General features: G+C 49.9%; 81 protein-coding genes and 1 rRNA gene. 26 read left to right on the top strand and 56 right to left on the bottom strand.

Annotated elements, in window-relative coordinates:
* Positions 1 to 327: 327 nt before the first annotated feature.
* Positions 328 to 1,905 (bottom strand): glutamine-hydrolyzing GMP synthase, encoded by a 1,578-nt coding sequence (gene guaA / locus GC128_RS20020; RefSeq protein ID WP_064513022.1) that lies wholly within the window; start codon positions 1,903 to 1,905, stop codon positions 328 to 330.
* Positions 1,906 to 2,097: 192 nt separating this feature from the next.
* Positions 2,098 to 3,564, bottom strand: a complete 1,467-nt coding sequence (gene guaB, locus GC128_RS20025; RefSeq protein ID WP_151995780.1) for an IMP dehydrogenase — start codon at positions 3,562 to 3,564, stop codon at positions 2,098 to 2,100.
* A gap of 169 nt (positions 3,565 to 3,733) precedes the next feature.
* On the opposite strand from guaB, the gene xseA reads away from it, so the two are divergent.
* A complete protein-coding gene (gene xseA / locus GC128_RS20030; RefSeq protein ID WP_151995781.1) occupies positions 3,734 to 5,116 on the top strand; it encodes an exodeoxyribonuclease VII large subunit in 1,383 nt (460 codons plus the stop codon).
* Between the two features lie 3 nt (positions 5,117 to 5,119).
* Here xseA and GC128_RS20035 read toward each other — a convergent pair whose 3' ends face one another.
* Complete coding sequence (locus GC128_RS20035; RefSeq protein ID WP_151995782.1) at positions 5,120 to 5,341, bottom strand: zinc ribbon domain-containing protein; 222 nt, start codon at positions 5,339 to 5,341, stop codon at positions 5,120 to 5,122.
* 268 nt (positions 5,342 to 5,609) lie between these two features.
* On the opposite strand from GC128_RS20035, the gene eat reads away from it, so the two are divergent.
* From eat to eutC, 3 genes are read left to right on the top strand one after another with little or no spacing between them, the layout of a single operon-like run.
* Positions 5,610 to 6,989: an ethanolamine permease gene (gene eat / locus GC128_RS20040; RefSeq protein ID WP_151995783.1), complete on the top strand. Its 1,380-nt coding sequence runs from the start codon at positions 5,610 to 5,612 to the stop codon at positions 6,987 to 6,989.
* 9 nt (positions 6,990 to 6,998) lie between these two features.
* Entirely contained in the window at positions 6,999 to 8,387 is a 1,389-nt protein-coding gene (locus tag GC128_RS20045) for an ethanolamine ammonia-lyase subunit EutB (RefSeq protein WP_151995784.1), read from the top strand.
* Positions 8,384 to 9,157: an ethanolamine ammonia-lyase subunit EutC gene (eutC, locus tag GC128_RS20050; protein ID WP_151995785.1), complete on the top strand. Its 774-nt coding sequence runs from the start codon at positions 8,384 to 8,386 to the stop codon at positions 9,155 to 9,157. Before GC128_RS20045 ends, eutC begins: the two co-directional genes overlap by 4 nt.
* On the opposite strand, the gene GC128_RS20055 is transcribed toward eutC, so the two are convergent.
* Complete coding sequence (locus tag GC128_RS20055; RefSeq protein ID WP_151995786.1) at positions 9,149 to 9,826, bottom strand: transporter substrate-binding domain-containing protein; 678 nt, start codon at positions 9,824 to 9,826, stop codon at positions 9,149 to 9,151. The genes eutC and GC128_RS20055 overlap by 9 nt on opposite strands.
* A 540-nt stretch (positions 9,827 to 10,366) precedes the next feature.
* Between GC128_RS20055 and GC128_RS20060 the strand changes: the two genes are divergently transcribed.
* On the top strand, positions 10,367 to 10,978 hold the full coding sequence (locus GC128_RS20060) for a lysozyme inhibitor LprI family protein (protein ID WP_151995787.1): 612 nt from the start codon (positions 10,367 to 10,369) through the stop codon (positions 10,976 to 10,978).
* 68 nt (positions 10,979 to 11,046) lie between these two features.
* Here GC128_RS20060 and der read toward each other — a convergent pair whose 3' ends face one another.
* The 10 genes from der to GC128_RS20110 all read right to left on the bottom strand — a co-directional run bounded on the left by der (position 11,047) and on the right by GC128_RS20110 (position 27,907).
* A complete protein-coding gene (gene der, locus GC128_RS20065; RefSeq protein ID WP_151995788.1) occupies positions 11,047 to 12,552 on the bottom strand; it encodes a ribosome biogenesis GTPase Der in 1,506 nt (501 codons plus the stop codon).
* Positions 12,553 to 12,673: 121 nt separating this feature from the next.
* Positions 12,674 to 13,855 (bottom strand): outer membrane protein assembly factor BamB, encoded by a 1,182-nt coding sequence (gene bamB / locus GC128_RS20070; RefSeq protein WP_151995789.1) that lies wholly within the window; start codon positions 13,853 to 13,855, stop codon positions 12,674 to 12,676.
* A gap of 10 nt (positions 13,856 to 13,865) precedes the next feature.
* On the bottom strand, positions 13,866 to 14,486 hold the full coding sequence (locus tag GC128_RS20075; RefSeq protein WP_151995790.1) for a YfgM family protein: 621 nt from the start codon (positions 14,484 to 14,486) through the stop codon (positions 13,866 to 13,868).
* A gap of 36 nt (positions 14,487 to 14,522) precedes the next feature.
* On the bottom strand, positions 14,523 to 15,797 hold the full coding sequence (hisS, locus tag GC128_RS20080; RefSeq protein ID WP_151995791.1) for a histidine--tRNA ligase: 1,275 nt from the start codon (positions 15,795 to 15,797) through the stop codon (positions 14,523 to 14,525).
* Positions 15,798 to 16,038: 241 nt separating this feature from the next.
* Positions 16,039 to 17,160 (bottom strand): flavodoxin-dependent (E)-4-hydroxy-3-methylbut-2-enyl-diphosphate synthase, encoded by a 1,122-nt coding sequence (gene ispG / locus GC128_RS20085; RefSeq protein WP_064513042.1) that lies wholly within the window; start codon positions 17,158 to 17,160, stop codon positions 16,039 to 16,041.
* A gap of 37 nt (positions 17,161 to 17,197) precedes the next feature.
* Complete coding sequence (gene rodZ / locus GC128_RS20090) at positions 17,198 to 18,214, bottom strand: cytoskeleton protein RodZ (protein WP_151995792.1); 1,017 nt, start codon at positions 18,212 to 18,214, stop codon at positions 17,198 to 17,200.
* A gap of 441 nt (positions 18,215 to 18,655) precedes the next feature.
* Positions 18,656 to 19,822, bottom strand: a complete 1,167-nt coding sequence (locus GC128_RS20095) for a bifunctional tRNA (adenosine(37)-C2)-methyltransferase TrmG/ribosomal RNA large subunit methyltransferase RlmN (protein WP_151995793.1) — start codon at positions 19,820 to 19,822, stop codon at positions 18,656 to 18,658.
* A 176-nt stretch (positions 19,823 to 19,998) separates the two neighbouring features.
* The gene (gene ndk, locus GC128_RS20100; protein WP_064513049.1) at positions 19,999 to 20,430 is read right to left on the bottom strand and encodes a nucleoside-diphosphate kinase; all 432 of its coding nucleotides are present in this window, start codon (positions 20,428 to 20,430) and stop codon (positions 19,999 to 20,001) included.
* A gap of 177 nt (positions 20,431 to 20,607) precedes the next feature.
* Positions 20,608 to 22,929, bottom strand: coding sequence for a peptidoglycan glycosyltransferase PbpC (gene pbpC, locus GC128_RS20105; protein WP_151995794.1), 2,322 nt, complete (start codon positions 22,927 to 22,929; stop codon positions 20,608 to 20,610).
* A gap of 13 nt (positions 22,930 to 22,942) precedes the next feature.
* Entirely contained in the window at positions 22,943 to 27,907 is a 4,965-nt protein-coding gene (locus GC128_RS20110) for an alpha-2-macroglobulin family protein (RefSeq protein WP_151995795.1), read from the bottom strand.
* A gap of 321 nt (positions 27,908 to 28,228) precedes the next feature.
* Here GC128_RS20110 and GC128_RS20115 point away from each other — a divergent pair, with 321 nt between their 5' ends.
* The 4 genes from GC128_RS20115 to GC128_RS20130 all read left to right on the top strand — a co-directional run bounded on the left by GC128_RS20115 (position 28,229) and on the right by GC128_RS20130 (position 32,869).
* The gene (locus GC128_RS20115) at positions 28,229 to 29,773 is read left to right on the top strand and encodes a PTS transporter subunit EIIC (protein WP_151995796.1); all 1,545 of its coding nucleotides are present in this window, start codon (positions 28,229 to 28,231) and stop codon (positions 29,771 to 29,773) included.
* A gap of 11 nt (positions 29,774 to 29,784) precedes the next feature.
* The gene (locus GC128_RS20120) at positions 29,785 to 31,152 is read left to right on the top strand and encodes a 6-phospho-alpha-glucosidase (RefSeq protein WP_151995797.1); all 1,368 of its coding nucleotides are present in this window, start codon (positions 29,785 to 29,787) and stop codon (positions 31,150 to 31,152) included.
* Positions 31,153 to 31,247: 95 nt separating this feature from the next.
* Positions 31,248 to 32,096: a 3-mercaptopyruvate sulfurtransferase gene (gene sseA, locus GC128_RS20125; protein ID WP_151995798.1), complete on the top strand. Its 849-nt coding sequence runs from the start codon at positions 31,248 to 31,250 to the stop codon at positions 32,094 to 32,096.
* Positions 32,096 to 32,869, top strand: a complete 774-nt coding sequence (locus GC128_RS20130; protein ID WP_151995799.1) for a MurR/RpiR family transcriptional regulator — start codon at positions 32,096 to 32,098, stop codon at positions 32,867 to 32,869. Before sseA ends, GC128_RS20130 begins: the two co-directional genes overlap by 1 nt.
* Before the next feature lie 4 nt (positions 32,870 to 32,873).
* On the opposite strand, the gene sseB is transcribed toward GC128_RS20130, so the two are convergent.
* From sseB to trmJ, 11 genes are all read right to left on the bottom strand, one after another.
* Entirely contained in the window at positions 32,874 to 33,650 is a 777-nt protein-coding gene (sseB, locus tag GC128_RS20135) for an enhanced serine sensitivity protein SseB (protein WP_151995800.1), read from the bottom strand.
* 111 nt (positions 33,651 to 33,761) lie between these two features.
* The gene (gene pepB, locus GC128_RS20140) at positions 33,762 to 35,048 is read right to left on the bottom strand and encodes an aminopeptidase PepB (RefSeq protein ID WP_151995801.1); all 1,287 of its coding nucleotides are present in this window, start codon (positions 35,046 to 35,048) and stop codon (positions 33,762 to 33,764) included.
* Positions 35,049 to 35,118: 70 nt separating this feature from the next.
* Complete coding sequence (gene iscX / locus GC128_RS20145) at positions 35,119 to 35,319, bottom strand: Fe-S cluster assembly protein IscX (protein WP_120065263.1); 201 nt, start codon at positions 35,317 to 35,319, stop codon at positions 35,119 to 35,121.
* Between the two features lie 12 nt (positions 35,320 to 35,331).
* A complete protein-coding gene (fdx, locus tag GC128_RS20150) occupies positions 35,332 to 35,667 on the bottom strand; it encodes an ISC system 2Fe-2S type ferredoxin (RefSeq protein ID WP_034459208.1) in 336 nt (111 codons plus the stop codon).
* Position 35,668: 1 nt separating this feature from the next.
* Positions 35,669 to 37,519, bottom strand: coding sequence for a Fe-S protein assembly chaperone HscA (gene hscA, locus GC128_RS20155; RefSeq protein ID WP_151995802.1), 1,851 nt, complete (start codon positions 37,517 to 37,519; stop codon positions 35,669 to 35,671).
* A 13-nt stretch (positions 37,520 to 37,532) separates the two neighbouring features.
* Complete coding sequence (gene hscB, locus GC128_RS20160; protein ID WP_064560314.1) at positions 37,533 to 38,048, bottom strand: co-chaperone HscB; 516 nt, start codon at positions 38,046 to 38,048, stop codon at positions 37,533 to 37,535.
* Positions 38,049 to 38,119: 71 nt separating this feature from the next.
* Positions 38,120 to 38,443: an iron-sulfur cluster assembly protein IscA gene (iscA, locus tag GC128_RS20165; protein ID WP_151995803.1), complete on the bottom strand. Its 324-nt coding sequence runs from the start codon at positions 38,441 to 38,443 to the stop codon at positions 38,120 to 38,122.
* Positions 38,444 to 38,467: 24 nt separating this feature from the next.
* Entirely contained in the window at positions 38,468 to 38,854 is a 387-nt protein-coding gene (gene iscU, locus GC128_RS20170; protein WP_064513073.1) for a Fe-S cluster assembly scaffold IscU, read from the bottom strand.
* 43 nt (positions 38,855 to 38,897) lie between these two features.
* On the bottom strand, positions 38,898 to 40,112 hold the full coding sequence (locus GC128_RS20175) for an IscS subfamily cysteine desulfurase (RefSeq protein WP_151995804.1): 1,215 nt from the start codon (positions 40,110 to 40,112) through the stop codon (positions 38,898 to 38,900).
* A 333-nt stretch (positions 40,113 to 40,445) separates the two neighbouring features.
* Positions 40,446 to 40,934: a Fe-S cluster assembly transcriptional regulator IscR gene (gene iscR / locus GC128_RS20180; RefSeq protein ID WP_151995805.1), complete on the bottom strand. Its 489-nt coding sequence runs from the start codon at positions 40,932 to 40,934 to the stop codon at positions 40,446 to 40,448.
* Between the two features lie 130 nt (positions 40,935 to 41,064).
* Entirely contained in the window at positions 41,065 to 41,805 is a 741-nt protein-coding gene (gene trmJ / locus GC128_RS20185; RefSeq protein ID WP_064513080.1) for a tRNA (cytosine(32)/uridine(32)-2'-O)-methyltransferase TrmJ, read from the bottom strand.
* Positions 41,806 to 41,924: 119 nt separating this feature from the next.
* Here trmJ and suhB point away from each other — a divergent pair, with 119 nt between their 5' ends.
* Positions 41,925 to 42,728: an inositol-1-monophosphatase gene (gene suhB / locus GC128_RS20190; protein WP_151995806.1), complete on the top strand. Its 804-nt coding sequence runs from the start codon at positions 41,925 to 41,927 to the stop codon at positions 42,726 to 42,728.
* Between the two features lie 36 nt (positions 42,729 to 42,764).
* Here the strand turns inward: suhB and GC128_RS20195 are convergent, their stop codons facing one another.
* Entirely contained in the window at positions 42,765 to 43,748 is a 984-nt protein-coding gene (locus tag GC128_RS20195; RefSeq protein WP_151995807.1) for a nickel/cobalt transporter, read from the bottom strand.
* The gene (locus GC128_RS20200; RefSeq protein ID WP_226812219.1) at positions 43,739 to 44,374 is read right to left on the bottom strand and encodes a DUF1007 family protein; all 636 of its coding nucleotides are present in this window, start codon (positions 44,372 to 44,374) and stop codon (positions 43,739 to 43,741) included. The genes GC128_RS20195 and GC128_RS20200 overlap by 10 nt, the downstream gene beginning before the upstream one ends.
* A 137-nt stretch (positions 44,375 to 44,511) precedes the next feature.
* Here GC128_RS20200 and csiE point away from each other — a divergent pair, with 137 nt between their 5' ends.
* Positions 44,512 to 45,792: a stationary phase inducible protein CsiE gene (csiE, locus tag GC128_RS20205; RefSeq protein ID WP_151995809.1), complete on the top strand. Its 1,281-nt coding sequence runs from the start codon at positions 44,512 to 44,514 to the stop codon at positions 45,790 to 45,792.
* Here csiE and GC128_RS20210 read toward each other — a convergent pair.
* The 3 genes from GC128_RS20210 to GC128_RS20220 all read right to left on the bottom strand — a co-directional run bounded on the left by GC128_RS20210 (position 45,779) and on the right by GC128_RS20220 (position 51,203).
* Complete coding sequence (locus tag GC128_RS20210) at positions 45,779 to 46,930, bottom strand: 3-phenylpropionate MFS transporter (RefSeq protein WP_151995810.1); 1,152 nt, start codon at positions 46,928 to 46,930, stop codon at positions 45,779 to 45,781. The two genes, csiE and GC128_RS20210, sit on opposite strands and share 14 nt — an antisense overlap.
* Positions 46,931 to 47,100: 170 nt before the next feature.
* Positions 47,101 to 47,922, bottom strand: a complete 822-nt coding sequence (locus GC128_RS20215; RefSeq protein ID WP_151995811.1) for an aldose 1-epimerase — start codon at positions 47,920 to 47,922, stop codon at positions 47,101 to 47,103.
* A gap of 14 nt (positions 47,923 to 47,936) precedes the next feature.
* Complete coding sequence (locus GC128_RS20220; protein ID WP_151995812.1) at positions 47,937 to 51,203, bottom strand: DUF5107 domain-containing protein; 3,267 nt, start codon at positions 51,201 to 51,203, stop codon at positions 47,937 to 47,939.
* A gap of 115 nt (positions 51,204 to 51,318) precedes the next feature.
* Between GC128_RS20220 and GC128_RS20225 the strand changes: the two genes are divergently transcribed.
* The 3 genes from GC128_RS20225 to GC128_RS20235 all read left to right on the top strand — a co-directional run bounded on the left by GC128_RS20225 (position 51,319) and on the right by GC128_RS20235 (position 56,221).
* Positions 51,319 to 52,515: an ROK family protein gene (locus GC128_RS20225; RefSeq protein WP_151995813.1), complete on the top strand. Its 1,197-nt coding sequence runs from the start codon at positions 51,319 to 51,321 to the stop codon at positions 52,513 to 52,515.
* A 179-nt stretch (positions 52,516 to 52,694) separates the two neighbouring features.
* Positions 52,695 to 53,924 carry an oligosaccharide MFS transporter gene (locus tag GC128_RS20230; protein WP_151995814.1) on the top strand — a complete coding sequence of 410 codons (1,230 nt, stop codon included), beginning with the start codon at positions 52,695 to 52,697 and terminating at the stop codon, positions 53,922 to 53,924.
* Positions 53,921 to 56,221 carry a beta-galactosidase gene (locus GC128_RS20235; protein ID WP_151995815.1) on the top strand — a complete coding sequence of 767 codons (2,301 nt, stop codon included), beginning with the start codon at positions 53,921 to 53,923 and terminating at the stop codon, positions 56,219 to 56,221. The genes GC128_RS20230 and GC128_RS20235 overlap by 4 nt, the downstream gene beginning before the upstream one ends.
* 182 nt (positions 56,222 to 56,403) lie before the next feature.
* On the opposite strand, the gene glyA is transcribed toward GC128_RS20235, so the two are convergent.
* Positions 56,404 to 57,657 (bottom strand): serine hydroxymethyltransferase, encoded by a 1,254-nt coding sequence (glyA, locus tag GC128_RS20240; RefSeq protein WP_034459245.1) that lies wholly within the window; start codon positions 57,655 to 57,657, stop codon positions 56,404 to 56,406.
* A gap of 345 nt (positions 57,658 to 58,002) precedes the next feature.
* On the opposite strand from glyA, the gene hmpA reads away from it, so the two are divergent.
* Positions 58,003 to 59,193 carry an NO-inducible flavohemoprotein gene (hmpA, locus tag GC128_RS20245; RefSeq protein WP_151995816.1) on the top strand — a complete coding sequence of 397 codons (1,191 nt, stop codon included), beginning with the start codon at positions 58,003 to 58,005 and terminating at the stop codon, positions 59,191 to 59,193.
* 93 nt (positions 59,194 to 59,286) lie between these two features.
* Here hmpA and glnB read toward each other — a convergent pair whose 3' ends face one another.
* The 5 genes from glnB to purL all read right to left on the bottom strand — a co-directional run bounded on the left by glnB (position 59,287) and on the right by purL (position 67,613).
* Positions 59,287 to 59,625 (bottom strand): nitrogen regulatory protein P-II, encoded by a 339-nt coding sequence (glnB, locus tag GC128_RS20250; RefSeq protein WP_002438074.1) that lies wholly within the window; start codon positions 59,623 to 59,625, stop codon positions 59,287 to 59,289.
* A gap of 72 nt (positions 59,626 to 59,697) precedes the next feature.
* Positions 59,698 to 61,035, bottom strand: a complete 1,338-nt coding sequence (gene glrR, locus GC128_RS20255) for a two-component system response regulator GlrR (RefSeq protein WP_064513100.1) — start codon at positions 61,033 to 61,035, stop codon at positions 59,698 to 59,700.
* Entirely contained in the window at positions 61,032 to 61,751 is a 720-nt protein-coding gene (gene qseG / locus GC128_RS20260) for a two-component system QseEF-associated lipoprotein QseG (protein ID WP_151995817.1), read from the bottom strand. Before qseG ends, glrR begins: the two co-directional genes overlap by 4 nt.
* Positions 61,752 to 61,754: 3 nt before the next feature.
* On the bottom strand, positions 61,755 to 63,137 hold the full coding sequence (locus GC128_RS20265; RefSeq protein ID WP_151995837.1) for a sensor histidine kinase: 1,383 nt from the start codon (positions 63,135 to 63,137) through the stop codon (positions 61,755 to 61,757).
* A 588-nt stretch (positions 63,138 to 63,725) separates the two neighbouring features.
* The gene (gene purL / locus GC128_RS20270; RefSeq protein ID WP_151995818.1) at positions 63,726 to 67,613 is read right to left on the bottom strand and encodes a phosphoribosylformylglycinamidine synthase; all 3,888 of its coding nucleotides are present in this window, start codon (positions 67,611 to 67,613) and stop codon (positions 63,726 to 63,728) included.
* A 269-nt stretch (positions 67,614 to 67,882) separates the two neighbouring features.
* On the opposite strand from purL, the gene mltF reads away from it, so the two are divergent.
* Entirely contained in the window at positions 67,883 to 69,439 is a 1,557-nt protein-coding gene (gene mltF / locus GC128_RS20275; protein ID WP_151995819.1) for a membrane-bound lytic murein transglycosylase MltF, read from the top strand.
* Here the strand turns inward: mltF and tadA are convergent.
* From tadA to murQ, 4 genes are read right to left on the bottom strand one after another with little or no spacing between them, the layout of a single operon-like run.
* On the bottom strand, positions 69,324 to 69,827 hold the full coding sequence (gene tadA, locus GC128_RS20280; RefSeq protein ID WP_151995820.1) for a tRNA adenosine(34) deaminase TadA: 504 nt from the start codon (positions 69,825 to 69,827) through the stop codon (positions 69,324 to 69,326). The two genes, mltF and tadA, sit on opposite strands and share 116 nt — an antisense overlap.
* Positions 69,828 to 69,885: 58 nt before the next feature.
* Positions 69,886 to 70,524 (bottom strand): phosphatidylglycerophosphatase C, encoded by a 639-nt coding sequence (yfhb, locus tag GC128_RS20285; RefSeq protein ID WP_034459281.1) that lies wholly within the window; start codon positions 70,522 to 70,524, stop codon positions 69,886 to 69,888.
* Positions 70,525 to 70,527: 3 nt separating this feature from the next.
* Complete coding sequence (locus GC128_RS20290) at positions 70,528 to 71,895, bottom strand: PTS transporter subunit EIIC (RefSeq protein WP_151995821.1); 1,368 nt, start codon at positions 71,893 to 71,895, stop codon at positions 70,528 to 70,530.
* Between the two features lie 12 nt (positions 71,896 to 71,907).
* Complete coding sequence (gene murQ / locus GC128_RS20295; RefSeq protein WP_151995822.1) at positions 71,908 to 72,798, bottom strand: N-acetylmuramic acid 6-phosphate etherase; 891 nt, start codon at positions 72,796 to 72,798, stop codon at positions 71,908 to 71,910.
* A gap of 126 nt (positions 72,799 to 72,924) precedes the next feature.
* On the opposite strand from murQ, the gene GC128_RS20300 reads away from it, so the two are divergent.
* A complete protein-coding gene (locus GC128_RS20300) occupies positions 72,925 to 73,773 on the top strand; it encodes a MurR/RpiR family transcriptional regulator (protein ID WP_151995823.1) in 849 nt (282 codons plus the stop codon).
* Between the two features lie 55 nt (positions 73,774 to 73,828).
* Entirely contained in the window at positions 73,829 to 74,089 is a 261-nt protein-coding gene (locus GC128_RS20305) for a YfhL family 4Fe-4S dicluster ferredoxin (RefSeq protein WP_151995824.1), read from the top strand.
* Here GC128_RS20305 and acpS read toward each other — a convergent pair.
* The 12 genes from acpS to GC128_RS23325 form a co-directional block, all read right to left on the bottom strand.
* Positions 74,086 to 74,466 (bottom strand): holo-ACP synthase, encoded by a 381-nt coding sequence (acpS, locus tag GC128_RS20310; RefSeq protein WP_120065337.1) that lies wholly within the window; start codon positions 74,464 to 74,466, stop codon positions 74,086 to 74,088. The two genes, GC128_RS20305 and acpS, sit on opposite strands and share 4 nt — an antisense overlap.
* The gene (gene pdxJ, locus GC128_RS20315; RefSeq protein WP_151995825.1) at positions 74,466 to 75,197 is read right to left on the bottom strand and encodes a pyridoxine 5'-phosphate synthase; all 732 of its coding nucleotides are present in this window, start codon (positions 75,195 to 75,197) and stop codon (positions 74,466 to 74,468) included. The genes acpS and pdxJ overlap by 1 nt, the downstream gene beginning before the upstream one ends.
* A 77-nt stretch (positions 75,198 to 75,274) precedes the next feature.
* Complete coding sequence (gene recO / locus GC128_RS20320; protein ID WP_034459297.1) at positions 75,275 to 76,012, bottom strand: DNA repair protein RecO; 738 nt, start codon at positions 76,010 to 76,012, stop codon at positions 75,275 to 75,277.
* Between the two features lie 4 nt (positions 76,013 to 76,016).
* A complete protein-coding gene (gene era / locus GC128_RS20325; protein ID WP_064513120.1) occupies positions 76,017 to 76,925 on the bottom strand; it encodes a GTPase Era in 909 nt (302 codons plus the stop codon).
* Entirely contained in the window at positions 76,925 to 77,605 is a 681-nt protein-coding gene (gene rnc / locus GC128_RS20330) for a ribonuclease III (RefSeq protein WP_151995826.1), read from the bottom strand. The genes era and rnc overlap by 1 nt, the downstream gene beginning before the upstream one ends.
* Before the next feature lie 170 nt (positions 77,606 to 77,775).
* Complete coding sequence (gene lepB / locus GC128_RS20335) at positions 77,776 to 78,750, bottom strand: signal peptidase I (RefSeq protein WP_034459309.1); 975 nt, start codon at positions 78,748 to 78,750, stop codon at positions 77,776 to 77,778.
* Between the two features lie 14 nt (positions 78,751 to 78,764).
* Complete coding sequence (lepA, locus tag GC128_RS20340; protein ID WP_064513124.1) at positions 78,765 to 80,564, bottom strand: translation elongation factor 4; 1,800 nt, start codon at positions 80,562 to 80,564, stop codon at positions 78,765 to 78,767.
* Between the two features lie 204 nt (positions 80,565 to 80,768).
* Complete coding sequence (gene rseC, locus GC128_RS20350; RefSeq protein WP_151995827.1) at positions 80,769 to 81,248, bottom strand: SoxR-reducing system protein RseC; 480 nt, start codon at positions 81,246 to 81,248, stop codon at positions 80,769 to 80,771.
* Positions 81,245 to 82,201: a sigma-E factor regulatory protein RseB gene (rseB, locus tag GC128_RS20355; protein WP_151995828.1), complete on the bottom strand. Its 957-nt coding sequence runs from the start codon at positions 82,199 to 82,201 to the stop codon at positions 81,245 to 81,247. Before rseB ends, rseC begins: the two co-directional genes overlap by 4 nt.
* The gene (gene rseA / locus GC128_RS20360) at positions 82,201 to 82,848 is read right to left on the bottom strand and encodes an anti-sigma-E factor RseA (RefSeq protein ID WP_064513130.1); all 648 of its coding nucleotides are present in this window, start codon (positions 82,846 to 82,848) and stop codon (positions 82,201 to 82,203) included. The genes rseB and rseA overlap by 1 nt, the downstream gene beginning before the upstream one ends.
* Before the next feature lie 31 nt (positions 82,849 to 82,879).
* Positions 82,880 to 83,455, bottom strand: coding sequence for an RNA polymerase sigma factor RpoE (rpoE, locus tag GC128_RS20365; protein ID WP_034459318.1), 576 nt, complete (start codon positions 83,453 to 83,455; stop codon positions 82,880 to 82,882).
* Between the two features lie 22 nt (positions 83,456 to 83,477).
* On the bottom strand, positions 83,478 to 83,534 hold the full coding sequence (locus tag GC128_RS23325; RefSeq protein ID WP_370090880.1) for a hypothetical protein: 57 nt from the start codon (positions 83,532 to 83,534) through the stop codon (positions 83,478 to 83,480).
* A gap of 355 nt (positions 83,535 to 83,889) precedes the next feature.
* Here GC128_RS23325 and nadB point away from each other — a divergent pair, with 355 nt between their 5' ends.
* Entirely contained in the window at positions 83,890 to 85,506 is a 1,617-nt protein-coding gene (gene nadB / locus GC128_RS20375) for an L-aspartate oxidase (protein ID WP_151995829.1), read from the top strand.
* On the opposite strand, the gene trmN is transcribed toward nadB, so the two are convergent.
* A complete protein-coding gene (gene trmN / locus GC128_RS20380) occupies positions 85,491 to 86,228 on the bottom strand; it encodes a tRNA(1)(Val) (adenine(37)-N(6))-methyltransferase TrmN (RefSeq protein ID WP_064560373.1) in 738 nt (245 codons plus the stop codon). The genes nadB and trmN overlap by 16 nt on opposite strands.
* A 133-nt stretch (positions 86,229 to 86,361) precedes the next feature.
* Here trmN and srmB point away from each other — a divergent pair, with 133 nt between their 5' ends.
* Positions 86,362 to 87,684 carry an ATP-dependent RNA helicase SrmB gene (gene srmB / locus GC128_RS20385; RefSeq protein ID WP_151995830.1) on the top strand — a complete coding sequence of 441 codons (1,323 nt, stop codon included), beginning with the start codon at positions 86,362 to 86,364 and terminating at the stop codon, positions 87,682 to 87,684.
* A gap of 175 nt (positions 87,685 to 87,859) precedes the next feature.
* Here srmB and grcA read toward each other — a convergent pair whose 3' ends face one another.
* A complete protein-coding gene (gene grcA / locus GC128_RS20390; protein WP_064513139.1) occupies positions 87,860 to 88,243 on the bottom strand; it encodes an autonomous glycyl radical cofactor GrcA in 384 nt (127 codons plus the stop codon).
* A gap of 320 nt (positions 88,244 to 88,563) precedes the next feature.
* On the opposite strand from grcA, the gene ung reads away from it, so the two are divergent.
* Positions 88,564 to 89,244, top strand: a complete 681-nt coding sequence (gene ung / locus GC128_RS20395) for a uracil-DNA glycosylase (RefSeq protein WP_151995831.1) — start codon at positions 88,564 to 88,566, stop codon at positions 89,242 to 89,244.
* A gap of 54 nt (positions 89,245 to 89,298) precedes the next feature.
* Here the strand turns inward: ung and GC128_RS20400 are convergent, their stop codons facing one another.
* Positions 89,299 to 90,360 carry a tRNA/rRNA methyltransferase gene (locus GC128_RS20400; RefSeq protein WP_064513145.1) on the bottom strand — a complete coding sequence of 354 codons (1,062 nt, stop codon included), beginning with the start codon at positions 90,358 to 90,360 and terminating at the stop codon, positions 89,299 to 89,301.
* A 210-nt stretch (positions 90,361 to 90,570) separates the two neighbouring features.
* Between GC128_RS20400 and trxC the strand changes: the two genes are divergently transcribed.
* The 5 genes from trxC (at position 90,571) to GC128_RS20425 (ending at position 96,310) form a co-directional block, all read left to right on the top strand.
* Positions 90,571 to 90,990, top strand: a complete 420-nt coding sequence (trxC, locus tag GC128_RS20405) for a thioredoxin TrxC (protein ID WP_151995832.1) — start codon at positions 90,571 to 90,573, stop codon at positions 90,988 to 90,990.
* Positions 90,991 to 91,062: 72 nt separating this feature from the next.
* Positions 91,063 to 91,764 (top strand): tRNA-uridine aminocarboxypropyltransferase, encoded by a 702-nt coding sequence (locus GC128_RS20410; RefSeq protein WP_151995833.1) that lies wholly within the window; start codon positions 91,063 to 91,065, stop codon positions 91,762 to 91,764.
* 32 nt (positions 91,765 to 91,796) lie between these two features.
* Entirely contained in the window at positions 91,797 to 94,457 is a 2,661-nt protein-coding gene (locus GC128_RS20415; RefSeq protein WP_151995834.1) for a bifunctional acetate--CoA ligase family protein/GNAT family N-acetyltransferase, read from the top strand.
* Positions 94,458 to 94,571: 114 nt separating this feature from the next.
* A complete protein-coding gene (pssA, locus tag GC128_RS20420; protein WP_151995835.1) occupies positions 94,572 to 95,927 on the top strand; it encodes a CDP-diacylglycerol--serine O-phosphatidyltransferase in 1,356 nt (451 codons plus the stop codon).
* Positions 95,928 to 95,986: 59 nt separating this feature from the next.
* Entirely contained in the window at positions 95,987 to 96,310 is a 324-nt protein-coding gene (locus GC128_RS20425) for a YfiM family lipoprotein (RefSeq protein WP_151995836.1), read from the top strand.
* Between the two features lie 166 nt (positions 96,311 to 96,476).
* On the opposite strand, the gene rrf is transcribed toward GC128_RS20425, so the two are convergent.
* Positions 96,477 to 96,592: ribosomal RNA gene (gene rrf / locus GC128_RS20430) — 5S ribosomal RNA — on the bottom strand.
* Between the last annotated feature and the right edge of the window lie 117 nt (positions 96,593 to 96,709).

Below are 96,709 nucleotides of genomic sequence, written 5' to 3' on the forward strand. Positions count from 1 at the left end.
TGAGGCTATGGCCATGGTCCGTGCACTGAACATAATGACGCGTGCAGGAATGCCAGAAAGTGTACGGATTGTCTGAGAAAATGACTGACAGTAGGATCTGCTGTCTAAATTCTATTTATTCAACAAAGCCGCTAATGGCAGCATGGTATTGATTCGAAAGCATGGTATCAGGCACTCGTAATACCAATAACTATGCCATAAAAAAACGGCGCTTGGCGATGCTAAAACTTACCAATCATTACCAGACATAAAAACAAAAAAGCCCGCAATTACGCGGGCTTAGGTATTTTTAATGCTTATCGGTGCCAGCTGTAGCCAGACGCGAAATCATTCCCACTCGATAGTTGCTGGCGGTTTGCCAGAAATATCGTAAACCACGCGGGAAATGCCGTTAACTTCGTTGATAATGCGGTTGGATACACGGCCAAGGAAATCGTATGGCAGGTGTGCCCAATGCGCGGTCATAAAGTCGATGGTTTCAACTGCACGCAGTGATACAACCCAATCGTATTTACGGCCATCGCCCATCACGCCAACAGAACGCACCGGCAAGAACACGGTGAATGCCTGGCTCACTTTGTTGTAGAGATCTGCTTTGTGCAGTTCTTCAATAAAGATCGCATCAGCACGACGCAGCAGGTCGCAATACTCTTTCTTCACTTCGCCCAGTACTCGCACGCCAAGACCTGGCCCCGGGAACGGGTGACGATACAGCATGTCGTAAGGCAGGCCGAGTTCCAGGCCGATTTTACGCACTTCGTCTTTGAACAGCTCACGCAACGGCTCAACCAGCCCCATCTTCATCTCTTTCGGCAAGCCGCCCACGTTGTGGTGAGATTTGATGACATGTGCTTTACCGGTAGCTGAGGCAGCAGATTCGATAACGTCAGGGTAAATGGTGCCCTGAGCCAACCACTTCACATCTTCCAGTTTCAGTGCTTCTTCATCGAACACTTCAACGAACACACGGCCGATGATTTTACGTTTCGCTTCTGGATCGTTCTCGCCTTTCAACGCGGACAGGAAACGCTCTTCGCCTTTAACGTGAATAATATTCAGGCCAAAGTGGTCGCCAAACATATCCATCACTTGCTCTGCTTCATTCAAACGCAGCAGCCCGTTATCTACGAACACGCAAGTCAGACGGTCACCAATGGCGCGGTGCAGCAGCATCGCGGTAACGGAAGAATCCACGCCACCGGACAGGCCAAGAATCACCTTGTCGTTGCCGACTTGTTCACGCAGGCGAACAATCGCATCTTCGATAATTTTTGCCGGAGTCCACAGCGCTTCGCAGCCGCAGATATCCAGAACAAAACGCTCCAGCAAACGCTGGCCCTGGCGGGTATGGGTCACTTCCGGGTGGAACTGCACGCCATAAAAACGTTTTTCTTCGTTTGCCATAATTGCAAACGGGCAAGTCTCAGTACTGGCAACGGTCACGAAGTCCGAAGGAATCGCGGTGACTTTATCGCCGTGGCTCATCCAGACATCCAGCAATGGTTTGCCATCTGCACTCAGAGAATCTTCGATACCGCGAACCAGTGCGCTGTCAGTTTTCACCTCAACCTGCGCATAGCCGAACTCACGTTCGTTGGAACCTTCAACATGGCCGCCAAGCTGCATCGCCATGGTCTGCATGCCGTAGCACACGCCAAATACAGGCACGCCAGCGGTAAAGACATATTCAGGAGCGCGTGGGCTGTTCAGCTCAGTAGTACTTTCCGGGCCACCAGAAAGGATGATACCGCTTGGATTGAATTCACGAATCTGTGCTTCCGTGACATCCCATGCCCACAGCTCACAGTAAACGCCCAACTCACGCACACGGCGCGCAACCAGTTGGGTGTACTGAGAACCGAAATCAAGGATAAGTATGCGATGTTTATGGATATTTTCCGTCATTGACGCTTATTCCGAGGCAAGTGAAACAGATAAAGTAAATCGCCCTAAACATTGGCTCTAAATAATTCGAGTTGCAAAAAGGTGGCAAGCTCGTGAATCCCCAGGAGCTTACATAAGTAAGTGACTGGGGTGAGCGAGTGCAGCCAACGCATTTGCAGCTCGAAGTATGACGAGCAATCAGGTCGAAAAGAATTAAGAGCCCATGCGGTAATTTGGGGACTCTTTAGTGATCGTCACATCGTGCACATGACTTTCCTGAATGCCCGCACCACTGATGCGTACAAATTCCGCTTTGGTACGCAGGTCGTCGATGGTAGCACAGCCGGTCAGGCCCATACAGGAACGCAGGCCCCCCATCTGCTGATGAACGATCGCTTTCAGGTGACCTTTGTACGCCACACGACCTTCGATACCTTCCGGTACCAGTTTGTCGGCTGCGTTGTCAGTCTGGAAGTAACGGTCAGAAGAGCCTTTGGACATCGCGCCCAGAGAACCCATACCGCGGTAGGATTTGAAAGAACGGCCCTGGTAAAGTTCGATTTCACCTGGAGATTCTTCAGTCCCTGCCAACATGCCGCCAACCATTACCGCAGATGCACCAGCAGCGATAGCTTTAGCAATGTCACCAGAGAAACGAATACCGCCGTCAGCGATAACAGGAATGCCCGTCCCTTCCAGTGCTTCAACAGCATCAGCAACCGCAGTAATTTGCGGAACACCTACGCCGGTAACGATACGAGTAGTACAGATTGAACCTGGACCGATACCCACTTTAACCGCACTCACACCGGCATCAGCCAGAGCGCGAGCGCCAGCAGCAGTCGCGACGTTACCGCCGATGATTTGCAGGTCAGGATATTTAGCACGAGTATCACGAATACGTTGCAGAACGCCTTCGGAATGGCCATGAGAGGAGTCAATCAGTAAAACATCGACACCAGCGGCCACCAGAGCGTCGATACGCTCTTCGTTGCCAGCACCTGCGCCAACGGCTGCCCCAACACGCAGACGGCCCTGGTCGTCCTTACAGGCGTTAGGTTTACGTTCTGCTTTCTGGAAGTCTTTTACGGTGATCATGCCGAGCAGATGGAAATTGCTGTCTACAACCAGCGCTTTCTCAACACGTTTTTCGTGCATCTTGGATAACACGACATCACGCGCTTCGCCTTCTTTCACGGTAACCAGACGCTCTTTCGGAGTCATATACACGCTAACAGGCTGGCTCAGGTCGGTAACGAAACGAATATCACGGCCAGTAATAATACCAACCAGTTCGTTACCTTCGGTCACGACAGGGTAACCCGCAAAGCCGTTACGCTCGGTGAGTTCTTTAATTTCGTGCAGGGTGGTTGTCGGCAACACGGTCTGTGGGTCAGTAACAACACCACTTTCGTGTTTTTTCACGCGTTTGACTTCAGAAGCCTGGCGTTCAATCGACATGTTTTTGTGAATGAAACCAAGTCCACCTTCCTGAGCCAATGCAATGGCCAGACGGGCTTCCGTTACAGTATCCATGGCTGCGGACAGCATAGGGATATTCAAACGAATAGTTTTGGTTAATTGGGTGCTGAGATCGGCCGTGTTAGGCAGAACTGTAGAGTGAGCTGGAACGAGGAGAACGTCATCAAACGTCAGTGCTTCTTTAGCGATTCGTAGCATGGCAATATCTCAACCTGGGGTGAATGAGAACAGATAAAATATTGCCGCGGCATTATACAGAGCGGAATCGATTGCATCCACACTTTTTTCAGAAAACTCCTTGCCAAGTGCGATATGAAAGATACTATTGACCGAATAACCCGCTGATTTAAAATTTGATCTGGCTCACATGTCATCGATAAATTCCCCTTCAATTTTTACCGTCAGCCGTCTGAATCAGACGGTCCGCATGCTGCTGGAACAAGAGATGGGGCAAGTCTGGATCAGCGGTGAAATCTCCAACTTTACCCAACCGGCTTCCGGTCACTGGTACTTCACACTTAAAGACGATACAGCTCAGATTCGCGGAGCAATGTTTCGCAACAGTAATCGGCGAGTGACTTTCCGCCCGCAACATGGGCAGCAGGTTTTGGTGCGTGCCACCATCACGCTTTATGAACCGCGTGGTGATTACCAGATAATCGTTGAAAGTATGCAGCCTGCCGGTGAAGGGCTGTTGCAGCAGCAATATGAAGAATTAAAACAGCGCCTCACCGTTGAAGGTTTGTTCGACCAAATCCACAAGCAGCCATTGCCGACGCCTGCACGTCAGGTTGGCGTCATCACGTCAAAAACCGGTGCTGCACTGCATGATATTTTGCATGTGCTAAAACGTCGTGATCCCTCTTTGCCGGTGATCATTTACCCGACAGCGGTACAGGGCAACGATGCGCCAATGCAAATTGTTCGCGCCATCGAACTTGCGAACCTGCGCAAAGAGTGTGATGTGCTGATTGTTGGGCGCGGCGGCGGTTCACTGGAAGACTTGTGGAGCTTTAACGATGAGCGCGTGGCACGGGCGATTTTCGCCAGTGCGATTCCGGTTGTTAGCGCCGTAGGGCATGAAACTGACGTCACGATCGCCGATTTTGTGGCAGATGTTCGTGCACCCACGCCATCCGCTGCGGCAGAGATTATCAGCCGTAACCAGCTTGAATTATTGCGCCAGATTCAGTCCCACCAGCAGCGTATGGAAATGGCGATGGATTACTATCTCGCCCAACGCACGCAGCGTTTCACTCGTTTGTATCACCGTTTGCAGCAGCAGCATCCACAACTGCGCCTGGCTCGCCAGCAAACTACACTTGAGCGTTTGCAGCAGCGCCTGAATGCCGCGATGGACACAAAGCTGCGCCGCGGTACCCAACTGCAGCAACGCCTGATGCAGCGTTTGAATCAGCAACAACCGCAACCAAGAATCCATCGTGCGCAGACTCGCCTGCAACAGCTTGAATATCGTTTATCGCAGGTTGTTACCGCACAGCTGAACAATACCCGGCAGCGCTTTGGCACCGCTATCGCGCAGCTTGAAGCTGTCAGCCCGCTGGCAACGCTCGCTCGTGGCTATAGCGTAACAACGGCGACAGACGGCAAAGTGCTGAAGAAAACCAAACAGGTGCATTCCGGGGATACGCTGACTACGCGTCTTGAAGATGGCTGGGTGGAAAGCCAGGTCACCGGCATTACACCGATGAAACCTGTTCGCAAACGTAAAATTGCGGCGGAAAGTTAGAACTTAGTCAGCAACGGGCACGAATTCGACGCGTTTTTTTGAAATCAACCCGTGGCCGTTCTGGCAGAAATAGTCGACGGCCCCACAAGCTTTTAAGACTTCCAACGGTTTGTGGCAATCCGGGCAGCGGGCCTCCAGGTGAAATTCCTGCTGGCATCTTTCGCAGTGCGCACCTGAGTCTGTTTGCTGTAGCAGTTGTTCACACACTGGGCATTTAATTTCCATCATCACTCCTTACAACACTTCTATGAAAGCCTGAGCCTGTTGTCTTCGATGATAAAGACAAACAGGCGAATAAGCATCATTAACGCTCTTTGTCGCCTACTCTCCCAAATGTAACAATATCGCACCCCAAAACAGTGCAACACACTTCAACACTTCCCGTTTTGTTCATCCAGACATCACTATATATATGATTAATTTTAATTTTATATTCTGGCATTCTGTTTGCATCGCCTTACAAATACTGTGACTAATGGCGAGGCAGTAAATAATGACAACGCAAACAACAACACTAAAAAGAACACTGGGCAGCTTCCGTCTTTGGGGAATTGCTGTAGGGCTGGTGATATCCGGGGAGTATTTCGGCTGGAGTTATGGCTGGGCTCAGGCGGGAACGATGGGGTTCCTGATTGTCGCAATCGCGATTGCCGCAATGTACTGCGCGTTTATCTTTAGCTTCACCGAACTGACTACGGCAATTCCTCATGCCGGTGGGCCGTTTGCTTACGCTTACCGGGCATTTGGGCCTACCGGAGGATTCATTGCTGGTTTCGCGACGCTTATCGAATTTGTTTTCGCACCGCCCGCCATTGCCATGGCAATTGGCGCCTATCTCAATGTTCAATTCCCGGCGATTGATCCTAAGTGGATAGCCTGCGGCGCGTATCTCATCTTTATGCTCCTCAATATTCTTGGCGTCGGTATTGCCGCCACCTTTGAATTAATTGTCACGCTGCTGGCTATCTTCGAGTTGCTGGTATTTATGGGCGTGGTAGCACCGGGCTTCTCGTGGGAGAATTTCACGGCCAATGGCTGGGCTGGCTCAAATAGTTTCAGCGAGCTGGCATTACCTGGGATGTTTGCCGCAATTCCCTTTGCTATCTGGTTTTTCCTCGCCATTGAAGGCGCTTCAATGGCGGCAGAAGAAGCAAAAGACCCACAACGCACCATTCCACGCGCACTTGGCGGCGGTATTATCACTCTGACTGTTCTGGCCATTGGCGTGATGGTTTTCGCTGGCGGCGTCGGCGACTGGCGTACGCTAGCTAACATTAACGACCCGCTACCGCAGGCAATGAAAGTGGTAGTTGGCAGTAACAGCGGTTGGTTGCATATGTTGGTTTGGCTGGGATTGTTCGGCTTAGTTGCCTCGTTCCACGGCATTATTATGGGCTATTCCCGCCAAATTTATTCTCTGGCACGAGCGGGCTATCTACCGGCAAGTCTCGCCAAACTTAATAGCCGGACTCGCACACCGACGCTGGCAATTCTTGCAGGCGGTGTTGTGGGAATCGCAGCTATTTTTTCTGACTCACTTATCACCATCAGTGGAATGCCGCTCACCGCCTGTATTGTGACAATGTCAGTATTTGGCGCGATTGTTATGTACATCACATCGATGGCGGCACTGTTTAAATTGCGCCGCAGCGAGCCAAATCTCATCCGCCCGTTCAGAGCCCCACTCTTCCCGTTTGCCCCTGCCTTTGCCCTGGCGATGGCCGTCTTGTGTCTGGCTGCGATGGTATACTACAACACATTACTGGCGATGATTTTCGCCGCCATGATGCTTGCAGGTTATATCTGGTTCAGAACCACAGCGAGTGCACGAGAGCGTGCGGCATTGGATCCACAACTTCGGGCAATCTCCTGAGGAGGAGAAATGTATAACACCACTCTGGCGCATCGCAGTTATCGGTTCGCCAGCCTCAAGGCGCTAATGGCTAAAGCATCCCCGGCGAGATCCGGGGATAACCTGGCAAGAATCGCAGCAGAATCAGCTGAAGAGCGGATGGCCGCAAAAATAGCGTTGGCTGACGTACCATTGCGTGAAATTCTCGATAACCCGCTAATTGCCTACGAAGATGACGAAGTCACCCGCCTGATTATTGATACTCACGATAAAACTGCTTTCAAGACCATCAGCCATTTAACCGTAGGTGATTTTCGTGATTGGCTGCTTGCTGACACCACCGATAGTGAGACCTTACGCAGCGTCGCAAAAGGCATCACACCGGAAATGGCAGCAGCAGTAAGTAAGTTGATGCGCAACCAGGATTTGATCCTGACAGCGAGCAAGTGCCAGGTGACGACAAAATTTCGCAATACCATCGGATTACCTGGCCGGCTCAGCGTACGTTTGCAACCCAATCACCCAACCGATGATTTAAAAGGCATAGCTGCCAGTATGCTCGATGGATTACTGTACGGTGCAGGTGATGCGGTGGTGGGCATTAATCCGGCAAGCGATAGCCTGCCAGTGCTTGAACGACTGAACTACATGATGGATGACATCATCAGCCGTTTTGCCATTCCGACTCAATCCTGCGTATTAACTCATGTGACTAACACATTGCAGCTGATTGAACGTGGTGCCCCCGTAGATTTAGTTTTTCAGTCTGTAGCGGGAACCGAAGCCGCCAACAGTGGTTTTGGAATTAATCTGGCGTTGTTGCAAGAGGCTTATGATGCCGCGTTAAGTTTAAATCGCGGCACGCTCGGCAATAACGTGATGTATTTCGAAACCGGCCAGGGCAGTTGCCTGTCTTCTAATGCGCATCATGGTGTTGATCAGCAAACTTGCGAAGCCCGCGCCTATTCTGTCGCACGTCATTTCAATCCGTTGCTGGTAAACACAGTCGTAGGATTTATTGGCCCTGAATATCTGTATGACGGTAAACAAATTATTCGTGCCGGCCTGGAGGATCATTTCTGTGGCAAGTTGATGGGGCTGCCGTTGGGTTGTGATGTTTGCTACACCAATCACGCCGAAGCGGACCAGGATGATATGGATACCTTGCTTACTCTGCTGTGCAACGCCGGGCTCACCTTTTTAATCGGTGTGCCGGGTGCTGATGACATCATGCTCAACTATCAAAGCACTTCATTCCACGACGCCCTGTATGTCCGCCGCTTGTTGGGACTTAAACATGCACCTGAGTTCGCCGAATGGCTGATCCGTATGCAGATCATTGATACTCATGGGCAGCTTCGCTTAAACGGGATCAACCATCCACTGCTAACCGCTCTCCCTCAAGTGGTAAACTTATGAATTCAGATGCCTGGACATTGCTACGGGAGTTCACCGATGCGCGCATCGCACTTGGACGCAGTGGCGCAAGTCTGCCAACCAAAGAAGTGCTGAATTTTGGCCTTGCTCACGCGCAGGCCAGGGACGCAGTTCATCAACCATTCCATAGTGATGAGATCAGCAACGAATTAGCCGAATTGGGCCTAATGACCTTAACAGTTAAGAGTGCAGCTGAAGACAGACACATCTATTTGAACCGGCCCGATTTAGGTCGCCAGTTGAGTGATGGAAGTCGGAATACGCTACTAACCAGCAATATTGGAAGTTACGACCTGTTGCTGGTGATTGGTGACGGGCTTTCTTCTCATGCGGTCCACCGTCAATCTGTTGCGTTAATTCGTGAACTTCTGCCCTATGTAAAAACGCTTGGGCTTACGCTTGCCCCAGTCGTACTGGCACATCAGGCGCGTGTTGCACTTGGAGATGATATTGGTGAGATACTAAATTGCAAAGCCGTAGCAATGCTGATTGGCGAGCGCCCCGGGCTTTCATCGCCTGATAGTTTGGGCGTGTATCTGACGTGGAAACCAGAGCGAGAACGACTGGAGTCAGAACGCAACTGTATTTCTAATATTCGCCCGGAAGGGCTGAGTCATTGTGCTGGCGCATTTAAACTCGCCTGGTTACTAGAGCAAGCATTTTTGCGCCGTTTAACTGGTGTAAAACTGAAAGATGAAAGCGATAACCCCGCCTTGCAGCAGAGAATTAAGCCACTCATCGGTTTAGAATAGTTTTTTATGGGCCAGCGAAGGATATTGAACGTTCCATTTCGCTATTTCCTGCTTCAAACGAGCTGGCATCGGCATATTAATTAAAATGTTATCCGGTGGTACTGGCGATAAAAACCATTTGTTATAAATCTTGTCAAATTCGTTAGTAAAAAACATTTCCATCATTGCATTATTAACTGCTTTTTGCAGCGTAATTGATTGACGGAGCAACGCTAATGCAAATGGTTGTGCAGCAATAAGATTATCCTGGGAGATATTATAGCAACCCGTTTTTTCACTTGCAGCCTTGAGCGAATACAGCAAAACATCATCAGCAACAAATACAGAATTATTGGTCACTTTCATCTCCTCAAACCCCGACACCGCCGATTGAGAAAGAGGGGTAAAAAGCGAATAGCCTAACCTAACATTTAACTTTGCTACAGTCTCCACGGCGATATCACCGGAAGTGACAAAAATAGTATGGCCGGACAACATTTTGATGCTGCCGAGGTGATCCTCTTTATGTGAAATAAATGCTGTAGATGCATAAAATAAGGCATTGAAAAATAATATAAATTTCCTTCGATCACTGGTATTAGTTATGTTCGAACATTCAACATCAGATTTATAAGTCAGCAGTGACTGGAAATGTGCGGCTGGAGATACTTTAATCCAATGAATCTCCAGTGGTTCCCCCCCAGTTCCTTCCCAATATGTTCAGCCACGCTTTTGCATAAATCAATAGCTATACCCGTGGGTTTACCTGCCATTGTATAGGAAAATGGAAACTCACCATCCAAGTAGGAAAAAGTAATGCTGTGATTATTTTTAATATTAGTTATCGAATCATCTGACCTGATAATAAATGAAAATAAAGAAAAAAACAAAATCACAACATATTTCATCAGGCCAAGTATTGACTTTAACATTTTGATTACTCGCCAATGTGTTCTCTTTTATTAAGTAATACATAGAGAGGTTTGATGATGCAATACTTCAGGTGATTAAAATCCGCTCGTTTAGAAAGGATATAGATAATGCATCATTTTTGTATTTTTTGTTATGAATGCATTATCGGCTCATTAATAACAAAGTGATATTTATTTATGGGTTTTTATATTATTTGAGTTATAAAACCTCAATTATATGAGACCTTATTATATTTTATTTTTCTTTTTATATTATAATCATTAGTAAAATATCACTGCTTTAACCTAAGGTTTGATCATGAAAAAGTACACTCTCATTGCACTTGCCCTACTTCCTCTGGCTTCATTCGCCGCTCCGCCACAGGCATTCAATTTTAGCTGTGGGAAAACTACTGGCGTGTACAGCGACGGCAACGGCGGCGTTTGGGTTGATGGCAAAAAAGCGACGGTTAAACAGAGCAGCCCATCCTACTGGGAAGCAACCAGTGGAAAAACGGTTATCAGTATTGTGCGTTCAACAGAAGGTAATCCTGACATTTCGTTCACAGGTCCAAACCGTATCCATGGGGTCTGTTTAGCCGAGGATGAAGTGAGTTTTGCGCCGACTGCACAGAAGAAAACCCCAGCTAAAGCTGGCCCATCATTTTCTTGTGCTGCGGTAACTAAAGGCAGCATGGAAGATCTTGTCTGCCAAAGCTCCACGCTATCAGCAATGGATCTTAAATTGACCGAAACCTACAAACAGGCGCTGGTAAAATCCCATAATAATTCAACGCTTAAAGCCGAGCAGCGTGGATGGATTAAAGGAAGAAATGAGTGCTGGAAGGAAGACGATAAAAACGCATGCCTTGCAGACTCTTATCAACAGCGTTTGAGTGAACTGCAAAGTAAGTATCAAATTAAGGAATAACGGTTATAAAAAAACCCGGTGTGAAAACCGGGTTTTTACTTTTCGTAAGCGGTTATCTCCGCAACAAATTATTTGCTTTTCTTGATGTGTTTAATCAAGCGCTGACGTTTACGCATCTGGTTCGGCGTCAGGGTGTTACGTTTGTTAGCAAACGGGTTCTCCCCTTCCTTGAACTGGATACGAATTGGCGTACCCATTACATCCAGCGATTTGCGGAAGTAGTTCATCAGATAGCGTTTGTAGGAGTCTGGCAGGTCTTTTACCTGGTTACCGTGAATCACAACAATTGGTGGGTTATAACCACCGGCGTGAGCATATTTCAGCTTAACGCGACGGCCACGTACCAACGGTGGCTGGTGATCTTCAGCAGCCATAGACATGATACGAGTCAGTAACGCCGTGCTTACGCGACGAGTAGAGCTGTCATACGCTTCACGAACAGACTCAAACAAGTTGCCTACACCGCTACCGTGCAGCGCAGAGATGAAGTGTACGCGAGCAAAGTCGATGAAGCCCAGACGATAATCCAGCGTCTCTTTAACTTGCTCTCTGACTTCGTTGCTCAGGCCATCCCACTTATTGACAACAATTACCAGTGAGCGCCCACTATTCAGGATAAAGCCGAGCAGAGAGAGATCCTGATCGGAAATACCTTCACGCGCATCAATCACCAGCAATACAACGTTGGCATCTTCAATCGCTTGCAGCGTTTTGATTACCGAGAATTTCTCAACGGTTTCAGTGATTTTCCCACGCTTACGTACACCTGCGGTGTCGATAAGAATGAATTCACGTTCGTCACGTTCCATTGGGATGTAGATGCTGTCACGGGTGGTGCCCGGCATGTCGTAAACCACAACGCGGTCTTCGCCAAGAATACGGTTAGTAAGCGTTGACTTACCTACGTTAGGACGGCCAACAATCGCCAGCTTGATGGGTAAATCAATAGGGTTGAAGGCTTCTTCTTCCTCTTCTTCTTCCATCTCATCATCTTCAGACACAATGCCATTTTTAGCATTGAATGCCGCCCAGTAGGCTGCATCTTCATCGATTTCTTCTTCCGGCTCACGCGGATTTTTTTCGTCGATGAAAGGAATCAGAACGTGTTCGAGAAGAGTTGTCACGCCGCGGCCATGAGAAGCAGCAATCGGGTGAATTTCACCTAAACCCAAGGAGTAGAAATCAATAACCGCCTGGTCAGGGTCCATACCATCAGTTTTATTCGCTACCAGGAAGGTAGGCTTCTGACGTGAGCGCAGGTGTTTAGCGATAGCTTCATCGGCAGGCATCAGGCCTGCACGCGCATCAACCATAAACAGCACGACATCGGCTTCTTCAATCGCCAACAACGATTGTGCCGCCATATGCGTTTCAACGCCGTCTTCCGTGCCATCAATACCACCGGTATCAATAGCAATAAATTCGCGGCCTTCCACTTCAGCACGACCATACTTGCGGTCGCGAGTCAGCCCCGGGAAATCCGCGACCAGCGCATCTCGGGTACGCGTCAAGCGGTTAAACAACGTGGATTTTCCGACATTAGGGCGCCCGACAAGCGCAACCACAGGTACCATGATTAAAACCTCATAACTCAAAATTCATCTTCAAACGACGTCAAATCACATCGTTTCTAAAAACAGGAAACGGCTCCTGGACTACCGGAACCGTTTCGCACTTAAAATACTTCAGGCAAATTTAACGCTTGATAGCGTACAACGTACCGTCTTTCGCCTGAATCAGCAGCTTGTCGCTGGCAACAACTGGCTCAGTCTGGAAGCCAGAACTGTCCACTTTTTGTTGAGCAACAAAGCGGCCGTCGTCGGCATTGATCCAGTGCATATACCCTTCGCTGTCACCTACAACCAGATAACCGTTGTACAGAACAGGAGAGGTCAGATTACGGTGCAGCAGGTCGCTTTGCGTCCACAGCGTTACACCGCCATCAGCATTCAGAGCAACAACGCGGTCATTCTGATCGACAAGGAAAATACGGTTCGCATCAACGATGAAGTCGTTTACTGAACCCAGTTCACGTTTCCACATCACCTGGCCTGAACGTAAGTCCAGTGCAGTCAGGTTACCGTTATATGCCAGAGCATAGACCACACCATTAACAATAACAGGTGTGGTATCAACATCGCTCAGACGGTCAATTTCGGTAGCACCGGTTGCCTGAGAGATACGCTGTTGCCAAATAAGCTGGCCTTGTTTCATTAACACAGCGCTAACGCGACCGTTATCACCACCAACAACTGCGGCACCGAACGCTATTGCAGGTGCAGATTCGCCGCGCAGAGAAAGTGCTGGCATATCCAGGTTTACGGTCCATTTCACTGCACCGTCAGTTTCATCAAATGCCTGAAGCTGGCCATTGCTGGTGTGAACCAGAACTAAACCGTCGCTGACCACAGGACGAGAGAGGACTTCGCCTGCAGCTTTGCTTTGCCACGCAATACTACCATCAGAGGTGTTAAGCGCATAAACCTGCGCTTTCTCACTACCAATGTATACATGCGCACCATCAACCGTTACACCACCAGAAAGCAGTGCTGGCAGGTTGCTGGAGTAGAAGTTTGTCTTTTCAGACAGATCAACAGACCAGACTTCTTTACCATCATCCGCGTTAACGGCTTTAACGGTACCACGGCGGTCTGCGGCGTAAATATTGCCGTCCTGCCATGCTGGATGCAGATTGGAATAGAAATCACCAATACCGCTACCAACAGAAGTACTCCATGATTTTTCAGGTTCAAACTGGTTTTCAACTGTCGGCAGTGGAGACATCTTTACCACGTCTTCTTCACCGCTAAACAGTGAACAACCGCTGAGCAGCGTCAGAGAAATCAGCCCTGGTACAAGTAGTTTACGCAATTGCATCGGGTCCCTCTTAGCTCGACAAATTATTAATTTTCATCTGCATCATTTCGCGCAGGGCTGGAGAAGCATCAGTTTGTGAGCCTTTGCTCCACGCATCGCGTGCACCTTGCTTGTCCCCTTTGCTGAGCAGCGCTTCACCGCGCAAATCAGCAACAATCGCTACCCAACCTTCGCCTTTAATACTGTCGAGGGTTTTCAGCGCCGCATCAGATTGCTTTTGTTGTATTTGAATACGTGCCAGACGTGCGTTGATAAGCGCCTGCAAATTTGCATCGCTGGTGCTGCTCAGGCCTTGCTGCAATTGGGCTGCCGCTTTCGCCAGATCATTGTTATCAGCATATTTCTGAGCCAATTCCAATGACGCTAAAGCACCATATGTATTCTTTGTGCCGGCAGCGAATTTCTCTGCAGCACTCAGTGTTGCAGGTTGATCGGCACGCACAGCATCTGTCACAGTTTGATATTCGAGAGAAGAAGCCATCGAGCTTTCAACCTGATGACCGTTCCAGTAACGCCAACCAACCAGTGCGCCAATACCTAATACGACACCAACCACTAGCGCTTTGCCGTTTTCAGCAAAGAAGCGTTTTACTGCATCAACCTGTTCGTTATCGTTTTCGTAAATTTCCACGCAGTCCTTCTCCTTAACGATTTATCACTGGGGAAATTAACCCAGTAGCGCCTGCAAATGAGCGACCGCGTTTACTTGCTCAACGGTAGTTTGCTCACCTGTGCGCAGATCCTTCACGACGACCTGACCACTTGCAACTTCGGTTTCGCCAAGCACCAGGGCTACACGTGCGCCCCACTTATCTGCACGGACGAACTGCTTCTTGAAGTTGCCACCGCCATAGTTGGTCATCAGCTTGATAGCCGGGACCTGATCACGTAATTGCTCAGCTAACAGCATTGCTGCAGCTTGCGTTCCCTGACCTGACGATATCAGGTAAATATCGACAACAGATTCGGCTTTAAATTCCGGGTTGATAGCTTGAACCAGTAAAACAAGTCGTTCCAGACCCATAGCGAAGCCAACAGCAGGTGCCGCGCGGCCACCCAGTTGCTCGACCAAACCGTCGTAACGGCCACCCGCGCAAACGGTGCCTTGGGAACCAAGACTGCTTGTCACCCATTCGAAAACGGTACGGTTGTAGTAATCCAGACCGCGTACCAGGCGCTGATTCACGGTGTACGCGATACCGGCAGCATCAAGGTATTGGCATAGACCTGCGAAATGCTCACGGGACTCTTCGTCCAGATAGTCGCCAAGCGTCGGCGCATCATCCAGCAGAGCCTGAACTTCAGGATTTTTAGAGTCCAGTACGCGCAATGGGTTGCTGTACATGCGACGCTGGCAATCTTCGTCAAGCTTCTCTTTATGCTGTTCCAGGAACGCGACCAGCGCATCACGGTAGTTGGCACGCGCTTCAAGCGAACCAATTGAGTTCAATTCCAGGTGTACGTGCTTGTCGATACCCAATGCACGCCACCAGCGAGCAGTCAGCATGATCAGTTCAGCGTCAATATCTGGCCCTTGCAGACCAAATACTTCGACACCCAACTGATTAAACTGACGGTAACGCCCTTTTTGCGGACGCTCATGGCGGAACATCGGCCCGATGTACCACAAGCGCTGTTCCTGATTGTACAGAAGACCATGTTCGATACCGGCACGCACGCAGCCCGCGGTGCCTTCAGGACGCAAAGTCAGGCTATCGCCGTTGCGGTCCTCAAAGGTATACATCTCTTTTTCAACCACGTCGGTGACTTCACCGATTGCGCGTTTGAATAACGGGGTCTGCTCTACAATCGGCAAACGGATTTCACTGTAACCGTAGCTGCCGAGCACCTGTTTCAGAATGCCTTCAATGCGCTGCCAAATGGCGGTTTCGCCAGGCAGGTAATCGTTCATGCCGCGGATGGCTTGAATGTTTTTTGCCACGTTTATTCTCTACCAAATTTTACCCGTCGCCCTTCAAGATACAGGGTTGTTGGCTGCTTTCGTTCACCCGAATCACTTACTCAAGTAAGCTCATCGGGATTCATTCGATTGCCGCCTACCTGGATCTTGAAGTAGGTTGGGTATATACAAAAAATGAACCCGAAATCAGACTGTTTGCTTTCACAAAACGTCTGGCGGGTTCAATCATACACGGGAAGCCGAATGCTTCCCATGTTTCGCACTATTTTTCCAACTGCTGGATACTAATCCGCTGCGATTCATCAAGCATGGAAGCCTTGGCACGAATACGCGCTTCAAGCTGCGCAATCATGTTTTCGTTATCCATTCGCTCGCGCTGACGCACACCGTCTTCGTAGAAACCACTCATTTTGTGGCCACCGGTCACGCCCAAAGTGGAAACCAGCGCTTCGCCCGGCCCGTTCACCACACAACCAATAATTGAAACATCCATTGGCGTGATGATGTCTTCCAGGCGCTCTTCGAGAGCGTTCACGGTACCAATAACATCGAACTCCTGGCGTGAACACGTTGGGCAGGCGATAAAGTTAATACCGCGAGCACGGATCCGCAAAGATTTCAGAATGTCGAAACCGACCTTGATCTCTTCAACCGGATCGGCAGCAAGTGATACGCGCAGCGTGTCACCGATGCCTTCGGAAAGGAGTAAGCCAAGGCCAATCGCCGATTTCACTGAGCCGCTACGCATGCCGCCAGCTTCGGTGATCCCCAGATGCAGCGGTTGATCAATTTGCTTAGCCAGTAAACGATAGGATTCAACCGCCAGAAAAACGTCGGAGGCTTTTACGCTCACTTTGAACTGATCAAAGTTGAGACGATCCAGATGATCGACATGACGCATCGCTGATTCTAACAACGCCTGGGGCGTTGGCTCGCCATACTTCTCTTGCAGATCTTTTTCCAGCGATCCGGCATTAACACCGATACGGATCGGAATATTTTTGTCCCGGGCACAATCTACAACGGCGCGAATACGCTCTTCGTTGCCAATGTTGCCAGGGTTGATGCGTAAGCAATCGACGCCATACTCAGCAACTTTGAGGGCGATACGATAGTCAAAATGGATATCAGCGACCAACGGGACGTTGACCTGCTGTTTGATGAGCTTGAACGCTTCTGCTGCGTCCATTGTTGGCACGGATATACGAACGATATCTGCCCCAACTCTTTCTAAGGCTCGAATCTGGTTAACAGTAGCTTCAACATCCGTAGTACGGGTGTTGGTCATAGACTGAACGGCGATCGGTGCCCCGTCGCCGATTGGCACATTCCCTACGTAGATCCGTTTGGATTTTCTACGTTGAATTGGGGCTTGATTATGCATTATAAATCTCCACAATTACGCGTCATGCTGGCTGCGATTATTCAGCACTTACTGTCAGACGTGCAACCTGGCTAGTTCTGATAAAGCGACTCAAATCGACAGGTTTACCCTGGAATTGAATCTGAACCGCAGCTGGAGCACCAATTTTCAACTTATACGGTGCCTGGCCGGCTAAATTCAAATTGCCATCTTTACGCTGCATACCGCTGAACAATTTCTTGCCGGTTGCGTCAGTCACTTCAAGCCAGCAATCGGCGTTAAAGTTCATCACTAATGCATTCGGGTCAGCTGCAGGAGCCGTAGTCACAGCAGCCTGATCGGTAGGGAGTGCGGCATTTTGCGCCGGAGCCGCTGGTGTTGCAGTGGCTTGCGCATTATCTACAGGTGCCTGGCTTGGTGCCACTACTGCGGAAGAATCCGCTGTAGTGGTTTGCTGAGCCGTTTCTGCCGGAGCCTGATTTGATGCTGAGTCAGTCACTGGAGCAGGCTGCGATGCCGCTGGAGTCTGCACAGGTTGCTGTGCAGAAGTATCAGCAGTAGATGAATCGCTGGTAGTTAAAGGTACTGACTGAGAGTTGCTGTTGCTGGCAGAAAGTTCAGCTGAAGATTGATCGGCCATAGTCGAAATCTCTTCCTGCTGCGCTTTGTGGTTTTGCCACCACCATGCACCTGTCAGGCCGACAACGACAAACAACACGAGCCAGGTAAAGCTCATCAGCCAACCGTCACGTTTCTTACGGCGTTTCCCCAGTGAAAAACTTTGCATCGGAGCCACTTTAGCAGCCCTGATAGGTGCCTGTTTTTCCATCATTGGCAACAGTTCTTCTTCCGGAATACGCACAAGACGTGCATAAGAACGGATATAACCACGCAGGAAGGTAGACGCTAACTCGGCAGGTGCCTTGTCATCTTCAATATCCCGAACGGTAGAAACTTTCAGGCACAGGCGTTCGGCCACGGCTTGTTGGCTAAGACCGAGTTCTTCACGGGCAACACGTAAACGTTCACCCGTGGTTTTTTCTGCATTTGATTCGTGAGTGGCTTCAGTATTCATTAGCTACAATTGCTGGGACTGTTCGATTGAGGAATTAGGCAGGAGTCTTGTAGCACAGCGTTTCCGCTTGACCACGCTCTCCCGCTTCGCGAAACAAATCTGTGTTCTGGAAGGTAAAACTCCAGACAACATAACATTCAGCTCAAACTACTTGTTCACATAAATATGCTGCATTTTGTGAACGACTTAATCACTGATGAGTTAACCATAGACACCATTTTTAATGTTGTCAGTCAATTGCGACCAGCGATGGCTTAAATAGATGCGCCTAAACTATTGTTGTACCGTTACATACTGCCTTAAAGTAAGGTGAAACGCACCGTAATTATTAATCTTAAAGTCACTAGCCAAACTTGCATAACTGCAAGATATAACTATGTGTTTTTTGAACCCCGCAGCATCACTGCCACAGGGTTCTTATCTGACTAGCGCAATAGTTTATCAGACTGCTTTAACATCAATAGGTTCACCTTGCATACGCTTACGTAACGTACGTTTGGTGCGGTCAATCACTTCGCCAGCCAACTGACCACAAGCCGCGTCAATATCATCGCCACGTGTTTTACGCACGATGGTAGTGAAGCCATAACTCATTAATACTTTTGAGAAACGGTCGATACGGCTGTTGGAGCTACGGCCATATGGCGCCCCAGGGAACGGGTTCCATGGGATCAAGTTAATTTTACATGGCGTATCTTTCAGGCATTCTGCCAATTGATGCGCATGCTCAGTACCATCGTTGACGTGATCCAGCAGAACGTATTCCACAGTGACACGGCCCTGATTGGCGTTGGATTTCTCCAGATAACGACGCACAGAGGACAGGAAAGTCTCGATGTTGTACTTTTTGTTGATAGGCATGATCTGGTCGCGAATTTCGTCGGTCGGAGCATGCAGCGAAATGGCTAATGCCACATCAATCATGTCACCCAACTTATCCAGCGCCGGAACCACACCTGAAGTAGAAAGAGTAACGCGACGTTTGGAAAGCCCGAAACCAAAGTCATCAAGCATGATTTCCATTGCTGGAACCACGTTGTTGAGATTCAGCAGCGGTTCACCCATGCCCATCATCACGACGTTGGTAATAGGACGTACGCCAGTTTTCTTTTGTGCGCCGATAATTTTCGCCGCACGCCATACCTGACCGATGATTTCAGAAACACGCAGGTTACGGTTGAAGCCTTGCTGAGCTGTTGAGCAGAATTTACATTCCAGAGCACACCCAACCTGGGAAGAAACGCATAGTGTGGCGCGGTCTTCTTCAGGGATATACACCGTTTCAACGAGCTGGTCAGCTATGCGGATTGCCCATTTAATGGTGCCATCGGCAGAACGCTGTTCTTCGGCAACTTCAGGAGCGCGGATTTCAGCGACTTCTTTAAGTCTGTTACGCAGAACTTTGTTGATGTCAGTCATTTCATCGAAGTCATCACTGCAATAGTGATACATCCATTTCATGACCTGATCGGCGCGGAATGGTTTTTCGCCCATTTCGGCAAAAAACTCACGCAGTTGCTGGCGGTTAAGGTCCAACAGGTTAATTTTTTCGGACTTGTTGGAAACGACTGAAACTGGTGTCTCAGGAGTGACAATTTGCTCTGACATAATTTCTTCCGGCCTCGTTGTTACACGTTACGGCCCCAGGTGGGTTAAAAAGATACGCCCCGAAGAGCAAGCTCATCCGGGGCGTAGCATTGTACAAATTCTATGGCACAGAAGCCATGGCTGAAAGCGACGTACATACAAATAAAATGTAACTGTAGCTTAACAGTTAATGCTTATTAGCGAGTGCGTGGGCAAACTTCGCCTTCCGCGAAGAAATAAGCGATTTCACGCGCAGCAGATTCAGCAGAATCAGAACCGTGAGTGCCGTTTTCGGTGAAGCTGTCAGCGTAATCTGCTCGCAGAGTACCAGCCAAAGCGTTAGCCGGATTTGTTGCACCCAGGATGTCACGGTGACGCTGAACGGCATTTTCACCTTCCAGTACGCTAACCATGATTGGGCCGGAAGTCATGAATGCAACCAGACCGTCGAAGAAAGGCTTGCCTTCGTGCTCAGCATAGAAACCCTGAGCCTGTTCAGAAGTCAGGTGCAGCATTTTTGCGCCAACAATCTTAAACCCTGCGGATTCAAAACGAGCATAAATATTACCAATAACGTTTTTTGCCACCGCGTTTGGTTTGATGATGGAAAAAGTACGTTCAATAGCCATGATTACCTCTGTGTCTGTTCTGTTTGCCCGGACCCTCTAGGGATTACCGGTTATGATTTGGCGCCGATTATAATGAGCAAGTCTCGCGTTGCCTATGGATGCGGGTAACATTTTTTTAAAATAAGATGAACATCGGCAACATTTTTAATGCAAACGCCTAAAAATTAGACTGGCGCTCTACTGTAATACAAAATGAGCAGCGGCAATCTGCCCAGCTTCATCAAGAACCAAAACCTGGTACGCTCCCGGTTTATCCAGATTTAGTGTGATTCCGCTACTATTTCCACTAACCGGTTCACCGTTCAAAAACCACCAGCGATCGCCCTGTCCTCCCTGAGCACTTAAACGAAGCGGTAAACGCAACTCACCAGGAAGACGCTTCAAAATAGCGCCCTCGCGAACCCCTAACAACAATAAAGGCGTAACTTCATCTTTCTGCTGGGGCGGGCATTGTTCTGACACTTCCGGCAAACGGGCCGTACGTCTTTCACTTATCGGTAACCATGGTTCAAGCGGCAGCGGCCACAAAGAGATAATCTGCTGCCTGGCTCCCGAGCAATCAGCAGCCACACGTTTTCCCTGTTCATCTAACCAGATGACCTTTCTTAACCCCTGAATCCCCTCCTGGCCCGGTGCTTCAAGCGTGGGCGGCTCGCTGTTATCGAGTAACCAGCCTGTTAATCTGCGCCGACAATTACGGTCTGTGGCTGGCAAATTCTGCCCACCCGGCCAGCAAATTTGCCCTTCGGAAACAGAAGGCGGACGAGGGTCAACCGGCAGACGCGCCTGCTGCACCGCGGAGCTGGCTTGTAGTAAGTTGTTAACCTGATTAAGTAGCGGTACAGCACTTCCTAAGCCAAACTGCCCCGCAACCGGTGTGCTATCCGGGCGCCCTGTCCAGATACCAATCACATAACGTGGGTTAATTCCAAGTGCCCACGCATCTCGATATCCATAGCTGGTGCCTGTTTTCCAGGCTAAAGGCACGATTGCTGGCAATGTGGCATCGGGCTGCGGCTGCGCCTCTCCCGCAAGAATGCGGCGAATAATCCAGGCAGCGCCAGCCGACATCAAGGGGCGTTCAACTAATGGTTGCTCTGGCTGTAAACGTAACTGCGCGGCTCGACCATGGCGAGCAAAAGCGCTATATGCAGCGACAATCTGATCAAGGCGCGCACCGCCGCCGCCAAGGATCAGCGAGAGATTAGGTTCACTGCCTTGCGGGAACCGCAAATCCAAACCAATGTTTCGCAATTGCGCAGCAAAACGTTTAGGGCCGTACGCTTCTAGCACCTGAACTGCCGGGAGATTAAGCGAACGCACCAACGCTTCACTCATACTCACCGGGCCATGAAAACCGGTATCAAAATTCCCTGGCCGATAATCACCAAAGCGGCGCGGCACGTCCTGTAACAATGACGTGGCGTGAATCAGCCCATCATCCAGCGCCAGACCATAAACAAAGGGTTTCAGCACCGATCCGGGCGAACGAATGGCAGTCACCATATCGACGTGCCCGAAACGGCTTTGATCGGTTATATCGGCTGAACCTACCCAGCCACGCACTTCCATCGTGGTGTGATCGACGACCAGTATCGCCATTGATGAGCGAGGCGGGAGCTGAGCTTTCCAGTTGAGTGCCAGTTCTTCCAACTGGCGCTGCAATGGCGCATCGAGCGTCGTCGTTATTTTCTGATCTTTGCTGCGATTCACCAAATAGCGTGAAAGCAACGGGGCCAATTGCGGCATTTGCCGTGGCGCCAGCCATACCGGTTCTTCGAGAGATTCTTTTACCTGCTGTGGCTCCCAGACGGCTTGCTCAGCCATACGCATAAGAACTTTGTTACGTGCGGCTTGAGCCCGCTCAGGCCAGCGATCCGGGCGCAAACGGCTTGGTGCTTGCGGAAGAACCGCCAGTAAAGCGGCTTCAGCATAACTCAGGTGTTGCGGGGATTTTCCGAGGTAAACCCAACTGGCAGCCCCCACTCCCTGTAACGTCCCGCCAAACGGTGCGCGGTTAAGGTAGAGCGTGAGAATTTGTTCTTTCGATAGATGCCATTCGAGTTGCAAAGCGCGCCAAACCTGGCGGATTTTGCCCCCAAATGTACGAGGGTGCGGGTCAAGCAAGCGGGCGACTTGCATCGTCAATGTACTGCCACCGGAAATCACTTTGCCGCTAAGCAAATCCTGCCCGGCTGCACGCAAAATCGATAGAGGATTAATTCCCGGATGATCCCAGAACCAGCGATCTTCATAGTTGATTAAGGCTTCGAGATAACGAGGTGAAACATCGTTTAACGTAACCGGATAGCGCCAGATCCCGTTCTCATCAGCGAAACGCCACAATGGAGTACCATCAGCCGCGACGACAACTCGAGCGGGATTAGCCTGAGAAAGCGGCAGCGGCCAAAGCTTGTCTGCCAGCCAAATCCCCAGACATAAAATAATTGGCAGCACCACCAGGAAATAGCGGTGCCGCCAGCGAAATGGCTTTAGCATTTTGCCTTGCCAGTTACGGATGAACAGTCATCATGCCGGTGCTGGTTCCTGTTGCCCGCCACTGAGGTACATACATCGACTCCACTTGTGAAACCGGCACGTTATAGCTTCCCGGAGTCACAGCGCGAGCAAGATAAACCAGGGTCGCATGCTGCCCTTCATTGAGCGGTAACGCGGCAACAAAGCGATCGTCACGGAACTCCATATGCTGGATATCCGCCTGCTGCATCTGGTTTAACAGACCCTGAACCTGGCTATCACTGTCACGTAGGTTGGCGCTGCTTTCAGAAAGGTTCTGGTTTTCCAGTTCAAGCCCGGCAGGCAACAAATCGACCACCAGTGCATCAGGCACATTTTTATCTGCCCATACATCCAGCCAGACCATCACCAGTTCACCACTTTTCAATTCTGACAACGACTTGCTATTTCCTTTCGCATCAAGGAAATGGCGTTCGATGTGCAACACGTTGCTGTAAGGCGCAGGGGCCTGTTGCGGATAACCAACCGTATCTAATCGAAGATAGAGATTCCCCGTCCCGGTATTAGTAATCTGTAGGCCAGCGAGTTGTTCAGCAGACAAATTACGAGTCACAGATTGTTTACCTGATAATGATTCGGTTGCAAAAGATACCTGTGACTGCCAATCCCCTTTCGCCGTTTGCCAATTGCGACCCGCCAGGAACAATGCATTACTTTCCTGCGTGGAAAGCCAGCGTTGGCTGTATGCAAGATTAGAGAGGTCCATCAGCAATTGATTCTGCTGTTCTGGTAGCAATTTGTTCTCTTCAAGCAGACTTAGCATCATCGCTTTATCACGCAACTCACTGCCATAATCTGCCATCCAGATACGCTCGTCGCTACGACTGGTTTGCAAACCTAACTTGATAGCTTCATCGCCTCGTGGTGCGTCCCCCATCAACTTCAATGCCACACCAAGTTGTACCAGCGGTAAGCCTGCACGAGCGCTGCTATGGCGCAACCAAAGTTCACGCAAGGCACCCAATGGCGCTTTTTGCTGACGGGCTAATACCTGAGCGGCGTACGCTTGAACAGCAAATTTACTGGCAGCAGCATCATCGCTGTAGCGTAAAGCGATAACTCCGGAATCCTGGAGATAACGTAGCAGGCGCTGGTTAGCTTTGTTTAGCGAATCAGTATTAACGCTATAACCCTGCTCACTCGCACGAACAAGGAAATCGGTCACATACGCTGTTAGCCAGTATTCTTCTGGCCCTTCTTTGTCCCATAGCCCAAAACTGCCGTTGTCGCGTTGCATATCCAGCAGTCGAGCAATCCCCAGGTCGATTGCAGCGCGGCGCTGTTCATCGCTAGTTCCTGTAATACTCAGAGCTGCTAACTGTGCCTGGTTGGTATAAAGCGACGGGAACAACCCACTAGTCGTCTGTTCCAGGCAGCCATATGGATAGGCTTTCAGTTCCCGGATATAGCGAGCGAGGTTTAGCGGCGGCCGACCACTTAATAGCAACTGGCCTTCAAGTGTTGCAGGTGCCAGGCCGGAAATATGCTGCGGTGGAATATCCCACACTTCACCCGCTGCAAGCACAGCACCACTGTTGATGTTTTGCGCCGGGAACGGAGGACGGACACCTAATTTCCACTGTTTTTGCTGTGCGGCAAAAGTTTCACCCGGCAAGCTAAGCCCAGTAATTTGTGCTGTTAATTCCCCATCACCGAAACCGTCCAATGCACGAACCGGAATAAACACGGTTTTACGCGCACCTGGTAATAACGTCACGGATTGCACTGAAGCAGAGTTCAGCGCAATCAAGCCGGTAGTTTTCAGGTTAATACTGAGTTGTTGAGGTTGGTCTGTCAGGTTGGTGAGATCCATAGCCAGGCGGCTGCTGTCCCCACTGGCCATAAAGCGTGGTGCTGCAAGTTCAGTAACCAACGGAGCCGCAACAACAACTTTTTCCTCACTGTTACCAAAATGGTCATCGGTCCAGGCTTGCGCCATTACCCGTAGCTCACCATTAAAATCACCAATAGGGAGCGTGACAGTACCTTCACCCTTTTCATCCAGTTGTACAGGTTGAGCTTGCTGAGCAATGATAGTGACATGGTTTACCGGCTTTTTACCGCCACGGCTTAATTCGTCACCTTCATCGCCATCACCACCAAAACGTAAAGCTGCAAGCCGCCCTTCACCCTCAATAACCTGGCCATAGATATCGTATAAATCCGCTCCATAACGTTTACGGCCAAAGAAGGCTTCCCACGGATCTGGGGTTTTATAGTCGGTAATATTCAGTACGCCGCTATCAACAGCTGAAACCAGCACATGAATTTGCTTTGGCATTTCACCGTTAATCGGCTTGGTTTTTACTTTTACCGTGAGGTTTTGATTCGGACGCATTTTGGCTGGTGCTTCTAAAGAAAGCGCCAGTCTGCGACTTTCATCTCCCAGTGGCAGATGCAAAATCCCAACAGAACGTTTTGGCGTGGAGGCGCGGCTCTTATCCCCAGGTCGAATAACAAGCGTACTGAGATAGAGATCATGCCGCTGCCAACTTTTATCGACCGGAATCGCGATATCCAGACCTTTCTCCGGAACATCAATTTCTTTCCACCACAGCGGGCCATCGCTGGATTCAACCATTGCATAGCCTTTGCCAGCCGCCGGAGCAGAAATATGCAGATTGATGGTGTCACCAGGCTTATAACTCGGTTTATCAATTTTCAGCGTTACACGGTCAGGGCGCACAGCCCCCTCTCCATCGCTGTTGTCCTGCCAGCTGTAGCCTGCCCAAAAGCGAATGCTGCTGACGATTTTAGTGTCAGGATCGCGAACTTCCAGACGATAGGAACCCCACTCAACCGGGAAAGCCACTTTGCCCGTTTCACCTGCGGCAAGATCCTGTTTTTGCTCAGCCTCTACGAGATCTTTCTGATCGTATTGCGACTGCCAACCCTGGCCCTCTTCCCAGTTCCAGAAGTAATCCCGACGTTCGCGAATTAAACGCACATCAAGACCAGAAACCGCCAGTTTCTCACCTTTAGCATTGGCATAAACAATATCAAAACCAGCGTTCGTGTCCTCGTCGACTATCGGTTGGATTCGTGTGCTGTCAGTGCGGTAATCGTAGATTTCTTTACTAGCAAATTGAGGACGAATGCCTGGCAGTGCTTCAGCAGGCCAGATAGCTTGCTCTGCACGGCGTGTTACCGGACGGCCACCTGATTCCAGTAAGCTGGCTTGCAGCACCAGTCGTAATGGAGAGTGAACATCTGCCCATTGGCTATCTGTGCTTACCGTTGTTTTGCCTTGTTCATCAAGCTGAAGCTGAACCTCATCAAGATTTCGGGTGAGGTTTTCCTCGTTGATGTCGCCAAACTGGAAACCTGGTAAGGATGATACAGCTTCACGTAATGGACGCAGGAACAATTGCCCTTGCAAGCTGTTCCCCGAGGCTGGTGCACCATAGAGATACCGCCCGGCAATCTGGAAGCTTACAGACTCATCAGGGCCAATGGATTGCGATTGGTTTGTGATGTTCAGAGCCATACGCTCCGGCATGAAGTCTTCAACTTTAAAAGCCCAAATACGTGGCTGGTTATCACCTGTATTTACACGCACTTGCCAGTTACCCGTTTGTGCATCCTGGCTTAGCGGATAACTGAACTGATATAAGCCATTTTCTGATTTCCAGACCTGCGTTCTGGCGACTTGACCATCAGGTTTTACAACTTCCAGTTTTACTGGCTGTGCTGGTAATACCTTCCCATCACTATCACGTAACAATGCATTCAACAGTACTGTTTCCCCTGGGCGATAGAGATCCCTTGGGCCAAACATAAACAGCTCCTTACTGAAACCGGGTTCTCCAGCAATGTTAAACTCGGCCAGATCCAGCGCCGGGCGGTTTAAGTCCAGCATGGTAGTCTGCTCGCTTGTTCTCGCCAGCAACAACGTGCCTTTTTCTATTTTTTCAAGCACCGCGTGACCATCGCCATCACTCTTAGCCTGTGCCAGCGAGTGCCCTTTTTCATCAAGCAACGTGATTTCGACATTTGATTGTGCAGCGCCATTTTCAAGGCTTTGAGTAAACACATCCAGGCGGTCATGGTAACGATGCGCTGACACCCCGACGTCACTCAAAGAGAACAACGTTGCCGCGTTACTGTAACTGTATTGCCCCGCCTGATTCATAATCGCGATATAAACGCCTGGCTGTTGCAGCGGCTTAATCTCGCCTAACGGTAGCAATAGTTTTTCACGGGTATTACGCGCAGGATTAAGATCGAACCTGCCGCTGTAAACTAAGTCAGCAAGTTTTAATAAATTGTCTGATTCCCAATTAGATACTGAGTTTCGGTATTGCCACTGGCTAATAAAGGAACCTAGTGATTCACTTTTTATGCGGTAGAAATTGACATCAATTTTATCGACGTTGAGCGCCATGACCGGTAAACCGGCAATAACTTTAGTGGGAAGTAATGACCCCCGGCTGGCAAAACCAACGCTCGGTTGAATATCACGGGTTGAAATTTGCTTATCAAAATTACTATCGAATGTCGCTTTATTGAGCGCAACCAGCCCACTATCCACGGTCAAAATCAGTTCACGTTTCGGCTCGAGATGGCGTAAACGCAATTCTTTGAGGTCGGCTGAAAGCTCCCACGCACCATCAACTTTCCCGCTGGTTTTATCGACTAAATGCGCCACCCGGGAGAAATCCTGGTTGGGATCTAAGGGAATAGAAAATGTGAGGACCAACGTGCTTGCGCCATCAAGCTGTACTTCAGAGGCATCAAGCAATTTAAGCGGCTTGCCTGCTGAATCCTTCGCCAGTTTTTCAAGCTGCGAGGCATCAGGCTTAACTGGGGTAGCAACCTGTTGCTGAGCGGAAGTTTCGCTCTTCGCCACCGGTTTTGGTTTGTCGTTATTGTCACAGCCCGCAAGCGCTAATGCAGCCATTAGCGTTGCTGCCAGTCCTACCAGACGAATTGATCTCATTTTTATCCCTGGCCGATAAGGCCCATTAAATCACCAAGTTCTACAACTATTATGCGGGTTCATCAGAAAAACGAAAGTATCCAAATTCTGCATTGCGTACTCGCTCGCAAAGGGAAGCTGGCATCGTGCAACGGTTTCATCAGTAAACAGTGTCAAAGTGCATGCGCGATCACAGCCTGAAAGGTCACATGTTACCTTGTGAGTCATTTGTTTTTAAAACAATAAGATAGATGGATAACCTGCCTTTTTTCTTGCTACATTTCGCTCTGAGTCGCTGCCTCAACGCGGTGTTTAGCCAAAGTAATAATAAGAGACTGCTAAATGAAAAGTGCCGTTAACGCTCTACAAAACTTCGGAAAATCACTCTACGGGCCTGTGCTTATTTTACCCATCGTCGGTTTATTTATCGCGTTTGGTAATGTATTGGGCAATGGCAACCTGGCCGAATATTTACCGTTCCTCGGCCATTCCTCTATTCAGCACACAGGCGTTCTCATCTCCAAATCAGCGGTATCGGTTCTGGCGAACCTGGCGCTGGTATTTGGCGTAGGTATTCCCATTGGTCTCGCTGCAAAAGACAAAGGGTATGCTGCATTAATTGGTCTGGTTACTTTTATCGTCTTCATTAATGCGATGAACGTAACGTTACAGCTTCAAGGCGAACTGGCTCCAGCCGACCAAATGCGAGCCGCAGGGCAAAGCATGGTTTTAGGCGTGCAAGTGCTTGAAATGGGCGTATTCGCCGGGATCCTCACTGGCGCGCTTTCAGGATATCTGTACAACCGATATTCGGGTGTACAGTTTTCTGGTGCGATGGCGATTTACTCCGGGCACTGTTTTGTCGCCATTATCATGCTTCCGGTTTCAATGCTACTTGGCGTAGTGATGAGCGAGCTTTGGCCGTTTGCTCAACATGGCATCAGCGCACTGGCGCTGGCGATTAAAGGTGCCGGGGCGTTTGGCGTAGCCATCTACGGTTTCCTGGAACGCATTCTGGTACCAACGGGCCTGCATCACCTTGTTTATACCCCATTCCTGTATACCGAATTAGGCGGTACGGCCGATGTTTGCGGCAATATTTACCAGGGCGCGCGCAATATTTACTTTGCAGAAATGGCCTGTCCGAGCGTGCATCAACTGAGCAGCACTGTGGTGTGGGACGCCCGTGGAATCAGCAAAATGTTCGGCCTCCCTGCGGCAGCACTCGCCATGTATATGACGGCAAAACCCGAACGCAAAGCTGCGGCCAAAGCGATTCTCATCCCGGCAGCGCTGACATCCATGCTGGTTGGGGTCACGGAGCCGCTGGAGTTTTCCTTCCTGTTTGTCGCCCCGCTGCTGTTCGGCGTACATGCGGTTCTGACCGGCATTGGCATGATGCTGTTCTATCTGCTGGGCGTTCACGCTATCGGCGCAAACGGCATTATCGACTTCATTCTTTATAACCTGCCGCTGGGCACCGAAAAATCCAACTGGCCGATGTATATCGCCGTTGGCCTGACGATGTCGGTGATTTATTTCCTGGTGTTCCGCTTCCTGATTCGCCGTTTCGATATGAAAACGCCGGGTCGCGAAAGCGACGACGAAGAGACAAAACTGTATAGCAAACAAGAGTATCAAGCCAAAGGCAGCAACGACGGCTTAGGCGAAGCGATTATCGAAGGCCTCGGAGGCCGCGCCAATATTGAAGTGGTCGACAACTGTTACACCCGCCTGCGAGTTACGGTGCGCGACGTGTCGGTTATCGACGAGCCCCGCCTGAAATCGACCGGCGCAAAAGGGGTCATCAAACAAGGTAATAACGTTCAGGTGGTCTACGGGCTGCATGTCAAAAAAATGCGTGAAGCAGTAGAGACGTTTCTCTAAAGGAGTCAATGATGTTTAAACCCCCATTTATTTTGTCCATTGCCGGTGGCGGTAGCACTTACACGCCGGGCATTGTTAAAAGCCTGATGGTGCGCCTGGCCGATTTCCCGTTAGCTGAAATTCGCCTCTACGATATTGATGGCGAGCGCCAGGCGGTGATTGCACCGGTGGTTGAGAAAGTGATTCGTGACCATAGCCAGAGCATAAAATTCACTGTTACTACAGACCCGGAAGTGGCGTTTAGTGGTGCCCATTTTGTCTTCGCACAAATGCGCGTTGGGCAATACAAGATGCGTGAGCAGGATGAAAAAATCCCTCTACGCCATGGTGTGGTTGGGCAAGAAACCTGCGGGCCAGGCGGGCTGGCGTATGGCCTGCGCACCATTCTGCCGATGGTCGAGTTATGTGATTTTGTTGAGCGTTACGCCCATCAAAAAGCGTGGATTGTGAACTATTCCAACCCGGCGGCAATTGTGGCTGAAGGCGTGCGCCGCCTGCGTCCAAACGCACGAGTGCTCAATATTTGTGATATGCCGGTTGCGGCAATGCGCAATATGGGTGCCATCCTCGGGGTTGATCGCCATAAGCTCGAAGTTGATTACTTCGGCCTGAACCATTTCGGCTGGTTTACCCGTGTGCTGGTTGATGGTGAAGACCGCCTGCCAGAGCTGCGTCGCCATATCGCTAAGTTTGGACTGCTGACAGAAGATGCCGCGCAAACCGATCCGCAGCATTCCGACCCGTCGTGGGTGAAAACCTGGCGTCACATTAAGCCGATTATGGACCATTTCCCGGAATATCTGCCGAACCCGTATTTGCAGTATTACCTGATGCCAAACGACATCGTTGAGCACCAAAACCCTGATTACACTCGTGCCAACGAAGTGATGGATGGGCGCGAGAAGAAACTGTTTTCTGCCGCCGCTGAATATAAGCAAACCGGGATTTTGCCGGACGCATTCCATGTCGGTGTACACGGTGCCTTTATTGTTGACGTTGCCTGCTCTCTGGCCTTTGATTTACGCCAGCGACACCTGGTAATTGTTGAAAACAAAGGGGCGATTGCCAACCTGCCTTATGACGCCATGGTGGAAGTACCAGCTTACATCACCTCGGAAGGCCCAGAACCTGTGCGCATGGGGGCGGTTCCTCTATTTCATCAAACATTGTTGATGCAGCAGTTAGCCTCCGAGCAGTTGCTGGTTGAAGCTACTATCGAGGGCAGTTACGAGAAGGCGTTGCAGGCGTTTACGCTTAACCGCACCGTGCCGACCATGCAGCATGCAAAAGCCATTCTCGACGATATGATTGAAGCTAATCGCGATTACTGGCCACAGTTACAGCAAGCGTGGAAAAATGGCGAAGCTGTGAAAGTCTAAATTTACGGCGCACTTCGCAGCAGTAGATATGGTTGCTTGTCGGTTTGCTGAAAAACACCGACAATCCGGTAATGTGCAATAAATCGGAGGCAACCATGTCCACTACTTTCTTCGTTGCGGGCGACTGGCTCGCAGAACATATTAATGATGAGAATATCCAGATTATTGATGCTCGCATGTTGCCTCCAGGCCAGGAGCATCGTGACATCGCTGGCGAATACCGTGCCGGCCACCTGCCAGGCGCGGTGTTTTTCGATATTGAAGCCCTTTCCGACCACACCAGCCCTTTGCCACATATGATGCCGCGCGCTGAAGCCTTTGCTGTCGCCATGCGAGAGCTGGGTATCAGTAGTGATAAACATCTGGTCGTTTACGATGAAGGCAACCTGTTCTCCGCGCCGCGTGCATGGTGGATGCTGCGTACTTTCGGTGTGGAAAATGTATCGATTCTGGCAGGTGGCCTGGCCGACTGGCAGCGCGAAGAATTTCCCCTCCAGCAGGGTGATGTTGAATTGCCGGAAGGTGAGTTCGACGTGAATTTCGACCCGATGGTGATTAAGCGCCTGACCGATGTCTTACTGGTCAGCCATGAATGCACCGCACAAATTGTTGATGCCCGCCCTGCTCCGCGTTTTAACGCGCAAGTAGACGAACCGCGCCCAGGCTTAAGGCGTGGGCATATTCCAGGTGCGGTGAACGTGCCGTGGAACGATCTGGTGGAAAATGGCTCGTTGAAAACCACCGACGAGCTAAATGAAATTTTCACCCGCCAGGGTGTCAGTTTTGATAAACCGATTATCGCCAGTTGTGGTTCAGGCGTAACGGCCGCAGTGGTTGTTCTGGCGCTAACCACGCTTGGCGTTAACGGTGTTTCACTCTACGACGGGTCCTGGAGTGAATGGGGTGCACGACCGGATTTACCCGTCGAACCTGCTGCACAGTAATGGACAACCGACTGGCAGGCTTGCTGGAGCGCGGGGATTCTTTAACCCGCGCTGAATACCGCGTTCTCTCGCATCTGACAAACCATCCACTGCTGGTAGGTAATATCACCGTGCGGGAACTTGCTCAGGTGACGTTTGTTTCCAGTGCGACCATTATGCGGCTGTGCCAGAAGCTCGGATTTAGCGGTTACAGCGAGTTTATCTGGCACTGTAAGCAGCTACTTTCCAGTACTCCGCATATTGCTAACCAACCTGCTCAGTCCGCCAGCGAACTGCCGGTTTTATTTGATCAGTTTGTCGATAATTACCGCCAGACTTTCCGTTGGGTAACGCCGGAATTAATGGCGCAGTTCGCCGCATTGCTACGCGAAAAAGAGAGCTTCTTTTTGTACGGTGCTGGTTTTTCTTATTTGTTCGCGGAATATCTGACAAAGAAACTTCAGGTGCTGGGAAAAACTGCCTTTATTTCCGGGCCAGGCGATAGCCGGGGAATATTTCTAAGTAATGCCTCGAAGTATCAAGTATTCATCGCCATTTCTCGTAGCGGTGAAACTGAGCAGGTGTTGGATAAGGCGAGAATTGCGCAAAATGTGGGGATGTCGATTGTGGCATTTACTCGAGCTTCGCCAAACAGTTTATCAGGGCTGGCTGACGTGCATTTTGCACTGTACGACGAGGCGATTCACTATGCGGCCGAAGCCGCAGGCATTACGTCTTTTGAGTCGAATCTGGTGATGCTGATTGATTTACTGCTGTTACAAGCAACAGCATAAACCATCAAATAATGCGGTTGGTTTTGAAATCGCGCAGGAAACTTCCCCAACGGCGTTCGTAGAAAGGTGTGATGTGCGCCATCATAAAGTGGCTAATACCTTTCTCGCCTTCTACGACCTGGCAAATATCAACCGGTTCATCTCCCGGTAAGGTATCGGTCGCGACACTTCCCGCCTGGCGAATAATCGCTTCGATTTCCCCTTCTGCTTCAATGCCAATCAACAAGTTAGGCTGCTCGTCGGCGTGCTCTTTGATAGAGCAGATAAACGCGCGCTTCACGGTTTTCAGGTTTTTAAACAGCGTAGTCAGGGAGTCGACCATTTGTGCTGGCGGTTCAGCTACTTCGGAAAGCAGCAAAGAAGTCCCGCCATCCAGCACTTCTTGCTGAGTTAACGGGTCGCTTTCATCACTGATTAAATGGGTGATTTCACGCGGGGTGAATTCTTTGCCAGTTGGCAATTTAGCGTTCAGAAACAGCGTCGCGCCCTGCGTCATCTCGAAGAGGGTGCGCACTGGCATTACGACAAATGCCTGCTCGTGGCTGATGGCTTGTTGCAGCGCCTCAACAGAAGTGAAGAACGGAATGACTGAGGTGCCATCGTCTTTTTCCCAGTGCTGCAATTCAACGGCACTATCCGCGTCAATGGCCTCGCCTTCAGCGGCGGTACCCGGTACCCAAACGGTGGATTCCAGTAACACGCGGAAGAATGCCGGGCGATGCGCAGGTTCAGTGGCCGCCTGCTCAAGCAGGGTTTCGAGTTCGTTTTTGAGTTCTGACATGGTCGTTCCAGGGGAAAGCATAATTTGTAGCGCGGATTAGCGAAGTGCCATCCACCATTTACTTGAAAAAGTGGCGGATGGCGCAAGCTTATCCGCCCTACAAAAGTAGTGTTACTGACTAACCAACAGATTCGCAATCGCGCGCACACCAATGCCTGTTGCGCCAGCAGACCACTGCTCAACCGCACCTTTACGGTAAGTAGCAGAGCAGTCAATGTGCAGCCAACCTTCGTGATAGTTTTCCACGAAGTGGGACAAGAACCCGGCAGCCGTGCTCGCACCCGCAGGGAAGGACGCGTTGGAGGTGTTGTTCAGCTCGGCAAAATTAGACGGCAGCTGGTTGCGGTGGAACTCAGCCAGCGGCAAGCGCCAGAATGGCTCGTTTTCTGCCGCAGCGCTTTCCATCAAACGGTTTACCAACCCATCGTCGAAGCTGAACAGCGCGTGGTAATCGTTACCCAACGCGGTTTTCGCCGCACCGGTTAAGGTTGCGCAGTCGATGATCAGTTCTGGTTTTTGTGCACAAGCGTCAATCAGGCCATCAGCCAACACCAGGCGGCCTTCCGCATCGGTGTTCATGATCTCAACGGTTTTGCCGTTGCGATATTTAATGATGTCACCCAATTTGAAGGCATTACCGCTTACCAGGTTATCAGCACAGCACAGGTAGAGTTTCACGCGCTTGTCCAGGCCGCGAGTGATAGCAAACGCCAGTGCACCGGTAATGGTGGCAGCGCCGCCCATATCGGATTTCATGGAATCCATGAACGCGCTTTGCTTCATGCTGTAGCCACCGGAATCGAAGGTGATACCTTTACCGACCAGGCAGGCATAAACCGGTGCATCCGGGTTGCCGGTTGGGTTGTAATCCAGTGCCAGTAGTACTGGTGGGCGCTCCGAACCACGGCCAACAGTATGAATACCCATATAGTTCTGCTCGCGCAGATCTTCGCCTTTGGTGATGCGGTAAGAAACGTTGTCGCAGGCGACATCACACAGCAGGTCAACCGCGCGAGAAGCGAGTTGCTCTGGGCCGAGTTCTTCGGCTGGTGTGTTGATGGTGTGGCGAACCCAATCAATGATTTTCAGGCGGTTATTGAGTTCTTTTTGTTCTTCGTCGCTCAGTACAGCCCAGTCAACTTTACGGCTGCCTTTTGGCGCACGGTAACCCTGCCAGAATGCCCAGCTTTTCTCGACATCCCAGCCATCACCCGCCAGCTGTACGTGCTTCAAACCCTGGCCGTCAATTTTACGTGCCGCACGTTGGATTAGCCCCAGGTCATCTTTGCCTGTCAGGTGCAGAGTAATTCCTTCGTCATTAATACTATAAGCGGCTTTTTCGCCCCAACGCGCATCGGCAGGCGACGTGGATAGCGTGATTTTCATGGCTTCTGACATTTTCTTTTCCTTATATTTTTCAGCTCATGCTTCATAGAAAAACGGGCCGCCAGAGGCAGCCCGTTGATTTTTATTCCGCTTCATCTAACCAGACTAACAGAATAGCTTCCAGAACTTTTTCATTGGATGCGCCTGGCTCGTCGTCAAAATCTTCGAGTTCGCAGATCCACTGATGCATATCGGTAAAACGTACCGTTTTTGGATCAAGATCTGGACGGCTGTCATACAGAGCTTCACCAATTTCGCGGCTATCGGTCCATTTCAGTCCCATAAGCTACTCCTGTTAGTGCTCACGTGCATGGTTGATGGTGTAACGTGGCATTTCAACCACCAGATCTTCATCCGTTACACGCGCCTGGCAGCTTAAGCGGCTTTCAGGTTCGAGACCCCATGCTTTGTCCAGCATGTCGTCTTCGTCTTCCGTGCTTTCAGCCAGGGAGTCGAAACCTTCACGCACCACACAGTGGCAAGTGGTGCAGGCGCAGGATTTTTCACAGGCGTGTTCAATCTCAATACCGTTGCGCAGCGCAACATCAAGAATGGTTTCACCGACATTCGCTTCCAAAACTGCGCCATCTGGACACAAATCCTGATGAGGCAGAAAAACAATCTTTGGCATGTTAAACCTCGTCCACGGAGTGACCTTTCAGCGCCTTACGGATTGATTCATCCATACGACGAGCGGCAAAATCCTGTGTTTGTTTGTCTACGTTTTTAATGGCTTGTTCAATCGCATCAATGTCTTCACCGGCAGCAGCAGCATGGAGTGCCACCATTGCCGCGTCGATATCTGCGCGTTCTGCACCGCTCAACAGCGCAGCATCTGTAGCTAATGCACCCTGCAAACTTTCCAGCACGCGGGCCGCATCGACTTTTTGTTCTGCGAGCATGCGCGCTTTCACGTCATGCTCGGCATAGCTCATGGAATCCTGAATCATGCTGGCGATTTCGCCATCGCTCAGGCCATAAGAAGGTTTCACCTGGATTGATGCTTCAACGCCGGTGGATTTCTCCATCGCGGTGACGCTCAGTAAACCGTCAGCATCAACCTGGAAGGTAACGCGAATATGCGCCCCACCCGCTGGCATCGCCGGAATACCACGCAGCGCAAAACGCGCCAGTGAACGGCAATCTTGTACCAGTTCGCGCTCGCCCTGCATCACGTGAATCGACATTGCCGTCTGGCCGTCTTTGAAGGTCGTAAAGTCCTGCGCACGTGCAACCGGAATAGTGGTGTTACGTGGAATCACTTTCTCAACCAGGCCGCCCATGGTTTCGAGGCCGAGCGACAGTGGAATCACATCCAGTAGCAGCATTTCGCTGTCTGGCTTGTTACCCACCAGAATATCCGCCTGAATTGCCGCACCAATGGCGACAACTTTATCCGGGTCGATTGAGGTCAGCGGCGTGCGGCCAAAGAATTCGCCTACACGTTCGCGCACTAATGGCACACGAGTTGAACCTCCAACCATTACCACTTCCAACACTTCATCTGCTTCAACGCCTGCGTCTTTCAGCGCACGCCGGCAAGCCAGTAAAGTACGTTTAACCAGCGCTGCAATCAGTTCGTTGAACTGCTCGCGCGTCACGGTGCCAGTCCAGCCAGCGACTTTAACCGTCGCGGTTTCGGCATCGCTCAGAGCGATCTTCGCAGCAATCGCGGCGTCCAGTAACTGGCGTTGCACACGGTCATCGCTACGGTCAGCAACACTGGCTTGCTCACGCAGCCAGTCGGCTAACAGGTGGTCAAAGTCATCGCCGCCCAGGGCAGAATCGCCACCGGTTGCCATAACTTCAAACACGCCGCGGCTTAAACGCAGAATGGAGATATCAAAAGTACCGCCGCCCAAATCGTAGACCGCGATAACGCCTTCTTTGCCCGAGTCTAGGCCGTAGGCGATAGCCGCTGCGGTCGGTTCGTTAAGCAGACGCAACACATGCAGGCCAGCCAGACGCGCAGCGTCTTTGGTGCCCTGGCGTTGTGCATCGTCGAAATAAGCAGGAACGGTAATCACCACGCCATCAAGTTCACCTTCTAACGCTTCGGTTGCGCGAGCGGAAAGTGCTTTAAGGATGTCGGATGAAATACGAATAGGGTTCAGCAGCCCGGCCGGGGTATCTAACATCGGCAGGCCGTTTTCACTCGCTTTGAATGAATAAGGCAGATGCGGGTAACGCGCCTGGATATCGGCAAGCGAACGGCCCATCAGACGTTTTACGGAGCTGATGGTGTTTGCCGGATCTGTTGCGGCTTGCGCACGCGCGTCCCAGCCCACATTCAGGCCTTGTTGCTGATAATGCACCACCGAAGGTAACAGGTGACGCCCTTCATGGTCAGGCAGCGTTTCGGCTTGCCCGCTACGAACAGTTGCAACCAGTGAATTGGTGGTGCCTAAATCGATACCCGCCGCAAGCTTACGCTGATGGGGTGCCGCACTCAGACCCGGCTCACTAATTTGTAATAACGCCATATTGAGCTTCCAGTTAAAAATCGAGCAGCTTTTCTTCGAGTTGTTCTATTTGGCTGCGCAGTTTATCGAGAAAACGCAGTTTACGCACAGTATCCGCCGCCTGCGTCCAGTCCTGATTATCCAACTGCTCTACCATCAAAGCCATGCGGGTTTTCACCATCGCATTAACATTGGCGCTGAAGGATTCCAGGCGGTCGCTATCTTTGGCGTGCTCGATATTATCAAGCTCTTCGCGCAATTCGAGTTGTTCCATCAAAAAAGCGGTATCACGCACGGTATGCTGTTCGTTCGCCAGATCAAAACCGTTGAGAGAGAGGATGTACTCTGCGCGTGGCAATGGATGACGCAGTGTTTGCCATGCCTGATTGATGGTCGCAGACTGTTGCACCGCCAGCAGAATTTCTGCCTGAGGGCGACTGGCGTATTTATCAGGATGGAACTGGCGTTGCAGCTCCTGGTAACGGGTAGCCAACAGCTCAGTGTTGAGGGCAAATTCTGGCGGTAACCCAAAGAGGGTGAAGTAATCCATAACAGACTCGGGGTTTCATAGTAGAGCGTGATACCCCGTACAACTAACGTTACACGGGGTATTTGCGAGTATCAGACGTGGAAGCTTTCACCGCAGCCACACTCATCTTTCACGTTAGGGTTAGTAAATTTAAACCCTTCGTTAAGACCTTCTTTGACGAAGTCGAGCTCGGTACCGTCTAAAAATTGCAGGCTTTTACCATCGACGACCACTTTCACGCCTTTGTCTTCGAACACAGTGTCTTCTGCCATCGGTGCGTCAACAAATTCCAGAACATAAGCCATGCCGGAGCAACCAGAAGTACGAACGCCTAAACGCAGACCAAAACCTTTACCGCGATTGGACAGGAAGGCATTCACGCGTGCAGCAGCACTGTCGCTAAGGGTAATCGACATACAACAACCTCTACTCAACAATAATTATTTAGCTTCACGTTTGCTTTTGTAATCCGCGATAGCCGCTTTGATAGCGTCTTCTGCAAGGATTGAGCAGTGAATCTTCACCGGTGGCAGTTCGAGTTCTTCTGCAATGTCGGTATTTTTGATTGCCTGCGCTTCATCCAGAGATTTACCTTTGACCCATTCGGTCACCAGCGAGCTGGAAGCGATGGCAGAGCCACAGCCGTAGGTTTTGAAGCGAGCGTCTTCAATAATACCTTCATTGTTGACTTTGATCTGCAACTTCATCACGTCGCCACACGCTGGTGCACCCACCATGCCGGAACCGACGTTATCATCGCTGTTATCAAAAGAACCAACGTTGCGTGGGTTTTCGTAGTGATCGATTACTTTTTCGCTGTAAGCCATTTTTAATTTTCCTGAATCCGATATCGACGTTCGAAACGAACGATTAGTGATGAGCCCATTCGATGGAGTTAATATCCACGCCCTGCTTAAACATGTCCCACAGTGGAGAAAGTTCGCGCAGACGGCCAATGGACTTACGTACCAGTTCGATGGTGTAGTCGATCTCTTCTTCAGTAGTAAAACGACCCAAAGAGAAACGGATAGAGCTGTGAGCCAGTTCGTCGGTCATGCCCAGTGCGCGTAGCACATAGGATGGCTCGAGGCTTGCTGATGTACAGGCAGAACCGGAAGAAACCGCAAGGTCTTTCAGAGCCATAATCAGCGACTCGCCTTCAACGTAGTTAAAGCTCACGTTGAGGATAGTTGGCACGCCATTTTCCAGGTCGCCATTCAGATAGACTTCTTCCATATCTTTCACGCCGTTCCACAAACGGTTACGCAGCGTGCGCAGACGGGACATTTCTGTCTCCATCTCTTCTTTTGCGATACGGTAAGCTTCGCCCATGCCCGCAATCTGGTGGACAGGCAGAGTACCAGAACGCATACCGCGCTCGTGACCGCCACCGTGTACCTGAGCTTCGATACGAATACGTGGTTTACGGCGAACATACAGCGCGCCGATACCTTTTGGACCATAAATTTTATGACCAGAGAAAGACATCAGGTCAACTTTCAGGGTGCTCAGGTCGATTGGCAGTTTGCCCACGCTCTGAGTCGCATCCACGTGATAGATAATGCCACGCGCACGACACATTTCGCCGATTGCCGCGATATCTTGCACCACGCCGATTTCGTTATTCACGTGCATGATAGAAACCAGAATGGTGTCGTCACGCATCGCCGCTTCCAGCACGTTCAGGTCAACGATACCGTTGCTCTGTGGTGCCAAATAAGTCACTTCAAAACCTTCACGCTCAAGCTGGCGACAAGTGTCCAGCACAGCTTTGTGTTCGGTTTTAACGGTGATGATGTGCTTGCCTTTCTTCTGATAGAAGTTAGCCGCACCTTTGATGGCGAGGTTATCAGATTCAGTTGCACCGGAGGTAAAGACGATTTCACGCGGGTCTGCACCAACCAGTTCAGCGATTTGGTTACGGGCGATATCTACAGCTTCTTCTGCCTGCCAACCGAAACGGTGAGAACGAGAAGCCGGGTTACCGAAGGTTCCGTCCATAGTCAAAAACTGCATCATTTTCTGCGCAACACGCGGGTCAACCGGCGTAGTCGCAGAGTAATCGAGATAAATCGGTAATTTCATTGCTCTTAAGCTCCGTACATCACTTCAATTCAAAATCCCCTTCATCTTTCAAGTTACAGATGCGTTGGCTGCTCTCATTCACCCGAATCACTTAGTTTACTAAGCTCATCGGGACTCATTCGTTTGCCGCCTTCCTGCAACTTGAAATATTTTGGGAATTGCCGTTCTTTAAGAAACGACAAGCATTCTAAAATTCTATTTTATCTTTACCCTAAATAGTTCGTGTTGCAGCAAGGCGGCAAACTTGAGAGTCCCCAGGAGCTTACATCAAGTAAGTGACTGGGGTGAACAAGTGCGGCCAACACAGTTGCAACCCGAAATATGACGGGTAAATTAGGCCCGCAGTTTGACGTCGATTGCGTCTTGAGAGCGCGTACTGCGATGGTTTTCATTTTGCTGACGGCCAGAGACGTCCAACACTTCCTGGTTATTCACCAGTTCACCCAAGGTGATGTTATTCAGAAAACCGGTCAGACGATCGCTCAGATCGCGCCACAGTGCGTGAGTCAGGCACTTATCGCCGCCCTGACAACCGCCTTTGCCCGCGCAACGCGTGGCATCAACAGATTCATCTACAGCACTGATAACTTCGCCAACTGCGATGCTGTTTGCTTCTTTACCCAGCAGATAACCACCGCCTGGACCACGTACGCTGGCAACCAGGCCATTTTTACGCAGACGGGAGAATAACTGCTCCAGGTAGGAGAGAGAGATTCCCTGACGTTCAGAAATATCAGCCAACGGTACCGGGCCTGATTCGGAGTTCAACGCAACGTCAAGCATTGCGGTCACGGCATAACGTCCTTTCGATGTCAGTCTCATGTCTTACTTAACCTCAAATCGCCCCTCGAACCGGGGGTTTTTTATAAATGTGATTGTCACATAGCAGGTCGCAAGTCTGACATTCCCGAGTAAATTGGTCAACTATTTAACCTAGTAATTTACTCAGGTATTATTTGCCGGATTTTTTCTCGTTATCAATAGAAGAAAGCATGCCGCGCAGAATGTTAAGTTCTTGAGTTTCCGGGCGTGCACGGTTATACAAGCGGCGTAATTTGCTCATAATCTGGCCCGGATGGCTGGTGCGAATAAAGCCCGTTTTCAGCAATACTTGCTCCAGGTGAACGTAAAAACGCTCGAGATCGTCAGCCGATGGATACTGAGTCTGGTCCTCAACAACGACCGCTTCTTTGCCTTCTTCTTGTGTAGCAAGCCAGGCGATGCGCACTTCATAAGCGAGGATTTGTACCGCCATCGCCAGGTTCAGTGAACTGTATTCCGGGTTAGCCTGAATCGCGACGTGATAATGGCATTTCTGCAATTCGTCATTGGTCAAACCAACACGTTCACGGCCAAACACAATCGCCACTGGCGCATCTTGCGCTTCAGAAATGGTCTTTAGACCACATTCGCGCGGATCGAGCATAGGCCATGGCAGCGTGCGTGAACGAGCGCTCGTTCCTACCACCAGACTACAACCCGCCAGGGCTTCATCCAGCGTATCGACAATTTTCGCTTCACCAATAACATCACTGGCTCCCGCAGCGAGCGCGATTGCCTGAGAGTCAGGTTTCACCAGTGGATTAACCAACCACAGATTTGTCAGCCCCATGGTTTTCATTGCACGGGCTACGGAGCCCATGTTGCCGGTGTGGGAGGTTTCAACCAGCACTATACGTACGTTTTGCAGCATCGTTGACTCATAGCCTGAAAAGATTATCGCGATATCCTATCATAACCCTGGGACATATTCCGAACGCTCTGCTATACTCCGCCGCGTTTTCCCGTTCTTTAACATCCAGAGAGAGACCGATGCATCCGATGCTCACCATCGCCGTGCGCGCAGCGCGCAAGGCGGGCAATTTAATTGTCAAGAACTACGAAACCCCTGACGCTGTAGAAGCGAGTCAAAAAGGGAGTAACGATTTTGTGACTAACGTAGATAGAGACGCCGAGCGTCTGATTATCGAAATTATCCGCAAATCCTACCCGCAACACACCATTATCGCTGAAGAATCAGGCGAACTGGCGGGTACCGAGCAGGATGTGCAATGGGTTATCGATCCTCTGGATGGCACTTCAAACTTCATCAAACGTTTGCCACACTTCTCTGTATCTATCGCTGTCCGTGTTAAGGGCCGCACCGAAGTTGCTGTTGTTTATGACCCAATGCGTAATGAGCTGTTCACAGCTGTTCGTGGTCAAGGCGCACAGCTGAACGGTTACCGTCTGCGCGGCAGCAATGCACGCGACCTCGATGGCACCATTCTGGCAACTGGCTTCCCGTTCAAACTGAAGCAACACGCTACTCCTTATATGAACATCATGACCAAACTGTTCACGCAGTGTGCTGACTTCCGTCGCACCGGTTCTGCTGCGCTGGATCTGGCATACGTTGCGGCTGGCCGTGTTGATGGTTTCTTCGAGATTGGCCTGAAGCCTTGGGATTTCGCAGCAGGTGAACTGATTGCTCGCGAATCTGGTAGCCTGGTATGTGATTTCACCGGCGGCCACAACTACCTGACCAGCGGCAACATCGTTGCAGGTAACCCACGTGTTGTTAAAGCGATGCTGGCAACAATGCGTGATGAACTGAGCGAAGCGCTGAAGCGTTAATCTCGGAAAATGCCTTCCCGTCGGGAAGGCATTCAATTAAAACGGTCGAATCCCACGCATTACCGGTTGAGCACTCAGCCACATCACCACTGCTGCTAATACTAAAATTCCACCACCTGCAAATGCCAGTGTCGCCCAGGCGACTTGCCGCCATAAAACGGGTGCTTTATTCCCGCTAATGCGTACCGCAAGCTGACGGAAACCGTGGACTAAAAAAGCCAGGCCAGAAATGGTAATAGATGTACCTGCAGCCATCGCAAGCGTCGACAACACTCCCCAGCTATACACACCAATCACTTTGCTAAACAGCAGCACCATAATTGCCCCAGAGCATGGGCGCATACCCATGGATAAAACAATCATCATTCGGGCACGCCAGTCTTCTCCTGTTGCAAGCTGTTCCTGCGTGGGTAAATGCTGATGGCCACAGCCACATTTTTCATCATGTACATGATGAGGCGTGAATGAAGTGAAACGCTTCGGTTTTCGCAGCACACGTTGCAATTTACCCAGGGCTCGACCGCACAACATCACACCTAAAACACCCACCAGCAAATAGCTTCCCTTCTCGAGCCAAAAACTGCTCATGTGCAATTGGCGCGAAGGTAGAGCCAAAATTCCCAGCACTACCGTTACCAACCCAATCGCCACCACTCCTTGCAATAAAGATGCTGCAAACGTCAATTTAAGGCTGCTTTTCAAGCGCGAAGGATGTGTCGCAAGCCAGGTCGTAATAACTATTTTCCCATGGCCTGGCCCCAATGCGTGAAGCACACCGTAAACAAAACTAAATGACAGCAATGACCAACCCGCCCGGGTAGGGTTCTCGGCAACCTCACGCAGGAGGGTGCTCATTTGTTGGTTAATCGATTTCTGCCACATCGCACTTTCGATGAGGATTTGCGGCCAGTAATGCCACAAGCTGTAAAGTGCTCCTGCACAAACCAGCAGGAAAAATGCCAGCGGCCACAGGTGGAGCCAACGGCGTGAATGGGGTTTAGCTGAAGGCATTACTGACATTGCAATATCACCTGTTGAGCAAACTGTTTACCCAGTTCCATATCTTCGGGAGGGGCATCGGCTTTATCCAGCGATTGTGCGAAGGCCAGCGTATCTTCGTTCGGCTGCGGGGTTTTCACTGAAATTTTGCAAAGTGAGGCTAATGTTTTCGGCAATTTGGCATCACTGGAGTTGTCGTAACTCATATCGACAAAATAGGTCGGGTCGAACGTCGCAAACTGATACGTCTGCCCCTTCAATGGCTGCGGATGTGCAAGCGGTAAAACAAAGGTCAACACCGCCTGGTGCCCTACCCGTGCAAGACCATATTCCGGTGGCAGGTTATTAAAGGTCACTTTTTTACCTTTATGCCAGAATTCGGTGAAGTAATGCTGGCCTAAAACATTGGCCATGACTTCGGCTGCCAACTTCTTCCACACCGGTGAGTCCGGTTTGGCATTACCTGCGTCATACAGTAGATCTGCTGAAGTGATTTCATCCATCGTCCACTGCATTTTAAGACCAGTAAGCTGGTCATTTTCGGTCATCACCGTCGTCACAAGGGTGATAAAACTATGTGGATGTGCCAAAGCCACTGGGCTAAAAAGCACGCTATTTAAGGCGAAAAACGCAATTCTGTTACACATTTTCCTGCTCATTATTCTCTCAAGCTTAAAATTCTGTGAGCCAGTCAGAATTACGTAATTAAAAAGCTCAAATGTGACTCTCTACGACAAAAGGTTTAGCTACTCTTAGCATTAATTACTTTGACTCGGTTATGCGGATGATGACACTACTCTCCCCACCACCATCTGTACTCTCCAGTCCGCAGCGCCGTTGCCACCTGCTTTTGTTGCTATACATACCGGGCCAAACCGTCACTCCTGAGATCCTCGCAAGACTCAACGGGGTCGATGACACCAAAGCCCTGCAAGATATAGCCGACACGGGTGATGAAATCCAGCGCTATCACCGGCTGAGGCTTATCACGCAACAGGATGGTAGCTATCGGATTGAGGGCACGCCTTTAGACCGCCGTCTGTGCTTATTGCATTGGCTACGCCGTGCATTGCGTTTGTGCCCACACTTTGTGCAGCAGCATTTTACCCCGGCGCTCAAAATACAGCTTAAACAGCAAGGAATTCTGACCGCGTTATATGACGAGAAGAACCTCCAGGCGCTGATCGGGCTTTGCGCACGACGCTTGCAAAGGCAATTTGATAGCCGTGATGTGCAATTTTTAACGCTGTTTTTGCAGTACTGCTTGCACCAGCACCATGCTGGGATCACGCCAGAATTCACCGAGCAGCAACGCGCGTGGACACAAATTCGCCCGGAGTTTGTGGCAGCACTTGAGATTGCCCGCCATTGGAAGCGTCGCGTGCTGCAATCAGCCAACGAAAACGAGCAATTATTCCTGGCGCTATTATTCCAGTTACTACGTACTCCCGACCCGATTCGTGACAATCATGAGCAAGATTTACGCTTACGCTCGGCCATTTTCGGAATGACTGCGCGCTTTCGCGAGCTGGCGGGTATGTCCTTTAGCGATGAACAAGGCCTGAGCGACCAGCTCTACATCCATCTTGCTCAGGCATTGGATCGTTGCCAGTTCGGTATTGGGATTGATAACAGCCTACCGGAAGAAATAACTCGTCTTTACCCACGCCTGATGCGCACCACACGTGAAGCGTTCAATGATTTTGAAAACCATTTTGAAATGCGTTTTTCAGATGAAGAGGTGGGACTGGTGGCGGTGATCTTCGGAGCGTGGTTAATGCAGGAAAATGATCTGCATGAAAAGCAGGTTTTGCTGCTCACTGGCAACAACATTGAACTTGAACAAAGTATTGAACAGCAGCTGCGTGAGCTAACGTTACTGCCGCTCAATATTAAACATCTGACGATTCACAGTTACCAAAAAGAGGGAGCGCCGAAAGAAGTGGTGTTGGTGATTACACCCTACTTTACCACTTTACCACTTTACTCACCGCCACTGATTCACGTAACGCTGCCGCTGGGTGAACACCAGCAGCAGCAGATCCGTAAGATTATTGAGTGTTAACGCAATATGAGATGGGACGTGGCCGAATGAACAATGCAGGAACGGCCACCAACGCCATAATCCAGAACACCCCACCCTGCATATGCTGGTAAAGGTAGCCGGAGAACATCGTCATAATGGCAATACCACCACCCATTGCTACCGCTGAATAGACGGCCTGCAAACGGATGACTTCGTTACCCTCGCGAGCCGAGATATAACGCATCGCCGCCAGGTGGCAAACAGTGAAGCTGCCGCAGTGAAGGATTTGCGCAGCAATCAGCCACGGCAAATCGGTCGTATACGCCATCAGGCTCCAGCGCAGTATTCCAGTCACACCAGAAAGCAGCAGCAAGTCACGCGCACTCCAGTTACGGAACAGCTTGTTGCTCAGAGCAAAAATCACAATTTCCGCAACAACACCCAGCGACCACAGATACCCAACAACCGACGCGGAATAGCCCGCTCCTTGCCAGTAAATCGCACTGAATCCGTAGTAAGCCGCGTGTGCGCCTTGAAGTAATGTCACGCAGGCCAGGAATCGCCATGAACCGAGCACCAGGTTCTTCCACGCAGGCCAACCCGCACCTTCTTTATGGCGAGTTTCACCTTGCGGCATTACGGATGGGCGCAGCATCATGCCGATTAACATCGACGCGACACCAATACTCAGCAGCACCAGAATTGCCTGGTAGCTATACATGCTCACCAGCTTACCCGTCATGGCGGAGCCAATCACAAACGCCAGCGATCCCCACAGGCGCACACGACCATAATCCATGGTGATTTGACGCTGCCAGGTTCCGGCCAACGCATCGGTAAGCGGCACCAGCGGTGAGAAGAACAGGTTAAAACCGACCATCACAATCAAAAGCCAGGTGGCGGTTTGTCCGAACCAGAAAGCAACGGCAAATAGCAAAGTGAGTAAGGCGAGTAAACGCAAAGCAAAGACAAGTCGGGAAGGGTCGGTAACACGAGGGGCAAGAAGCAAACTACCAAGGAAACGGGCGATTAATCCAGCCCCTAACAATAGCCCTATGGTTTCAGGGGGCAGACCAACTCCGGCAAGCCAGACACTCCAGAATGGCAGGAAAATCCCGTAGCTAAAGAAGTAGGTAAAATAACTGAGCGCCAGCCAGCGCGTTGAATGCAAAACCATGATCCCTCCCGTTTTGGAGGCGCTAGTGTGTCCGAGCGCTGGCGTGCTTGCAAGCATTCATTAACAGACTAATAACACCTGATAATTAAATGGCCTTATTGATTTACCAGGGTGGATAAGCGACAGCGTCATCCAGCAGAATTGTCGGATGACACTGACGTTTATTCGACCTACAAAACCATCATTTCCATTGCTAGCCGTGTCGTTTCTCCCTGCCCCAAACACACCAGTCCCGGCTGCCCGGCCATATTATGGGCATTCACCGGGTGGCTTTGTGGCTCAAGGCAAATAAATGGTTCATCTGCCATACGGAATACCATCAAGTACGGCGTGGAACATTTTAGTTGCACAAGCAGGTCACCAGATTCAATCAACGCCAAACCGTTCCAACCGGAATAGCCAACATTCAGCCAGTGGTTGTCCGGAATTTTCGCCGTGATGAAATTGGTTTGTGCCGTCAGTTGGTCACTCCACTCAAGAGGTAAGTGACTCTCTCCTTCAGGCCAGAAGCCCGTTGCTCCAAACTGCACGTGTGTCGCAGGTGTGAGATGGAAAAAGGGATGAAAACCCAGCCCATAAACCATCGGCTTACTTCCCCGGTGAGTGAGTTGAAGCTCCGCGATAAAACATTTACCTTCCAGCCGGTAAACCAGCCGCGCGTGATAATCAAACCCGCACTCATGCTGACTATCCAGCGTTAAAACAATCTGCTGACTATCCTCGGTTTCGACCTGCCAGCTTTTCAGCCAGCCATCCCCATGGAGAAAAAATTGTTCATCGACCGGACTTTTCGGCAGTGTGACCATTTCTCCGTGTAGCCGAAAGCAATTCCCGGCGACTCGGTTTGCCAGCGGCAGCATCGGGAATAATGCTTTTTCAGCTGTATAAAGAATCGGTTGCTGGTGCTTTAGCGAGTCCAGGCTGAGGATTGCCGCCCCTTGCGGGGCGACGGTTAAACGTAGATAGTCACTTTCAAGTAACAAGCTTTGCATACCTTAATACACCTTTATTCAGCAAAAACACCGCGCTGCGTTGCCAGTTGCAGCAAGTGCGCTTTGTCGTGTGCCGGGTTTTGTGACAGTAAAGCTGTCAGCGCGGCTTCGAACTCAGTGACTTCGCCTAATCCCAGATGCCCAAGAGCAGTGACAAACAGGCAGTGCTGTTTATGCAAGGCCTGGCGATCGGCATCCAGCGCCACTAAGTCCGGCAGTGAAACGGCAAAGAAATCAGGTTCAGACAGGTCGTTAAAGTGCGCATCAGCCCAGGTAATAAAGTTGCGGAATTGCAGCTCGGCCTGCTCTTTTTCTCCGATACGAGCCAGCGCCATAGCCTGATAGAACAGGTAATCCACCGGTTGGTCGTTGTAATAACGTCCGACTTCGAGGGTAGAGCCGCCTTCCAGTGCACGTTGGTAATAATGTTGGGCGCGTTCCGGCTGTTGATTTTGCTGCGCACACCAGCCAAGCAGATACCAGATGTCGTTATCGCTCTGGCCGACTAAGCGCCCTTCGCCGAGGTTTTCCGGGTAACTCAGCGCCTGCTGGAGTAACTCTTCTGCTTTTCCAAACTGCTGTTCAGCGATACACGCCAGCGCCCGGCGTTGCAGGTTGATGAGATATTGTCCGGTGACTTTGCCCTCGCCGCCTTCCCACGGGTGGAATTTACGCTGGGCTAAAACCTGCGCGGCGGCGTCAGTTTCACCGTGAATGTTCCACAGGCTGAGTAATTCCGCGGTTAAGTCATCACGCTTAAGCACTACATCGCGGCGTGGGGCAAGATTTGCCAGGCGCTGCTCCGTCGCACGACCGGTGAGTTTTTGCAGATAATCGAGTTCAAACAGGAAGCGGGCGTTGTCCGGCTCCAGTTCGACTGCGCGTTGGAGATATTGCTCAGCCAGTTTAGCATCATACTGTTTGTTCCAGGCGTGGATACCGAGAACTCGCTGCACCGCAGCAAATTCCGGAAGTTGCTGTGCGGCGAATTGCCAGCAAGCCACCGCTTCGTGATAGCGGCGTTTGCTGTACCAGAAACAGCCGAGCAGATATTGCGCGAAGCCATCGTGCGGCAGACGCTGCAGCATCTGTACTTCTTCAAGCGTGTTCGGGAAGCGCACTTTGCGGGCAAAGTTTTCCTGCGCCAACTGTACAAACGCATGTTGCTGGGCGTGGTCAGTTTCTAGCGAAGCACGCCATAACAGCGGCATTGCTTCCTGGGAATCGAGCACTTTGAGCAGGTATTTCGCCGCCGCATCTTTGCCCATACTCACCAGCCAGCCCGCTAACACACTGGCATTCACGCCGCGTTTGCCTGTGACACGCAATAGTTCGGCGCGATCCGTTTCACTTTGTGTGATAACCCAGCGAGCGTAATGCAGCACGTAACTCAGCGGATATTCTTCGAGCTGCTGCGCAATCCAGGCCAGTGCCTGCGGTTGCGGCAATACCAGCGCTTTCAGCCCCATCGCCAGGTTGTTGCTGGCGTTAAATTTCAGGCTTTGGTTTACAAACGCCAATGCCTGAGCAGTCTCGCCCTTACGCAGCCCCAGGCGAGCAAGGGCATAAAACGCCGCGTCACGGCAGTTACCGCTCCAGCTTGCTTTAAAGTAATCGTCGAACGCACCGTCGAACTCGCCCTGCTTCTCTTTGGCGGCACCGCGCAACATGCTGGCGTCACCGTTTTGTGGGTTTTTGTTCAGACGATGCGCCCGTTTCAGCGCGACATCTGCGTGTTTTTCGGCAAACGTCCAGTTGCCACGGTTAAGCTCAAGCTGCCCAAGCGCCACGTTGCAGCGGTAATCTTCTGCATCCAGCGCCAGCGCACGCTGGTAGTAATCAAACGCCGAACGGCTGGCGTGCAGATATTGCTCAAGATGCTGGCCGATAAAATACAGCTCGTCGCAGTTGGTGATGTCCTGTGGTTTCGCCGGAACACTAGCGGGCTGTGGCAGCGGCAAATCTTCAGGAACATGCTCGCAATAACTGAGAATGAGATTGCCCTGTGCATCACGTAGATTGAGCGTCAGTCGTTGCGGCCAGGTGTCGTTGACCGTTTCTTGCCACGCCTGCGCCGGTTGCAGTGAAAGCGTGGTTTTCCACAGCGTTGTCCCTGCGGATTCAATTTCCAGCGACACGCCTGCAAGCGGTGCTATGGCGTACACGCCGAGGTACAGTTCGCCGTTGTGACGTTCGAGTTTTATCGCCGCCTGAGTGTTGGCGTTTTGCAGCGTGCCAAGCTGGCTGTAAGGCAGGAAGTTTTGGACGAAGACTTTCTCTTCGTAAGGCGCAATCCAGGTGAAGTCCGGCTGGTTGTCGGTAAACACACCAGTCATTAATTCGATATACGGGCCATTTTCATCGGTCAGATTGCGATCCCACGCTTGGCCGAAATCGCAATTGCCCCACGTCCACTGTTTCTTGCCCGGTGAAACATGGTGGTCGGCAATGTGCAGCAAACCGCCCTGCTCGCCGTGATGGTAAGCGCCGACAAAATCGTAATTTGATTTATCTGCCATGTAAGACGTTGGCACCGGGATGTTTTTGTAGCGCGAGATATCGACGCCAGCGGAGTAATCAACTTTGTAGTAAGTCCCGTGAGCGATCGGGAAGGCAGAAACATCGCGTTTGCCGTGGTCGAATACCGCCGTGACATCGGGCGGGAATACACTTTGGTGTTCATCACCGCCTTTCACCGCCGGGTTTGCCCACCACAGGAAATGGCGCGGCGTAGCGTTGCCGTTGAACACTTTGCCAGTGATTTCAATCAGCGCTTTTTCCGGGTAGAGCGTAAAGCCAGTCATCACCTGCAAGCCGCGCATCGGCTCGACTTCACCGAGCCAGACGGTTTGCGCGCCGTTTTCATGTTTCTGGAAAGTCACGTCGACGGGCATGAAGGTGGTTGGGCGATGATGCTGCGGCCAGTTAAATTCGATGCCGCCAGAAATCCACGGCCCGACCAAACCCACCAACGCCGGTTTCACTACTTCGTTGTAGTAAACGAAATCGCGCTCCATCACTTTGTCATAAGCGCGGTGAATACGGCCGCCCAACTCCGGCAGCAGCATGACGCGGATAAAGTCGTTTTCAATCCACACGGCATTGTAGTCACGCATCTCGCGCTGGCCGGTGAGCGTGTCGATGACGCCGTAAGGATAAACCGCACCGGACGAACCCTGGTAAACGCGGTTTTCCAGAAACATAGGATTCGGGTCTTCCGCACCGGTAGTCCAAGTGGGTAAAGCAATAGTCTCTTGCCAGACGTTAACGGCTCCGAACATTTCATTTCTCCAGTAAACAAACAACAGTGAAATACGTTATGGTTGCAGTGTAGAGAACTCATTGCAGCTTAAAGTGCTTAATGCTCACGCAATAAAGTTAACGGGGTTTAGTGAAATGCAATCTTCAGGGCTGAATAATCAACGCGTACGGCAACTCAATCGCCAGACGGTAATGAAACTGGTATGGCAGCATAAGCTGCTTAGTAAATCGCAGTTTTCTCAGCACACAGGGCTCTCTATTCCGGCGGTGAGCAATATTCTTGAGGAGTTGGTTAATGATGGAAAGCTGAGCCACTCCAGTGAAAACCTCAGCAAACGTGGCATTAACAGCGGGAGCTACCAAATCCCGCCAGACGGAGATTTTATTCTCTGCATGAATGTCACCCCTACCAGCATTGAAAGCCAACTTTGCGATGCGCAACTTTCACCCAATGGTGAATTTGAACGTATGCAGGTGAATGCCTCCACACCCCAGGCATTGCTGGCCGCCATTGAAAATATCTGGCGCAATCAATGCAAAACCTGGCCGAAAAAGACAATTAATCTGGCATTGGGTATTCACGGGCAGGTCGATCCGGTGACCGGCGTGTCGCAAACCATGCCGCAAGCTCCGTGGCGTGAGCCAGTAGAAATCAAATATCTACTTGAAGAAAAACTGGGTGTATCGGTACGTCTGGATAACGATTGCGTGATGTTGGCGCTGGCAGAGAAATGGCAAAACCCAGCCAGTCGCCAGGATTTTTGCGTGATAAACGTGGATTACGGGATTGGTTCGTCATTTGTGATTAACGGGCAAATTTATCGCGGCAGTTTGTACGGCAGCGGGCAAATTGGCCACACCATTGTGAACCCAGATGGCATAGCTTGTGACTGCGGAAGGTATGGCTGCCTTGAAACTGTGGCCTCACTTTCGGCACTAAAAAAGCAGGCGCGTATATGGCTGAAATCACAACCCTATTCATCCAAACTTGACCCTGAAACATTAACATCAATGCAGTTAATTGCCGCCTGGCACGATGGCAACGAGCAGGTGCGGCGCTGGGTTGATAACTCAGCCAACGCCATCGGGCTTAGCTTGTATAATTTTCTAAACATCCTGAATATCAACCAGATTTGGTTTTATGGCAGGAGCTGTGGGTTTGGTGATGAATGGCTTGCAACCATCGACCGACAGATTGGATTTACTCCCTTTGATCACGGGGATGTATTAAAAAATAAGGCAACACAGATTAATTTCGGTCCCTTAAATCGCACTCAGCAGGTGATGGGGATTGGCTATTTGTATGTTGAGTCGATGCTTGAGAAAGAATGAAATATTTTTATCCAGGATAAGATCTGCGGCTCATGCCACATTCTTTACGTTCAATGTGATTAGTAATCTCAGTTAACTAAAATCTAACGTTTTGCGCAAAGTTATCCGCAATCTGGTTCTCTACACTTTTCATCACTCCCGAACTACAGGGTATTCTAAAAATGATAAGGATTCCCGATATGATACATAGTAAAAGAAACTACATAACATTAAGTATATTTGACTTTCTCTATCTGTTTACATGGTCAGCAGCCATGTCCTTTTTTGTCATATGGTTGAATCAAGCCTTAAATATTAACAGTACAAATACCGGTTTTCTTTATATGGGTATGAGTATTTGTGCTATGGTATTACAACCTTTTTTTGGCTACATCTCCGATAAATTTGGATTACGTAAAAATTTCGTTTATGCAATTCTTTTTATATTAATCCCAATCGGACCATTTTTTATCTATGTTTATGCCCCGTTGTTAGTTAGCCACTTCTGGATTGGATTGCTGATAGGTTCAATTTACCTGTCATTAGTTTTTAACGCAGGATATGGCGTTATTGATTCATACATTGATAAGGTTTCAAGGAAGTGCGGATTTGAATATGGTCGGGTGCGTATGTGGGGTTCTCTCGGATGGGCAGCGGCAACATTTATTGTTGGTCGCGCTATTACTCACACGCCTGATTTCGCATTTTGGTTTGCATCAGCATCCGCTATCCTTGCATTAATATTTTTCTGGTTAACTAAAGTAGATGTCTCTGATGTTGACATCAACACCTCCAGTTCTGTTTCCATTAAAGATGTCAGTAATCTAATCCAGAACAAACAATTTTGGTATCTGCTGGTGTTTGGTATTGGTGTCAGTTGCGTCTATGAGGTTTACGACCAACAATTTGGTAATTATTTTGTTTCATTCTTCGCATCTAAAGAAGAAGGAAATAAGTGGTTTGGTGATCTGGCATCTGTTCAGGTTGTTGGTGAAACAATCTTCCTTTGTTTAATGCCTTTTATCGTGAATAAGTTTGGTGCTAAAAACTGCTTAATTCTGGCTGGATTTATTATGTCATTCAGAATTATCGGTTCAGCAATGCCATGGGGTACAGTATGGATCGCCGCCATGAAAATGTTACATGCTATAGAGAAACCACTTATTGTGGTAACGATATTTAAATATATATCATTCAACTTTAATAGCAAAATGGCCTCAACAACCTATCTTTCCTATTTGTTTAGCATGTCATTAGCCACGGCCATTCTCTCCCCAATAATTGGCCACATGTATGAAGTTCTTGATTACAGGAAAACCTACATGATCTTAGGTGTTATAAGTTTAACATTTACAACATTTGCATTGCTGACATTAAAATCTGATAAAAATAGTTTGACTAAAGAAATTCAAAAAGAGGTTGTGTTATGAATCGAATAAATTTGATTAATGCAGATAAGAATATCTTTAACATCAATATGTCGACGCATATTGATAGCAATCAAGAGAAAAAGGTAAACTTCACTAATTATTTCATGACAATTGAAGATAAACCTTTTTATGGCATCAGCGGTGAGTTTCACTTCAGCAGATATGAGCACACTCAGTGGGAAGATGAAATCATCAAAATAAAGATGTGTGGTATCAATATCATCCCCACGTATATCATCTGGAATCATCACGAAGAAATGAAAGGAGTGTACAACTGGAATGACAATTTAAATATTAATAAATTCATTTCTCTTTGTGCAAAACATGATTTATATGTAATTATTAGAATTGGACCTTTTTGTCATGGAGAGATCCGCAATGGTGGTTTTCCTGATTGGCTATATGGAGAACCATGTCGAGTAAGAAGCAACGACCCTGACTATCTAAAACTAGTTGACCGCCTGTATGGTGAAATCGGTCAACAGGTAAAGGGATTTTTCATTAAAGATGGCGGACCCATTATTGGTGTACAGCTTGAAAATGAATTTGGTCACTCGAGCGCCCCATGGGAGATAACTACCGGTACCAGCAATGAATGGTGTACCACTGGTGAAGATGGCTATGAGCATATTGATGAATTAAAGAGAATTGCTCTCAAACATGATATAAACCCTGCATTCTATACTGGAACTGGCTGGGGGGGTTCATTTGCCAGACCTGACCAAGTATTGCCACTCTGGGGGGGATATGCATATTGGCCATGGATATTTTATGGTGATGTTAGCGAACATCCATTAACGCCTGAATTTATATATCGAGACTTTCATAATAATGAAATAGGTTCGACATATAACTTTGAGCCTCTTTATGAGCCGGAGCAAGTTCCTTATGCTTGCTGCGAAATGGCAGGTGGGATGACTGTTTTTTATAACTATCGATTCCAATTACCTTATAAAAGCATTGATGCAATGTCTAACATCAAGATTGCTGGCGGATGTAATTTACTTGGCTATTATGTTTTTCATGGTGGTTCAAACCCAACTGGGAAACTGACTCCTTACCTGAATGAAACAGTTACACCAAAAATATCATATGATTATCAAGCCGCGATAGGTGAATTTGGACAAGTACGTGAGTCGTACAAACGACTAAAGCGCCTGCATTATTTCCTTAACACGTACAGCGAAGAATTCTGTTCGATGAAAACATTTCTTCCAGAGAACTCTCAATCTATCAATCCCGATGATCTCGAAACCATTAGATTTGCTGTGAGAGCCAAAGAAGACCGTGGTTTCTTGTTCATCAATAACTTCCAGGATCACATTGAAAACATTAACAAGGACAATTTTGATATTAACATTGACCTTAGAGACGGTCAGCTTGCTTTAAAGGGTTTATCACTGAAAAAAGAAGAGAACTGTATCCTTCCATTTAACTTTAAAATGGGCTCGACAACACTTAGATACGCCACGTGTCAATTAATTACTCACATTTTTCAAAATGGGGTAAATAAATATTTATTTTTCACTCCTGATGGCATGCCAGGTGAGTATTATTTTAAACGAGAAAGTATCTTCACCGATGCAGTGACTAACAATATAAGTGATGATCTAATTGCAATATCTGGTTCAGTACCATTCAAATTCCATGATCTAGAAAACAATCAATTTGAAATTATCACACTGTCAGAAAATGAAAGTGAAAATTTGTGGGTATTTGATTTTGAAGGACAGAAACAAGTTATTATAACAAACGCTGTAGTTTTAGCAGAAAAAGATAAAGTCAGATTTGAATCTGACAGTAATGTTATTGATATTTGTACTTTAATTAATTTACCCTGTACGTCTATCATTCAAAAACTTGAGCAATCAGGCGATAAAAAAACCGTAGGTGAGAGGGTGTATTACAAACTATCTAAAGATGCAATAAACATTGGTATTGAGAAACAGTTTAGTAATAATGGAAAACATTGTCGTTTATCTATTGATAGCAATGCATTGCAACTAATTAAAGATGCTCGCCTTCATATTAAATACCTGGGTGACATTGGCTATTCATTTATTAATAATAAACTTATTCATGATAATTATCACAATGGTGATGACTGGGTTATTGGTCTTAAAAAGCATCTTTTACCATTATCAGAACATGAAATATTTTTGAAAATATCGCCTGTCCGCGAAGGTAAGCATGTTAAAACTGACTCTCCAATGGCAGCAAGAAGTGAAAGTGCAGTGAGTGAAATTGCTGAATTCGTCGAAATAAGGGTACAACCAGTTTACGAGTTCACTTTATAATATTATTAGTAAATAGCAGGTCCCCCCTAAATAAAGCGGTGGACCTGACTGATTATTATTTTGGGGTTGTTTTTTATCGAAATGCTAACCTGGCAGCTCGGAAGCAGTAACCTTCAACATAGCAAAGCCCACGAGTATGTGGGCTTTGAGCAATTAAGCAGGTAAATCTTGTGCACGAAAGATTATGCGTACACAGGTAAACGTGCGCAGATATCGAGAACTTTTTGCTTGGTGCGTTCGATAACAGCTTCGTCGTTGATGCTATCAAGCACATCACACATCCAGCCAGCCAGTTCACGAACGTCTGCTTCATTGAAGCCACGGCGAGTTACCGCTGGAGTACCGATACGGATACCAGAAGTCACAAACGGGCTCTTCGGATCGTTTGGCACGCTGTTTTTGTTCACGGTGATATTCGCGCGACCCAATGCAGCATCTGCTTCTTTACCGGTCAGGTTTTTATCAACCAGATCCAGCAGGAACAGGTGGTTGTCAGTACCGCCAGAAACCACTTTGTAACCGCGATCCAGGAACACAGAAACCATTGCTTTTGCATTCTTAGCAACTTGCTGCTGGTAAGTTTTGAACTCAGGTTCCATTGCTTCTTTCAGTGCAACAGCTTTACCCGCGATGACGTGCATCAGTGGGCCGCCCTGCGCGCCTGGGAACACAGCGGAGTTCAGTTTCTTATACAGCTCTTCGCTGCCGCCTTTCGCGAGGATTAAACCACCGCGTGGGCCTGCCAGAGTTTTGTGCGTAGTGGTTGTCACAACGTGCGCATGTGGAACCGGGTTCGGGTAAACGCCCGCGGCAATCAGGCCAGCAACGTGTGCCATGTCCACGAACAGTTTGGCATCAACCATGTCCGCGATTTCACGCATTTTTGCCCAATCAACCACGCCGGAATAAGCAGAGAAGCCACCGATGATCATTTTCGGCTTATGGGCTTTAGCTTGTTTTTCCAGGTCTGCGTAGTCGATATGACCGCTTTCATCGATACCATAAGGAACGATGTTGTACAGCTTACCGGAGAAGTTTACCGGGGAGCCGTGAGTCAGGTGGCCGCCGTGTGCCAGGTTCATACCCAGAACGGTGTCGCCTGGTTCCAGCAAAGTGGTGTATACCGCGAAGTTAGCCTGTGAACCGGAGTGCGGTTGCACGTTAGCGTAATCAGCGCCGAACAACTCTTTTGCACGGTCGATAGCCAGTTGTTCAACCACATCAACGTATTCGCAACCGCCGTAGTAGCGTTTGCCTGGGTAGCCTTCAGCGTATTTGTTGGTTAACTGAGAACCCTGAGCCTGCATCACGCGTGGGCTGGTGTAGTTTTCGGAGGCGATCAGTTCAATGTGCTCTTCCTGACGTACTTTTTCTTGCTCCATGGCCTGCCATAAATCGGCATCGTAATCGGCAATGTTCATTTCACGTTTTAACATTCGCATCTCCAGACTCAGCTAACAGTAAAAATTCGAACAGCTTTGAGGGCTCTCTCAAACAACGGGCAACAGTGTAAACCGAATTGGTATCAGGTGATAGGTCTTGACAGAGGTTTTTACGCAAACGATTGGCTCGGCATCCAGCAAGGGTTTGAAGCCAAAAGTGGCAAGCTATTTCTGCGGATATTAATTCATCATCAACATGCAGAAATTTCATGTTCTGTGAGCCGAATCGACTCAGTAAGTATCCATTTACAATGTAGTACTTTTATTTTGGCGGCGAGTTTTATAAGATGCATTTAAAATACATCATTTAAAAAACCTGCCCGAAAATGGAGAAATACCATGCTTGATGCACAAACCATCGCTACAGTGAAATCGACTATTCCCCTGCTTGCAGCAACCGGTCCAAAACTTACCGCGCACTTTTACGATCGCATGTTCAGCCATAATCCTGAGTTGAAAGAGATCTTCAATATGAGCAACCAGCGCAATGGCGATCAGCGTGAAGCGCTGTTCAATGCCATCTGTGCTTACGCGACTAACATTGAAAATCTGGCGGTGTTACTACCAGCGGTAGAAAAAATCGCGCAGAAACACACCAGTTTCCAGATTAAACCGGAGCAGTACGACATCGTCGGTGGTCACCTGTTAGCAACGCTGGATGAAATGTTTAGCCCGGGCCAGGAAGTATTGGATGCGTGGGGCAAAGCGTATGGCGTGCTGGCGGGCGTGTTTATCAATCGTGAAGCGGAAATCTACCAGGATAACGCGGCAAAAAATGGCGGCTGGGAAGGCACTCGCGCGTTCCGTATTGTGGCAAAAGAGCCACAAAGCGCACTTATCACCAGTTTTGAATTTGAACCGGTGGATGCTAAACCGGTCGCGGATTATCAACCAGGCCAATACCTTGGCGTATGGCTCAAACCTGAAGGCTTCCCGCATCAGGAGATTCGCCAATATTCCCTGACCCGCAAGCCAGATGGCAAAAGCTATCGCATTGCGGTGAAACGCGAAGATTTAGGCCAGGTTTCAAGCTGGTTACACAATCACGCGCAAGTGGGCGATGAAGTGCATCTGGCTGCGCCTGCTGGTGATTTCTTTATGGACGTGAACGCGCAAACACCGGTTACGTTGATTTCAGCAGGTGTTGGCCAAACGCCGATGCTGGCAATGCTCGATACGCTGGCGAAAAATGATCATAGCGCGCAGGTGAACTGGTTCCATGCAGCTGAACATGGTGACGTACATGCATTTGCGGATGAAGTGAATCACCTGGGTGAACAGTTGCCACGCTTTGAGCGCCACGTATGGTATCGCACACCATCCGAACGTTGCCGTGCGCAGGCAAAATTTGATAGCGAAGGGCTGATGGATTTAGTCGCACTTGAGAGCAAAATCAGCGCGCCAGATATGCAGTTTTATCTGTGCGGCCCGTTGAGTTTTATGCGTTTTGCTGCTGAGCAATTGGTGAAGTTGGGTGTTGAGCAAGACCAGATTCATTATGAATGTTTTGGTCCGCATAAAGTGATGTGATCAAAAAACACGGTGGATGTCGCTCGCGCTAATCCACCGTGGCGCTGCTTTTCGTAGGTCGGATTAGCGTAAGCGACATCCGACATACAATTATTAAATTGCTGCGTCGTCTTCTTCGCCAGTACGAATACGCACTACGCGCGCCACATCAAAGACAAAGATTTTACCATCGCCGATTTTACCGGTTTGCGCAGTACGGATAATGGTGTCCACGCAGGTATCAACGATGTCGTCTGTGACGACAATTTCAATTTTTACTTTTGGCAGGAAATCCACCATGTACTCCGCACCACGGTACAATTCGGTGTGCCCTTTCTGACGACCAAAACCTTTAACTTCAGTTACCGTCATGCCGGTGATGCCAACTTCTGCCAGCGCTTCGCGCACGTCATCCAGTTTGAACGGTTTAATAATCGCATCAATTTTTTTCATGGTATTTCCGGTTCCCGCACAACTCAAGTGTGCTGCCTGGTTACAGTAATCGTGGTTTCAAATTACCACAAACTACTCTTTAAAGTCATTGGCATCGAGTTCATGCCTTGAGAGTAATTTGTAGAATTCAGTACGGTTACGCCCCGCTACGCGCGCGGCCTGGGTAACATTACCTTTGGTCATTTGCAGCAATTTTCGCAGATAGTTCAGCTCGAACTGGTTACGTGCTTCAACGAAAGTAGGCAGCGCAGTATTCTCACCTTCCAGAGCCTGCTGGACCAGCGCTTCGCTGATAACGGGAGCGGATGTCAAAGCAACGCACTGTTCAATCACGTTAACCAACTGGCGCACGTTTCCAGGCCAACTTGCCGCCATCAGGCGTTTCATTGCATCGGTCGAAAAGCTACGAACAAACGGCTTGTGGCGATCGGCAGACTGGCGCAATAAATGATTTGCCAGCAAAGGTACATCCTCCGCGCGTTCTTGCAGCGCCGGGATCTTCAGGCTCACCACGTTCAGACGGTAAAACAGATCTTCACGGAACTCACCGCGCTCCATCGCTTTGGGTAAATCGCGGTGGGTAGCGGAAAGAATACGTACGTCGATATCGAGATCGCGGTTACTGCCTAGCGGGCGCACTTTGCGCTCCTGCAACACGCGCAGTAATTTGACCTGCAAAGGAATCGGCATATCGCCAATTTCATCAAGGAATAACGTTCCGCCTTCTGCGGCCTGGAACAGCCCTTCTCTGCTGCTGACCGCGCCAGTAAATGCGCCGCGTGAATGACCAAACAGTTCGGATTCCAGCAACTGTTCCGGCAACGCGCCGCAGTTAATAGCGATAAATGCCTTCTTGCTGCGCGGACTAGCGTTGTGAATAGCCTGCGCGAGGATCTCTTTACCGGTCCCACTTTGCCCGTTGATCAGCACGCTGACATCCGACTGAGCCACCATGCGCGCCTGATCCAACAAGCGCAGCATCGTAGGGCTGCGTGTAACAATAGTGTCGCGCCACATATCATCACCGGCAGTGACCGTATGCTCGAGAGCATCGTCAATCGCCTTGTAGAGCGCGTCTTTATCAACCGGTTTAGTCAAGAAACTAAATACGCCCTGCTGTGTTGCGGCCACGGCATCCGGAATAGAACCATGAGCGGTCAGAATGATAACCGGCATTCCCGGTTGTGCTTTCTGGATTTCGGCAAATAGTGCCATACCATCCATCTCGTCCATCCGCAGGTCGCTAATCACTAAGTCGATTTTTTCTCGTCCCAGGAGACGTAACCCTTCAGCACCACTTTCCGCGGTGGAAACGGTATAACCTTCACTGGTCAGGCGCATACCGAGAAGTTTAAGCAGGCCCGGATCGTCATCGACCAACAGGAGTCTTGCAGGCTTACGTTGCGTCATGGTTTCGCCTCCTGCGCGGGCTTGGTATTGTCCGGCAACTCAGCACCGGCAGGTTTGCGGCTGGAAAGCTGGCGTTCGATGTCCGTCAGGTTTTCCAGTTTGCGAGTCGTCAGGCTGAGCTGGCCTCTGAGACGTTGCTGTTGTTCACGCAACGTATCCAGCTCGTTGTCTGACGACTGTTGTAGTTTGCTGTAGCGGGTACGTTCATCTGACAGCGCGAGCAACGATGCTTGCCCATCACGCCAGACCTGGAATAACGAGCGCACCTGTGAAGGCACTTCTGTCGTCATCGTATCCAGCTTAACCATGTAACGGCGGCGTTCGGTTGGGCTAATTTTGGCATTCGCCAACAAAATCCCTCTTTTGAACGTGTCGCGCCAGCTATCAGATGGCCAGCGACGTGCTTCAGCTCGTGCCTGAATCGGCGCTAAACGTTCTGCGCAGTCCATCGCCCGAAGCCAATACAGAGGGTTACTCATTGAGTCGTGGCTCTGGTTTTGCCAGATATCCTCACAATCCGTAGACAAGTAATCGGCCAGTTGCTGTTCCGGCTCTTCTGCTAGTTGTGGGTGTTTAACATCTTTTGGCACAGTATTCTGAACACAGCTCGCCAGAAGTAATGGCACAAGTAATGCGGACAGCGGGCGAATTGAAACTGGGCTGCGTAGGCATGGAATTAAGCCGTTACGCAACACGTGAAAAATAGTCGCTTTCATTTTTTATTTGTTCTCGGGAAAGACAGGTAACTCGATACGGAAGCAGACATCTGCCGTTTCATCATCAATCAGGTGCAATTCGCCATGCATACGACGGATACAATCCTGGGCGATACTCAACCCCAGGCCGCTACCTTTAACTGCACCTTTACGCTGGTGGCTTCCCTGATAAAAAGGTTCAAAGATCATCTCTCGCTCCGCGGACGGAATGGGGTCGCCAGTGTTACCGACATCAATATAGAGCAAGTGACCCACCTGCGAGCTTCGTAGATAAATGGTACCGGATTCAGACCCATAGTGCACCGCATTGGAATAGAGATTATCCAGCACGCTCATTAACAACATCGGCTCCGCCAGACAAGCAACCGGGCTAATATCACACTCGGTACGCATCATTTTAGCCCGTGCAGGCAAACTGTGAGAGGCAATAATGACATCCACCAGCGGTGCCAGTTCAACTTTACCCATCTCGAGTGGGACATCTGCCAGTTTACGGTTGTAATCCAGTAACTGCTCAATCAATTTTTGTAAGTGGCGGCTACTGTTATCAAGAATTTCCACCACCTCTTTTTGGTCGGTGGTCAGCGGCCCAACAACCTGATCGGCAAGCAATTCAGTACCTTCACGCATACTGGCTAGCGGTGTTTTTAATTCGTGGGAAATATGGCGCAAAAATTCGTGGCGCTGGGACTCAAGCCAGGAAAGGCGCTCACTGAGCCAGACAATTCGCTGCCCTACAGAACGTAGTTCCCTCGGTCCTTTAAACAATACCGAATTACCCAATGAACGCCCCTCACCGAGTAAATTAATCATCTTCTCGATACCTTTCACCGGGCCGATAATCATGCGCGTAAAGATAATGACCAATGCAAAGCTCAACAGGAATAACACCAGCGCCTGCCAGCCAAAGAACTGCCCGCGCTCGGCAATCTCTTGTTGAAGTTGCTGTCCGCGGGAAAACACCACCGCGCGTGTCGCTTGTACCATCTCAGCATTTTTGGCCGCGAAGTTTTCAAGGTGTGCAGCAGCAGCGGTATCTGGGCCGCTATTTTTGCATTGTATGTTGGCAAGGTCGTTTAACGACTGGCTGAGGTCTTTATAAAGATGGTTATCAGGCAAAACACCGGAATGCGCTTCGAGCATTTGCGTGTAACGCTTACGCTGCCCCTGGTAGACCGTCTCAAGCGTTGCATCATCCAGCACACAATATTGGCGATAGCTACGTTCCATTTCCAGAGCAACGTTTGTCATGGCTTCACTGCGGCGAGCATCAACCAGCGTGGTGCGATTCGTTAACGCAGCCTGATCGCTGAGCGCATTAAGGCTTTGCCAGGCTTGCCATGCCAGAACCAATAGTGGAACCAACACCAGCAAAAAGGCCATCATGACGAGCTGACGTAAGGATCGCGGGAAAAAATGCCACTGGTTCAATAGACTTATCTCATTGGGACTGCGGATAATTTGATGCTAGCGGGGATTGGCGGGAGTTTAAAGTCTTGAACGCAGAAACAACAAAGGCAGAGAATAATCTCTGCCTTTGTTCTGGAATCAGGCGGTGCCTTACTCAACGTTTCGCCCGGAGCATGATAAAGCAGTACAAGACTGGCAATAATCAAAAGTCGGACGGCAGGCACCTTGAGTGCATCATTCTATGGTTTATGTAGCACAACCCTTGCGGGGGCTGACATAAGAAGGTGAATGAGCCACTGCGCAGTATTATGCATTATATGTGCCACAGTTGCTACAAATTACATACATCAATGTTTCCATTATGTTTATTTGCAATAACGCACATGAATAACATAGGCTATTTTTTGAACGCACTGTCGCTATTTAGCAACACCAATAAAGCTCCGCCTCACAGACCTTTAAAATCAACAGGTTAAACGTCTCCATTTGGAGACAGTAAAAAATAATGAATGTCGGGTTTTAGTGACAAAAAAATCCCTGCCGGAGCAGGGATTCTATTAAGGCTTAACCAAGTTGCTTACGCGCATTGCGGAAAATACGCATCCACGGGCTATCTTCGCCCCACTCGGCTGGGTGCCAGGAGTTGCTAACAGTACGGAACACCCGCTCAGGGTGCGGCATCATAATGGTGACACGCCCGCTTTCGTTGGTTACCGCAGTGATACCGTTTGGTGAACCGTTCGGGTTCGCCGGGTAATTCTGCGTGACTTTACCGAAGTTATCGATGAAGCGCAGTGCCACCAGGCCTTTGCTTTCCAGCGCCGCAAGGTGTGCCGCATCGCGCACTTCAACATGCCCTTCGCCGTGTGAAACCGCGATTGGCATATGCGAACCGACCATGCCTTGCAACAACAGCGACGGGCTTGAAGTGACTTCAACCAGGCTGAAACGCGCTTCAAAGCGATCAGAATGGTTACGTACAAAACGCGGCCACAGGTCGCTGCCTGGAATCAGTTCACGCAGATTCGACATCATCTGGCAACCGTTACACACGCCCAATGCCAGGGTTTGCGGACGGTGGAAGAAGGTTTCAAACTCGTCACGTACGCGTGAGTTAAAGAGAATGGACTTCGCCCAACCTTCACCGGCACCCAATACGTCACCATAAGAGAAGCCGCCACACGCTACCAGCGCCTGGAAATCTTCCAGACCACGACGGCCCGCCAGCAAATCACTCATATGCACGTCGATGGCATCAAAGCCAGCACGGTGGAAGGCTGCCGCCATTTCAACGTGGGAGTTCACACCCTGCTCGCGCAGTACGGCAACTTTCGGACGAGCACCTTTAGCGATAAATGGTGCCGCGATATCTTCTTTGATGTCGAAGCTGAGCTTAACGTTCAGGCCAGGATCGTTGTCATTGGCTTTCGCTTCATGCTCTTGATCAGCACATTCTGGGTTATCACGCAGGCGCTGCATCTGCCATGTGGTTTCTGCCCACCACATGCGAAGCGTGGTGCGACTTTCGCTAAACACCGCGTGCTTATCAGCTGTCAGCGTGAAACGGTCACCCACAACAGCTTTACCGAGGAAGTGAACACAATCTGCCAGGCCGTGGTCCGCCAGTGTTTTCTCAACCGTCTCGCGATCTGCCGCTTTAACCTGGATTACCGCGCCTAACTCTTCGTTAAACAGCGCCGCCAGATGGTCGTTACCCAGTGTGGCGATATCCGCTTCCACGCCACAGTGACCAGCAAATGCCATCTCTGCCAGAGTGACCAACAGACCGCCGTCGGAACGGTCATGGTAAGCCAGCAGTTTCTGTTCGGCCACCAGCGCCTGAATCGCGTTAAAGAAGCCTTTCAGTTGTTCGGCACTACGAACGTCCGCAGGTTTGTCGCCCAGTTGGCGGTAAACCTGAGAGAGCGCCGTAGCACCCAGCGCGTTGTGGCCCACGCCCAAATCAATCAGCAACAGGGCGTTATCTTCAGTTTGAAGCTGTGGCGTTACGGTACGGCGCACATCTTCAACACGGGCAAATGCGGTGATAACCAGCGACAGCGGAGAGGTCATCTCGCGTTGCTCGGTGCCCTCCTGCCAGCGAGTTTTCATCGACATCGAATCTTTGCCGACCGGAATGGTCAGGCCAAGCGTTGGGCAAAGTTCTTCACCCACTGCTTTTACCGCTTCATAAAGACCAGCGTCTTCACCAGGGTGACCTGCGGCGGACATCCAGTTTGCGGAGAGTTTAATGCGGTTGAGTTCGCCAATTTGCGTCGCCGCAATGTTGGTCAGTGCTTCACCAACAGCCAGGCGGCCCGATGCTGCAAAGTCAAGCAGCGCAACGGGTGCGCGTTCGCCAAGCGACATCGCTTCGCCATAATAGCTATCAAGACTTGCTGTGGTTACGGCACAGTTAGCAACCGGGATTTGCCACGGGCCAACCATCTGGTCACGGGCAACCATACCGGTAACCGAACGGTCACCAATGGTCACAAGGAAGGTTTTCTCAGCAACCGTCGGCAAGTGCAATACGCGGTTAACTGCATCTGCGATGGTGATGTTGCGAGTGTCCAGCGCGTCGCCCTTCGCTTTCAGGGTTTCAACGTTACGTTCCATTTTCGGCGTTTTACCGAGCAGCACATCCAGCGGCATATCAATCGGCTGGTTGCCGAAATGGCTGTCGTTGAGCGTCAGATGTTTTTCTTCAGTCGCTTCACCGATGACGGCATATGGCGCACGTTCACGGCGGCACAGTTCGTCAAATAGCTGCAACTGGTCTGGCGCAACGGCCAGAACATAACGTTCCTGGGATTCGTTACACCATACTTCCAGCGGGCTCATGCCAGGTTCGTCGTTCAGAATATCGCGCAGTTCGAAACGACCACCACGACCGCCATCGCTCACCAGTTCAGGCATTGCATTAGACAGACCGCCTGCGCCCACATCATGAATAAACAGAATCGGGTTGGCATCGCCCAATTCCCAGCAGCGGTCGATAACTTCCTGGCAGCGACGTTCCATTTCTGGGTTGTCACGCTGTACGGATGCAAAATCCAGATCTGCGTCAGATTGACCGGATGCCATAGAGGATGCAGCACCGCCACCCAGACCAATGTTCATTGATGGGCCACCGAGCACAATAAGTTTCGCGCCCACGGTAATTTCGCCTTTCTGAACGTGGTCGGCACGAATGTTACCGATGCCACCAGCCAGCATGATTGGCTTGTGGTAACCACGTAACTCTTCGCCGTTATGGCTATTCACTTTCTCTTCGTAAGTACGGAAGTAGCCAGTCAGAGCCGGGCGACCGAATTCGTTGTTAAACGCCGCACCACCCAGAGGGCCATCAGTCATGATATCCAGCGCGGTGACGATGCGATCCGGCTTGCCGAAATCCTCTTCCCACGGCTGTTCAAAGCCAGGAATGCGCAGGTTTGATACCGAGAAACCAACCAGACCTGCTTTCGGTTTAGCACCACGGCCCGTCGCACCTTCATCACGGATTTCACCACCGGAGCCAGTTGCAGCACCCGGCCATGGAGAAATAGCTGTTGGGTGGTTGTGGGTTTCGACTTTCATCAGGATATGAGCATCTTCCTGGTGATAGTCGTAGCGCCCTGCTTCATGGTCGGCAAAGAAGCGCCCAACCTGTGAGCCTTCCATGACTGCGGCGTTATCTTTATAAGCTGATAACACGTATTCAGGGTTTTTCTCGAAGGTGTTTTTAATCATTTTGAACAGCGATTTAGGCTGTTCAACGCCGTCGATAACCCAGTCGGCGTTAAAGATTTTGTGGCGGCAATGTTCGGAGTTGGCCTGCGCGAACATATACAGCTCGATGTCGTTCGGGTTGCGCCCCAGTTTGGTGAACGCATCCTGTAAGTAGTCGATCTCATCTTCTGCTAAAGCCAGCCCTAAACGGATGTTGGCTTCAACCAGTGCTTCGCGACCTTGCGTGAGCAGGTCAACACTTTGCACCGGCGCAGGCGTGTGATGAGAGAACAACTGCTGTGCACCATCAAGCGAACCAAATACGCTTTCCATCATGCGGTCGTGTAGCAGCGCGGCAACTTCCTGGCGCTGTGCATCAGTCAACGTGCTGGCAGTGATGTAATACGCCACGCCGCGCTCAAGGCGCTTAACTTTGGCCAGATCGCAGTTGTGGGCAATGTCGGTGGCTTTGGAGGACCAGGGTGAGATGGTGCCAGGACGCGGCGTGACCAGAATCAGGTCGCCGGTCGGGGCGTGGTCGGCAAGGGTTGGACCATATTTCAACAACCGTTGCAGACGGGCGTGCTCTTCAGCCGTTAACGGCGCGTCGAGATCGGCAAAGTGAACATACTCGGCATAAATGTCGCTGACCGGAAGGTTGGCGTCATTAAAGCGGGCCAGTAATTTGTTAATACGAAATGCCGATAAAGCGGGCGAACCACGCAGAATTTCCATCATCAAAGATCTCTCGTCTTCGAAACGCCAAGGGACGCTTCAGTGGGCGCAAGGGGAAAACGGGCGCCATTATAGATAATCCATCGCCGTGACGAAACCGTTTGCGTATAAATAAGTGGATTACTTTTCATTGCTTAAAATTCAGCCAGAAATGTTGAATAAGTTGCGCAGTGGCGTTTTGTTAAGCAAAATGCGCCACACCTTTTTGTATAACCTCAACTTTTGAAGCCTGTTGTTAGCGAAGACTCGACGCACCGCAGAAGATTAACTATTTGAAAAGATTTAAGATTAATTATCTGCTCATCGGTGCCGTAACCGTGTTGCTGGCAGTGGCGCTCTGGCCCTCCATACCCTGGTTCGGACAAGCCGAAAACCGTATCGCCGCTATTCAATCGCGGGGGGTTTTACGCGTCAGTACTATTGAGTCACCACTGACCTACACCCTTTATCAAGGCAAAAAAATAGGCCTCGATTACGAGTTGGCTCAGCAGTTTGCTGACTATCTTGGCGTAAAGCTGGAAGTCACCGTTCGTCCGAATATCCAGGAACTGTTTGATGACATTGATAATAACGATGCCGATGTGATAGCGGCAGGACTGGTCTATAACGCGCAACGCGGTCAGCGTTATCAAGCTGGACCAGCATACTATTCAGTTTCTCAGCAGATGGTTTATCGCATCGGCAGCCCACGCCCCAAAACGCTGGCAGGTGTCAAAGATAACCAACTGGTACTGTCGCCTGGCGTAACTTCACTTAATGCTTTGAACAAGCTGAAAGCAGAAAAATTCCCGGATTTAAGCTGGCGAGTCGATGAACAACACAGCAGCACTGAACTGATGCAAAAAGTGGTTGATGGAGAGATTGCCTTTACCATTGCGGACTCTGTTGCCATCAGCACCTTCCAACGCGTCCATCCACAGCTTGCTGTCGCTCTGGATGTGACCGACGAGCAACCGATCACCTGGTTTAGCGCGTTAGATTATGATGATAGCCTTTCCGCGGCGCTACTCGATTTCTATAACCGCCTTAATAGCGATGGCACCTTTGCGCGTCTTGAAGAGAAATATCTCGGTCACGTTGGGGATTTTGACTACGTAGATACACGTACCTTCCTAAAAGCGGTTGATACCGTGCTACCAACGCTTCAGCCGTTATTCGAAAAATATGCCACTGAAATAGACTGGCGTTTGCTGGCGGCGATTTCGTATCAGGAATCGCACTGGGATGATCAGGCCACCTCACCAACTGGCGTGCGCGGGCTCATGATGCTGACCAAAAATACCGCGCAAAGTCTCGGTGTTACTGACCGGTTAGACCCAGAGCAAAGCATTGAAGGAGGGAGTCGTTATCTGAAAGATATGATGTCAAAAGTGCCCGATAGCGTGCCAGAGGAGGAGCGTATTTGGTTTGCTCTGACGGCATATAACATGGGGTACGCCCATATGCTTGATGCCCGTCAGCTTACGGCGAAGCAGAAAGGTAACCCGGACAGTTGGGCGGATGTCAAAACTCGGCTGCCGCTACTGAGCCAAAAACAGTATTACAGCAAAACGACTTATGGTTACGCCCGTGGTCATGAAGCGTACGCCTATGTAGAAAATATCCGTAAGTATCACATTAGCCTTGCGGGATATTTGCTTGAAAAAGAGAAACAGGTGGCGCAAGAAGAAAAATATGCCGAAGCTTACCCGGCAGTAGCTCCTGTAGAACTAGCTACTCCGAGCTACGGGCCTTTTCCTTTAGGGCCTTTTTCTCCAGACGGCGGACTCGAAAAAAATCACTTAACATTGCCGAGCACTCTTCTGCCAGTACGCCCTCAGTCACCATAACCTGGTGATTCATACCAGGGTGCCCTACCACGTCCATCAGAGATCCAATTGCTCCGGTCTTAGCATCACGCGCACCAAACACCAGGTTTCCGATACGTCCATGCACCATCGCACCTGCACACATAACGCACGGTTCGAGGGTGACATACAGTGTTGTTTCCAACAGACGGTAGTTTTGCAGCACCAAACCACCCTGACGCAACGCCATAATTTCAGCATGGGCTGTCGGATCGTGTCGCCCAATAGAGCGGTTCCAGCCTTCACCAATCACCTGGTTGTTATGGACCAGCACTGCACCGACAGGAACTTCACCTTCTTCCCACGCACGGCGAGCAAGGGTCAGCGCATGACGCATCCAGTGTTCGTGGTTCAATTCGCTTTCTGACAAGGGATTCTCCGGCCTATATTCGGGCGCGCATTATACACAGTCGTTATGCCAGACGGAATTATTCGAGCTGCTGTAACTGACCTTGCGGCGTAACCCGCCAGCGGTGCTGGCAAAAATAGAGCAGAGGGTTATCCTGGTTGCTGTCGCTGTAACCGCTGTAGAGTTGCAAAGGTGTGCCGATTTGCTGTTCCAGCTGTGAGACTTTTTCATGCCCAAGGCAACGTAATGTGAGCACCCACCCACCGTGGGAACGCTTGATTTGGCTGGCAATCAGCTTCACTTTCGGTAACCAGGGAGTATCGAAATACACCTGCTGCACCAGCGGTTGCGGTGAGCCAGTAATCAGCCAGACATCAGCATCTGAGCTTGTCAGGTAATCGGTAAGGCGCTGCTGCACAACAGGAAAAGCTGTAACTTGCCCACGGAACCAGGTGACGAAGTTTGCTTCCAACTGCTTGAGGCGCGTTTCGCTATGACCAAAGGTAGCCCCCCACAGTAACAGGCTCATTGGCCAGCGAGCAGCACGTCCTTTAATCAGCAACGCGCCACCTATCACCGGCAAAAGCGGAATGACAAGTAACAGATTGAGAGGCTGATGACGCAGCAGGAAGCGCAAGAAGCTGCCAAACATATCCTGCTGATGAAGCGTGCCATCTAAATCGAAAAATACTACCCGACGCTCACTCTGAGTTGTCAAACGTTACTCCTCTGGATCGTTAAAGCCCATAAACCACGTAAATAAGAACCCTGCGATAACCGCTATCAGAAAGCCTAACAGATAGAGCATCACTTTTCCGGTAACAATGGTTAATGCCAGTGGTAAACCTGAAATGCCAAATGTAATAACCGTCGCCACTTTCCAGTAACTGATCAGCGCCCCGCCAACCGCACCACCCAAACACGCGCCGATAAACGGTTTACCAAGCGGCAAAGTCACCCCGAAAATCAGCGGTTCACCAATACCGAGCAGCCCGACTGGCAATGCCCCTTTGATAAGTTTTTTCAGCCGCTGATTGCGTGTTTTCATGTAGACCGCAAGCGCAGCGCCAACTTGTCCAACCCCAGCCATCGCCAGAATTGGCAGTAAGGCGTTCTGCCCATGAGTCTGGATAAGCTCAACGTGAATCGGCACCAGCCCCTGATGCAAACCCGAAAGCACCAATGGCAAGAACGCCCCGGAAAGCACCGCGCCAACCACCAGACCACCTTTGTCGATTGCCATTGTGGCGCCGTGAGCAATCGCATCAGAAATCAGACCACCCAACGGTTGCAAAGCAACAATAGCAATCGAAGCGGTAATCAAAGTCGTCAGGAGCGGGTTGAGGATCAGCTCAATTGAACCGGGCAACAACTTGCGTAAGCGTTTTTCAATCCAGCACATCAACGCTACCACCAGCAACACGGCGATAACGCCGCCGCGGCCAGGCTGGAGGTTTTCACCAAACAGATGGATTTGCGCGAGTTGCGGGCTGGAAAGTATCCCCGCCATCACGCCACCCATCGCCATCGAACCGCCGAATACTTTAGCCGCGTTGACGCCCACCAGAATATTCATGATAGCAAACACGGCGCTACCGAAGATGGCGAGTAAGCCGAGAATGTTCGGGTACTGGGTGGCCATGTCGCCAACAATATCCGGGCGCTTCAGAATGTTGATAATTCCAGTGATCAGACCCGATGCAATAAAAGCTGGAATCAATGGAATAAAGACATTAGCCAGTTTACGCAGCGCTTCGCTCATCGGCGCCTGGTAACGCGCTTTGGCTTGAGCCTTATTCTGCGCAATATCATCTTCTGCTGTGATGACCTGCCCGCTGCTTTGCAGCAGCTCGCGCATGGCATCCACTACTTGCGCGGCACGCCCTGGCCCGACAATCAGCTGATGTTGCGCACCCTGCTTCACATAGCCGCTCACTCCCGGCAGTTTTTTCAGGCTCGTAATATCCAGCAGCCCATCGTCATTAACTTCTACCCGCACGCGGGTCATGCAGTTTTCCAGACGGGCGATGTTTGCCTGCCCACCGATGCCGAGCAAAATCTCACTGGCCAGAGCCGCTGTCTTATCCATGATTCAGTACCTTTATTTTAAGGCGGAGCGGAGATAACCGTGGCTATCAGCCAGGCGCACTTGCGCGGTTTGAGCATCCACACCGGTGAGTATCATAAGAATGGCGGGTTTTACTTCATAATCAGTTTGTTTGAGCGCGTTTTCGGCATCGATACGAGCAGCACCGGTAGCCTCAACAACAATACGGCAGGCGCGGTCCACCAGCTTGATATTGGTGGCTTTCATATCCACCATCAGGTTCTGGTAAACCTTCCCTAATTTGACCATCGCGCCAGTGGAAATCATATTCAATACGAGCTTCTGCGCAGTGCCAGATTTCAGACGAGTAGAACCGGTCAACGCTTCCGGGCCGACGACCGGAGAAATAGCAATTTCAGCTTCCAGCGCAATAGCGGAACCCGGATTACAGGAAATGGCGGCAGTACGGCAACCAAGGTTACGCGCATAACGCAGGCCGCCAATCACATAGGGCGTGCGGCCTGACGCTGCAAGCCCAACCACCATATCGTTAGCCGTCAGGTCTAATGCTTTCAGATCGTCTTCACCCAATTGCTGGTTATCTTCGGCACCTTCGACGGCTTTCAGCAATGCCCCTGGACCACCCGCAATTAAGCCAATGACCAAACCGTGCGGAACACCAAACGTTGGTGGACATTCGGAGGCATCCAGAACCCCAAGGCGCCCGCTGGTTCCCGCGCCCATATAAATCAAACGCCCGCCCGCCTTGAGTGATTCACTTGCGGCATCGACGGCAAGGGCAACTTCCGGCAATGTTTTTTCAACTGCCCCCGCCACCAGAGCGTCTTGTTGATTAAAACGCTCGACCATTTCGAGTGTTGAGAGGCAATCGAGATCCATTGTTTGTGGATTACGAGTTTCAGAAACGAGTGAGCCGAGATTCATCATGCACCTTTGAATATTTAATTCCTTACTGTTCCAACATAATGGAATATAAAATTCATTCAGGCGAGCGTAATTTACGTTATTATGGAGCGGCTCACATTATTGACCCGGCAGACTGGAGAGGACATGAACTGTTTACTGCGTATCCGAAGCCGCTACTCAACGCTTGCACAGAGTGACCGTAAACTGGCCGACTTTCTGCTCGAAAAGCCCGACTACGCCCGCCATTTAAGTTCTCAGCAGCTTGCTACTGAAGCCGGTGTGAGCCAGTCAAGCGTGGTGAAGTTCTCCCAAAAACTGGGGTTCAAAGGCTTCCCGGCCCTGAAACTCGCTATTAGTGAAGCGATGGCCAGCGGCCAGCAACCACAATCAGTCGCGGTACATAATCTTATTCTTGGAGACGATCCGCTGCGGCTGGTGGGCGAGAAACTGATCAAAGATAATATGGCAGCGATGCACGCAACACTTGATGTCAACAGCGAAGAAAAGCTGCTGGCGAGCGTGAATATGCTGCGCAATGCGCGACGCGTGCTGCTGGTTGGCATCGGTGCATCAGGGCTGGTTGCCAAAAACTTTGCCTGGAAGTTGATGAAAATCGGGATTAACGCGGTTGCAGAGCAAGATATGCATGCGCTACTTGCGACGGCACAAGCCTCAAGCAGTGACGATGTATTACTGGCGATTTCTTATTCTGGTGAACGGCGTGAGATAAACCTCGCGGCAGATGAAACCCTGCGCACCGGCGCGAAGATCCTCGCCATCACAGGCTTTACGCCAAATGCTTTACAGCAGCGCGCGACGCTGTGTCTGTACACCATCGCCGAAGAGCAGGCGACACGCAGTGCAGCAATATCCTCCACCAGCGCGCAGATGATGCTAACCGATTTGCTGTTTATGGCGCTGGTACAGAGGGATTTGGAGCACGCACCGAAGCGTATTCGGCACAGTGAAGCACTGGTAAAAAAACTGGTTTGATCGGGGATTGGGCGTATAATGCCCGCCCTGTTTCTGATGTTATCGAGATCTTCCCATGGCGCTACTTATCACTAAAAAATGTATCAACTGCGATATGTGCGAGCCGGAGTGCCCGAACGAGGCCATTTCCATGGGCGATAGTATTTATGAGATCAACGCCGATCGTTGTACCGAGTGCGTTGGGCATTACGAAACGCCAACCTGCCAGAAAGTCTGCCCGATTCCGAATACCATCATCAAAGATCCGGCTCGCATTGAGAACGAAGAGCACCTGTGGGACAAATTTGTCCAGTTGCATCACGCCGACAAGCTTTAGCTCTCAATAATGACTGTTGCGCAGGCATAGTGGCGCTCATCAGCAAGCGTCACATGCACTGAACGCACACCTAATTTTTGCGCGACTCGCTCGGCCTCTTCCCAAAAACGTAATTGCGGTTTACCCAACGGATCGTTAAACACTTCAAACTGGTTAAACGCCAGGCCGTTGCGAATACCCGTTCCAAACGCCTTCGCCGCCGCTTCTTTTACTGCAAAACGTTTAGCCAAAAAGCGCACCGGTTGCTGGTGCGCCTGATATTGCAGCCATTCGTTGGCACTGAGTACACGCTTTGCCAGTCGGTCTCCCGAACGCGAGATAACGCCTTCAATACGCGCAATCTCCACAATATCGGTGCCCAGGCCAAGAATCGCCATTAGCTACGCGCTTCCTGCATCAGGCGTTTCATTTCTGCCACCGCTTCTTTCAAACCACTCATTACCGCACGGCCAATAATTGCATGGCCGATATTCAGCTCGTGCATTTCTGGCAGGCGGGCAATGGCTTTCACGTTGTGATAAGTCAGACCATGTCCCGCATTCACTTTCAGGCCTTTGCCAGCAGCGTAAGTGGCAGCTTCTGCAATACGCGCCAGTTCTTTGGCCTGAGTCGCTTCGTCTTCGGCATCTGCGTAGCAACCGGTATGAATTTCGATATATGGTGCGCCAACAGCGACAGCCGCATCAATTTGCGCGTGGTCAGCATCAATAAACAGGGAAACCAGAATACCGGCATCAGCCAGGCGTTTGCAGGCATCACGCATTTTATCCAGCTGACCAGCAACATCCAGACCACCTTCAGTGGTCACTTCCTGGCGTTTTTCCGGCACCAGGCAGCAGAAATGAGGTTTGGTTTCGCAAGCAATCCCAACCATCTCTTCAGTTACAGCCATTTCAAGGTTCATGCGTGTATCAAGTGTCTGACGCAAGATACGAACATCACGGTCGGTGATATGGCGGCGATCTTCACGCAAGTGAACCGTAATACCATCAGCACCGGCTTGTTCACAGATAAATGCTGCTTGTACTGGGTCTGGGTATGCCGTACCGCGCGCATTACGTAAAGTTGCGATGTGATCGATATTGACGCCTAACAGTAATTCAGCCATGACAATCCTCGAGGTCAGAACGGTTTTAGTTGAGGCAGTTTACACCGGGTAAGGAAAGCGTGGCTACGGGCCTTGCGTTATTGCGGGTCTTGAGGTGATTTGAGTGGTCGAATTTTGGGCACAAACTGGCGGAACAATTCGCGGCTTTTGAGAGGTTTGCCGCCAAGATAGGGTTTTAATGCCATACGCGTAAAACGTTTAGCCGCGCGCAACGTGGCGACGTCAGGAAACTCGCGGTTAGCAAGCGCTCTTAATTCATGGCCAGTGAAGCTGTAATGATCGACAACAAGGCTTGCGATAAAGCCTTTTTCTTCACGGTATCGATAGGTCATGGTATCGCTGACTTCTTCGCCGCTTCCTGCGCAATGCAGAAAATCCACACCATAACCCAGATGCCCAAGCAGAGCCAATTCAAAACGGCGTAAAGCGGGTTCGGGTGAACCGCTCGTTCCAGCGAGAGCCTGAATACAGTGGAGATAATCGAAGAATAATTCGGAGAAACGGGTTTCGTCTTCCAGCACGCGTGAAATCAGCTCGTTGACGTACAGGCCGCTGTAAAGCGTGATACCACTCAAGGGAAGTGCAAGCGAGACAGCTTCGGCGCTACGGAGTGTTTTAACTTCACCACGTCCGCCCCAGCGAACCAGCAAGGGGGTAAAGGGTTGTAGAGTCCCTTTGAGATTAGAGCGGCGAGAACGAGCACCTTTCGCAATTAAACGAACGCGCCCGGACTCTTCAGAAAAAAGATCAAGTAGAAGGCTGGTTTCGCTCCAGGGGCGACTATGCAGGACAAAAGCCCGTTGCCAGCCTTCCATTTTCTTATTTCAGATCGTCGGTATAACCCAGGCTACGCAGCGCGCGCTCGTCGTCTGCCCAACCGGATTTCACCTTAACCCACAGTTCAAGGTGGATTTTGGCTTCAAACATCTCTTCCATGTCTTTACGCGCTTCGATACCGATGGTTTTGATTTTGGCGCCTTTATTGCCAATAACCATCTTCTTCTGGCCTTCACGTTCAACCAGAATCAGGCCATTGATGTCGAAACCACCACGAGCATTCTCTACAAACTGTTCAATTTCAACGGTAACGGAATATGGCAGTTCCGCGCCCAGGAAACGCATCAGTTTTTCACGGATGATCTCAGACGCCATGAAACGCTGTGAACGGTCAGTGATGTATTCTTCCGGGAAGTGATGAATTGCTTCTGGTAGACGCTTGCGAACAATGCTTGCAATGGTGTCTACGTTCATACCGTGTTCCGCAGAAATAGGCACGATATCAAGGAAGTTCATCTGGCTGCCGAGGAATTGCAGGTGCGGCAACAAAATGCCTTTGTCCTGAACGTTATCGACTTTGTTCACCGCAAGAATTACCGGCGCACGCGCATCACGCAGTTTGTTGAGCACCATCTCATCGTCGGCGGTCCACTTAGTGCCTTCAACCACGAAGATAACCAGTTCAACGTCACCGATGGAGCTGCTGGCAGCTTTGTTCATCAGGCGGTTGATGGCGCGCTTTTCTTCCATATGCAGCCCCGGGGTATCAACGTAGATCGCCTGATACGGGCCTTCAGTATGGATGCCCATAATGCGGTGACGAGTCGTCTGCGCTTTACGGGAAGTGATAGAGATTTTTTGCCCAAGCAACTGGTTTAGCAGCGTGGATTTGCCGACATTCGGGCGACCAACGATGGCCACGAATCCGCAAAAGGTTTGTTCTTCGCTCATTATTCCAGCTCCAGCTTGATAAGCGCCTGCTCAGCTGCAGCCTGTTCCGCTTTACGGCGGCTTGAACCGGTACCAATCACCGGCTCAGGCAGGCCACTCACCTGACAGTGAATGGTAAATTCCTGATCGTGCGCTTCACCACGAACCTGCACTACCAAATAAGCTGGCAGTGGCAAGTGGCGACCCTGCAAATATTCTTGCAGACGCGTCTTAGGGTCTTTTTGCTTATCGCCTGGGCTAATTTCATCCAGACGAGATTGATACCAGGAAAGAATTAAACGCTCAACATTCTGGATATCGCTGTCGAGGAAAACACCACCAATTAAGGCTTCGACGGTATCGGCCAGAATAGATTCGCGGCGGAAACCACCACTTTTCAACTCACCCGGCCCAAGGCGCAGACATTCGCCTAATTCAAATTCGCGGGCAATTTCTGCCAGTGTATTTCCACGAACAAGCGTTGCACGCATACGACTCATATCACCTTCGTCTACACGAGGGAAACGATGGTAAAGCGCGTTTGCAATAACGTAGCTAAGAATGGAGTCACCCAGAAATTCCAGACGCTCATTGTGCTTGCTGCTGGCACTGCGATGCGTTAATGCCTGCTGCAACAGATCCTGATGTACAAAAGTGTAGCCCAGCTTACGCTGCAGCCTATTAATTACGATGGGGTTCATGCGATACCAATTAATGAATGCGTCAATTATTCAGCACACGGAACAGACCTGAAAAAGAGAACCAACGCTGTTTCGTTTGCCGTGGCTCCCTTATGGGAGCCAACCTTAATACGGGGGGATATTCTATAGATAACGACATAGAAAGTCGTTATCTGAATGGATTTAATTGATCAATGAATTCCGCCAATACGACTTAAGCGAACACCCGTTGGCCATTCACCCTCTTGTTTCTCAAAACTCATCCAGATAGTGGTTGCTTTACCTACCAGATTTGCCTCAGGAACAAAGCCCCAATAACGGCTATCAGCGCTGTTATCGCGGTTATCACCCATCATAAAATAATGGCCCGGTGGCACAATCCACGTAGCAAGTTGCTGGCCCGGTTGCTGGTAATACATACCCAGTTGGTCTTGAGCGATTGGCACAGTCAAAATGCGGTGAGTTACATCACCCAGTGTTTCTTTGCGCTCAGACAGGCGAATCCCGTCTTCTTTGGTCTGGTTCAGCGGCAACTGGAAGAAACCAGAATTAGCTTCGCTGCCATTACGACGCGCAAAAGTCTGCACAAAATCACTTGGCTCTACATTGCTGTAGGTAATTGGCAGAGCATTATCACATGCCTGCCCCGAGCTGCAATTTGGCTGAATAGTGACTTCTTTTGCCACTGGATCGTAACTGACGCGATCGCCCGGCAAACCAACGGCACGCTTGATGTAATCCAGACGTGGATCTTGTGGATATTTGAATACCACAATATCACCGCGTTTTGGGTGACCCGTTTCAATGAGCGTTTTCTGGTAAATCGGATCTTTAATACCGTAAGCAAATTTCTCCACCAGGATAAAGTCGCCAATTAATAAGGTTGGCATCATTGATCCTGATGGAATCTGGAACGGCTCATAAATAAATGAACGCACGATCAAGACAATAGCGAGCACCGGGAATACGGATGCCCCCGTTTCTAACCAACCTGGCTTAGGTGCGACTTTTTTTAGCGTTTTGCTATCAAGTGCATCACCAGTGGCAGCTTGCGCTGCCGCCTGTTTTTCATGACGCTTTGGCGCAAAGATAAATTTATCAATACACCATAAAAGGCCCGTTACCAGCGTCGCTATCACGAGGATTAGCGCAAACATATTCGCCATGCCAACTCCTTAATTTATTTGCTGTCTTTGCCGACGTGCAGAATGGCGAGGAACGCTTCCTGAGGCAATTCGACGTTACCGACTTGCTTCATACGCTTCTTACCGTCTTTCTGTTTCTGCAACAGCTTTTTCTTACGGCTGACGTCACCGCCGTAGCATTTTGCCAATACGTTTTTACGCAACTGTTTCACAGTAGAACGCGCGATGATATGTGCGCCGATAGCCGCCTGAATCGCAATATCAAATTGCTGGCGAGGGATCAGCTCTTGCATTTTCTCAACCAACTGACGGCCACGGAACTGCGAGTTACCACGGTGCGTGATCAATGCCAGGGCATCAACACGATCGCCGTTAATCAGAACATCTACACGCACCATGTCAGAAGTCTGGAAGCGTTTGAAGTTGTAATCCAATGAAGCATAGCCACGGGATGTTGATTTCAGACGGTCGAAGAAGTCGAGAACCACTTCAGCCATTGGAATTTCGTAAGTCAATGCAACCTGGTTACCGTGGTAAACCATGTTGGTCTGCACACCGCGTTTTTCGATACACAGAGTGATAACGCTGCCCAGATATTCCTGTGGCATCAGCATATGACATTCTGCAATTGGCTCACGCAGTTCTGCGATGTTATTCAGTGCTGGCAGCTTAGATGGGCTATCAACATAGATAGTTTCGCCGGTCGTGGTTTCGACTTCGTAAACTACCGTAGGTGCTGTGGTAATCAGATCAAGATCGTATTCACGCTCCAGACGCTCCTGAATGATTTCCATGTGCAGCAGACCGAGGAAGCCGCAACGGAAGCCGAAGCCCAATGCAGTGGAGCTTTCTGGTTCATAGAACAGGGAAGCATCGTTCAGGCTAAGCTTACCAAGCGCATCACGGAAGTTTTCGTAATCGTCAGAGCTAACCGGGAACAGACCTGCATAAACCTGCGGCTTCACTTTTTTAAAGCCTGGCAGCGCTTTATCTGCCGGGTTACGCGAAAGGGTCAGGGTATCACCGACCGGTGCGCCGAGAATGTCTTTAATTGCACAAACCAACCAGCCTACTTCACCACAGCCCAGAACATCACGATCAACACGTTTCGGTGTGAAAATGCCCAAGCGGTCAGCGTTATAAACCTGGCCGGTGCTCATTACTTTGATTTTGTCGCCTTTTCTCATGGTACCGTTTTTGATACGCACCAGAGAAACAACGCCAAGATAGTTATCGAACCAGGAGTCAATGATCAGTGCCTGCAATGGCGCTTCTGGGTCCCCTTCTGGGCCAGGAATATCACGTACCAGACGTTCAAGAACATCCGTCACACCAAAACCAGTTTTTGCAGAGCAGCGCACAGCATCGGCGGCGTCGATGCCGACGATGTCTTCAATTTCTTGCGCAGCACGTTCAGGATCAGCTGCTGGCAGGTCAATTTTATTTAGAACTGGAACCACTTCCAGATCCATTTCCATCGCGGTGTAGCAGTTTGCCAGAGTCTGAGCTTCTACACCCTGCCCGGCATCCACCACCAGCAATGCACCTTCACAGGCTGCAAGAGAGCGGGATACTTCATAAGAGAAGTCAACGTGGCCTGGGGTGTCGATGAAATTCAGGTGATAAGTTTCACCATCAGATGCTTTGTAATCCAGCGTAACGCTTTGCGCTTTGATGGTAATACCACGTTCACGCTCCAGATCCATGGAGTCAAGAACCTGGGCTTCCATTTCACGGTCGGACAAGCCGCCGCAAATTTGGATAATACGGTCAGACAGCGTCGATTTGCCGTGGTCGATGTGGGCAATAATAGAAAAGTTACGTATATTCTTCATAGTTAGAGGTTTTATGCCTTACAAATCCGGGAAAGCTCGGCGCAATGCGCTGTACAGAGCATGATGTCAATGGCTGTCTTTTGCCTGAAACGCCGCATTCTACACTACAACGAGAAAGCGAGGAAACAGGTCATCATGCAAGCGTAGCTGAGTGATGAAAAGCCGGTGGAATGTGTGTCAAATAGATCGTGGGCAGAAGAAGCTTCACCGATTGTCCGCAGAAGTAACCGTTTCGACTCTCAGTGCATCAGGCGGCAGAGCAACGCTTAAAATAACAGGCTGCCAGGTTTCACGACGACTGAGCTTCAAAGAGAAGCCGCGCGCGATAAGAAAACCGCCAACCCCACCCAGCAACGCACCACAAATCGCTGCAAGGTTTGTCCCAAACAGAGCCTGGAAGAGAGCTGAAACCAGAAATAAACCGACCAACGGTGACATGTAAACCAGTAAGGCAGAACCAATCAGGCTACCTTCAGCAATGCCCAATTCGACTTTTTGACCGGTCACCAGCGGCGTATCACATGCAACTGATAAGGTGTGATTGGTTTGCGGGCCAAGCTTATTGAGTATGCGACTACCGCAGCCAGCGCGTGAAGCACAACTGCTGCATGACGCTTTTACATCACAGCTCAGCAATGCTTCACCTTTTTGCCAGGAGACAACTGTTGCCCACTCTTTGATCATTGCGCAGCCTTGAATTTGATACTGTCAGCAATACGTTTTGCTGTTTGCGGAGGTAATTCACCCACAATGGTGATCTCAGTTTTGTCACGAACCTCAGAACTGACCGTACGGCGACCCGTGCGTAATAGCTGGTCGGTACTATTACTTACAGCGCGGCTAATGTTTACCGAGAAGCTAAACAAGCCATCAGAATAGAGACGTGATTCAATCGGGACGTCAACAGTTGGCAATGGACGATGGCTGCTGGATACCTCGCTAAAACCTTGTGGCAACCAGGTCGGTGCCCAGGAGAAATTGACTTTCTCAGCACCTGGAACCGACAGCAATGGCGGTAAATTTGCCTTTGCCAGACTTTGCATCATGGTATTTGCTTCTTTGCTAACGTTGAAAGAAATAACGCGGAATTGTTCCAACGTTTCGCCATCACGATCCAGCAAATCAACACGCAGTGGTAATTTGGTTTCAGAGTCCATCCAAACCATATAGCTGTAACGTGTACCGTCTCGTGCCACAACACGAATGACTTCACACAGGCGATCGGCTATACGTGTACGTCCAACAGAGATGAAGTCGTAATAAGGGGTGAGACGTTTGAAATCGGTGTAGACGATTGATGGGAGTGAATCAACGATGTAATCCCCAGTGAGCGTAAACGGCTCAAGTCCTGGTTCAAAATAGCTGATTTCACTGCCACGCTGGACAACCTCACGACGTGGGCCATCCATCTGAAGCAATTGAGCAAGTGGACGATTATCAAGCCTTGCATGGCGATAGCGTAAAGATTCTATCCCCTGCTTATTAATGCTGATAAATGCCAACTCATAATTGAGTGACTGACTTGCCTGGTTCATCTGCTGCAACAATACCCCGGACGAAACAGTGTCCGCCGAGGCATTTGAGGTGAACAACAGGCTGCTTGTCATAAGAGACAGGGCATACCAAAGTTGCTTCATTACTGCGATTGAGTTCCTAAAGTTTGGTTTCCTGGCACTTGTACCGCAGCTTGCTGGGTTTGTGCCTGTTCAAACTGGAGTTGCTCGGCGTGTAAACGACGCTGCAATTCGTAATCTTGCAACATGGCATTGATACGTCGACGCTGTTCCTGTACCTGCTGCTGACCTGTGCTGGCTGTGCTGTCAGACGGCACACCCAAGCTTACCGGACTCGCTTTACCCATCATTGGCAAGGTGTTAAACACCGGAGCCTCGGGCTGAGCAGGGTTGTCAGACTGACCATTATAGTGCTGCACCCCGACGATTACCGCAAGCGATACGCACGCTGCAACGCCCATTTGGGTGAGTTGGCTTGCCCACGGACGAACCTTATTCCAGAATGACATTTTCTGCCATTGCTGAGGTTCGGGCTGCTGTTCAGTAATGAGTGGCGTGACATTACGCACTGGCTCATTTTCAATCGCGGCCATGACATTGGCTGCAATATCAAAATGAAGTAATTCACTGGTATCGCCGCGCATAGTATCGCGGATTAGGTGGTAGCTCTCCCAGCTGTTCTGCAATGTTTTGTCCTTCGACAAAGTACCGAGCAGTTCGCTATCCAGAGTTTCCCCATCCATTAAAGCGGAAAGCTGTTCTTTCTGCATGCCTAATTACCCTTCCAGTAACCCGCTATCGTCAACGCCTGATAAGCGGTTGAACTTTATTATCAATAGCTTCCCGTGCACGGAAAATACGAGAACGTACAGTCCCTACTGGGCAATCCATGATGACGGCTATTTCTTCATAGCTCAAACCATCCAACTCCCGCAACGTAATTGCCATGCGTAAATCTTCCGGGAGTGACTCAATAGTACGGAAAACTATTTGTCTCAGTTCTTCAGACAACATTAAGTTCTCAGGGTTCGATATTTCTTTCAATGCGCTGCCACTTTCGTAGTTTTCCGCATCAATTGCGTCCACATCACTTGATGGAGGACGGCGCCCCTGAGCAACAAGATAATTTTTTGCCGTGTTGACCGCTATACGGTACAACCATGTATAAAACGCGCTATCGCCACGGAATGAATCCAGCGCACGATAAGCTTTAATGAAAGACTCCTGCACCACATCAGGAACATCTCCTGAAGGTACATAGCGGGAAACCAGACTCGCCACTTTATGCTGATAACGAATTACCAGTAAATTGAATGACTTCTGATCTCCCTTCTGGACCCGTTCGACGAGGACTTGATCCGTTAACTGCTCGCTCATCCGAGGTAATGTCTCCCCAAACCTATTTCCACGCGTAATTGAAAAGCCAACCGAACTCTGCATATATGAGCAAGTTCACGGTTGGAACGCTCGATTTGAGCAAAGTTCCCTTACGCCTTTGTTTTCCTGATCTGTTCCACGAATTATCTCTTCTTGATTATAAGTTTCGTGGCACAAACCGTGACACCTTTTTTATCCTAAAAGGCGATCGCTAAACTGCTTGAAGAGTATCGCATGAATCATGATTTTTCATCAGAAAATCTGCCACTAACATCGGACCTGTAACAAATATGGCTTATTCAGCACATAATTCAGATGAAACTGAGATCTTCAGCTCTTTTGTTTAGTTCATATAACACTTGATTAAAAAAAGCGTGTTAGAGCCCACATCGGGTGATATGCTGGCCCAACCTTTGTTTAGTAAATTAAACACGATGAACGCAAATTCCGAACTAGCTTGTGATGTATTAATCGTCGGTAGCGGAGCTGCTGGCCTCTCTCTTGCTTTACGGCTTGCCGAAAACAGCAAAGTTATTGTTCTGAGTAAGGGCCCAATCAATGAAGGCTCAACATTATATGCTCAGGGTGGAATCGCTGCTGTGTTCGATGAAACGGACAGTATTGATTCACATGTAGAAGATACTCTCATCGCAGGTGCTGGAATTTGTGATCGTGACGCGGTGGAGTTTGTCGCCAGTAATGCACGACACTGTGTGCAATGGCTAATCGATCAGGGCGTGCTGTTTGACACAGAGGTCCAGGCAAATGGTGCGGAAAGCTACCATTTGACTCGTGAAGGTGGGCACAGCCATCGCCGAATTCTTCACGCAGCTGATGCCACAGGTAAAGAAGTTGAAACCACGCTAGTCGGTAAAGCGCTGAGTCATCCTAATATTCGCGTTATTGAACGCAGTAATGCTGTCGATCTTATTGTCTCGGACAAAATCGGCCTGCCGGGCACGCGCCGTGTTGTCGGTGCCTGGATTTGGAACCGTAACCGCGAAAAAGTAGAAACCTGTCGTGCGAAAGCTGTGGTCCTTGCCACCGGTGGCGCATCAAAGGTTTATCAGTACACCACAAACCCGGACATCTCTTCAGGTGACGGTATAGCCATGGCCTGGCGAGCGGGTTGCCGTGTAGCAAACCTGGAATTCAATCAGTTCCACCCTACCGCTCTGTTCCACCCGCAAGCGCGCAACTTCCTGCTGACCGAAGCATTGCGCGGTGAAGGTGCCTATCTCAAGCGCCCGGATGGCACTCGCTTTATGCCTGATTTTGACGAGCGTGGCGAACTGGCACCGCGAGATATCGTGGCACGCGCCATCGATCATGAGATGAAACGACTGGGTGCAGACTGCATGTACCTGGATATCAGCCACAAGCCGGAAGAGTTTGTGCGCCACCATTTCCCAACTATCTATGAAAAACTGATGGGCCTGGGTATCGATCTCACTAAAGAACCCGTGCCGGTAGTACCCGCTGCGCATTATACCTGCGGTGGCGTGATGGTCGATGAGAATGGGCGTACTGATGTTGACGGGCTTTATGCTATCGGCGAAGTGACATATACCGGCCTGCATGGCGCAAACCGTATGGCATCAAACTCACTGCTTGAATGCCTGGTTTATGGCTGGTCGGCAGCGGAAGATATAATGAAGCGCATGCCTTATGCGCGCATTTCCCTCTCTTTACCTGACTGGGATGACAGCCGTGTAGATAACCCGGATGAACAAGTTGTTATCCAGCACAACTGGCATGAACTTCGTCTGTTTATGTGGGATTACGTCGGTATTGTGCGCTCAACGCGTCGTCTGGAACGCGCATTGCGCCGTATCACCATGTTGCAGCAAGAAATCGACGAGTACTACGCCAACTTCCGTGTCTCGAACAATTTGCTGGAACTGCGCAATCTGGTGCAGGTTGCAGAGTTGATTGTGCGCTGCGCCATGATGCGGAAAGAAAGCCGGGGTCTGCACTACACGCTGGACTACCCGGATTTAGCCGAAAACTCCGGGCCAAGCATTCTCTCGCCACTCTACATAAATAAATAGAAATCCTGGGTCAGGCTGCAGTAGCCTTCTGAATATTGCTGGTCTGGCCCACGAATCGTTAATCGATCGGTATAATATTCACCGTCTGTCGGTGAGAGCGCCAGCATGACACGATGCGGCAAGCGCGTTTCGTTATCAGCAACGTCGGTACGATAACGAACATGCCATCCCTGCTTTTTAGCCAGTTCAGTAAACGCCGTTCCCGCCGTTTCAGGCATGATCACACAGAAAAAACCGTCTTCCGTAATTAACTGCGTTGCGCTATTTAACAACGCGCTATGATCCAGTGTCGTGGTGTAGCGCGCCTGTGCTCGTTCTGCCGATGCACAATTGCTGCCCTGCTCAAAGAATGGCGGGTTACTGACAATCAGCGAATACCGCTGTGTCGCCTGCTCGGCCCATTCACGGATATCTGCACAATGCACTGTTATGCGTGGCGCCCACTGGCAACCTTTGGCATTTTCCGCAGCTTGCTCAGCGGCGACAGGATCAAGTTCCACAGCATCGATCGTGACATTATCAGGAGTGCGTTGCGCGAGCATCAGCGCCAACAAACCACTACCTGTGCCGATGTCCAATACGCTAGTCACGTTTGCCACAGGCACCCAGGCGCCAAGCAGTGTGCCATCTGTACCGACTTTCATTGCGCATCGATCGTGCGCGACAAAGAACTGTTTAAAGGTGAATCCATCACGACGCAATACTGCTTTTTGACTGCACATCTTAGCTACCCTATAGAGAAACGGGTGTAGCATAGGGGAAACTCGCTGCCAGGAAAAGCGTCAGTTACCCACACAAACAGATGAAGATCGCAGCCATAACGTCTATAATCGGCGCCCTACATAGAGGAAGACCATGACTGTAACCACTTTTTCCGAACTGGAACTTGACGAGAGTTTGTTACTCGCGCTCCAGGACAAGGGCTTTACCCGCCCGACAGCTATTCAGGCTGCCGCCATTCCACCTGCACTTGAAGGGCGTGATGTCCTCGGTTCCGCGCCAACCGGTACCGGTAAAACAGCCGCTTATTTGCTGCCTGTGTTACAGCATTTGGTCGATTTCCCGCGTAAGAAATCTGGCCCACCACGTATTTTGATCGTCACGCCAACGCGTGAACTGGCAATGCAAGTGGCCGATCACGCTCGTGAACTGGCAAAACATACTCATCTTGATATCGCAACCATCACCGGTGGCGTGGCTTATATGAACCACGCGGAAGTGTTCAGCGAGAACCAGGATATTGTTGTTGCAACGACGGGTCGTCTACTTCAATACATCAAAGAAGAAAACTTTGATTGCCGTGCGGTAGAGACACTGATTCTTGATGAAGCCGATCGCATGTTGGATCTGGGCTTTGCGCAGGATATCGAAACCATTGCTGCTGAAACACGCTGGCGCAAACAAACCATGTTGTTCTCCGCAACGCTTGAAGGCGACGCGATCAAGAACTTCGCAGAGCGTTTGTTAGAAGATCCGGTAGAAGTTTCTGCAACCTCCTCAACTCGCGAGCGCAAGAAAATCCACCAGTGGTATTACCGTGCTGACAACGTTGAGCATAAAACGGCAATGCTGGTGCATTTGCTTAAGCAGCCAGACACTACACGTTCAATCGTCTTTGTCCGTAAACGCGACCGTGTGCATGAACTGGTTGCATGGCTTCGTGAAGCGGGTATTAACACCTGCTACCTCGAAGGCGAAATGGTGCAGATGAAGCGTACCGAAGCTATCAAGCGTTTGACTGATGGTCGTGTGAGCGTGTTGATTGCGACCGATGTTGCCGCTCGTGGTATCGATATTCCAGAAGTGAGCCACGTGTTCAACTTCGATATGCCGCGTACTGCTGACACTTACCTGCACCGTATCGGGCGTACAGGCCGCGCGGGTCTCAAAGGTACCGCAATTTCTCTGGTTGAAGCGCATGACCATTTGCTGCTGGGCAAAGTCACGCGTTACATGAAAGAACCAATGAAAGCGCGCATTATCGAAGAGCTGCGCCCAACGACCCGCGCACCAAGTGAGAAACTCACTGGTAAGCCGTCGAAGAAAGTGCTCGCGAAGCGCGAAGAGAAGAAAAAAGACGAGAAAGAAAAACCGCGTGTGAAAGTTCGTCTACGCGATAAAAAGAATGTCGGTAAGCGCCGAAAACCTAGCAGTGCTAAAACCGAATCAGCTGAATAAATCGTCAGTGAATATAAAAACCGTCTCCATTGAGGCGGTTTTTTTACGATCTGAGTCAGGTTTTTAACCGTTTAATAACTGTTACTGACTCAAAGCCATAAAAAAGCCGGTGCAATGAGCACCGGCTTTTAAATCTTAAATACTGTATACCCGAAATAATTCGAGATGCAGAATATTAGAGGCTAGCAGTGAAAGTACGAGCAATCACGTCACGCTGCTGTTCTGCAGTCAGTGAGTTGAAACGCACTGCATAACCAGACACACGGATGGTCAGCTGTGGGTATTTTTCTGGGTGCTTAACAGCATCTTCCAGAGTTTCACGACGCAGCACGTTCACGTTCAGGTGCTGACCACCTTCCACACGAACTTCAGGTTTTGCTTCAACTGGGATTTCGCGATATTCGATTTCGCCCAATTTGCTCACTTCTACAACTTCGTCTTCTGCAAAACCAGCTTTAGCACAAACACAACGTGCTTCGCCTTTCTCGCTGTCCAGCAGCCAGATTGAGTTCAGGAGGGAATCATTTGCAGCTTTAGTAATTTGGATACCAGTAATCATTTTATTTCTCCCTATGGGCTAATTTTGTGATTCTATTTCGGGCCATAAGCTGGCTCATTGGTAAAACCATTGTTGCGTTACTGATCTTTATACTAGCCAAAGTCGCTTCAAACTTTGATTTAAATCAATTAAATCCATACCTACAATATGGCTATGATATCATTTATTTGTTTTACATCAACTTATCTCATCTCGTTCAAATTAAAAATTATGTAAATTCTCAAATTTTTTTAGGTTCCTGCGCCTATAGACGCTCAACCATTTTGCTTAGTAGAAAGAAGTGGTTAAGCTAACATCATTCCGAATCGCAGGAGAGCGAGATGACAACCCCCCTCACGTGGCACGACGTGCTGGCGCAAGAAAAGCAGCAACCCTATTTCACAAATACCCTGGCAACCGTTGCAGAACGGCGAGCAGCCGGTGTAACTGTTTATCCGCCTCAGAAAGATGTGTTCAACGCATTCAGATTTACTGAGCTGGGTGATGTGAAAGTCGTGATCCTTGGTCAAGACCCTTACCATGGCCCAGGACAGGCGCATGGGCTAGCCTTTTCTGTGCTCCCCGGCGTTGCAGTGCCACCATCATTAGCTAACATGTATAAAGAGCTACAAACCGATATTGCTGATTTCACGCGGCCAAACCACGGCTATCTGGAAAGCTGGGCGCGCCAGGGCGTATTATTGCTCAATACCGTACTAACTGTTGAAGCAGGCAATGCGCATTCGCATGCGAAATTAGGTTGGGAGACGTTCACGGATAAAGTGATAGCGCTTATCAACGAACACTGTGAAGGTGTGGTCTTTTTGCTGTGGGGTTCGCACGCGCAGAAGAAAGGTAGCTTTATCGATCGCAATCGCCACCATGTTTTACAAGCCCCCCATCCTTCGCCTTTATCAGCACATCGTGGGTTTATGGGCTGCGGTCACTTCTCTAAAACTAATGAGTATCTGACTGAGTGCAACCAGCCAGCGATTAACTGGACGCCTGTATTGCCAGACTAAAGAGACAAAAAAGCCAGCTTTCGCTGGCTTTTTAAAGCAGTCATTAACAAAGCATCACGCTTTGTTTTGACGCCACCACTCAGAGAGCAACACACCGGTTGCTACTGATACATTCAGGCTTTCAACATTACCAGTACCGGTAATCGCCACGCTCATATCAGCATTTTCGAAGGTTGCATCGGAAACGCCTTCGCGCTCCTGACCTAACACCAGAACCATTTTCTTCGGCAACTCAGCTTTGAAGAGCGGAGTTCCTTTGTGGCTTGATGTCGTGACAATCGCATAACCGGCTTTACGGAATTGCTCCAGGCCGTCTTCGAAAGTCTCGCCGCTGATGGCTTCAACATGCTCCGCACCGCCTTCAGCAGTACGAACAGCAGCACCAGACTCCAGCATTGCCGCATCTTCCACCAGCAAACCTTTCACACCGAAGTGTGCACAGCTGCGCATAATGCCGCCAAGGTTGTGCGGGTTAGCCACGTTTTCCAGAGCCAGTACACAATCTTCTTCACCAGCTTTAGAAAGCCAGCTATCAACTGTGATACCACGACGCTTTTTAATGATGAAGCAAACGCCACCGTGGTGCTCAGTACCTGATGCTTTCACTAACTCAGCATCATCTACCACATGGTAGGCTTTACGGTTTGCTGCCATCCAACGTAATGCTTCTTTGAAACGCGGAGTCACGCTCTGGACAAACCAGGCGCGTACGATGCAATCAGGGCGGCTCAGGAACAGCGCCTGGCAAGCATTTTCACCGTAAACACGAGTTTCTTCCGCACGCTGGCGGCGAATCACTTCAGGATCAACAATTGGTCTGCCATTGGCACCCATTTGCTCGCCTGCTTCAACTACTTCTTCTCTTGGCGGTCGTGAAACCGTACGCCACGGGTTATCACCGCGATCGTCACGATCATCACTACGATTCCGATCACGCCCGGCGCCAGGCTTATCATCGCGACGTGGACCACGACGGCCCTCACCCCGTGACGGTGCTGCAGGACGCCCACCACCTTTACCTGTGCGCGGGTTTTGGCTGCGTTTTTCGCTGTCATCGTCACCGCGGACATACATCACTTTGACTTTGCCGCTTTTACCTTTAAATTCGTCGTTCATTCTTCTCTCCACCTGGCTGAGCGCGTGGCGCGCAGATTACCCGATGTGGCACGGCTTAGCCATTAACTTTGGTCAAAAGCCAATAACTATTATATCCATCGAATAAATCACTTGGCTGGTACTCTATTAATCGCCGATAATATTTAACATATAAGAAACATTACTGACGAGTTGACTGTTTTCAGACAACGTATCCTTTAGAGGTTAGCTATGAATACCGTTTGTGCCGCCTGCCAGGCGATTAATCGCATCCCCGATGAGCGTATTGACGACGGTGCGAAATGTGGTCGTTGTGGCCATGAGCTTTTTGATGGCGAAGTGATTAATGCCACCTGTGAAACCCTTGATAAACTGCTGCAAGATGATTTGCCCGTAGTTGTGGATTTCTGGGCTCCGTGGTGTGGGCCATGTGTGAACTTTGCGCCAATCTTCGAAGATGTGGCGGAAGAACGCAGTGGAAAAGTACGTTTTGTGAAAGTAAATACAGAAGCAGAACCTGCACTTAGCGCACGTTTCCGTATCCGTAGCATTCCGACCATTATGGTGTTCAAAAAAGGTGAAATGGTCGACATGCTAAACGGCGCGATGCCTAAAGCACCGTTTGATAGTTGGCTGAACGAAAACATCTAATTTCACGGGCACGTTTCTTGTGCCCGAATGCCTCATCTACGTTAGAATGGCGTTTTTAAGCTTGTTTATCTGATGACTGAAAACGCCGTCCTACGTCTTCGTGCCGAACGCCTGGCGCGTGCAACCCGCCCTTTCCTTGCTCGTGGTAACCGCATCCGCCGTTGTCAACGTTGCTTGCTGCCGCTAAAACAATGCCTGTGCGAAACACTACAGCCGCAGAATGCACGTAGCCGTTTCTGCCTGGTGATGTTCGACACCGAACCGATGAAGCCAAGCAATACCGGGCGACTCATTGCAGATATTTTGCCGGATACCCAAGCTTTTCAGTGGTCACGAACCGAACCATCACAGGCACTGCTCGATTTAGTCAGTTCACCAGACTATCAACCGATGGTCGTATTCCCCGCTTCTTACGCAAGCGCTGGACGAGAAGTACTGACAACGCCACCTAAAAGTGGGAAACCACCGCTTTTTATCATGCTTGATGGCACCTGGACTGAAGCGCGTAAGATGTTCCGCAAGAGCCCTTATCTGGATAATCTTCCGGTCATTTCAGTGGATTTGAGTATTGTCTCGGCTTACCGACTCCGTGAAGCTCACGCGGACGGGCAATACTGCACAGCAGAAGTCGCAGCAGCATTGCTCGCACTTGCAGACGATGAGCACGCAGCTGTTGGCCTCACAGAACATTTCACGCTTTTTCGCGAGCGATATCTGGCAGGCAAACCCCATCATCAGTCCAGCATCACAGCAGCAGAGACAGAAAGCGTTTAAACTCACTGAGTTAATTCTCAGGGGAGAGAGCTATGAGTCAACGTGGGCTGGAGGCGCTACTGCGCCCCAAATCAATCGCGGTTATCGGGGCTTCTGCAAAAATAGATCGCGCAGGCTACTTAATGATGCGCAATCTCCTGGCTGGAGGCTTTAACGGCCCGGTAATGCCTGTGACACCCAGCCATAAAGCGGTTTGCGGCGTTCTTGCATGGCCAGATATCGCAAGCCTTCCGTTCCCGCCCGATCTTGCCGTCATTTGTACCAACTCAAAACGTAATCTTGAATTACTGCAAGCCTTGGGTGAAAAGGGCTGTAAAGCCTGCATTATCCTCTCCGCTCCGCCTGAGCAACTGCCTGAATTATTAGCCTGTGCCACTCAATGGCAAATGCGTTTGCTGGGACCAAACAGCCTTGGCTTACTTGCGCCGTGGCAAGGACTTAATGCGAGTTTCTCACCCGTACCCATTCAGAAAGGTAAGCTGGCTTTTATTTCTCAATCAGCGGCAGTTTCCAACACAATTCTGGACTGGGCCCAGCAGCGTGAAATGGGCTTCTCATGGTTTATCGCGCTCGGTGACAGTTTGGATATTGATGTTGATGAGTTACTGGATTATCTGGCTCGCGATACCAAAACCAGCGCTATTCTGCTTTATCTCGAACACCTGAGCGATGCCCGACGTTTTGTTTCAGCGGCGCGAAGTGCTTCGCGTAACAAACCGATCCTGGTAATTAAAAGCGGTCGCAGCGTCAAAGCACAAGAACTGCTTAAAACCCATCTGGGGCTTGATGCTGCATGGGATGCAGCCATTCAACGAGCAGGTCTTTTACGCGTTCAGGACACTCATGAGCTGTTCTCGGCGGTAGAAACCCTGAGCCACATGCGGCCACTGCGTGGCGAGCGTTTAATGATAGTCAGCAATGGCGCTGCCCCTGCGGCGCTGGCACTGGATGAGTTATGGCTGCGTAACGGTAAGCTAGCAACGCTGAGTGATGAAGTTCTCAATAAGCTAAAGAGCGCTTTGCCCGTCAGTGTTGAAAGTGGCAATCCACTGGATCTCCGCGACGATGCGACTCCTGAACGTTATTTGCGAGCCATCGAAATATTACTGGATAGCCAGGATTATGATGCCCTGATGATCATCCATGCCCCGAGTGCTGCGGCCCCCGGGACGGTAAGCGCCACCGCGTTAATCGACTTAATCCACAAACATCCTCGCGGCAAATACATCACACTAATAACCAATTGGTGTGGTGAATTTTCCTCTCAGGAAGCCAGACGGTTATTCAGTGATGCAGGCATTCCTACATACCGCACACCTGAGGGCGCGGTAACAGCATTTATGCATATGGTGGAATATCGTCGAAACCAGAAACAGCTGCGTGAGACACCAGCGTTACCTGCCAATCTGAAAGCCAATGCCAGTGAAGCTCATGCCCTACTGCAACAAGCACTGAACGAAGGAGCCACTTCTCTCGATACCCATGAAGTGCGCCCTATTTTACAAGCGTACGGGCTAAACACTCTGCCAACCTGGATTGCCAGCGACAGTGCAGAAGCCGTGTATATTGCCGAGCAGATTGGGTATCCGGTCGCGTTGAAATTACGCTCCCCTGATATCCCGCATAAATCTGAAGTTCAGGGTGTGATGCTTTACCTGAGAACCGCCACTGAGGTTCAGCAAGCAGCTGATGCCATTATTGATCGAGTTAAAATGACGTGGCCGCAAGCTCGTATCCACGGGTTGTTGGTTCAAAGCATGGCTAACCGTGCCGGTGCCCAGGAGCTGCGCATCGTCGTTGAACATGACCCGGTCTTTGGCCCACTTATTATGCTGGGCGAAGGTGGCGTCGAGTGGCGCCCCGATCAGCAGGCTGTGGTGGCCTTGCCACCACTCAATATGAATCTTGCCCGCTATCTGGTTATTCAGGCGATCAAAAGCGGGAAAATTCGTGGGCGCAGCGCATTACGCCCCTTAGATGTGCCCGGTATCAGTCAGGTATTGGTGCAGGTTTCAAACCTGATTGTGGATTGCCCGGAAATCCGCCGTCTGGATATTCATCCGCTTTTAGCCTCCGGTAATGAGTTCACACTTCTGGACGTGACCTTACAGCTCGTCAAATTCGAGGGGGATGCAGAAACTCGGCTGGCAATCCGGCCCTATCCTTACCAGTTGGAAGAAGATGTCATCCTCAAGAATGGTGAACAGTGCCTGTTCCGCCCAATTCTTCCGGAAGATGAACCGTTGCTACAACAGTTTATTTCGCGGGTTACCAAAGAGGATCTCTACTACCGCTACTTTAGTGAGATCAACGAATTTACCCATGAAGATTTAGCCAATATGACCCAGATCGACTACGATCGAGAAATGGCTTTTGTCGCTGTTCGCCAACTTAATGGTGAGAGTGAGATCATCGGTGTTACGCGTGCGATCTCCGATCCCGATAATATTGATGCCGAATTTGCCGTACTAGTGCGTTCTGATTTGAAGGGTTTGGGATTGGGTCGCCAACTGCTGGAAAAACTGATTGCCTACACAGGTGAGCATGGGCTCCAGAGGCTGAATGGCATTACGATGCCTAACAACCGTGGCATGGTCTCATTAGCTCGAAAACTAGGATTTGATGTCGATATACAACTGGAAGATGGCATCGTAAGTCTGACTCTTCCATTGATAAAAAGCATAGATTCGTGAGTAAGGTACTGGAAAACTTACTCACTTTGCGGGTTAGTAGTGGTATTATCAGCAGGTTCTGACGTCTGGATTTTGCAGAAGGCCATCCAATGAATAGAGAAGATACGCACTGTGATGTTGTCTAAATTTAAACGTAATAAACATCAACAACACCTTGCCCAATTGCCGAAGCTTTCTCAGTCAGTTGATGATGTAAAGACCCTTTTCTCCCCAGCGGATTTCCGTGAAGTTCTGCTGCAAAAAATTGCGAGCGCAACTCGCCGCATCTGTATTGTCGCATTGTATCTTGAACAAGATGATGCTGGTAAAGCCGTGTTAACCGCGCTCTACCAGGCAAAACAGCAACGCCCGGAAATAGAAGTGACCGTTCTGGTGGACTGGCATCGCGCGCAGCGAGGCCGTATCGGAGCTGCCGCTACCAACACCAATGCTGACTGGTATCATCGTATGACCGAGGAATATCCCGGCGTAGATATCCCAGTTTACGGCGTGCCAGTGAATACGCGTGAAGCATTGGGCGTTCTGCATTTCAAAGGTTTTATTGTTGATGATTGCGTGATTTACAGCGGCGCCAGTGTGAATGACGTCTATCTGCATCAGCATGATAAATATCGTTATGACCGCTATCAGGTCATCTGTAACCCGCAGCTTTCCGACATCATGTATAACTGGATGCAGGAAAATCTGGTACATGGTCGTGCGGTACATCGCCTGGATAAGCTACACAGGCCAAAAAGCCCGGAGATTAAAAACGATATCCGTCTGTTCCGCCAGGAACTACGAGATGCCAGTTTCCATTTCCAGGGTAATGCAGATAACGAACAACTTGCCGTTACGCCTTTAGTCGGTTTGGGTAAAACCAGTCTGCTCAATAAAACCATCTACCATTTGATGCCGTGTACCGAGCAAAAACTGGTTATCTGTACGCCTTATTTCAACCTGCCTGCTGTGCTGGTACGTAATATTATTCAGCTCTTACGTGAAGGGAAACAGGTTGAGATTATTGTCGGTGATAAAACGGCAAATGATTTTTATATTCCAGAAGATCAACCCTTTAAGATTATCGGCGCCCTGCCTTATCTCTATGAAATCAACCTTCGCCGCTTCCTGAGCCGCTTACAATACTACGTAAACAGCGGACAATTGATTGTTCGCCTGTGGAAAGATGACGATAACAGTTACCATCTGAAAGGCATGTGGGTCGATGATGAGTGGATGCTTCTAACGGGTAATAACCTTAATCCAAGAGCGTGGCGTCTGGATCTGGAGAACGCAATTCTGATTCATGATCCTAAACAGGAACTCACTGTCCAGCGTGACCACGAATTGGATCTGATCCGCACACACACTACAGTCGTTCAACATTATCGTGATCTACAGAGTATTGCGGAATATCCCGTTAAGGTGCGTAAGCTTATTCGCCGCCTGCGCCGTATACGTATAGATCGTTTAATCAGTCGTATTCTGTAGTTCATCGCTATACTGAAAAACCCTGCTTGCAGGGTTTTTTTATAGCCAGAGGATCATGAATGCTACGTCTTTTACTCCCTTCAGTATTACTTCTCAGCGGTTGCAGCCATATGGCGCAAGATCAATGGTCAGGCCAGGATAAAGCACAGCACTTCATCGCATCGGCTATTTTATCCGCAGCAGGGAACGAATATGGCCAGCATCAGGGCTGGAGTGACTCCCGTAGTGCGAATTTTGGCTTCTTATTTTCGGTAAGTCTTGGGGCCACGAAAGAATTATGGGATAACCGCACAGCTGGAAGTGGATGGAGCTGGAAAGATTTCACATGGGATGTAGCCGGTGCAGCCACCGGCTATGCAATATGGCAACTAGCCACCTATTAGAGTTTGATTCACTTCCCTTTGCGGGAAGGCAAGTAATGCCAGAGTGCCAAACAGAACATCAAGATTGTACACGGGCTAATCTTTTCGAGAGTAAGGGCGGAAAATCTTTAAATTGCGGACAGCAAAAAGCCCTGTACGTCAGTACAGGGCTTTCCACTTATTTGGAGCCTGGCAGTTCCCTACTCTCGCATGGGGAGACCCCACACTACCATCGGCGCTACGGCGTTTCACTTCTGAGTTCGGCATGGGGTCAGGTGGGACCACCGCGCTACTGCCGCCAGGCATATTCTGTTTCATCAACCGTCATGCTTTCACACAACCATCGACTTAAAATCTCGGTTCAAGCTGAAAATCAATATCTTAGTCTCTCAACCAAAACACCTTCGGTGTTGTAAGGTT

The sequence above is a fragment of the Buttiauxella massiliensis genome, assembly GCF_902500225.1.
Classification (GTDB): domain Bacteria; phylum Pseudomonadota; class Gammaproteobacteria; order Enterobacterales; family Enterobacteriaceae; genus Buttiauxella; species Buttiauxella massiliensis.

What these genes read in the sequence shown, in the direction of transcription:
- guaA (WP_064513022.1), bottom strand. Translation starts at nt 1,905, where the DNA reads ATGACGGAAAATATCCATAAACATCGCATACTTATCCTTGATTTCGGT.
- GC128_RS20300 (WP_151995823.1), top strand. Translation starts at nt 72,925, where the DNA reads ATGAACTGTTTACTGCGTATCCGAAGCCGCTACTCAACGCTTGCACAG.
- purL (WP_151995818.1), bottom strand. Translation starts at nt 67,613, where the DNA reads ATGATGGAAATTCTGCGTGGTTCGCCCGCTTTATCGGCATTTCGTATT.
- acpS (WP_120065337.1), bottom strand. Translation starts at nt 74,466, where the DNA reads ATGGCGATTCTTGGCCTGGGCACCGATATTGTGGAGATTGCGCGTATT.
- GC128_RS20225 (WP_151995813.1), top strand. Translation starts at nt 51,319, where the DNA reads ATGCAATCTTCAGGGCTGAATAATCAACGCGTACGGCAACTCAATCGC.
- trmJ (WP_064513080.1), bottom strand. Translation starts at nt 41,805, where the DNA reads ATGCTGCAAAACGTACGTATAGTGCTGGTTGAAACCTCCCACACCGGC.
- guaB (WP_151995780.1), bottom strand. Translation starts at nt 3,564, where the DNA reads ATGCTACGAATCGCTAAAGAAGCACTGACGTTTGATGACGTTCTCCTC.
- GC128_RS20415 (WP_151995834.1), top strand. Translation starts at nt 91,797, where the DNA reads ATGAGTCAACGTGGGCTGGAGGCGCTACTGCGCCCCAAATCAATCGCG.
- trxC (WP_151995832.1), top strand. Translation starts at nt 90,571, where the DNA reads ATGAATACCGTTTGTGCCGCCTGCCAGGCGATTAATCGCATCCCCGAT.
- xseA (WP_151995781.1), top strand. Translation starts at nt 3,734, where the DNA reads ATGTCATCGATAAATTCCCCTTCAATTTTTACCGTCAGCCGTCTGAAT.
- GC128_RS20305 (WP_151995824.1), top strand. Translation starts at nt 73,829, where the DNA reads ATGGCGCTACTTATCACTAAAAAATGTATCAACTGCGATATGTGCGAG.
- eat (WP_151995783.1), top strand. Translation starts at nt 5,610, where the DNA reads ATGACAACGCAAACAACAACACTAAAAAGAACACTGGGCAGCTTCCGT.
- qseG (WP_151995817.1), bottom strand. Translation starts at nt 61,751, where the DNA reads ATGAAAGCGACTATTTTTCACGTGTTGCGTAACGGCTTAATTCCATGC.
- rodZ (WP_151995792.1), bottom strand. Translation starts at nt 18,214, where the DNA reads ATGAATACTGAAGCCACTCACGAATCAAATGCAGAAAAAACCACGGGT.
- rnc (WP_151995826.1), bottom strand. Translation starts at nt 77,605, where the DNA reads ATGAACCCCATCGTAATTAATAGGCTGCAGCGTAAGCTGGGCTACACT.
- murQ (WP_151995822.1), bottom strand. Translation starts at nt 72,798, where the DNA reads ATGAATCTCGGCTCACTCGTTTCTGAAACTCGTAATCCACAAACAATG.
- GC128_RS20230 (WP_151995814.1), top strand. Translation starts at nt 52,695, where the DNA reads ATGATACATAGTAAAAGAAACTACATAACATTAAGTATATTTGACTTT.
- eutC (WP_151995785.1), top strand. Translation starts at nt 8,384, where the DNA reads ATGAATTCAGATGCCTGGACATTGCTACGGGAGTTCACCGATGCGCGC.
- sseA (WP_151995798.1), top strand. Translation starts at nt 31,248, where the DNA reads ATGTCCACTACTTTCTTCGTTGCGGGCGACTGGCTCGCAGAACATATT.
- ung (WP_151995831.1), top strand. Translation starts at nt 88,564, where the DNA reads ATGACAACCCCCCTCACGTGGCACGACGTGCTGGCGCAAGAAAAGCAG.
- GC128_RS20095 (WP_151995793.1), bottom strand. Translation starts at nt 19,822, where the DNA reads ATGTCAGAGCAAATTGTCACTCCTGAGACACCAGTTTCAGTCGTTTCC.
- ndk (WP_064513049.1), bottom strand. Translation starts at nt 20,430, where the DNA reads ATGGCTATTGAACGTACTTTTTCCATCATCAAACCAAACGCGGTGGCA.
- GC128_RS20290 (WP_151995821.1), bottom strand. Translation starts at nt 71,895, where the DNA reads ATGGATAAGACAGCGGCTCTGGCCAGTGAGATTTTGCTCGGCATCGGT.
- GC128_RS20115 (WP_151995796.1), top strand. Translation starts at nt 28,229, where the DNA reads ATGAAAAGTGCCGTTAACGCTCTACAAAACTTCGGAAAATCACTCTAC.
- bamB (WP_151995789.1), bottom strand. Translation starts at nt 13,855, where the DNA reads ATGCAATTGCGTAAACTACTTGTACCAGGGCTGATTTCTCTGACGCTG.
- glnB (WP_002438074.1), bottom strand. Translation starts at nt 59,625, where the DNA reads ATGAAAAAAATTGATGCGATTATTAAACCGTTCAAACTGGATGACGTG.
- pbpC (WP_151995794.1), bottom strand. Translation starts at nt 22,929, where the DNA reads ATGCTAAAGCCATTTCGCTGGCGGCACCGCTATTTCCTGGTGGTGCTG.
- rseA (WP_064513130.1), bottom strand. Translation starts at nt 82,848, where the DNA reads ATGCAGAAAGAACAGCTTTCCGCTTTAATGGATGGGGAAACTCTGGAT.
- GC128_RS20120 (WP_151995797.1), top strand. Translation starts at nt 29,785, where the DNA reads ATGTTTAAACCCCCATTTATTTTGTCCATTGCCGGTGGCGGTAGCACT.
- GC128_RS20035 (WP_151995782.1), bottom strand. Translation starts at nt 5,341, where the DNA reads ATGGAAATTAAATGCCCAGTGTGTGAACAACTGCTACAGCAAACAGAC.
- csiE (WP_151995809.1), top strand. Translation starts at nt 44,512, where the DNA reads ATGATGACACTACTCTCCCCACCACCATCTGTACTCTCCAGTCCGCAG.
- GC128_RS20215 (WP_151995811.1), bottom strand. Translation starts at nt 47,922, where the DNA reads ATGCAAAGCTTGTTACTTGAAAGTGACTATCTACGTTTAACCGTCGCC.
- GC128_RS20060 (WP_151995787.1), top strand. Translation starts at nt 10,367, where the DNA reads ATGAAAAAGTACACTCTCATTGCACTTGCCCTACTTCCTCTGGCTTCA.
- der (WP_151995788.1), bottom strand. Translation starts at nt 12,552, where the DNA reads ATGGTACCTGTGGTTGCGCTTGTCGGGCGCCCTAATGTCGGAAAATCC.
- pepB (WP_151995801.1), bottom strand. Translation starts at nt 35,048, where the DNA reads ATGTCAGAAGCCATGAAAATCACGCTATCCACGTCGCCTGCCGATGCG.
- GC128_RS20210 (WP_151995810.1), bottom strand. Translation starts at nt 46,930, where the DNA reads ATGGTTTTGCATTCAACGCGCTGGCTGGCGCTCAGTTATTTTACCTAC.
- GC128_RS20410 (WP_151995833.1), top strand. Translation starts at nt 91,063, where the DNA reads ATGACTGAAAACGCCGTCCTACGTCTTCGTGCCGAACGCCTGGCGCGT.
- GC128_RS20400 (WP_064513145.1), bottom strand. Translation starts at nt 90,360, where the DNA reads ATGAACGACGAATTTAAAGGTAAAAGCGGCAAAGTCAAAGTGATGTAT.
- recO (WP_034459297.1), bottom strand. Translation starts at nt 76,012, where the DNA reads ATGGAAGGCTGGCAACGGGCTTTTGTCCTGCATAGTCGCCCCTGGAGC.
- GC128_RS20265 (WP_151995837.1), bottom strand. Translation starts at nt 63,137, where the DNA reads ATGATGGCCTTTTTGCTGGTGTTGGTTCCACTATTGGTTCTGGCATGG.
- iscX (WP_120065263.1), bottom strand. Translation starts at nt 35,319, where the DNA reads ATGGGACTGAAATGGACCGATAGCCGCGAAATTGGTGAAGCTCTGTAT.
- pssA (WP_151995835.1), top strand. Translation starts at nt 94,572, where the DNA reads ATGTTGTCTAAATTTAAACGTAATAAACATCAACAACACCTTGCCCAA.
- GC128_RS20200 (WP_226812219.1), bottom strand. Translation starts at nt 44,374, where the DNA reads ATGTGTAACAGAATTGCGTTTTTCGCCTTAAATAGCGTGCTTTTTAGC.
- trmN (WP_064560373.1), bottom strand. Translation starts at nt 86,228, where the DNA reads ATGTGCAGTCAAAAAGCAGTATTGCGTCGTGATGGATTCACCTTTAAA.
- GC128_RS20220 (WP_151995812.1), bottom strand. Translation starts at nt 51,203, where the DNA reads ATGTTCGGAGCCGTTAACGTCTGGCAAGAGACTATTGCTTTACCCACT.
- glrR (WP_064513100.1), bottom strand. Translation starts at nt 61,035, where the DNA reads ATGACGCAACGTAAGCCTGCAAGACTCCTGTTGGTCGATGACGATCCG.
- GC128_RS20110 (WP_151995795.1), bottom strand. Translation starts at nt 27,907, where the DNA reads ATGAGATCAATTCGTCTGGTAGGACTGGCAGCAACGCTAATGGCTGCA.
- glyA (WP_034459245.1), bottom strand. Translation starts at nt 57,657, where the DNA reads ATGTTAAAACGTGAAATGAACATTGCCGATTACGATGCCGATTTATGG.
- rseB (WP_151995828.1), bottom strand. Translation starts at nt 82,201, where the DNA reads ATGAAGCAACTTTGGTATGCCCTGTCTCTTATGACAAGCAGCCTGTTG.
- lepB (WP_034459309.1), bottom strand. Translation starts at nt 78,750, where the DNA reads ATGGCGAATATGTTTGCGCTAATCCTCGTGATAGCGACGCTGGTAACG.
- srmB (WP_151995830.1), top strand. Translation starts at nt 86,362, where the DNA reads ATGACTGTAACCACTTTTTCCGAACTGGAACTTGACGAGAGTTTGTTA.
- hmpA (WP_151995816.1), top strand. Translation starts at nt 58,003, where the DNA reads ATGCTTGATGCACAAACCATCGCTACAGTGAAATCGACTATTCCCCTG.
- iscU (WP_064513073.1), bottom strand. Translation starts at nt 38,854, where the DNA reads ATGGCTTACAGCGAAAAAGTAATCGATCACTACGAAAACCCACGCAAC.
- lepA (WP_064513124.1), bottom strand. Translation starts at nt 80,564, where the DNA reads ATGAAGAATATACGTAACTTTTCTATTATTGCCCACATCGACCACGGC.
- suhB (WP_151995806.1), top strand. Translation starts at nt 41,925, where the DNA reads ATGCATCCGATGCTCACCATCGCCGTGCGCGCAGCGCGCAAGGCGGGC.
- rpoE (WP_034459318.1), bottom strand. Translation starts at nt 83,455, where the DNA reads ATGAGCGAGCAGTTAACGGATCAAGTCCTCGTCGAACGGGTCCAGAAG.
- GC128_RS20235 (WP_151995815.1), top strand. Translation starts at nt 53,921, where the DNA reads ATGAATCGAATAAATTTGATTAATGCAGATAAGAATATCTTTAACATC.
- fdx (WP_034459208.1), bottom strand. Translation starts at nt 35,667, where the DNA reads ATGCCAAAGATTGTTTTTCTGCCTCATCAGGATTTGTGTCCAGATGGC.
- hscA (WP_151995802.1), bottom strand. Translation starts at nt 37,519, where the DNA reads ATGGCGTTATTACAAATTAGTGAGCCGGGTCTGAGTGCGGCACCCCAT.
- sseB (WP_151995800.1), bottom strand. Translation starts at nt 33,650, where the DNA reads ATGTCAGAACTCAAAAACGAACTCGAAACCCTGCTTGAGCAGGCGGCC.
- pdxJ (WP_151995825.1), bottom strand. Translation starts at nt 75,197, where the DNA reads ATGGCTGAATTACTGTTAGGCGTCAATATCGATCACATCGCAACTTTA.
- hscB (WP_064560314.1), bottom strand. Translation starts at nt 38,048, where the DNA reads ATGGATTACTTCACCCTCTTTGGGTTACCGCCAGAATTTGCCCTCAAC.
- ispG (WP_064513042.1), bottom strand. Translation starts at nt 17,160, where the DNA reads ATGCATAATCAAGCCCCAATTCAACGTAGAAAATCCAAACGGATCTAC.
- GC128_RS20195 (WP_151995807.1), bottom strand. Translation starts at nt 43,748, where the DNA reads ATGTCAGTAATGCCTTCAGCTAAACCCCATTCACGCCGTTGGCTCCAC.
- nadB (WP_151995829.1), top strand. Translation starts at nt 83,890, where the DNA reads ATGAACGCAAATTCCGAACTAGCTTGTGATGTATTAATCGTCGGTAGC.
- GC128_RS20130 (WP_151995799.1), top strand. Translation starts at nt 32,096, where the DNA reads ATGGACAACCGACTGGCAGGCTTGCTGGAGCGCGGGGATTCTTTAACC.
- GC128_RS20045 (WP_151995784.1), top strand. Translation starts at nt 6,999, where the DNA reads ATGTATAACACCACTCTGGCGCATCGCAGTTATCGGTTCGCCAGCCTC.
- GC128_RS20425 (WP_151995836.1), top strand. Translation starts at nt 95,987, where the DNA reads ATGCTACGTCTTTTACTCCCTTCAGTATTACTTCTCAGCGGTTGCAGC.
- grcA (WP_064513139.1), bottom strand. Translation starts at nt 88,243, where the DNA reads ATGATTACTGGTATCCAAATTACTAAAGCTGCAAATGATTCCCTCCTG.
- GC128_RS20175 (WP_151995804.1), bottom strand. Translation starts at nt 40,112, where the DNA reads ATGAAATTACCGATTTATCTCGATTACTCTGCGACTACGCCGGTTGAC.
- era (WP_064513120.1), bottom strand. Translation starts at nt 76,925, where the DNA reads ATGAGCGAAGAACAAACCTTTTGCGGATTCGTGGCCATCGTTGGTCGC.
- iscA (WP_151995803.1), bottom strand. Translation starts at nt 38,443, where the DNA reads ATGTCGATTACCCTTAGCGACAGTGCTGCTGCACGCGTGAATGCCTTC.
- rseC (WP_151995827.1), bottom strand. Translation starts at nt 81,248, where the DNA reads ATGATCAAAGAGTGGGCAACAGTTGTCTCCTGGCAAAAAGGTGAAGCA.
- iscR (WP_151995805.1), bottom strand. Translation starts at nt 40,934, where the DNA reads ATGAGACTGACATCGAAAGGACGTTATGCCGTGACCGCAATGCTTGAC.